Consider the following 112,357-nt stretch of genomic DNA (forward strand, 5'->3'; position numbering starts at 1 on the left):
TCACATAGTGTGCGCCGCCCGCCCCGGTGGTGGTCGAGGCCGTGCCCTACCGTCCGCTTCCGCCGGGCGGCGCACACTATGTGATGGATATTCCCCCGCGCGGGCCAGATGGGCGGCGCGTCACCGTCAACAGCAACCTGTCGGATGACCAGCTGGTCTGGAACCTGCGTTCGGCCTGGAATGTCGCGGCGCTCAACTGCCTGACGGCCGAATATGAGCCGATCCTCGAAGGGTATCGCGCCTTCCTGACCAAGAACGTCAAATCGTTGAAGGCGGTGAATGACCGGCTCGAAAAGAGCTACACCAGCCGCTTCCGGGTCCGCCGCGATGCGATCGTGGCGCGCGATGGCTACACCACGCAGGTCTACAACTTCTTCGCCGAGCCTGCCGCCCGTGCAGGGTTCTGCCGCGCCACGCTCGACATGGCGAACCGCGCGCTGGCCGCACCGCCGACCGATGTGCTCGCCTTTGCCCGGGCCAATTTTGATGGCCTGCTGATGCCGTTCGATCAGTTCTTCACCGATTACGAGGCCTATCAGCAAGCCTCGGCAACGTGGGACGACAAGTGGGGCACGCTTTATGGCGCCTCACAGCCCGGCTGGGTCGCCGTGCAGCAGGCCCGCGCCAGCGGCGTCGCTGTGCCGACAGTTGCGGTGCAGACCGTAATCGACCCTGTCACCGGGCTTCCGGTGCCGGTAATCCCGGTCAACGAGGGCGTTGTCTCGCAGCCGATCATCGAACCGATGGCGGCTCCTCCGGCCGAGCGCAAAACCGGGCAATAATCGCAAGGTGAAACGGCCGCAGGCGGCAAAATCTTGCGTTGCAAGGGTCCGCGCTTCTCGCTAATGCGCGCGCTCGCCCGCTCCCTGATCGGATAGGCGGGCGCGAAAACCTGGAACGGGGCCGTAGCTCAGATGGGAGAGCGCGTCGTTCGCAATGACGAGGTCAGGGGTTCGATCCCCCTCGGCTCCACCAGTTTCGGGGCGTTGCCCCTCAACTGGATTCCTTGTTTTCGCCCTCAAGCGCCGGGCGCACCGCGTCCGGGCTGCTTGTCTTCCGCGCCATAGGGCGCGACGGCCGGCCGGCCTTGCGGCGCTTCGCGCCGATTGGCGTCCCTCTGCGATCCTCGAGTTTACACCTCTTGCCGTCAGCTTGGCCTGACGCTATCCCTCTGCCTGCGCCAAGGTAACGGGAATGCGGTTTGATGCCGCAGCTGTCCCTGCAACTGTAAGCGGTGAGTATCAGGTAGCGCGTCCCTCCAGCAGGGACAGCCACTGGGGCGGCAACGCTCTGGGAAGGTGAGCACCGGATGCGTTGATCCGTGAGCCAGGAGACCGACCGGGGCGTGTCGCTCTTTGCTTGGCTCAGGGATTGGCCAGGCGCGGAAACTGACTTTCGTTGTGAGCGACATCGCTGGGCTGTGGGGGAGGTTCCCTCGCGGCCACCATGTTGCTGATGACGGGAGGAATCCGTGAGAAATTTGAAATTGTTGTGCAGCGTCGCTGGGGCGGCGCTGGTTTGGGCTGTGCCGGTTGTGGCGCAGGATCCGGACGCGGTCGCGGATGATTGCTCCGATGGAGGATGCATAGTCGGTCCGGCGATTGTCCCGATCCTCGTGACAGCGAGCCGCGGCCAACCGGTCACCATCAGGGACTATACGGGTTCCTTCACAGTCGTCGACGCTGACCGGATCGAACAGCGCCAGACCCGCGACATCGCCGATCTCCTGCGCGATGTCCCCGGCGTCGCCGTCGCCGGCATTGCAGGCCAGACCCAGATCCGGCTGCGCGGCAGCGAGGCCAACCACGTCCTCGTGCTGGTAGACGGGATCGAGGTCTCCGATCCCTTCGCGGGCGAGTTCGATATCGGCACGCTGCAAGCCGATATCGGCGCGCGGCTTGAAGTGCTGCGCGGGCCGCAATCGGCGCTGTATGGCCCTGATGCTATCGGCGGCGTGGTCGCCTATGAAAGCGCGAGCGGGCGTGCTGTTCCCGGGTTCGCCGCGCGGGTTGAAGGTGGCACGCAAGCGACCGTCAATGGCGCGCTCCGCTACGGCGCTTCGGGTGACAGCTGGGACGCAGCCCTCTCCGCCGTCGTCGTCAGCACCGATGGCCAGCCCAACGCACGGGGCGGCACGCGCGATATCGGGCGCGACAGCTACACCGTCTCGGGCAAGGGCAGTGTCAATCTGAGCGACAGCCTCGCGCTGCGCGCCGCAGCCCGCTTCATCCGCACCGAGGGGCAGACCAATGATAGCGACTTCGACTCTACCAGCCCGACCTTTGGCTTCACCATCGACAGTCCCGGGGTGACGTTCACCAACGAGGCCATCTACGCCCTCATTGGCGCGCGGGCCGAGATGTTGGAGGGGCGCTGGACGCATGATCTGTCCGCTCAGATCGCCGAAGTCGACCGCGAAACGGACAGCCCCTTCGGGCTCACCTCGGCCAGCGAAGGCGACCGCGTCAAGGCGTCCTATGTCACCGCCTTCAATGGGGGCGGGTACCACAACCTCACCTTCGCCGCTGATTACGAAGTCGAAGGCTTTCGCAACGCCACGCCCGGTGGCTTCGCCTTCAACGGGCGGCGCGAGATCGAGCAGATCGGCTTTGTCGGGGAGTATCGCTATTCCGACTCGGCGTTCGATGTCTCGGCCGCGCTGCGCCACGATATCAACGACCTGTTCCGCGATGCCACGACCTTCCGTGTGGGTGCAGGCTATCGGATCACCGACACCACCCGGCTTCGGGCTGCGGCGGGGAGCGGGGTCAAGAACCCCGGCTTCTTCGAACTCTACGGCTTCGTCGACGGGCGCTTCATCGGTAATGCCGCGCTCCGTCCCGAAAAGTCGACCGGCTGGGAAGTCGGCGTGGATCAGCTTCTTGGCAATAGCGCCAGCGTGGCCGTGACCTACTTCGACAGCGAGCTCGAAGGCGAGATCTTTACCACCTTCCCGCCGCCGAACTTCATCGCCACTCCGGCCAACCGCACCACCGTAAGCGAGCAGCGCGGGGTTGAGGTGTCGCTCAATGCCCAATTGGCCGCGCAATGGAGCCTCGACGCGGCCTATTCCTATCTCGATGCCGAGGAGAACGGCGTTGAGGAAGTGCGCCGCCCGCAGCACATCGCCAGCGCAGCGCTGACCTGGACCGCGCCGGGCGATGCTGCCTCGGCAACGCTGGTCGTGCGCCACAATGGCGAGACGCCCGATGTCGCCTTCACCGATCCCAGCTTCGTGCCGGTGCGGGTCAACCTTGATGACTACACCCTCATCAACCTCAACGCCCGGGTGCGGCTGACCGATCAGCTCAGCGCCTTCGCCCGCGTCGATAACCTGCTGGGCGAACGCTACGAGCAGGTGTTCAGCTTCGTCTCCCCCGGTCGCTCTGCGGCGGTGGGCGTCGAGGCGCGGTTCTAGAACGTTCTCCTCCCCTCCCTTGAGGGAGGGGATCGAGGGGTGGGTGTGCGACGTTCGCGGCTGCCGCACACCCATCCCCCAACCCGTTGGGCGGCGCCCAGCTTCGCTTCCCCTCAAGGGAAGGGGAGCAGGATTGCCATTCCCCTCGCAATCGCAGCAAAAATTGCCTATGCGCCCGCGATGCATTTTCTCGACCAAGCCAAGATCTATGTGAAGTCCGGCGGAGGCGGCCCCGGCGCCGTCTCGTTCCGGCGTGAGATGTACGTCGAATATGGCGGCCCTGACGGCGGAAACGGCGGGAAGGGTGGCGATATCGTGTTCGAAGCCGTCGCCGGCCTCAACACGCTGATCGACTTCCGCTATTCGCAGCACTTCAAGGCGCCGCGCGGCGGGCACGGCATGGGCAAGGACCGCACGGGGGCGAGCGCGAAGCCGCTCGTCATCAAGGTGCCGGTGGGCACGCAGATTCTCTCCGAAGACAAGGAGGAGGTGCTTGCCGACTTCACACAGGTTGGCCAGCGCGTCGTCTTCCTCGAAGGTGGGATCGGCGGGCGCGGGAACGCCAGCTACAAGACCTCCACCAACCGCGCACCGCGCCAGCACCAGGACGGGATTCCGGGTCAGGAAGCCTGGGTGTGGCTGCGGCTGAAGCTGCTTGCCGATGTGGGTCTGGTTGGCCTGCCCAATGCGGGCAAATCGACCTTCATCAATGCTGTGTCGAACGCGGGCGCGAAGGTCGGCGACTACGCCTTCACCACCCTCGTACCCAAACTGGGCGTGGTGCGGCACAAGGGCCGCGAATTCGTGCTGGCCGATATTCCGGGCCTGATCGAAGGCGCAGCGGAAGGCGTCGGGATCGGTGACCGCTTCCTCGGCCATATCGAGCGGTGTCGGGTGCTGATCCACCTGATCGACATCACCGGCACCGAAGACGCTGACCCCGCCGAAGCGATGCGGATCGTCGAGGATGAACTGGCAGCCTATGGCGCGGGCCTTGAGGACAAGGCGCGTCTGGTGGTGCTGAACAAGCTCGATCTGGCGGATGCCGAACTGGTCGAGGCCTATAGCGAGGAACTGCTGGTCGCAGGTGCGGACAAGGTGTTCGCGGTGTCGGGCGTGACCGGCGCGGGCATCCCCGAATTGCTCGACGCGGTGCTGGGCTACCTGCCCGATCGCACCTCGACCGAGACCAAGGCGGTCGAGGTGGAGCACGAGGAAGACGCCACCGACTGGTCGCCGCTCTGATCGGCTCATGCTGACCCGCCTGCAAGACATCACCGCCGCGCGGCGGATCGTGGTCAAGATCGGCAGCGCGCTGCTGGTGGGCGGCGGGCAGGCGCGTGAGGGGTGGCTGACGCGGATGGCGGGCGATCTGGCGTCGCTGCGACAGGCGGGCGCGCAGGTGATCGTCGTCAGCTCCGGCGCGATTGCGCTGGGCGCGGCGCGGCTGGGGCTGGCGAAAGGCGGGCGGGGAAGCCTTGCCGACGCGCAGGCCGCCGCCGCCGTGGGCCAGATTGCACTGGCGGATCTGTGGTCGCGGGCGCTGGGCGGTGAGGGCATTACCGCTGCCCAGATGCTGCTGACGCTGGGCGATCTGGAAGACCGGCGGCGGTACCTCAACGCCTCGGCCACACTCGACCGGCTGCTGGAGGCGGGCGTGATCCCCGTCATCAACGAGAACGATTCGGTCGCGACCGAGGAAATCCGCTTCGGCGACAACGACCGGCTGGCCGCGCGGGTGGCGCAGGCGGCCAATGCCGATCTGGTGCTGCTGCTCTCCGACGTGGACGGCCTCTATGACCGCGACCCGCGAGAGGTTGGCGCGGCGTTGATCCCCACGGTTGACGCCGTGACGCCTGAAGTGATGGCGATGGCGAGCGGGGCTTCGTCCTCGGGCATGGGCTCGGGCGGGATGGTGTCCAAGCTGCAAGCCGCGCAAATCGCCACGCGCGCCGGCATCGCGCTGGCGATCCTCAACGGCACGCATGACGCGCCGATTGCCCATGCACTCGCCGCAGGGACCGGGACGCTGTTCCTGCCCGTGCGCGCTGATTCCGCCCGCAAGGCGTGGCTCGGCGGGCGGCTCGCGCCTGCGGGCGAATTGCGCGTCGACACAGGCTGCGCCGAGGCGCTGATGGGCGGGGCGAGCCTGCTGGCGGCCGGCGTAGTGGGCGTCTCGGGCCAGTTCCGGCGCGGCGATCTCGTCAGCGTGCTGAGCCTCAAGGGCGAGCGGCTGGCGCAGGGCCTTGCCGAATATGACGCCGCTGAAATGCAGCTGATCGCTGGCAAGCGCGCCGAGGATCAGGCCGAGCGGCTGGGCTATGCGCCGCGCTCCTGCGTGATCCACCGCGATCACATGGTGCTGCTGTGAGCTTCATCGCCATTACCGGCACGACGGGTTTTGTCGGCAGCGCAGTGCTGGATGCAGCACTGGCCGAGGGCCATCAGGTGCGCGCACTCGCCCGCCGCGACCAGACGCCGCGCGCGGGCGTGGCTTGGGTGCGCGGCGATCTGGGCGATGCGGCGGCGCTTGCGGCCTTGGTCGAAGGCGCGGACGCGGTGATCCATGTCGCGGGCCTCACCAACACGCCGGACCCCGCCGCCTTCGAAACGGCCAACGTCACCGGCACGGCCAACGTCATCGCCGCGATGAAGCAGGCGGGGGCGCGGCGGCTGGTGTTCGTTTCCTCGCTCTCGGCGCGCAAACCGGAGCTGTCGGCCTATGGCGCGTCCAAGGCTAAGGCCGAGGGATTGGTCGAAGCCTCCGGTCTCGACTGGACCACGGTGCGCCCGCCCGGCGTGTACGGCCCGCGCGATGTCGACTACCTCGAGATGTTCCGCACCGCAAAGTGGGGCTTCGTGCCGCTGCCGCCCGGCGGGGCGAGTTCGATCATTCACGCCGACGATCTCGCGCGCCTGCTGGTGGCGCTGGCGGCAGGCAACGCGGCTTCAACCAAGAAGCAGACCTACGAACCCGATGACGGGCGCGAGGGCGGGTGGAGCCACAAGGAGCTGGCACAAGCGATCGGCCGCGCGGTGGGCAAGCAAAGCGTCTTCGCTCCGCACTTGCCGCGCGCTGTGCTGGAGGCCACGGCCACGGCCGACCGGCTGCTGCGCGGCGACCGCGCGAAACTCACCGCCGACCGTGTGGGATACATGGCCCACCCCAACTGGGTATCGCGGTTCGACCGCAAGCCGCCACCGGGGCTGTGGCAGCCGAGGATTGGGGGCGAGGAGGGGCTAAAGGCGACGGCCGAATGGTACGCCCGAGAGGGGTGGCTCTAAACCCGATCGTCACCCCGGACTTGATCCGGGGCCGCTTTCGCCAAGGCGCCAGGATTTGAGCGATCCCGGGTCAAGCCCGGGATGACGATTCCATCAAAGGAAAGGCTCCTCGCCCGGCTTGTGGATGCCGCATTCGGTCTTGTCCCAGCCCTTCCACCGGCCGGAGCGCGGGTCTTCACCCGGCGCGACCTGCGAGGTGCAGGGCGAGCAGCCGATCGAGGGATAGCCTTGCGCGATCAGGGGATGGCGGGGGAGATCGTGCTGGATGAAGTAGCCTTCGATCTGGCCCGCGTCCCAATCGATCAGCGGATTGATCTTGAGCCGCCCCTGCGCGTCCGAAGTGTCCACCTCGAAGCGCGGCAGATTGGCGCGGGTTGCGGCCTGGAACGCCTTGCGACCCGTGAAGCTGGCATCGTACCGCGCCATCGCCTTTTCGAGCGGGCGCACCTTGCGGATCTCGCAGCAGCCATCGGGATCGTAAGACCACCGGAGGCCGGTCTCGTCCCGCTTGGCCAGCTCCTCGGCATCCGGTGTCAGCACCACCAGATTGAGGCCGAGCCGCTCCACCAGAAGATCGCGGTACGCCAGCGTCTCGGGGAAATGCTTGCCCGTGTCGAGGAACAGCACCGGCACCGACGGATCGACGCTGGCGATCAGGTGCAGCAGCACCGCGCTCTCCGCGCCGAAACTGGAGACCACCGCGAGATCGCCCGCGAGCCCGTCACGGATCACCGCTTCGAGCATTTCGGCGGTGCTGCTGCCCCGAAACATATTGTTGAGGCGCACCGCGTCATGCTCGGTAAAGCGGGGCGCGAGGTTGAGGATGTCGGGCGTGTGCGCGATCATCCCGATCTTGGCGAGGGAAACGTCAGGCTTCATGGCGCTTGTCCGCGATGGTCGCCCGGCGGTCGGCCGCGCGCTGGTACACGTTGTCCCACGTTGCGAAGGCCCGCGCCGCGTCGTCTTCATCCAAGCGCTTGTCGGGGGCGAAGCTGTCGAACCCGCAGCGGCGCATGTGGCTGAGCTGGTCGATCAGCACCTGACCCACAGCGCGCAATTCGCCGGTGTAACCCGCCTCACGCAGGATGCGCGCCGCCGAGTAGCCACGCCCGTCACCAAAGCTCGGGAAGTTGACTTCGACCAGCGCGAGGCGATCGAGGAAGGGCAAGAGCAGCCGCGCATCGTCACCCGGCTCGATCCTGACCGCGGCGGCGTTGGTCTGGTCGCAGCAGGCGTCCACCGTCACCGTGCCGTGATCGACGGGCTCGTCGTCACGGAAGCGGAACTGCACTTCGTCGGGCGACGTGCCGAGATTGCTGGTATCAACCATACAAGGCCTCCTTGAACGGCTCCATGCCGATGCGGCGGTAGGTATCGAGGAAGCGCTCACCCTCGGCGCGGGTGGCGAGATAGACATCGGTGACCTTTTCGACCGCCGCGACCACGCCGTCCTCGTCAAAGCCGGGACCGGTGATCTTGGCGAGGCTGACGTCTTCGGCCTCGCTGCCGCCAAGCGAGAGCTGGAAGTTCTCCTTGCCCTTCTTGTCGACGCCAAGGATGCCAATGTGGCCCGCGTGGTGGTGCCCGCAGGCGTTGATGCAGCCGGAAATCTTGAGCTTCAATTCGCCGACCACTTCAGTGCGACCCGAAGCGGCGAAGCGCTCCGAAATGCGCTGGGCGAGGGGGATCGAACGCGCGTTGGCGAGCGAGCAGTAATCGAGACCGGGACAAGCGATAATGTCCTCGATCGTGTCCATGTTGGGGCTGCCGAGGCCTGCGGCGTCGAGCGCCTGCCAGAGCGTCGGAAGGTCGGCGATGGCGACATGGGGCAGCAGCAGGTTCTGCGTGTGCATCACCCGCAACTCGTCGAAGCTGTAATCACGCGCCAGCTTGGCGACGACGCGCATCTGGTCAGCCGTGGCATCGCCGGGGATGCCGCCTGCGGGCTTGAGGCTGATGACAGCGGAGACGTAACCGGGTGCCTTGTGCGCGTGAGTGTTGCGGCGGACCCAACGACCAAACGCGCTTCCCTGACCTCCGTTCGCCTCAAGCATCGTCGAGAGGCGCTGCTCGAAGGGTGTCTCGACTTTAGACGACACGAACGGAGGGTCAGCGAAATGCGTCGCAATCCGCGCCAGCTCCTCCAGCGGCGGCTCAACACCGACGCTCAGCATATGGGCGAATTCTTCCTCGACCTGCCGGGTGTATTCCGCCGCGCCCAGTTCATGGACGAGGATCTTGATCCGCGCCTTGTACTTGTTGTCGCGCCGGCCGTAGCGGTTGTAGACCCGCAGGCAGGCCTCGGCATAGGTGATGAGCTGGTCGAGCGGCACGAAGTCGCGGATCAGCGGGGCGATCATCGGCGTGCGGCCCATGCCGCCACCCGCATAGAACTGCGCGCCAATCTCGCCGTCACGCTTGACGATGCGGATGCCGATATCGTGCAGCCGCATCGCTGCGCGGTCCGTTTCGGAGCCGATCACCGCGATCTTGAACTTGCGCGGCAGGTAGGTGAACTCCGGGTGGAAGCTCGACCACTGGCGCATCAGCTCGGCGTAGGGGCGGGGGTCCACCACCTCGTCCGCAGCCGCGCCCGCGAAGTGATCGGCGCTGATGTTGCGGATGCAGTTCCCGCTGGTCTGGATCGCGTGCATCTCGACCTTCGCCAGATCGGCGAGGATATCGGCGGCGTCTTCCAGTTTGATCCAATTGTACTGGATGTTCTGGCGGGTGGTGAAGTGGCCGTAGCCGCGGTCATACTTCTCCGCGATGTCGGCCAGCGCCTCCATCTGCCGCGCGTTGAGCGTGCCATAGGGGATGGCAACGCGCAGCATATAGGCGTGGAGCTGCAAATAGAGCCCGTTCATCAGCCGCAGCGGCTTGAACTGGTCTTCGGTCAGCTTGCCTTCAAGGCGGCGGCGGGCCTGATCGCGGAATTCCTCCACGCGGGCATCGACCATCGCCTGGTCGTAGGAGTCGTAACGGTACATCAGCGGGTTCCAGTCAGAACGGGGAGGCGTTCGGTGCCGAGGATGGTGCCAAGCTCGCGCAGGGTCTTGCCCTCGACCGGCACCACTGTGTGCGCGGCGCGGATGGCACCGAAGGCGGCCTGGGTGGCGGGATCGTCATAACCCAGCGGGGTGGGGTAGCCGACCTCAACCAGCAGATCCCACTCGCCATCGGGGGCGGGGTTGGCGATCAGGCGGTAGGAGGTGAACAGGCCCTGCTCGACCGCCTTGGCGTCCATCGCGAACCAGTTGAGGAAAATGAAGGCGGTCAGATTGGCGCGCTCACCCGGCAGGGCCTTGAGACGCGTCCATTCGACCACCATCGTGGCCCGAGCTGCGGCAGGGGCAGGGGCGGGCGCCGGTTGCGCCGCGGCGGGCGTAGCGCCGAAGGCAAAGGCCGAGGCGAGGGTGACGGCAGCAGCGCGCATCAGATCACCCAGTCCCAGCCGGTCTTGTTGGCGGTCGGCACCGCAAGGTCGCGCCGCACGGTCGGGCCGAGCGCGCGCACCCGGTCCTTGATATGCGCCGGGCGCACGTGGCCGCCTGCGTCGATGGTCGCCTCGATGGCGTAAGGCACGTTGACCCGGCGCGCGGCTTCCTCGCGGGCGAGGATTTCTTCCGCGTCATCGCCGACATCGACGGCATCGTCGACGAACAGCGACCAGCCGGTGCCATTCCACCACGTCACCGCGCCCGAGCGCAGGTCATTGCCGGTGAGGATTTTCATGCCTCGATCTCTCCAATAAGGCGCCCGTCATCCCGGGCTTGACCCGGTACCGCTGCCAGCAAAGCGCTTACCTCCGAACGATCCTGACTTTCGTCAGGATGACGGTGGAGGCGCGCGGTCACTTCACCGATCACGATCAGCGCAGGGCTCTTCACAGCCTCTGCCTCGACCAGGTCCGGCAGACCGGCGAGCAACCCGCGCAGCACCCGCATTTCCGGGCGCGCGGCGTTTTCGATCACGGCGACGGGCATCGACGGCGCGAGGCCATCAGCCATCAGCTTCTCGGCAATCTGCGGCGCGGTGGAGACGCCCATGTAGATCACCAGCGTCCGGCCCTTGCCGGCAAGGCCCGACCAGTCCTGCTCCGCCAGACCCTTGCACTGGCCTGCGACGAAGCTGACGATGCTGGAGGTGTCACGGTGGGTGAGCGCAATGCCGCTGGCGGCAGCGGCGCCATTGGCCGCCGAAATGCCGGGCACGACCTCGACCGGGACGCCCGCGGCACGCGCGGTTTCGGCTTCCTCGCCGCCGCGCCCGAAGATGAAGGGATCGCCGCCTTTGAGCCGCACCACATCGCGTCCCGCCTGCGCCTCACGCACCAGCAGCGCGTTGATTTCCTCCTGCGGCAGCGTGTGCCGCGCGCGCTGCTTGGCGACCGAGATCAGCCGCGCATCGGGCCGCGCCAGACCGAGAATATCCGGGCCGATCAGCCCGTCATGGACGATCACTTCCGCCTGCTCGATCAGGCGTACCGCGCGCAGGGTCAGGAGGTCCACCGGACCCGGCCCCGCGCCGACGAGATAGATGGTGCCAGTCTGCTGCATGACACCGCACATGGGCGAGCGCGCCAATCCGTTCCAGCGAGAATGGTTTGGCCGCGGCGAAGCGGAACTATTGCGCTTCAGGCTTGGGCCGTTCGACGCGCTGTTCCAGCACGTCCATCAGCCGCTCCAGCTCGCCGCTTTGGCGCAGGCGCAGATCGCGCTGGGGGTAGGGAATCTCGACCCCGTGCTCCTTGAACAGCGCCCACAGGTGCTTGAGCACTTCACTGCGGACATTGCCCACGCCTTCCTCGGGATCGTTGATCCAGCAGTGGATGGTGAAATCGACCGAATTGTCGCCAAACCCGCCCCACCACACCGTAGGTGGCGGGGTATCGAGCACGCGCCGCGCGTTCTTGGCGGCCTTCAGCATCAGCTCTTCGGCGAGCGCCATATCGGCATCGTAGCTCACCCCGACCTGCACCTGGATGCGGACATTGCGCGAGGAATAGGACCAGTTCTCGACCTGATTGATCATCAGGTTTTCGTTCGGGATCAGATATTCGCGCTCATCGCGGGTCACGACCGAGATCGCTCGGATGCCGATCTTGCGGATCTGGCCGAAGGTCTGCACCCCGGCCTGATCGGTCACGGCGATCACGTCCCCCGGCTTGATCGACTTGTCCATCAGCAGGATGATGCCGGAGATGAGGTTGCCGAAGGTCTTTTGCAGGCCGAACCCGATGGCGAGACCAAAGGCCCCCGAAAAGACGGTGAGCGCGGTGAGGTCGATCCCGAGCAGATCGACGCCGATCAGGAAGGTCGTGATCCAGATCACGATGGTGGCGACCTTTTCGGCCAGCACGCGCTGGGTGCCGTCGAGTGCGGTCAAGCGGCGCAGCGCGCTCCGGGTGAGGCGGGTCGCGCCCCAGGCAAAGGCGAGCACGAGCAGGATCGCGGCGACCGTGAACAGCACATCGAACGCCGAGATGCGCCAATCGCCGACCTCGACCGCGAAAGTATCGAGCCGGTTGAGGATCCCGCCGATGGTCTCGCTGCGCTCGCCAATATCCTCGCGCAGATTGTCCGCGCCGCTGACGATTTCGGACGGGTCCGGGGACGGCGTGGGGGCGGGCTGGGTCATCCGGCTTGCGCCAGCGCCTGCGCCAGATCGGCGATCAGATCGTCGGCATCCTCCAGCCCGATGGAAAGGCGGAGCGCAGGCCTGCCGCCGGTCGGGCAAGACATCAGGCTGCGATAGGTTTTGGGCGTGATCGGCAGGACCAGGCTTTCAAACCCGCCCCAGCTGTAGCCGATCCCGAACAGCTCCAGCGCATCGGCCACGCGGGCCGAGGCTTGCGGATCATCGCTCGCCAGTACGAAGGCGAACAGCCCGCAGCCGCCGGTGAAATCGCGCGCCCACAAGGCATGGCCGGGGGCCGAGGGCAGCATCGGGCACAGCACCTCAGCCACTTGCGGCTGCGCTGCAAGCCATTCGGCGATTTTGAGCGCCGAGCGGGTTTGCGCTTCCAGTCGAAGGCCCATGGTGCGCAGGCCGCGTGCGGCGAGCGCGGCATCGTCGGGTGCAACCACCTGACCCAGTTCCTGCGCAGTGCGGCGCAGCGCAGTGTACCAGCGCTTGCCGGCACTGGCGCTGCCCATCATCAGATCGGAATGGCCGCCGACATGCTTCGACAGGCTCATCATCACGATGTCGCAGCCGTGTTTCAGCGCGGCAAAGCCCAAGGGGCTGGCCCAGGTGTTGTCGACCATAGAGACAGCGCCATGTTCGCGGGCGATAGCGGCAAGGGCCGGGATGTCGCAGACCTCGAAGGTGAGGCTGCCGGGATTTTCCAGCCACACAGCTTTCACCGGATCAGCGAACAGCGCGGCATAGGCGTCGAGATCGCGCGGGTCGAAAAAGGTCGTCGTCACCCCCATCCGCGTCAGCAGCCCCGTCGCCATCGAGCGCGAGGGATCATAGGCGTTGTCGGCCATCAGCAGCCGGTCACCCGGCTTCAGAACGCTGAACATACACCCGGCAATCGCTGCCACGCCGCTGGGGTAAAGCTGGGTGCCGTAAGCGCCCGGCTCTATCTGGGTGAGCGCCTCTGCGAGCGCCCACTGGGTCGGCGCGCCGCGGCGGCCATAGAAGAACTGCCCATCGGCATTGTTGCCGCCCGCCGCGTGGCGATCAGCGTCCTTGTCATAGAGGTGGGTCGAGGCGCGCCATACCGGCGGGTTCACCACCGGCCCGGTCCATTCCTTGCGCCGCCCGCCGCGCACCAGCCGGGTAGCGGGCTTCAGGGGCTTGCCGCTATCGCTGCCGCTCATTCGGCGGGGCCCTGAAGCTTGGGCGTATCGGGATCGGCGCTCCATTCGCTCCAGCTGCCATCATACAGCGCGGTGTCGTGCTTGCCGATCAGGTGCATCGCAAACATCAACACGCTGGCGGTGACGCCGCTGCCACAGGTGGTGGTGACGGGTTGGTCGAGGTCGATCCCGGCAGCGATCAGCGCGGCGCGGATCTCTTCCGGCGATTTGTAGGTGCCGTCAGCGTTCAGCACGCCGCCGAACGGCAGGTTCAGGGCGCCGGGAATGCGGCCATTCGGGCCGCCATGCACCGGGTCGATACCCGTGCCATAGACTCGGTCAGCCCCGCGCGCGTCGAGCACCTGTTCGCGGCCGCTGGCGATATTGGCGAGCATATCGGCCTTGCTGCGCACCCGCCGGGGCGGGGCGAGGTGGACGGGCGCGATGGTCGCGCCATGCTCCGCCCCGCTGCCGAGCGCGCGGCCTTCTGCGCGCCATTTGCCGAGGCCTCCATCAAGGATCGCGACATTGTCCCAGCCCATCGCGGTCAGCACAAACCACGCCCGCGCCGAGGTGCGGATCGCGCTGTCATCATAGAGGATGATCGCGTCCTCGCCCCGCACCCCCAGCAGGCCGAGCCGCGCGGCGAGTTGATCGGGGGTGGGAAAGGCATAGGGCACGCTCGATCCGGCATCGAACAGGCTCGCCAGCCCGAGGAAGCGTGCGCCGGGGATATGCCCTTCGGCAAACTCGGCCCCCGCATCGCGCGCGGCGGCAGGCAGGTGGTATGAGGCATCCAGCACGGCAAGGCCGGGCGCACCCAGGTTGTCGGCGAGCCATTGGGTCGAAACGAGCGCAGAAGGAAGCTTGGTCATGGGGCGAACCCTAGCGTGCCGCGAGCGGCGGCGCAAAGGCTGCGCGGCTTGCTGGCGAGCGGGGCGGTGTGCGGGCGGGCCGAGCTGGTGCCTCCCCCTTCGCTTTGCGAATGGGGAGGTGGCACCGCGCAGCGGTGTCGGAGGGGTAGGCGGCAAGCAAGAACCCCTCCGTCAGCCGCCTGCGGCGTCGCCACCTCCCCATCCTTTCAAAACGGGGAGAGACTTCCGGGGAATCAGCGCTTCCCTACACGCTCCGGCGCGGCAGCCGCGTATGGCGGGCGCGGGAGGGGGAGGCGGCGGCTTGCGGCGCGCGAATCAGGCTGCGGCAGCGGCCGGCGGCAGCGACACGACCTGCGCCACCAGCCCGGCGATTTTTCCCGGCGGCTGGTCGAGCGGGATCGGGTGCAAGCGGCCCGCACCGCTCCCGCTCGGCGGGCCGATCACGAAGCTGCGGTTGATTGCGTGCAGGCCTTCACCTTCCAGCGTGATGTGAACCAGCGGCACGAACAGCGGAGTCATCCCCTGCCGCAGCGGCTGGATCGCAGACAGCGGCATTTGCACCTCGCCAGTGATGCTGCGCGCCTGCTGCGGGCCGACGCGCGCGATTCCGGCGGCGGATTGTGCGGCTGCGGCGGAGGGCGCAGCGCCCGCACTCGCCCGCGCGCAGGCGAGCTGGGCGGTAGCGGCAAGGTCGGTCACCGCGCGGTCTGATCGGTTGGCGATATTGAGGCGGTATTGCACCGTGAACATCATCACGCTGCGGGTCGCCGCAATGATGTCGAGGGTGAGGTCGAGCCGGGGCGCATCGTCGCTGCTGGTTGGCGCTGCCGTATCACGGGCATCGACCGGCGGAGCGAGGCGCGCGACCTTGGGCTTGCGCCGCCGCTGCCAGATCGCAAACCCGCCCAGCACCGCGATTGCCGCGAGCGCGCTTGCGACAAGCGGCCACCATTCGGCGAGATCGAACAGTGGTTCGCCCACGGCCACGCTCGGGCTGGTCGCCGGTGCGGTAGGCACCACCTGCGTCCCGGCAGGCGGGAGCGTGAACGGATCGCCCGTCGCGCTGTCCGAAGGCGTGGCGGCAGGCGCGGGCGCGGCAGTCGCAGGCGCGCTCGCTTGCGGCGCGGGCCGGGGCGCGGCTGACGGGCTGGGGATCAGAATATCGCGCGGGCTCGGGCTCGGCGAGCGTGCCGCGCTCGGCGAAGGGAGCGGCTCGATGACCGGCGAGGGCGCGGCACTCGGCGCGGCGCGCGGCGGGATCGCCACCCCGGCGCGTTCGTCCGCCGGGCCCGCGGGGACAGGGCTGGGCGTCGGTGTCGCTTCGGGCAGGGTAAAGGTGCCGGGCGACCGCTGGGCCAAAAGCGGCGCGGCCAGCGCCAGCGCGGCGGCAGTCAGGCAAGCGGGAAAGAAGCGGGCAGGCAAGCGGTTCATGGCGCGGTGAAGCTCAACTGAGTCGGGAAAGCCGGGAATTGTGGGCGGTGCAGGGTGAACCTGCGCTGTCCCCATAGGGATTTGCGTGCCGCTGCGTCCAGTTCCCCGCTTGCGTCCATCCGCGCTTCAAGGCAACAGCGCGGCATGGAAAGCACACCCGATAAGCCCACGCTCGCTCCGCAATTTCTCGGCCGCGATACTCCGTTGCCGGCCTCGCCCGAAGAAGCGGTGCTCGACTACGTCCCCAATCCGCGCCCCGGCCTGACCTTTCTGGTCCGGTTTGTCTCGCCCGAGTTTACCTCGCTGTGCCCGGTCACCAACCAGCCCGATTTCGCGCATCTGGTGATCGACTATGTGCCGGGCGAAACCATCGTCGAGAGCAAGAGCCTGAAGTTGTTCCTCGGGAGCTTTCGCAATCACAACGGCTTCCACGAAGATGTGACCGTGGGGATCGGAGTGCGCCTGTTCGAAGAGATGCGCCCGCAATGGCTGCGGATCGGCGGCTACTGGTATCCGCGCGGCGGCATTCCGATCGACGTGTTCTGGCAAAGCGGCGCGCCGCCCGAAGGCCTGTGGCTGCCCGATCAGGGCGTGCCGACCTATCGCGGACGCGGCTGAGCACGCTGTCGTCGCATAGGCGGGTCGTTGCCGGTTCGTTGCGAGGTGGTTGCGCGTTCTTGCGATGCTCCACGTGAAACATCGCGGCGCGGTTCAAAGCCCCGGCGCGCTCAGTTCGAGCTGGACGAACTTGGGCACGGTCTTGTTCGCCTCGCGCCACTTGGCGAGCGGGAAGGCCCCTGCGCCGAGCGCCGCAAGCGGGATTCCCGCTTCGGCCAGTGAATAGGGCGAGATGCGGTGCCGGGTCATGAACCCGCCACTGCCGTCGCTGATCATCGAGGTTTCAAACTTCAGACCCTGGCTGTTCTCGGTGGCGTTGACCACCTTGCTCACCACCAGCTGCCCGTGGCCGAGATCAAGCACCACGTCGGTCCCGACCGGCACCCCGGCCAGCCCCGTAATCCGCGCACCGGTCTTGGACAGGTTGCGCAGGATCACGTCGTAATAGTGATCTTCGTGGATCAGCCCGACCTTGCGGAAGATCGTGATCCGCTCAGCGCGGTGGCGCGGCGGGCCGCTGGGGCGGAACATGCTCGACCCTTCGGCGAACTGCGCCAGCACCTGATCCTGCGTGATCGGGCGCGAGAAAATGTAGCCCTGCACCAGATCTGCGCCGCGGGCCTTGACCAGCTCCAGCTCGTCCATCGCCTCGACCCCTTCGGCGACGGTTTCCATGCCGAGCGCCTTGGCGAGCGCGACGATCGCGGTGATGATCGCAGGGTTGGTGTCGCCGTTCTCGGTGCAGCCGCGCACGAAGCTCTGGTCGATCTTGATCTTGTTGAAGTGGCCGTGCTTGAGGTAGCCGAGCGATGAATAGCCGGTGCCGAAATCGTCGAGCGACAAGCGCACGCCCAGCTTCTTCAGATCGCGGAAGATTGCATCGACCGTTTCCAAGTCGCCAACGAATACGCTTTCGGTGATCTCCAGCTCAAGCCGACCCGGTGCCAGGCCCGAGGCTTGCAGCGCCGCCGCCACCGCCTTGCGATAGCCGGGGCGGATGAACTGTTTGGCCGAGACATTGACCGCCACGCGGATCGTATCGGGCCAGGACAGCGCATCCATACAAGCCTGCTTCAGCGCCATTTCGCCGATGCGGATGATGAGATCGTCATTCTCGGCGACGGGGATGAACTGCGCCGGGCTGATGTCGCCCTCGTCCTCGTCATGCCAGCGCAGCAGCGCTTCAAAGCACTTCACTTCGTTGGTGATCGGATCGACCAGCGGCTGATAGGCAAGTTTCAGCTCCCCGCGATCCACCGCATCGCGCAGCCGGTCGCCCAGCATTGCAGTCTTGGAAGCGGCGTCGCGCAATTCGCTCGTGAAGAAGCAGAAGGTGCCTCCGCGGGTTTCCTTGGCAGAGTACAGCGCCATGTCGGCCGCGCGGGTCAGCTCGTCCGTCTCCACCCCGTCATAGGGCGCAATCGCGATGCCGACCGACGTGCCGATGATCGCCCGGCGGCCATTGATCTGATAGGGCTGCGAGATTGACTGGACGATGCGATTGGCCAGTTCGCCCAGCGTGCCGCGGTCATCCATGTCGGGCAGCAGGACTTGGAATTCATCGCCGCCCAACCGGCCAACCTCGCCGTGGTCCTTGACGATCGAGGAAAGGCGCTGGGCCACCTGCTTGAGCAATTCGTCGCCCGCGGGATGGCCCATGGTGTCGTTGACCTGCTTGAAGCGGTCGAGATCAAGCATCATCAGCGCGCAGCTGCGCTGGCTGACACGGAAGGCGGACAGCATGGCAGTCAGCCGCTCGTTCAGCTTGCGACGGTTGGCGAGCCCGGTCAGCTCGTCCACCTGTGATTGCCGCGCGACTTGCGTTTCGTAAGCAAATTGCGCCGAGATATCGACCGCGCTGCCGCGATAGCCCTTGAAGTTGCCGGCCGCGTCAGACAGCGGCCGCCCATTGAGCCGCCACCAGCGCGTTGCGCCGCGCCCGTTGGGCACCGCGACGATCTGCTCGTCGAGCTTGGAGCGGGCCTTGAGCTTGAAGGCGAGGCTGCGCTGCGATGGGCCGCCATCTTCCTCGTCGACATCCTGAAATACCTGCGTCAGCGGCTTGCCGATCATCGTTTCGCTATCGGTGCCGAGATCGACCAGCGCGCGTTGCGACAGGAAGCTCAGATGGCCTTCCGCGTCGGTCGCCCAGAACATGCCAATGCCGAGTTCCTCGACCTCGCCCAGCACAACGGCACGGTCGGGACGCGATTCCGCGACCGGAGTCTGCCCGTCTGGCGCCGGGCGCTTGGGCTCACGCGCGGATTTGAGAAAGCCAAGTGGCATTGCTCGTCCTTGTTTGGGGGCTGGATTGCGCAGCACTCACGACGGCTGCAAGTGATAGCCCAAACGTGATTGATAAACCGTTACGGCTAACGCCAAGCGCCGGGGGCGAAGGATCAAGCGTGAGATTATCGCGCCAAAGGGTGCGGAACTGTTTTCGATGCGCGGCGTTGTCGGGATAGGTGGCTATCGTGGCATATTCTTGCTCATGACGGCTGCCTTGTGTAATTTTGCTGCATTGTCGCCGAGCGTGGGGGATCGCGCACTGCGGATTTTTTGCGAATCGGGGGACGGCGTCATTTCTGTGAATAGCTTGCTTGCGAATGCGCCGGTGGCGCTGACCAATCCTGTCCGCACGCGTGCCGACTGGGAGGCGATGCGTGCTGCGGCGCTGGCTGATCCTGGCGCGTTCCACGGGGCGATTGCGGCCCGTAACATGCATTGGTTTGTGGCCGACATCGGCCCGGCGGGCGCTTGGATCGCCAAGGGTGAGGATGGAAGCTGGAGCGGCTGGGATGCCGCGTCCGCCGCGCCAGTCAGCCCCGATCTGCCCGCAGACTTCACTCCGTGGACCGCCGGGTTCGACGGCTCGAACGCCCCGCACTGGCGCTGGTTCGTGGGCGGGCGCACCAATGCCGCCTTTTCGGAACTCGATCGCCATGTGCTCGCCGGACACGGTGATGAAGCCGCGCTGATTTTCGAAGGTGACCGCTGGGATATGTCGGCGCTCGGCGGCAAGGGCGCGCCGATTGACTGTTTCAGCGTTAGTCGCAAGCAATTGCTGCTCGAAGTGGCGAAATGCGCCGTCGCACTCGAAGCGCTGGGCCTCAAGCCGGGTGACCGCATGGCCTTGAACATGCCGAGCATCGTGCCGCAGATCTATTGGACCGAGGCCGCCAAGCGGATGGGCGTGGTTTACACTGCGGTGTTTGGTGGGTTCTCGGACAAGACCCTGTCCGACCGCATCGCCGATACCGGCGCTCGGGTGATCGTCACCTCGGACGGCAGCTACCGCAACGCGCAGGTCGCGGCGTTCAAGAACGCCTATACCGATCCGGCGCTCGACAATTTCGTGCCGGTGACGACGGCGCTGTCGATCCTCTCCGCCCTCGACATGGGTCTGCCTGCTGCCGATGCGGCCACCATCGTCGATACGGTGCGTGAGGCGCTGAGCGGCGAGATTACGGTTGACCGTTCGGACGTGATGCGCGGCGTGGGCCGGGCGCTGATCAATCTCGGGGCAGAAGGGCGGATCACCTCGGCCGATGCCGCGCGGGTGCGGATCGCGATTGCCTCCAGCCTCGTGACCTTGCCGCCGCGCGTGGAAGCGGTGATCGTGTGCCGCCACACGCACCAGCCCGACGTGATCTGGCGCGAGGAGCGCGATCGCTGGAGCCATGAGCTGACCGATGCCGCGCTGGTGACGGTGCTGGAAAAGGCGCGCGGCGCAGGCTTCGCAGTGCAGACCGCCGCCGATCTGCTGGCGCTGTCCGATACGGATTTCGTCCGCGCGATCTGGGCTTCGTCCAAGCCGATGCCGGTCGATGCCGATTATCCGATGTTCTTCATCTACACCTCGGGCAGCACCGGCAAGCCCAAGGGGATCGTCCATTCGCACGGCTATGCCGCAGGCGTGGCCGAGACGATGGCGGCCAGCTTCGACGCGCGCCCGGGCGACACGCTGTTCGTGGTCGCCGATCCGGGCTGGATCACGGGGCAGAGCTATCTCATCTGCGCGCCGCTGATGACCCGGGTGACTTCGCTGGTGTCAGAAGGCTCGCCGGTCTTCCCCCACGCGGGCCGCTTTGCCTCGATGATCGAGCGGCATAACGTCACGATCTTCAAGGCGGGCGTGACCTTCCTCAAGGCGATCATGTCCGATCCGGCGAACCTCGCCGAACTGGAACGCTACGACATGAGCGGGCTTCGCGTGGCGACCTTCTGCGCCGAGCCGGTCAGCCCGTCTGTGCAGGCCTTCGGGATGGAGCATGTCACCCCGCGCTACATCAACAGCTACTGGGCGACCGAGCACGGCGGGATCGCGTGGACACATATGTTCGCGAATGACGATTTCCCGCTGCGCCCCGATGCTCACGCCTATCCGCTGCCGTGGATCGTGGGCGATGTGTGGGTCGAGGATGCCGATGCGGTCTTGCCGGACGATGCGCCGTTCACCCGCGCAGACGAAGGCGGCGTGCCGTGGCGGCGGGCGGACATGGGCGAGAAGGGCGAAATCGTCATCGCCGCGCCCTATCCCTATCTCGCGCGCACGATCTGGGGCGATATCGAAGGTTTCAAGGTCACCGATGGCCGGGTCGATCCCGCTTGGCGCGGTGATGCGGCGCGGTGGGAAGATGGCTACTGGAAGCGCTGGAAGGGCGCCTGGGCCTATACCCAGGGCGACTTCGCGATCCAGCATGAAGACGGCTCCTTCTCACTCCATGGCCGCTCGGACGATGTGATCAATGTCTCGGGCCACCGCATGGGGACCGAGGAAATCGAAGGCGCGGTGCTGCGCGACAAGGCATTGGCGCCGGACTCGCCGGTCGGCAACGTGCTCGTGGTTGGCGCACCGCACCGCGAGAAGGGCCTGACCCCGCTCGCCTTCGTCGTGCCCGTCGCAGGGCGAAAGCTCACAATCGAGGACAAGCGCCGGCTGTTCGACCTTGTCCGCACCGAAAAGGGCGCGGTCGCGGTGCCGGCGGACTTCATCGAGGTCTCGCAGTTCCCCGAAACCCGCTCGGGCAAATACATGCGCCGCATGGTCCGGGCGCTGGTGGTGGGCGAGGATGTCGGTGACGTCACGACGCTCCGCAACCCGGAATCGCTGGACGAATTGCGCAAGGTCATTGGCGACTGGCAACGCAAGCAGCGCATGAGCGACGAACAGGCCCTGTTCGACCGTCACCGCTACTTCCTCGTGCAATACAACACGGTTGCCCCGGGCAAGCAGGTCGCGACCGTCACCGTCACCAACCCGCCGGTCAACGCGCTGAACGAACGCGCGATTGACGAGCTGGTGCTGGTCACCTCCACCCTCGCGCGCGATGACAATGTGGTGGCGGTGGTCTTCACCGGCGAGGGTACGTCGTCCTTCGTGGCCGGCGCAGATATCCGCCAGATGCTGGAGGAGATCCACTCGGTCGAAGAAGCGATGGTGCTGCCGAACAACGCGCACCTCGCCTTCCGCACCATCGAGAACATGGGCAAGCCCTGCGTCGCGGCGGTTCAGGGCGTGGCACTGGGCGGCGGCATGGAGTTTGCGCTCGCCTGCCACTACCGCATTGCCGAGCCGACCGCGCGTTTTGGCCAGCCCGAAATCCGCCTGCGCCTGCTCCCCGGTTACGGCGGCACGCAGCGCCTGCCGCGCCTGCTGCTCGACCGGCGCGGAGCGGACGGCGTGCGCGATGCGCTCGACCTGATCCTCGGCGGGCGCAGCATCGATGCCGACGCGGCGCACGCGGTTGGCGTGGTCGATGAGCTGGTGAGCGGTGCGGAGGATGCGCTCTCGGCGGCCCATGCGGCGGTGCGCGATTTCGTGAAGCACGGTGCGGACTCTGCGCTCGGCCAAGCCTTTGCCGAACGGCAGGCGGCTGCGGCGCGCTGGGAAACCACAGCGGACGTCAGCCTTGATGCGGTGCTTGAGGATGATTTCCTCCAGCGCATCCTGCGCCAGCTCGACTGGGCCGGGCGGGGCAAGGCTGGCGCGCGGGCGCTGGATGCGGTGCGCGTGGGGCTTGAACAGGGCATCACGGCGGGTACCGCGCGCGAGGCCAAGCTGTTTTCCGAAGCCATCGTCGACCCCGAAGGCGGCAAGACCGGTATCCGCCAGTTCATGGACAAGATTGCGCCCCCGCTTCCGGTGCGGCGCGATGGCGTGTGGATTGATGCCGAGCACGAAATGCGTGCGCAGGCATTGGAGGCAGCAGGCGATCTGCTTCCTGTGGGAGCGCCGTTCTATCCCGGCGTGACCCCGATCCCGCGTCACCAATACGCCTTCGGCATCGCCCGCGATCCCGACACCGGCCAGCCGCGTTTCGGCCCCCCGGCGAGCCACGAGAAGGAGCTGATCGTCTCCGTCCCCGAGCCCGCGCCCAACGAGGCGCTGCTCTACATGCTGACCAGCGAGGTCAACTTCAACGACATCTGGGCGCTGACCGGCATCCCGGTCTCGCCGTTCGACAGCCACGAGGAAGACGTCCAGATCACCGGATCGGGCGGTATCGCGCTGGTCGCGGCGCTCGGCAGCGAGACGCGCGCGCAGGGGCGGATCAAGGTCGGCGATCTGGTGACCGTATATTCGGGGACGAATGATCTCCTGAGCCCGCTGGTCGGCAATGATCCGATGTATGCGGATTTCTCGATCCAGGGCTACGAGACCGAGACCGGCAGCCATGCGCAGTTCCTGACCGTGCAGGCCCCGCAGATGCACAAGGTGCCGCCTGACCTCACGCTGGAGCAGGCGGGGAGCTATGTGCTGAACCTCGGCACGATCGCGCGGTGCCTGTTCACGACCTTGCAAATCGCACCGGGGCGGACGCTGTTCGTCGAGGGTGCGGCGACGGGGACGGGGCTGGATGCCCTGCGCTCTTCGGTGCGCACCGGCTTGCAGGTGACGGGGCTGGTGTCTTCGGAAGAACGCGCGCAGTTCATCACGCAGGTGCAGGGCGCAGTGGGCGCGATCAACCGTAAGGATGCGCGCTTTGCCGATCTCTACACCGTGGTGCCAGAGGACAAGGCCGAGGCCATCGCGTGGGAAGCCGCAGGCGCTCCGCTGGTCGAGGAATTCAATGCGCTCAACTGCGGCAAACTGGCTGATTACGTGGTCAGCCATGCGGGCGAGACGGCCTTCCCCCGCAGCTTCCAACTGCTCGCGGAAGGCGGCACGCTCGCCTTCTATGGCGCCTCGTCGGGCTACCACTTCAGCTTCATGGGCAAGCCGGGCACGGCATCGCCAGAAGAAATGCTCCGCCGCGCGTCCTTGCGCGGGGGCGAGGCGGTGCTGATCTTCTACGGCCCCGGATCGAGCGAATTGCTCGATGAAACCGGCCTCGAAATGATCGAAGCCGCACGGCGCTTCAACGCGCGCTCGGTGATCGCCACCACCACCGACGGACAGCGCGAGTTCCTGCAATCGCTGGGGCTGGAAGACGCGATCGAGGGCATCGTCAGCCTCGAAGCGATCCGCCGCCGCGAGGGCGCGAACTTCCACTGGCCCGACACCATGCCGCGCCTGCCCGACGCGAAGGCCGATATCGAGGTCTTCAAGGCCGCCGTGCGCGACTATCAGGATCGGGTGATGAAGCCCTTCGGCTCGGCGGTGGGCAAGATCCTGCGCTCGCCCGACAATCCGCGTGGCAGCCCCGATCTGGTGTTCGAGCGGGCCGGGCAGGACACGCTCGGCATCTCGACCTCGCTTGTAAAGCCCTTCACCGGGCGGGTGATCTTCGCCGAAGACCTGACCGGCTGTCGCTTCACCTTCTACGCCCCGCAGGTCTGGACCCGCCAGCGTCGCATCTTCATGCCCACCGCCAACATCTTCGGCACGCACCTGTGCAACGCCTACGAGGTCGCGCGGATGAACGACATGATCGCCGCAGGGCTGCTCGAAGTGACCGAGCCTGAGGTTGTGCCGTGGGACGGCCTCCCCGAAGCGCATCAGGCGATGTGGGACAACCGGCACACCGGATCGACCTATGTGGTCAACCACGCGCTCCCCGAAATGGGCCTGCGTAGCCGTGACGCGCTCCTCGAAGCGTGGGCGGCGCAAGGAACCGGGGAACCGGAACCGTAAGGCGTGCGTTGCGATAATTGAAACGTTCTTCGCTCTCCTCCCCAGAGATTGAACGATCCGGCAAGCCAAGGGTGCTTGCGCTATAATTTTGTGAGGAGAGTGCTATGGCCGCGTCCAAGCCGAATACCAAAGCTGCGCCTGGTGAAACCATCACGGGCCGCCTCGCTGGCAAGATCGCCGTCGTCACCGGCGCGGCGGGAAATCTGGGCGGGCATATCGTCACGCACTACCTTGCAGAAGGCGCAACCGTGGTGATGACGGGCCGCACGCCCGACCGTACCAAGGCGGCGGCGGACGCGCTGATCAAGGCGACCGGCGCTGACCCTTCGCGGATCGCCACGGTGGCGCTCGATGGCGGGGACATCGCCTCCGTCCGCGCGGCGATTGCCGAGGTGGTGGCGAAGTTCGGGCGGATCGACATTCTGGTCAACAATGCCGGCAGCGCCGGGCCGAAGCAGCCGATCGAGAACCTGCCGCTCTCGGCGGACGAACTCGCCGCACTTCAAAAGCAGGGCTCGACCGACAGCGAGACCGTAGGCGATGCGCTGCGCAATATCTTTGGCGTCGCCTGGAATGTCGCGCGGGTCGCGGCGGAGCACATCCCCGAAGGCGGCTCGATCATCAACGTTTCGACCATTTTCAGCCGCACGCCCTATTATGCGCGCGCCGCATACGTGGTCCCCAAGGCGGCGATGAATGCGTGGAGCCGCGAACTCAGCCTCGAACTTGGCCCCAAAGGCATCCGCGTCAATCTCGTCTACCCCGGCCCGATCGAAAGCGAGCGCATTCGCAACGTTTTTGCCGCAATGGATGCGGCACGGGGCGACGACGCTGGTACAACGGCCACGCAATTCTTCGACATGATGAGCCTCGAACGCGCCACGGGCGGCAACGCAAAGGCCAAGACCTTTCCGACGCCGACCGATATCGCGACGACCTGCGTATTCCTCGGCTCGGACGAAAGCGCGGCTTACAATGGCCACGATTTCGAAGTCACCCACGGCATGTCCGTGCGCAAGGAGCAGCGCTCGACCTATCTGGCGCGGCCGACCATGCGCTCGATGGACGGCACGGGCCTTGCCGTGCTGATCGCGGCGGGCGACAATTTCGAAGAGGCGCTGGAAATCGCGCAGGTGCAATTGGCCTGCGGGGCCGAGGTCGTGCTCGGCCTGCCGCGCGCTGCGGACGTTGCGATTGCCGAAAAGCGCTGCAAGGCGCTGGGCCTGTCCGACAAGCTCGCCATCATCCGTTTCAGCCGCAAGGACCCGGCGGGGATGGAAGAGGCGTTGGAGGATTACACCAAGGGCGGCACACCGGTAAGCGGCGCGCTGTTCCTCCCTGCCTTGAGCGCAGGTGAGCTGGCCGGGGCGATCACCGAGGCCGACGACAGCGTGGTCGAGGCGCTGATGGACGCGGAACTCGCTGGCAACATGGCGCTCGCCCGTACGCTGAGCCGCTACTGGAAGCGTCACGACAACCTGCTTCAGCCGCCGCGCTTCGTGTTTGTCAGCCATGCCAGCGACGGGAAGGGCGATATCTACGGCCACATCCTGCGCGCCGCGACCGAACAGCTGATCCGCATCTGGCGCGACGAGAGCGAGATCGACACCGCCCATGGCCGCCGCCGTCAGGCCGAGTGGGGCAACCAGATCGTGCGCTTCACCAACACCGAGGCCGAGAACATCCGCTTCACCGCAGGCCACGCCGCGCGCATTTTGCTGAAGGAAAGCAAGCTGGGCGAGATCACGCTCTACGTCCCGTCGAACATCGGCGAGGCGACCGGTGCGCGCAAGGCAATGCCCGGCTTCTCGGAAAACATCACCGGGCTGCATCTCGGCAAGGTCGCGCTGATCACCGGCGGTTCAGCCGGGATCGGCGGTCAAGTCGCGCGCCTGCTGGCGCTGGCTGGCGGCAAGGTGATGATGGTCGCGCGGCGCGAGAGCGAGCTGGCCGTGGCCCGCGCGCGGATCGTTTCCGAGCTGGAGGACATCGGCTTTGCCGGGGTCGAGCGCCGCGTGCAGACCCTCGCCAATGTCGACGTCAGCAACTTCGAGAGCCTCAAGGGTGCGGTTGACGCGACGCTCAAGGCCTTCGGGCGGATCGACTACCTGATCAACAACGCGGGCGTCGCGGGTGCGGAGGACATGGTGGTCGACATGGGGGTCGACGCCTGGAACTACACGCTCGATGCCAATCTGGTGTCGAACTACTTCCTGATGCACCACGTTGCGCCGCTGATGAAGGCGCAAGGGTCGGGCTACATCCTCAATGTTTCGAGCTACTTCGGCGGCGAGAAGTACCTCGCGGTCGCCTATCCCAACCGCGCGGATTACGCCGTCAGCAAGGCCGGGCAGCGCGCGATGGTCGAGAGCATGGCGCGCTATCTCGGGCCGGAGGTGCAGTTCAATGCGATTGCGCCGGGGCCGGTCGATGGCGACCGCCTCTCGGGTACCGGCGGCAAGCCCGGATTGTTCGAACGACGCGGTAAGCTGATCCTCGAGAACAAGCGCCTCAACGCCGTCCACGCCGCCGCCATCAAGGCGATCCGGCGCGGGGTGCGGGTCGAGGCGGTGCTGGCGCGGCTCGCCCGCAATGACACCACCAAGATGAGCCATGACACCAACAACCCGCGCGAATTGCGCGAGCTGGCGCTGGCCTGCGCGCGCGAGGGCGACGGGGCCTGTACATGGGATCAGTACCTGCTGACGCCCACCATCGCTGCCGCGCTGATCGGCCGGCTGCGGCAGGCGGGCCTGTTCCTTGACGCGCCGGAGTGGAATGACCGTCCGGCCACGCCGGAAAACGACGCCGACTGGCTCCTGCGTGTGCCGCCGGAAGACACGCCCTTCCTCCCCGCCGACAAGATCGCGGTGGAGGCCAAGAAGGTCGGCACCGGCGTGCTGTCCAAGCTCTATCTCGGCAAGATGCCGACCGAGCATGACGTGGCGCAGGCCACGGTGTTCTTCCTCGCTGACCGGGCTGTCAGCGGCGAGACCTTCATGCCCTCGGGGGGCCTTTCCGTGGAACGCTCCACCACCGAGCGCGAGCTGTTCGGCTCGCCGAAGCAGGAGCGGCTTGACCAGATGCGCGGCAAGACCGTGTGGATCATTGGCGAGCATCTGGTAGACTACCTCGCCGAGACTGCGCGCGCCTTCATCGAGGATTGCCATGCCGCCAACGTGGTGCTGATCACCCGCACCGCCGAAGGCTTCGAGGCGATCAAGGCACAGCTTGATCCCGACACCGCCGCTTCGCTCACATCGCTGGTCAAGACCACCGATATCGAAGCCGCGATGGACGAGGCGCTGACCGAGTGGGGCAAGCCGACCACGATCCTCTCGACCCCCTTTGCCGCACTTCCCGGCAAGCTGTTCGGGCAGGACGATCCGCTGACGCCCGAGGAGTTCCGCACCGTGGTGGCCGACAACCTCACCCACCACTTCCGCGTCAGCCGTCGCGCGTCGCTCTATGATGATTGCCAGCTGGTGCTGACCAGCCCTGATGTGCCGATGGGCGACAAGTCTCCGGCCTTCGCGCTGGCGAACTTCATCAAGACCACGCTTCACGCCTTCACCGCGACCCTCGCCGTCGAGAACGAGCGGCTGGTGCATGACGTGCCGGTGAACCAGATCAACCTCACCCGCCGGGTGCAGTCCGAAGAACCGCGCGATCTCGACGAGCATCTCGAAGAGGTGCGCCGCTTTGCCCGCGCGGTGCTGCTGGTCGGCGCGCCGCTGCCGGATGCGGAAGACTCGCGCTACCGTGCGCGGATCTATCGCGGTATGTCGATGACGGTGTGATGGGCTGCGCGAGGCGATGATCCAGTATCTGCCGTTCGAAAAACCGATCGAGGCGCTCGACAAGCATGTGGCGGAGCTGTCCGCCCATGCCGAGGGCACCGAGGAAGCGCGGATGCTGCGCGAGCGGGCGGACAAGCTGCTTGCGGACACCTATGCGCGGCTGACCCCGTGGCAGCGCACGCTGGTGGCGCGCCATCCCCAGCGCCCGCGGTTCGAGAAGCTGGTGGCGGGGTTGTTCGAGGACTTCCTGCCGATCGCGGGCGACCGTGTGTTCGGGGACGATCAGGCAATCATCGGCGGCTTTGCCCGGTTCGAAGGCCGCAAGGTGGTGGTGATCGGCCATGTGAAGGGCGAGGACACGCCCGGACGGCTCAAGCACAATTTCGGCATGGCCCGGCCCGAAGGCTATCGCAAGGCGATCCGGCTGATGGAGCTGGCTGACCGTTTCGGCCTGCCGGTGGTGACGCTGGTGGACACCCCCGGCGCGTTCCCCGGGGTCGATGCCGAAGCGCGCGGGCAAGCCGAAGCCATTGCCCGCTCGACCGAGGCGTGCCTTGCCTTGGGTGTGCCCTTGATCGCGGTGATCATCGGCGAAGGCGGGTCAGGCGGCGCGGTGGCGCTGGCGGCGGCGAACCGGGTGCTGATGATGGAACACGCGGTCTATTCGGTGATCTCGCCCGAAGGCTGCGCCTCGATCCTGTGGCGCAGCGCCGCGCAGGCCGCCACCGCAGCCGAGGCGATGCGGGTGACGGCGGGCGACCTGCTCAAATTGGGCGTGATCCACCGCATCGTTTACGAACCCAAAGGCGGCGCGCACCGGGATGCTGCCGAGACCGTCAAGCGCCTCACGCTCGCCTTGCGCGCGGAACTGAACGCGCTGTCGGCGCTGACGCCCGCCGAGCTTCGGCGCGAGCGTGAGGACTTCTTCCTGCGCTTGGGCTAGGCGGCGGGCACTACTGAAGCCGAGGGATGGGCGGATTCACTCCATGTTCATGGCCCATAGCCAGAACTGCCATCCACCATGCTTCGCCAGTCTCGATCCTAGGAAAACCACTGTGTTGCGCGCGGCATTGATCTTGGCGGCTATCGTGCCGCTGCCGGGCTTTGCCGCCGTAGCCGAGGACGCTGTGAGCACGGCGCAGCTATCCGCGCATCTGCCCGACCTCGACGACGCCGATCTGCCGCTCAAGGCCGTGCGCGCCGCGCTCCCTGATTGCGAACCCGGTTGCATCACACCAGGCGAGGCAACCGCGATGGCGTTGTCTGCCGCCGAGGGGGAGGCCCAACCCGGCCGATTCCTGCTCGATATTCGGGGCGGCGGGCAGAGCTTTCAGGGCGAACTCGGCACCATGATGTTCGTCAATTCCCGGCAGGATTATGCGACACTCGGCACGCTCACCATCGCGTTCGAGCCCGAGGCGCTGCAAGCGCTGCTGCGCCGCGCGCAGGTGTGCGGCGCGGCCGACGTGGTCGAGGGCCAGATCACCGTCAAAGCCTGCTACACCGACGGCCCGCCCGATCTCAACATGTTCACGATGATGCAGCGGCTGAACGGCCGGCGCATCATCGTTGAGGGCGATGTGCGACGGCAATGGATCGATTCCCCGATCGGTTCGCCCAGTCCGGTCGCCAACAAGCGCGGCGAACATGAGGTGGGCTATTATCAGGTCTGGGTGCACGTCACCGAAGCCGCGCAGGTGACCTTCGCCGACGAGGGATAGCGATAGTTGCGGATCGGAGTGCACGATACCGCCACAACAGAAGCCTGCGCCGCCTCTCAGCGATCTAAGGTGCACCATCCCGCCGCCGCTTCAATCACCGGGTCGGGCTGGGCAGAGCGGGACGCATAGACCTTGAGCGGACAATCGAACCCTGTTCCGCCGCATCTGCGATGGTGAACGTGTGTTTTCGCTCGAAGCCTGCATTCCGGTTTGGAGTGCCCGCTGCTGGTCTTTGATTATCTGTGAGCACATCTGCATCCAAAGACGGCTGACGATGCATCTAACCTGTCGACACCCTGCATGGCTTTGCCTTCCACGGAGAGACGACAGTGAACCGAGCATTCCGGAATATCCTCTACAGCGCCGCCTTCCTTGCGCCCCTGCTGGCTGGCGCGCCAGCTCTGGCCGGGCCGGTCAGCACGACGCTTCCTGATACTGAAGCGGGGCGGATCGGCGCGGCGGTCATCGCGCAGATCAATGCGGGTCGCCCCGAGCAGACCGAAGCGTGGGCGCCCACCATCCTGTCGCCCGCGTTCGATCCGGCGGCCAAGGAGGCGATCCTGACGCAGCTGGCCGTCGCCGCCCGCGAGAGCGGCGGGGTGGATTTCGTGGACGCGCGCACGCAGGGACCGCCGGGTATGCTGGTGGTGACCATCAAGGCACGTCGCACCGGACAGCTGGCCGCGCTTGTCCTGCTGCCCGACCTGGAGCAGCCCGGAAAGCTCGTCATGGCAGATCTGGTCCCAGTCGATCCGCCCGAGCTCTATGCGGACTGGCCCAAGGCAGGCGCATCGCCGGACGAGATCGCGCGCCTCGCCAAAGCCGCGCTCGACCGGCTGGCATACACCGCCGACTTCTCCGGGTGCCTCACGATATCGGATGGCGCCGCGACCATATTCGACCAGTGCCGTGGCCTTGCTGACCGCAGCTTCGGCACAATGAGCGATGCAGAAACCAAATTTCGCATCGGTTCCATGAACAAGATGTTCACGGCCGTGGGGATCGGGCAGCTTGTCGAAGCGGGCAAGCTGCGCTGGGACACGAGCCTCAGCGAGGTGATGCCGGAATATCCCGATCAGGCGGCGGCGGCCAAAATGACAGTCTGGCAGCTGCTGCATCACACGGCCGGGCTCGGCGATTTCTTTGTGCCGGAGTTTTTCCAGAACCGCGAGACGTTCGTCGATCCGGCGGACTATCTCGATCTGATTTCCCGCCAGCCAACGCTGTTCGAACCGGGCGCGGACTGGAGCTACAGCAATGCCGGCTACGTGTTGCTGGGAAGGGTCATCGAGAAGGTCTCCGGCGAGAGCTATTTCGACTACATCCAGCGGCACATCTTCGCGCCTGCCAAGATGGTGGCCAGCGGGTATGACACGCAGGAGGACGTGACCCCGAAGCTCGCGACCGGCTATTTCCGGGAAGGCGCCTTTGCCACGACCTGGAAAGCGAACTGGCTGACTCTGCCCTTCAAGGGGAGCCCCGCCGGGGGCGGCTATTCGACCAACGCCGATCTGCTGCGTTTTTCCGGCGCGCTGCGCAGCGGCGAGCTGGTCGGGGCGGAGACGCTCGCTGCGATGTTTGTCGACAGCGTGCCGGTGGGTCCCGGCGCCTATGCCGCCGGCTTCGGCGAGCGATTGTCCAACAACCGCCACATTCGCGGCCACGCGGGCGGCGCGCCGGGGATGAGCGCCAATCTCGCCATCGTCTGGGAGACGGGAGCGACCGTCGCCATCACGAGCAATCAGGGCGACACCCCCACGGCCATGCTGCTCAGCGAGCGGCTCGCCGACCTTCTTGCCGGGCAGGAGGCCGCGCCATGATGGACACACCCGCCGGTCTGCTAGGGTGCCAGAAACAAGAGGAGCACGCCTGATGGAGCTACTGCCGTTCTTCATTCCGACCATCATCATGGTGACGCCGATCATCATCCTGCTGATCTTTCTGCGTTATCGTGCCCGCCAAACCCAAGAGCGCTATCGCACCCTGCTGGCGCTCGCCGATAAGGGGGCGGAGTTGCCGCCCGGGCTGCTCGCCGAAGCGCAAGACCCCGATGCCGACCGCCGCCGTGCGCTGGTGCTTATGGGCGGGGGTCTCGGGGTGATGGCGATGTGCGCGGCCCTCCCGTTCGAGATGCACGATGGTGCGCGTATCTCCAGCCTGTGGGGGATCGGCCTCCTGCCGCTGATGATAGGTCTGGGCTATCTCGCGAACTGGTGGCTCAACCGGCGTGACGATATGCGTGACTGACAGCGAGGCCGAAGCACGGATCGATCAGGCGCTGGTCGCGCGCGCGCTGCTGGCTGGCGATGCCCGCGCCTTCGAGCAGCTTGTCCGCCGCCATCAGGGTATGGTCCGCGCGCAGCTGCGCCGCCTGCTTCATGGCGATGCCGCGCGCGCGGATGATCTGGCGCAGGAAACCTTCCTGCTCGCATGGCGCAAGCTGCACCAGTTCCGGGGCGAGTCGCGTTTTGCCACCTGGCTCTACCGGATCGCCTATTTCTGCTTTCTGCAATCCGCGCGCAGGTCGCCGCTCCCCGCGGATCCGCGCGGCGACGAGGCCGCCGGAGCGCAGCCATCGGTGAGCGGGGAGGTTGCGCTTCGGCTCGATCTGGAGCGCGCGATGCGCGGACTGTCTGGTGACGAGCAGGCCGTTCTGCTGCACGTCGCGCAGCTCGGCCTCAGTCACGAGGAGGCCGCCTATGTGCTCTCAATGCCGCTCGGCACGGTGAAATCCCATGCGCGGCGCGGGAAGGACAAGTTGCGGCAGATGCTTGCCGATTGGCAGGGTGCATCTCTGGAAGGAGACGGGCCATGAATGACGAAATTGACGATGGGATCGATCGCCTGCTGCGTGCTGCCGCGCCTGAGCCGGTCGAGGACGAGGGCTTTTGCGCAAGGCTTGCCGAGGCGCTACCACCGCGCCGTTCGCGCGCCAGATGGCCGCTCGCGCTCGGCATTGTCGCAGGGATTGCGGCGTGCTGGATCACCATGGGATCGGCTCAGGTCACGCAGGCTGGCTGGCAAGATTGGCTGGCGGGCGAGCTGACGCCGTCGGCGCTTGTGCTGCTTGCGGCCGCAGCCGGCCTCTGTTTGCTGGCACTGGCCTGGACGCTCGCCGAGGCGCAAGAACAGGCTTCGTAGGACCGCGCACTGCCTATGATGCTCGGCGCGAAAGCCCCTTCACCCGCTTGGCAATGCCCGCTAGGCCAAGCGCTCATTGCTCTTGATCGAGCATCGGTCAGCGACAGGAACCCAGATGACACGCACATTTTCTTGCAGCCTTGCCACTGTTATCGCCGCGCTGATGCTGCCGAGCGCGGCCGCGCTGGCGCAGGATAGTGCCGCCGCTGTCGCTGCTCCGGGCGCAGATTTCGCGCAGGAAGATGCGCGCTTGACCGCCTTTCTCGATGCGGAATTTGCCGAGTGGCTGAAAATGCAGCCCCAGCTTGCCACCCGATTGGGGATGCAAGAGGGCGGGGATCGCTGGAACGACATTGGTGATGCAGCAGCCAGCGCGCAGGTTGCTTGGCGTGCAGCCAGCGTGGCCAAGATGCGCAGCGCATTCGACCGCGCCCGGCTGTCGCCCGAAGCGCAGGTCAATTTCGACATCTGGGCGCTTGAGGCAGAGCGCGCGGCTGAATCACAGAAGTTTCGGGTCTACCGCCCACCGTTCTATTCGCGGCTGTATTCTGCGCACAGCCAACTGCCCGATTTTCTGGTCAACACCCACACGGTCGCAGACCGAACCGATCTGACGAATTACATCGCTCGCCTGCGCGGCATTCCGGCTGTGCTTGATCTTGCCATCGAACGTACCAGGGCGAGCGAGGCGGCGGGCATTCGTGTGCCGCGCTTCCAGATTGAAACTATCATTGCAGGCAGCCGCCAACTGATTACCGGCGCGCCCTACGGGGACGGCCCGGATGCAGCGCTTTGGGCGGACGTCAAGGCCAAGACCGAGGCATTGGTTGCCGCTGGCAAGCTCACGCGCGGCGATGCCGATGCGCTGCTGGACGAGGCGCGCAGCGCCATTGTTGATTTGCAACCCGCTTACCAGCGGGTGATTGCCTGGGCTGAAGCGCGCCTGCCCGATGCGCCCAGCGGTCGGGTTGGGGCGATCACGCTACCGGGCGGCGCTGACTATTACGCCGCCGAGCTGAAGCTCAACACCACCACCGATCTGACCGCGGAGCAGATCCACGCGATTGGTCGCTCGGAAGTGGCGCGGATTGAGGCCGAGCAGGATGCGCTGGCGCAGAGCGCGGGTTTTGCCGATCGGCACGCCTATTACGACGAACGCGCCCGGCTCTTCCCACCGCGTCCCTATGACGATGCGGCGCGCGCCGAATATCTCGCCACAGCCAACGCCTTCGTCACCAAGACCCGCACCTTGCTCGAACCCTATTTCGGCACCTTGCCCGCCTATGGCATCGAGGTGGTGCGCGAACCGGCTTTCTCGGAAGTGGCAGGCGGCGCTGCCCACGCTTCGGCCCCCAGCCCCGATGGTTCGCGCCCGGCGCGCACCTATGTGCACCTTGTCGGCAACACGCCCGATCCTGCAGCGATGTTCACGCTGATGTGTCATGAGGCGATCCCCGGCCATAACATGCAGGGCGACATTCAGGTGCGCCAGAGCGGCGGGCCCAAATTCCGCTCGGTCACTGGCTATGTTGCGTTTGGCGAAGGTTGGGGCCTCTATGCCGAGGCCATGTGCAAGGAAATGGGCGCGTTCCCCGACATTGCGGCCGATTTCATGCGGCTGGATGCCGAACTGTTCCGCGCGGCGCGGCTAGTGGTCGATACGGGCCTCCACGCACTCGGCTGGACCGAGGATGAAGCGGTCGAATACATGAACATCACCGGCCGCCAGCCGCTGCAACGGTCGCGGTCGGAGGTGCGCCGCTACATCACGCTGCCCGGACAGGCCACCGGCTACAAGATCGGCATGATCAAGATCATCGAGCAGCGGCGCAAGGCTGAGGCCGCGCTCGGTAGCAAGTTCGACATAAAGGGCTTCCACGACCTGCTGATAGCTTCGGGTTCACAGCCCCTGTCGATCCTTGAACGCCGCGTCGATGAGTGGATCGCCCGCCGTTCGATGTGATTGCAGATCGGTGCCGGCTACAGGATTCGAACCCGTGGCCCCCTGATTACAAATCAGGTGCTCTACCAACTGAGCTAAGCCGGCTCACCGTGAGCGCGCCTTAAACTCACCACGCACCGAAAGTCCAGCCTTCGGTGCGGGCGATGTCGGGGGTGAGGGTGGGCGGGTGCCATAGATCCCGCTCTCCGTGCACGCGACGCAGCCAGGAGGCGGTCAGCAGCGCGTCGGAGGAGTGGTCGTCGATTGCGCCCGTCCCTTGCACCGGCGGCGAGCCGAGCGCGTCCAGGGCGTCGTTGAGGGCCTCGTAGCTTCTGATCTTGGTTGCCGACCCTGTCACTCCGCCGAGGCGCGCGGCCATCGAAGTGTAGATCTCGGTCACGACCGAGCCTTCCTGCGGCAGCGGATCGACCGGCCAGACCGGCACCTTCCCGCCGAGCCGGTGCAGCATCCGCATCCCCGTCAGGCTCGACTTGCCGACTTGGGCCGCGCCGACGAGGTTGAAATTGCTTACCGGGCGCACGCCCTGCTGGCGCTGGGCGGCCTCGGCCACGCGGAAGCGGCCTTCGCGGGTGGCTGCGCCGGGGAGGAGGAAGCGGTCCCCTGTCGACCCCGCGCCGTGACGGAAATAGCGCGAGGCCTCGGGATGGGTCACAAATCCGCCCGCTTCAAGGTGCGGATAACCGGCACATAACCCGTCGATCAGCGCCCATAAACCCCGCGCGTCGGCAGGCGAAGCGTCCCATTCAGGGAAGAACGCCCCGGAATCGACAAAGGGCAGCGAAATGCCGAGGTCGAGACCGACCAGCGTGGCGCCCGGCAGATTGTGCAGAAGCGCCAGGACCTCGCTCCGTGCCCAGCCTTTCGGATCGGGCGGGCTAATCAGGACCGGCGCCCCGCCCTCAGCCAGCGCGAGGGCCAGCGCGATGCCCTTTTGCCGCGCGCCTTTTGCGCCCGACCAGTCGACGGCGAGGAAGTGCGTGAAGCGGGTCATCCCCGCTCGGCTCTGAGCTTGTCCCAGTAGTCGAGCCGCTTCTTCACCTCGCGCTCGAACCCGCGTTCGACGGGGGTGTAGAACGTCTGTGGGTCCATCTCCTCCGGCCAGTAATTGTCCCCCGAAAAGCCCTCGGGCGTGTCGTGGTCGTAGGTGTAGCCCTTGCCGTAGCCGAGGCTCTCCATCAGCCCGGTCGCCGGATTGACGATGTTCATCGGCGGCATCAGGCTGCCGGTTTCCTTGGCCGATTTCCACGCCGCCTTTTGCGCCAGATAGACGGCATTGGATTTGGGCGCGGTCGCCAGATAGAGGCAGGCCTGCGCCAGCGCCAATTCGCCCTCGGGGCTGCCAAGGAAGCGGTAGGCCTCCATCGCGGCCATGCATTGTGTCAGAGCGTGGGGATCGGCGAGGCCGATGTCCTCCACCGCCATGCGCACCAGCCGCCGGGCGAGGAACAGCGGCTCCTCGCCAGCGGTCAGCATCCGCGCGAGGTAGTACAGCGCCGCCTGCGGATCAGACCCGCGCACGGCTTTGTGCAAGGCGCTGATGAGGTTGTAATGCCCGTCGCGGTCCTTGTCATAGACCGCCACCCGGCGTTGCAGGAAGCTGCCCAGCATCGCCGGGTCGAGCGGTTGGGTGAGGCCTGCGGCATAAAGCGTTTCGGCCTGACCTAACAGGAACCGCCCGTCGCCATCGGCTCCGGCAATCAGCGCGGTGCGGGCTTCGGGGGTGACGGGGAGGGGGCCTTCCAGCGCCTCCGCCTTTTCGAGCAGCGCCGCCAGCGCCGCCTCGTCCAGCCGGTTCAGCACCAGCACCTGCGCGCGGCTCAGCAACGCAGCGTTGAGGGCGAAGCTCGGATTCTCGGTCGTCGCGCCAACCAGCGTCACCACCCCGCGTTCGACATAGGGGAGGAAGCCGTCCTGCTGCGCGCGGTTGAAGCGGTGAATCTCGTCCACGAATAACAGGGTCTTGCGGCCAGCGCCCGCCATCTTCTCGGCCTCGGCAAAGGCCTTCTTCAGGTCGGCCACGCCTGAAAACACTGCGCTGATGGCGACATAGCGTATCCCCACAGCGTCAGCGAGCAGGCGGGCGATGCTGGTCTTGCCGGTGCCGGGCGGCCCCCACAGGATCATGCTGGCGAGCTTGCCCGCCGCCACCATCCGCCCGATCGCGCCGTCCGGGCCGGTCAGGTGCTCCTGCCCGACCACTTCGACCAGCGATGCCGGGCGCAGACGGTCAGCCAGCGGCGCGTCGTCCGAGGGCGCGCCGGACGGGGGCGGGGATGCATCTTGTCCGAACAGATCAGTCATTCATCGGGCGTGATAGGCCTGTCGGCGGAAAAGTGAAATCTCCGCACGGCCACTCCTTGCAAAGATAGGTCTAAGATATATCTTGGATACATCGAAACGCACAAAGGAGCGTGACATGACGTGGAACAAATATGGTCGCGGCAATGGCTGGGACAAGCTCGGCGAAGCAATCGCGATGATGGCGATGAGCGGCAATGCCAACATGGGCGGCCCGGCCTTCAAGGCGCGCTGGCGCTGGGACAGCGAAAACGAGGGCGACCGTGACGGCGAAGGCGAAGAGCGCGGTCGCCGTCAGCGGCGCGGGCGGATGTTCGGCACCGGTGAATTGCGGCTCGCACTGCTGGCGCTGATCGCCGAAAACCCTTCGCACGGCTACGAACTGATCAAGGGCATCGAAGAGATGACCGGCGGTGCCTATGCCCCGAGCCCGGGCGCGGTCTATCCGACGCTGCAACTGCTCGAGGATGAGGGCGCGATTGCCGAGGCCGACGCGGAAGGCTCGAAAAAGCCTTATGCGGTCACGGCGCAGGGCGAGGCCGAGCTGGAAGAACGCAAGGTCGAAGTGGCCGAACTGCTGCGCCGCTTGGGTCGTCACGGGGAACGCACCAGCACGGTCCGCTCGCACGATGTGTTCCGGGCCATGGGCAACCTCGGCTCGGTGCTCAAGAACCGCGCCAAGGCGGGCAAGCTTGACGAGGCGACCATCAATGAAATCGTCGATATGATCGACGAGATGGCCAAGCGCATCGAACGCTTGTGAGCTCACACAGCCGCGATTGCGATTGATGTAAGTTAGGAATACACTCTCCCCCGACCGGGTCGCGCCGGACGGGGGAGGGGCACCCATGAACGATACGACACTCGGCGCCGCCAAGGTGCCGTGGCATTTGTGGCTGATTGGTGGATTGTCGCTGCTGTTCAATGCCATGGGTGTGATCAGCTACACCATGACCAAGTTCGACATGCTGGCTGAAGCTGGCATGACGGCGGATCAGATCGCTTTCATGAACGCCTATCCCGCCTGGGCCAGCGCTTTCTGGGCGCTCGGCGTGTGGGGAGCGTTTGCCGGATCGGTGCTGTTACTGCTGCGGTCGCGCTTTGCGGTCCCGGCGATGGTGGCAGCGACCATCGGCCTCGTCGGCACCACGGTTTACAACTACGGCCTGATCGAAGTGCCCGCTGCGATGGAAGCGCCTGCGCTCGACATCGCGATCTGGGCGGTGACGCTTTCGCTGCTGCTCTATGTGCGGCGGATGGCGGCTGCCGGCGTCCTCAAGTGACCGCGCGCGCCAATCAGGCGGCCCGCGCCGTCTGTGCCGTACGGCGTTCCTCGACCAGCCGGACATAGGTGTCGGCGACGACCTGATTGATCGCCTCCCAGCTATATTCGCAGGCTCGCGTCTCGCCCGCCGCGCCGTGGGCGGTGCGCAGTGCCGGATCAATGCAATAGGGGGCGAGGGCGGCGGCAAAGGCGGCGGCATCGCTGTCCTTGGCACCTGACGGCGCGACAAGGCGACCGGTGACACCATCGGCGACCAAACTGGCACTGCCGGTGGCCCCGGCGGCAACCACGGGCAGCCCGCTCGCCATCGCTTCCAGCGTGACATTGCCGAAGGTCTCGGTGACGCTGGGGTTGAAGAACACGTCTCCGCTGGCGAGCGCCTGTCCCAAAGCCTCGCCAGTCTTGAAGCCGGCAAAGATACCCCCGGGCAGGTTCGTCTCGAACCAGCTGCGGGCCGGGCCATCGCCGATCACCAGCACCTTGTGCGGCGCGCCCGCGGCGCGCAGGCGCACGATGGTTTCGGCGAAGACATCAAGGCCCTTTTCCATCACCAGCCGCCCAAGGAAGACGATGGCGACATCATCATCGGCCAGCCCCAGGCTGCGGCGCCATTCGGGATCGCGGCGGGCGGAGGAAAAGATCGTGCGGTCCACCCCCCGGCTCCACAGGCCGATGCGGGTGTGCATCCCCATAGCCAGCAATTCGTCGATCATCGACTGCGACGGCGCCACCAGCGCATCGCAGCGATTGTAGAACCGGCGCAGGCCCTTGACGATCAGCGGTTCGAGGAAGGCCATGTTGTAATAGCGCGGATAGGTCTCGAACCGGGTGTGGACGCTGGCCAGCACGGGGATGCCGTGCGCGCGTGCCCAGCGGAGCGCATTATGCGCGGCGGGATCGGGCGAGGACAGATGGACGATATTCGGCCCGAACTCGGCAAGGTCACGCTTCACATCGGCACCCAGATGGGTCGGCATCCGGTATTCACCGCGCCCCTTCACTGGCATCGGCACATTGGGAAGGCCGACCAGATCACCCGTCGCCGGGAAATCGGGATTGGCGACCTTGGGCGAATAGACGCGCACCTTGGCGCCCTTGGCCAGCAGCGAGCCGACCAGACGATTCAGCGCCTGATTCGCCCCGTCGCGGGTGTAGTTGTAGTTGCCACTGAACAGGGCAATGCGAAGATCGGAAATGTCCATGGAACGGCCTGATTAGTAACATTTGCAGCGCTTGGCGAGGGGCAGCGTGAGGCTTCGGTCCCTCCCCGTTGCGTAGCAATGGGGAGGTGGCAGCCCGCAGGGCTGTCGGAGGGGTTGGTCCCGCGCCACCTCTCTATCCCTGCGGGACTGGGAGGGACCAAATCGCGCGCCGCCCCCTTTCGTGATTGACTCCTCGCTCCCGGCCCCTAAAGCCGCCCACGGGCCACGCGGTCCCAACGCCGCGCGAGCTCTCTGCAAGGAGAGAATACATGACTGAGTATGCACGCGGGCTCGCACACGAGCCGACGCTTAAGCCTGAACGCCCTTTCTTTTCCTCGGGCCCCACGGCGAAATTCCCCGGCTGGTCGCTGGACACCCTCAAAACCGAAGTTCTCGGCCGCTCGCACCGTTCGGCGCTGGGCAAGGCGCGGCTGAAGTACGCGATTGACCTGTCGCGCGAGCTGCTCGGCATCCCCGATGATTACCTGATCGGCATCATGCCCGCCTCCGATACTGGCGCGCTTGAAGCGGCGATGTGGTCGATGCTCGATCCCGCGCGCCCGGCGACGGTCGCCGCGTGGGAAAGCTTCGGCAACATCTGGATTCAGGACGCGGTGAAGCAGCTCAAGCTGCCCAACCTGCAAGTCCTCACCGCCGATTATGGCGAGATCCCCGATCTCACCACCATCCCGCAGCGCAATGACGTGGTGTTCACCTGGAACGGCACGACCTCTGGCGCGATGATCCCGAACACCGACTGGTTGGAGCCGGGCCGCGAGGGCATCACCATCAACGACGCCACCAGCGCGATCTTCGCGCAGGAAATGGACTGGTCGAAGCTCGATGCGACGACCTACAGCTGGCAGAAGGTGATGGGCAGCGAAGCGCAGCACGGGATGCTGATCCTCAGCCCCAAGGCGGTTGCGCGCATCGAAAGCTACGATCCGCCGTGGCCGATGCCCAAGCTGTTCCGCATGAAGAAGGGCAACAAAATCAACCTTGGCATCTTCGCCGGTGAGACGATCAACACCCCTTCGATGCTGGCGACCGAAGATTACATCGCGGCGCTGGAATGGGCCAAGAGCATCGGCGGGCGCAAGGCGCTGGTCGAGCGGGCCAATGCCAATGCCAAGATCGTCAAGGACTGGATCGAGGCGACCCCGTGGCTGCGCAACATGGCGTCCGATCCGGCGCAGCAGACCAACACCGGCGTGTGCATGGTGTTCCAGGGCGAATGGTACGATGCGCTCTCGGATGACGACAAGGCGGGCGTGCCCAAGAAGATCGTCAAGCTGCTCGAAGAACGCAATGTCGGCTTTGACTTCAACGGCTACCGCGACGCGCCGCCGTCCTTGCGTATCTGGTGCGGCTCGACCGTCGAGCAGGAGGACCTGAAGCGCCTGCTGCCGTGGATCGAATGGGCCTACGAGAAGGTCAAGAACGGCTGAGGCCGTCCACGCTCGCGTCGCCCCGGACTTGATCCGGGGCCGCTCTCCCCAATTCCCAATGCGCGTGTTGCGCGCGGTCCCGGATCAAGTCCGGGATGACGATGGAAGGTATTCCCAATGACCCGTCCCAAAGTTCTCATTTCCGACAAGATGGATCCCAACGCCGCCCGCATTTTCGAAGAGCGCGGCTGCGATGTTGATGTCATCACCGGCGAAACGCCCGAGCAATTGATCGCCCGCATCGGCGAATATGATGGCCTCGCGATCCGCTCCTCGACCAAGGTGACCAAGGCGATCCTTGATGCTGCCACCAACCTCAAGGTGATCGGCCGCGCCGGCATCGGGGTCGACAATGTCGACATCCCCTACGCCTCGTCCAAGGGCGTCGTGGTGATGAACACCCCGTTCGGCAACTCGATCACCACTGCCGAACACGCCATTGCGCTGATGTTCGCGCTCGCCCGCCAGATCCCAGAAGCCAACGCGCAGACGCAGGCGGGCAAGTGGCCCAAGAGCGGGTTCATGGGCGTGGAACTCACCGCCAAGACCCTCGGCCTGATCGGCGCAGGCAATATCGGCTCGATCGTCGCCACCCGCGCGCTTGGCCTGCGCATGAAGGTGATCGCCTATGATCCCTTCCTGACCGAAGAACGCGCCGTGGAAATGGGCGTCGAGAAGGTCGATCTCGACACGCTGCTCTCCCGCGCCGATTTCGTCACGCTGCACACCCCGCTGACCGAGGAAACCCGCAACATCCTCAGCCGCGAACGGCTGGAGAATGCCAAGAAGGGCATCCGCATCATCAACTGCGCCCGCGGTGGGTTGATCGACGAAGCGGCGCTGAAGGACTGCCTCGAAAGCGGTCAGGTGGCGGGCGCAGCATTGGACGTGTTCGAAACCGAACCGCCTGCTGCCGATCACCCGCTGTTCGGCGCGCCAAACTTCATCTGCACCCCGCACCTTGGCGCTTCGACCACCGAGGCGCAGGTCAATGTAGCGCTGCAGGTGGCCGAGCAGCTCGCCGACTATCTCGTCAACGGCGGCGTCACCAATGCGCTCAACGTGCCGTCGCTCTCGGCCGAGGAAGCGCCCAAGCTGCGCCCCTATATGTCGCTCGCCGAAAAGCTCGGCAGCCTTGTCGGCCAGCTGGCGCATGGCAACCTGACCCACATCAGCATCGAACGTGAAGGCGCGGCGGCTGATCTCAACGGCAAGCCGATCACCGCCGCCGTGCTGTCGGGCTTCATGCGCCGCTATTCGGACACGGTGAACATGGTCAACGCGCCCTTCCTGGCGAAGGAGCGCGGTCTGGATGTCAGCGAGATCCGCCATGATCGTGATGGCGCGTTCAACACGCTGGTGCGCGTGACGGTAGAAACCGCACAGGGCCCGCGTTCGGTCGCAGGCACACTGTTCGGGACGGAATCGCCCCGTCTGGTTGAAATCTTCGGCATCGGGATCGAAGCGGAACTGTCGGGCCACATGCTCTACATCGTCAATGACGACAAGCCGGGCTTCATCGGCCGCATCGGTACGCTGCTGGGCGCGCGCGGGATCAACATCGGCACCTTCAACCTCGGCCGCCGCGAAGCGGGCGGGGAAGCGGTGCTGCTCTTGAGCCTCGACGAAGCCCTGACGCCCGAAGTGGTGGCCGAGGCCGAGAAGGTTGAAGGCGTGAAGCTGGTCAAGGCGCTGGCGTTTTAGGAAAGATGGCGTCGCCCCGGGCTTGACCCGGGGCCGCTGTCGGCTCAGTCGGGTGCCGGACGATAGCGATCCCGGGTCAGGCCCGGGATGACGTGTGAGTGACATGACCCAACCCAACGACCTCCTCCCCGAAGGCCTCGAAGACCGCCTGCCGCTCGAAGCCGCGCGCATCACGGCGATGATGCGCGCCTGCCTCGATGTGCTGGACGCCCACGGCTATGACCGCGTGCGCCCGCCGCTGCTCGAATTCGAAGCCTCGCTCGCAGGCCGCATGGCCGGCGCTGTCGCGGGCGAGGCGCGGGCGATGTTCCGCTTTGTCGATCCGGCGTCCTTGCGCACCCTCGCGCTGCGCTCGGACATGACCCCGCAGGTCGGACGGATCGCTGCGACCAGCCTCAAGACCGCTGCCCGCCCGCTGCGCCTCGCCTATTGCGGCGATACGGTGGTGATCAAGGCAAGCCAGCTCGATCCGGCGCGCGAGCGCCTGCAACTGGGCGCCGAGCTGATCGGCGCCGATAGCGTGGCGGCTGCGAGCGAGGCAGTGATGCTCGCGATTGAAGCGCTGACGGCGGCCGGGCTGACCGGTATCTCGGTCGATTTCACGCTCCCCGATCTGGTCGATACCCTGAGCGCCAAAGCCTTCCCCTTGGACGCTGACAAGATCGAAGCCGTGCGGCGCGAGCTTGATACCAAGGATGCCGGCGGATTGAAGGCGGCGGGCGGCGCGGCCTATCTGCCGCTGCTCTATGCCACCGGGCCGTTCGATCAGGCGCTGGCTTCGCTGCGTGATGTGGACGCAGGCGGCGCGCTGAAATCGCGGCTCGACGGGCTGGAGCAGATCGCCGCCCAGATTGGCGATGCAGCGCGCATTACGCTCGATCCGACCGAGCGGCATGGGTTTGAATACCAGTCGTGGTTCGGCTTCACGCTCTACGCCGAGGGTCTGCGCCGCGCAGCCGGGCGGGGCGGCACCTACCGCATCGCGGGCAGCGACGAGCCTGCGACCGGCTTCACGCTCTATCTTGACCGCTTGGCCGACGCAGCGCCGCAGCCCGAGGCGGCGCGCACCTGCTACCTCCCGCTGGGCCACGACCGGGAGGCGGCGGCGAAGCTGCGGGCAGAAGGCTGGCGCACGCGGGCGCAGCTGGCCGAGGGCGAGGACCCAGCGGCACTGGGCTGCGGCTACATCCTCGCAGCCACTGGCCCTGCCGAACTGGAGCAGCCCTGATGACCGATGCGCCCAAGGCTATCACACTCGAAAACGATCCGCTCGCAGCCTATTGCTTCTCGCCCGCGTGGCAGGTCGGCGGTCTGCTGTTCCTGTCCGGGCAGGCGAGCATCGGCGCGGATGGCAGCATCGTTGGCGCGGGTGATTTCGATGCGCAGCTGGCCCAGACCTTCGCCAATATCGAACGCGTGTTGGCGGCAGGCGGGAGCGATCTGTCCAAGGTGGTCAAGGTCACGATCTACCTGACTGACATGGCGAACTTCCCGAAGATCGTGGAAGCCCGGCAGCGCTGGTTCACGCCGCCCTATCCGGCAGACACGACGGTCGAGGTGCGCAGTCTCGCCTTGCCCGAACTGATGGTCGAAATCGACGTGATCGCGAGCGTTTAACGGCCTAGCCCAGCACCTTTTTCAGCCACGCATCCATCACCTGAGTGGCCGGATAGTCCGGCTCGCCCAGCTTGCGGTTGATCTCCATGTGCCCGCGCAAGCCTTCGCCGGGGAAGCTGCCGACCTCGACCGCCGTGCCAGCGCGCCGCAGGGCTTCGGCCAGAGCATTGTTCTGAGCGACCCCGTCCTCGCGCTGGACGTGAATCAGCAGGAAAGCAGGCGCATTGGGCGCCGATGCGTGGAAGGTGGGCGAGAGCGCCTGCTGGCGCGCCGGATCGGTGCCGAACGCCTGTTCGTAGGTGCCGCCCATGAACCGCCCGGCCTGCGCAAACTGCGCGGGGACATCATAGGCCGCACCGTCGTTGGGCATCACCCCGTCGATATCGGCGAAGCTCAGGCCGACGGCGCGCAAATAGCGCTCGTCCGTCCCCACCAGCGCCACCAGATGCGCGCCCGCGCTATGGCCGGTCAGCGCCACGCGGCTGCGATCAATGCCGAGCGCGTCCGCACGCTTCAGCAGATGGGCAAGCGCCGCGGCGACATCTGCCGCTTGCTCTTCGACCGTAGCCGCCGGGACCAGCCGGTAATCGATCGATGCAAAGGCATAGCCCTGCGCCAACATATGCCCGGGCAGCGCGCGGCCCATGGCGTTGCTCTTGGAGCCGCGCTTCCACCCGCCGCCATGGACGAACAGCACCAGCGGCGCGGGCTTGGCGCCTTCGGGCACCCACAGGTCGAGACCTTGCAAGGGATCGCTGCCATAGGTCAGTGTCTGCGGCGGGAGCGCCTGAGCCGCCGCGCCGCCACCGCGCTTACCCTGCTCACCGCCGCGCGCCTCCATCCGCGCGCGCAGCTCTGACTGGCAACCGTCCGACAGCTCGGCATATTTTTCGCGCAGACAGGTGCGCATCTGGCTGCGATCGTTCCCGCACAGTGTGACGATCTCGGCGCGGCATTCGCCCGCGATGCGCTCGCCACCTTGGCGTCGCTGCTGGGCGAGGATTGGGCTGGCCAGGACCGTGACAGCGGCGACGGCAAGCAGGGCTTTGGCTGGGGTGTTCATCGGCGATATCCTTGTGAATTGTTGTCCGCTCAACGACGTCGCCCGCAAAACCCTTCGCGGCTTGCCTCTCCGGCGCTGAACGCCTAGGCCCCGCGCGGCTTTTCTCGCCACCAGTACACAAGGATACACATGGCCAACGTCACCGTGATCGGCGCCCAGTGGGGCGATGAGGGCAAGGGCAAGATCGTCGACTGGCTCGCCAGCCGCGCCGATGTGGTCGTGCGCTTCCAGGGTGGGCACAATGCCGGCCATACGCTGGTGATCGACGGCAAGACCTACAAGCTCTCGCTGCTGCCCTCGGGCATCGTGTCAGGCACGCTGTCGGTGATCGGCAACGGCGTGGTGCTCGACCCATGGGCCCTGCGCGACGAGGTCGCCAAGGTTGAAGGGCAGGGCGTTTCGATCACGGACGAGAACCTTGCGATTGCCGACAATTGCCCGCTGATCCTGCCGCTGCACCGCGATCTGGACGGCCTGCGCGAAACCGCGGCGGGCAAGGGCAAGATCGGCACCACGGGGCGCGGGATCGGCCCGGCTTATGAGGACAAGGTCGGCCGCCGCGCGATCCGGGTGTGCGATCTGGCGCATCTCGACACATTGGAGCCGCAGCTTGACCGGCTCTGTGCCCACCATGACGCACTGCGGGCTGGCTTCGGTCAGCCGCCGGTGGACCGTGCCGCGCTGCTGGAAGAACTGCGCGAAATCGCGCCCTTCGTGCTGCGCTTTGCTCAGCCGGTGTGGAAGCGCCTGAAGAAGGTGCGCCGCGCGGGCGCGAAGATCCTGTTCGAAGGCGCGCAGGGCGTGCTGCTCGATGTCGATCACGGCACATATCCCTTCGTCACCTCGTCCAACACGGTGAGCGGCACGGCGGCGAGCGGCTCCGGCCTCGGCCCCAATTCGACCGGCTTCGTGCTCGGGATTGTGAAGGCCTACACCACCCGCGTTGGCTCCGGCCCGTTCCCGACCGAGCTGGAAGATGACATCGGCCAAAGGCTGGGCGAGCGCGGTCATGAATTCGGTACCGTCACCGGGCGCAAGCGCCGCGTGGGCTGGTTCGATGCGGTGCTGGTGCGCCAGTCCTGTGCGATCAGCGGCGTCACTGGCATCGCGCTGACCAAGATCGACGTCCTCGACGGGCTCGACCGGGTGAGCATCTGCACCGGCTATCGCCTGCACGGGAAGGTCTATGACTACCTGCCCAGCCACGCCGCCGATCAGGCCGCGTGCGAGCCGATCTATGAAGATATGCCCGGCTGGCACGAAAGCACGGCCGGTGCACGCAGCTACGCAGACCTCCCCGCCAATGCGATCAAGTATATCCAGCGCATTCAGGAGCTGATCGAATGCCCGGTCGCGCTGGTCTCGACCAGCCCCGAGCGCGACGACACGATCCTGATGCGCGATCCGTTTGTGGATTGATAGCGGTGGCGGGGCAGGGTTATCCTGCCGGATATGAAACGCCTCGCTCTTCTCCCACTCCTGGCCCTAGCCGCTTGCGCTAACCCGCCGGAAAAGCAGGCCGAGGCGCCGTCCTCCCAGCCGCCACTGGCTCGGGAGGCGGCGCGGATCGTGCCGGAGCGGCGCTTTTCCACGGTCGATTACCTTATCGTCGACAAGTCCGAACGCCTGATGATCGCCTATGCGGGCGGCCAGCCTGTCAGGGCGTGGCGCGGCTTGCAATTCGGCGATGCGCCCTCGGGGCACAAGCAGTTCGAAGGCGACGAACGCACGCCCGAAGGCCGCTATGTGATCGAAGGCCGCAATCCCGGCAGCGCCTATCACCTGAGCCTCAAAGTCTCGTACCCCAACGCCGCAGATCGCGCCTTCGCGAGAGCGCAAGGCCGCTCGCCCGGCGGCGATATCTTCCTCCACGGCCAACCCAATGCCCTGCCAATGGGCCGGATGCCGGGCGACTGGACTGACGGCTGCATCGCCTTTTCCAACGATGAAATCGAGGAGTTGTGGCGCATCGTGCCTGACGGGACCGTCATCGAAATACGCCCCTAATACACAGATTTACTTGACCTGATCCGTTTTTGTTCTACACACGTTCCAACATTGTTGGAGTCGCGCTCATGTTGAACGATGCCGCCAATCAGGCCGATTCTTCCTACGACATTGCTGACGACGGATCGGGCCTGCCTGCCCGCGTGGCGATCTTTGCCGAGGATGAAGGCTTGCGCCGTCAGATCGGTGACGACCTTGGAGGGGCGGGGTTTCGCAGCATTGATGGCGGGTCGCTGCGGTCGCTGCTCGAAGGGCCGATTGCCTTGCTGGGCGATGTGGTGGTTGTCGATTGCGCGGCCACGGGATCGCGCGGGATCGACGGGATGATGCTGGCGGGCCTTGCGCGGCTCGATATGCGGGTGGCGCGGTCCGGGGCCAAGCTGATCGTGGCGACCAATCTGGCGGGGCTCGATGATGTGTTCGCGGTGCTCGACCAGTCCAATCCGCTTATCCTGATCGCGCCCAGCCGCGCCGAACGGTTGATCGCGGTGGGGCGAGTGATGGGTGAAGCGGGCGCGGCGCGCTTGCGGGAAATGGGTGAGGAAGACCGCGTGGCCTTGCTGCGCCTGTCGCAGCAGGTCGAAGCGATTGCCCATTCGCTCGATCGGATGGGCCATGGTGCCGCAGTGCTTGCGCCGAAGCTCGGCGAGCACAAGCGGGATTATCACGCGCCCGAAGCGGGTTTGATCAGCGGTTTTGGGGTTGCGCAGCCGCCGCTGCCCGATCCGCAGATGGTGCGACAAATGATCGCCAACCGTCAGGCACGCGCGCGGTTCTTCGATCCGGCGCTGTTCGGCGATCCGGCGTGGGACATGCTGCTCGATCTGACCGCTGCGCATGGCGAAGGCGCACAGGTTTCGGTCACGTCGCTGTGTATTGCTGCAGGCGTCCCTGCGACGACGGCGCTGCGCTGGCTCACCCAGATGGTTGAAAGCGGGATTTTCCAGCGCGTGCCCGATCCGGCGGATCGCCGCCGCGCGTTCATTGCAATGAGTGACAAGGCAATCGCGGCTATGTCGGCTTATTTCGCCAGCCTGCGCGCACCGGTGTTGCAGGCTGCCTAGGCCTGAGACCCAGGCGGAGCGGGACGCCACCGCAGGATAAGGGTGAGGCCGGGCCCGATGGCGCTGTCTTCGCGGAACGGCTCGCGCGCTGCATCGGCTCGGGCGCGGGCCAGAATGGCGGGCGGAACCGCGCCGTCGATCAACAGGACATCCGCTTCACCCAGCAGGCGCGCCTGCCTCAGAGTCAGGTCCTCAGGGTCGGCTCTGGTGAGGGTTACGTCGAAAACCGCGCCCGACGCGGGAAGGGCCGTGCCCTCCACCCATTCGCCGACCTTCTGAAAAGACGCAGGGTCAAACGGATCAAGCGCGCCGCCCTCGCGCAGCGCCGCATCAACCGCCCGCCGCCGGTCGGGGCCCTCGGGAAATTTTTGCCGCAGGGCAGGGCGTGCTGCCTCCAGCGCCTTGGCAAGTAGCCCCAGCGTCTCGGGCAACACCCGCTCCAGCCGCAGCCGGACATGCTTCGCCAGTCCGGCAGACGCTCCGCCCGTTCCGATCGCCACCAGCAGCGGATCGCGGTCGAGGATGCTCGGCGTGGTGAAGTCGCACAATTCGGGCCGGTCGACGACATTGACCAGCATCCCGGCACAGCGCGCATTGATCGCCGCCACTTCGCAGGCGCGGGAATCGTCGTAGGCGATGAAGGCGAGCCGCACCCCCTCATCCACTGCACGGGCGAGGTCGTCGACGATCACGCCGCCCGCCCGTTCGACCAGCCGCCGCTTGGGCTCCGCCGCAGGGCCATCGCCCAGCACCAGCACGCTCTGCCCAGCGATCTGGTGAAACAGCGGCAGGCTGCCGATCTGGCTCATCGCCCCCTCAGGCAAGCCATTCGGGCACGCGCTCGGCATCCATGATCGCGCCTGCTTCGATCCGGTCGGCGACCACAGCGAACTTGTCGCCATCCACCAGCACTTCGGCCACAAAGCCGCGCGAATTGTAGGAGGAGGCCATGGTCGCGCCGTAAGCCCCCGCGGTGCGGAACACGGCGAGGTCGCCCGCTTCCAACCGGTCGCAGTCCCGGCCCATCGCGAAGGTATCGCCGGTCTCGCAGATCGGGCCGACGATATTGGCGGTCATCTGCGCGCCGGTGGGTTCAACCGCTTCGAAATGGTGATAGGCGCCGTAGAGCGCCGGGCGCGCCAGATCGTTCATCGCCGCATCGACAATCACGAAAGGATCGTTGATCCCGCGCTTCACTCGCACCACGCGGGTCAGCAGCACGCCAGCATTGCCTGCGATCACGCGGCCGGGCTCGAAGATCAGCTTAACGCCCCAATCTTTCGTCACCCGCGCTACCATCGCGCCATATTCGGACGGCGGCGGGAGCACCTCGCCCACCCGGTACGGCACGCCAAGCCCGCCGCCCAGATCGACATGGGTGATGACATGGCCCGCGCCGCGCAGCGCCTGCACCAGCGCGCCGAGCTTTTCGAACGCGGTCTCCAGAGGCGCGAGGTCGGCAAGCTGGCTGCCGATATGCACCGCCACGCCGCGCAGTTTCACGCCGGGCAGGCCCGCGAGCGCGCCGAAAATCTGCCCCGCCTCGCTGATCGGCACACCGAACTTGTTGTCAGCCTTGCCGGTCGAAATCTTGTCGTGCGTGCCCGCATCGACATCGGGGTTGATCCGCAGCGTGCACTGCGCGGTCATGCCCTTGGCAGCGGCGATTGCGGCGAGTTCGATGCCCTCTTCCTCGCTCTCGATATTGAACTGGCCGATCCCCGCGTCGAGCGCGGCGACCATCTCGGCGGCGGTCTTGCCCACGCCCGAGAACACGATCATGTCCGGCGCGATCCCCGCCGCCAGTGCGCGGCGCATCTCACCCACAGAGACCACGTCCGCGCCCATGCCCTGCTTGCCCAGCACCTTGAGGACGGCGAGGTTGGGGTTCGATTTCACCGCAAAGGCGATCAGCTTGTCCGGCACATCCGCCAGCGCCTCACGGAACACCCGCGCATGGCGTTCCAGCGTGGCGCGCGAATAGACATAGACCGGCGTGTCGACTGTCTCGGCGATCAGTGGCAGCGGTACATCTTCGGCGTGCATCACGCCGTCACGATAGGCAAAGTGGTCCATGGTCTTCGCTTCTATTCAGGCGGCAGATCGAAGGGATCGTCCGCGCGCTCCTCCGAGCGGCGGCGCAATTCGACCGAGCGTTCGGGGGCGGCGAGGGCATCGCGGCGGAGCAATTCCTCTGCCGTCGGCTTGTCGGGCGCGCCATAGGGCGCATCGGGCAGGGTCGCGCCTTCGGGTGGGGTCAGGGGCGAGACGGTGCCGCAGGCCGAAAGCAAGCCCGCAAGGCCCAGTATGGCAAGCTTGCGCATCATTCCTCCATACCCAGCGCAGCGCGCGCACGGGCGACCTGCAAACGGACCTGATCGGGCGCGGCTCCGCCATAGGACGCGCGCGCCGCGACCGAGGCGTCAACCGACAGCGCAGCATAGACGCTTTCGTCGATCCGCGCATCAATCGCCTTGAGGTCTTCAAGCGGTAGCGCGTCGAGCGCGATCCCGCGCTGCTCCGCCAGCTTTACCGCCGCCCCGGTGATGTGATGCGCCTCGCGGAACGGAATGCCGCGCGCCCGCACCAGCCAGTCGGCCAGATCGGTCGCGGTGGCATAGCCGAGTTCGGCGGCGGCGCGCATCCTGGAGGTGTTGAAGGTGGCGCCCGCGATCATCCCGGTCATCGCCGCGATGCTGAGGGCCATCAGGCTGGCAGCTTCGAACACCGGCGGCTTGTCGTCCTGCATATCCTTGGAATAGGCGAGCGGCAGGCCCTTCATCGTGATCATCAGGCTGGTCAACGCGCCGATCACCCGCCCGCTATGCCCCCGCACCAGCTCGGCGGCATCGGGGTTCTTTTTCTGCGGCATGATCGACGAGCCGGTCGAGAGGCTGTCGGGCAGGCGGATGAAGCCGAAGGGCTGGCTCGCCCAGAGGATCAGTTCCTCCGCCAGACGCGAAAGGTGCAGGGCAGTGGAAGAACAGCACCACAGGAAATCGAGCGCGAAGTCGCGGTCGGACACGGCGTCGAGAGAGTTGGCGGTGGGCCGGTCGAAGCCGAGTGCTGCCGCCGTTGCCTCGCGGTTGATCGGAAAGCCAGTCCCCGCCAGCGCCGCTGAGCCGAGCGGACATTCATTCATCCGCACCCGCGCGTCCGCCAGCCGCGCCCGGTCACGCCGGAACATTTCGTAATAGGCCATCAGGTGGTGGCCCAGCGTCACCGGCTGCGCGGTCTGCAAATGGGTGAAACCGGGCATGATGCTGTCCGCGTGCTCCCCCGCGCGGTTCACCAGCGCGTGTTGAAGCGCGGCCAGCCCCTCGTCCATCTGCGTGGCTGCATCGCGCACCCACAGGCGGAAGTCGGTCGCCACCTGATCATTGCGGCTGCGCGCGGTGTGGAGCCGCCCGGCGACCGGCCCGATCAACTCGGCCAGCCGCGCCTCGGTGGTCATGTGGATGTCTTCGCGGTCCCAATCCTCGGGCACGCCATTGGCTTCATATTCGGCGGCAACCGCATCAAGGCCATTGGCGATCACCAGCGCATCGTCAGCGGCGATGATACCCTGCGCGCCCAGCATCGCCACATGCGCCTTGCTGGCGGCGATATCCTGCCGCCACAGCGCCTTGTCGAACGGGATCGAGGCATTGATTTCGCGCATGATCGCGCTAGGGCCATCAGCGAAGCGCCCGCCCCACATGGCGTTGGTCGCACCCGTATCGGAGCCCGTCATGTCCCGCTCGTCGCTCATTCTGGCACTACCGCTCCTGCTGCTGGCGGGATGCGATAGGGCTGCTGAGGCCCCGGCGCAACCGGTTGCGCAGGGCGAAGCGGCCAAGACTCCGACAGGTCTGATGACGCGCCAGTTTGCCGGCACGCCCATCCCGGCGATCACGGTCGCCGATCCGGCGGGCCAGAGCCTTGATCTGGGCGCGCAGGATGGGCCGGTGCTGCTCAACCTGTGGGCGACCTGGTGCGCGCCTTGCGTCAAGGAAATGCCGCAGCTCGATGCGCTGGCGGCGGAGCTGGAGGGCGAGGTGCGGGTGATCACCGTCAGCCAGGATCTGCGCGGGGCCGAGGTGGTGACGCCGTTCTTCGCCCGGGCAGGGCTGAAGCAGCTCGAACCGTGGCTCGATCCCGAAACCGCGCTGTCGGCGCAGTTCACCCCTGAAGGCGCGTTGCCGCTGACAATCCTGTTCGACGCCAGCGGCAAGGAAGTGCTGCGGGTGGCGGGCGGTTACGAGTGGGATAGCCCCGCGGCGGCGGCGCTGATTCGCGAGAGCCTCGCCGCGAAATAGGTCAGGCGCTCAGCCGCTGTGCGATGGCCTGACCCATGCGCAGGGGATCACCGGGCTTCAGGCTGTCGAGCCAGTCCACACGGCCCGGCTCGAACAGCAGCACCACGGTCGAGCCCAGGTAGAAGCGGCCCATCTCGTCCCCGGCGGCGAAACTATGCGCCTTGCCCGCGAAGTCCTCGTGCACGGGGGCTGAGGCATGGGTGCGGAAGGTGTTCGGCCACACGGTGTCGATCCCGGCGACGATCATCGCGCCGACCATGACGCTGGCGAAATGCCCGTCCGGCCCGTCAAACCGGCACGACAGGCGCTCGTTGCGGGCGAACAAGCGGTCGACCCCGGCGGCGGTGGCGACATTGACCGAGTAGAGGTCGCCCGGAATGTAGCTGGTCGCCTGCAAGGTGCCAGCGGCGGGCATGTGGACGCGGTGGTAATCCTTGGGGCTGAGATAGATGGTCATGAACCGTCCGCCCTCGAACCGCGCGGCCTCTGCGGCGCCGCAGCCGAGGAGCTCCGCGACCGAATAGTCGCGCCCCTTCGCCTGAATGATCCGCCCGCCAGTGATTGGCCCAAGCTGGCTCACCGCACCATCGGCAGGTGAGAGGATAAACGCTGCGCTATCGGCCAGCGGCCGTGCGCCGGGCTTCAGCTCGCGGGTGAAGAAGTCGTTGAAGCTCGCAAACTGCCCGATCCCGCGCGCCGCTTCGCTGAGGTCGACGCCATAGGCTGCGACAAAGCGGCGGATCAGCCGGTCACGCAGCCACGGCGTCTCGCTTGCGGCAAGGCTCCCGGCGAAGCGCGAGAGGGCGTGTTGCGGCAGGATATGCTGGAGCGCGATGAAGGCAGAGGACATGGCCCCGCGCTACCGGCCTGCGGCGGGCGGCGCAAGCGATGCGGGCTAGAGCGTGGCGGTTTGCCCGCCATCGACCTTGATCGCGCAGCCCGTGATGAAGCTGGCGCGCGGGGAGGCGAGGAAGGCGGCCATGTCGCCGAACTCTTCGGGTCGCCCCAGCCGTCCTGCCGGAATTGCTGCGATCGAGCGGGCAGTGATCTGCTCATGCGTCATCCCGCTGCCCGCTGCCATCGCGCCGTGGAGGCTGGTGAGCCGGTCGGTGGCGATCTGGCCGGGGAGCAGCAGGTTGACCGTCACACCGTCCGCCGCGACTTCGGCCGCGAGCGTCTTGCACCATGATGCCAGCATCGCACGCACCGCGTTGGACAGCACGAGGCCGGGGATCGGGGTGATCAGGCTGGTCGAGGCGACCGCGAGAATCCGCCCGAACCCGCGCGCCCGCATCTCCGGCAAAAACGCCTGCGCGAGCGCCAGCTGCGCGTTGAACATCCGATCCATCACGGCGGCAAAGTCGCCAGGCGTGGTGCTCGCCGCCGCGCCGGTGGGCGGGCCGCCTGCGTTGAGCACGAGAATATCCACCGGCTTGCCGGTCTCGCGCACACGGGCGATGATCTGGGCGGGGGCAGCGGGATCATCGAGATCGGCGACAATATGCGCAAGCCCCTGCGGCCCATCCGCCGAGCGCGCCACGGTGATCACATCCGCGCCTTCATCCGCCAGCGACACAGCAATGGCGCGCCCCAACCCCTTGCTCGCGCCGAGCACCAGAGCGGTCTTGCCGTCAAGTTGCAGATCCATCGCCGTTCTCCGTGAATATGGTTTCGGCGCAAGCCTGCCCGAATTCTTGGCGGCGCGCGCCTGATAGTATGGGCGGGGTAGAGGTGGCGGCACCCCTTCGCTTGCGCTCGGGAGTTTTCACGCAAAACCATCCCCCGGATGGTTGTGTCTGGTGAAAACTGGTGGGCGGTAACGGGCTCGAACCGCTGACCCTCTCGGTGTAAACGAGATGCTCTACCAACTGAGCTAACCGCCCGCGCAGTGCAGGTGGGTGCGATTTAGCGACAAGCGGGCGGGGGTCAAGCGGCCTTTGCTGCCTTTGCCCCTGGCCCGCCAAAGATGCTAGAACACCGCCGCAACCGCAGCAGGACGCCGACGGCATGATCATCGAGACGCAGCTGAATGACGGAACCCCGGTGTGCATCCGCCGGGTGCGCAAGGATGATGAGCAGCGCATCAAGGAGGGAATCGCCCAGCTTTCGCCCCAGTCGCGCTATCTGCGGTTCTTCTCCGGGATGCGCGAGGCGCCGCCGCAGGTGCTGCGCGCACTGGTGACAGTGGACGGGCATGATCACATCGCTTGGGGCGCGCTGCGCTCCGATCTGCCGGATGCGCCCGCGCTGGGCGTGGTCCATGCCTTCCGCGAGGCCGACGATCCCGGCACGGCGGAATTCTCGGTCGCGGTGGTGGACGAATACCACGGGAGGGGCCTTGCGCGGCTGCTCTGCGCGGTGCTGCTGCTCGATTGCCAGCGCGAGGGGCTCGGCCATCTGTCGGTCAATATCCTGCCGGAAAACCGCCCTGCGCTGACCCTGGCCCGCTCGCTCGGCGCGGAGGGGACGGGGTACGAGGCGGGGATCACGCAGCTTGAAATCGACATCGACGAAGCGCTCGCGTCGCTGCGGGCGGAGAGCGATGTGCCGGGTCTGGCGGCCGTGTTCGAACAGTTCAACGCTTCCCCCGCGGACTGACAGGCTCTAGGGCCGCGCGCATGACATCCCCACGCATTCTTGTTCTCGGCACTGGCGGCACGATTGCCGGCGCGGGCAGCGGCGCCACCGGCGCGGCCTATCGCCCCGGCGGGCTGGCGCTGGAGGTGCTGGTCGGCCACCTTGCCGCGCTCGGCCTCGATGCCAAGCTGGTATCGCAGGAGATTGCGCGGATCGGGTCGCAGGATATTGGCTTTGCCGAATGGCAGGCGCTCCACGCCGCCTGCGCCGCCGCGCTAGCTGATCCGGCCATCGCAGGCGTGATCATAACCCACGGCACGGACACAGCGGAAGAAACCGGCTTCCTGCTCGACCTCACCTTGCCGAGCCCCAAGCCGATCGTGCTGGTAGGTGCGATGCGGCCCGCTGACGCGGTGGGTGCGGACGGGATGCGCAACTTCGCCAATGCGGTGAAGGTGGCGAGCGATCCTGCCGCCGCCGGGCGCGGGGTGATGCTGGTGATGGGCGATGCGGTGCTCTCGGCCCGCGATGCGCGCAAGGCCGCGACCTCGGCGATCGACGCGTTCCGCAGCTTCCCAAGGGGGCCATTGGCGCGCGTGACGCCTGCGAGCCTCGACTGGTTCGGCTCCCCGCACCGTGCGGGGGAGGGCGCACGCTATGCCTTCCCGGAACGGCTGCCGCGTGTCGCGATCCTGACTGCGGGCGCAGGTATGGACGAACAGCCGGTCGAAGCCCTGCTCGGCATCGGCTGCAAGAGCGTGGTGCTGGCCGGAATGGGGCAGGGCAACGCACCTGCCAGCGTGATCGCAGCCCTGTCCCAAGCCGCGGCGCGCGGGGTGCCGGTGGTGCGGTCCAGCCGGGTCGACGAAGGCATCGTCGACCGCAATGTCGAGGTTGATGACGACGCACTCGGGCTGGTGGCGGCAAGGGCACTCGGCCCGGCCAAGGCGCGGATGCTGCTGATGGTGCTGGTGGCAAACGGCATCACCGATGCGGCAGAGGTGCAGGCGGCGTTCGACGGGGCGTGAGCGATGCGTGGCGGGATGCGTCACCGCTTCCTTACAAAGTCGCGAGAGATGCGCTAACCCCGGCGCGAAATCGGGAGGCACTCTCCGCCCGCCACCAGTAAAGTGAGCTTCCCCATGTTCGACGAACCCGGTTTCTCAGACGATGCCGAACTGGATCCGGCTGCCGTCATGCTCGAAACCTTCGTCTATTGCAGTCTTGCCGCCGACAATGTCGACGCAGACGAGGTCAGCCGCTTGGTGGCGTTTTCACAACGCCGCAATGTCGCGCGCGGCATCACCGGCGTGCTGGTGTTCGGCAGCGGGGTGTTCTTCCAGTGGATCGAAGGGCCTCCTGCCGAGGTGCAGACCCTTATCGCCCAACTGCATGGTGATGTGCGGCATCATGACATCGTCACGCTCGACCAGAGCGTCGAGGTGCGCGAGCGCTTGTATCCGCATTGGGACATGGAACCGGTCGAGGCGGACGACCTGCGCGAAGTGCTCGAAGACGCGCTAGAGAGTGCCGAGGATGACAGCAACAAAGCGGCGCTGCACCGCATCCTGGGACACCTCGCCGCCGGGCCGCTGCCCACGCTTGGGCGCGGCTAACGGGAAACTGCACCGCCCCCCACCCGTCGCCCACGGCTTGATCCGGGGCGACGGTGGTGGGACAAATCACCCCCAGGGCGTGACCAGATACTTCTCGCCGGTCTTCATCTGGCGGTAATCGCAGATCGCGGCCTTCTCCAGCATCCCTTCGAGCGTCACCTTGGCCTTGTAATGGGAGGCAAAGGTCGTGGTGAGGTTCGCCTGAACCCGGCTACGCATCCGCACCACGGTTTCCATGCCCGCGCGCTGGAGGAACGGCGTCAGCAGCCAGCCGGCGATGCTCCATTGCAGGCCATAGGACGGCGTCAGGATCGTCGGGCTGAGGTCAAGCCGGCCGTAGATATACATCTTCTTCTGCTGGTTCGAACCATAGCGCGAAAACTCGCCCATCTGGCTCGCCGCGACCTGTTCCATCGCCTTCAACACGCCATCGCTGGCCTGCCCGCCGCCGATCGGATCGAAGCCGAGGAAGGCGCCGGTCTCGGCAATCGCGGCGCGCAGGTCGGCCATGTAGGTGGGTGCCGACGAGTTCACCACATAGGTCGCGCCCTGCGACTTCAGTAGTTCAACATGCTCGTCCTTGCGGACGATGTTGACCAGCTTCATCCCGTCTTCGACGCAAATGCGATTGAGCATCTGGCCGAGGTTGGAGGCGGCGGCGAGGTGGATGATCGCCGAGTGGCCTTCCATCTTCGCCGTCTCGACAAAGCCCAGTGCGGTCATCGGGTTGACGAAGCTCGACGCACCGGTCTCGCTCGAGTGATCGCCCAGCGGGATGCACATCATCGCATCGGCGATGGCGTATTGCGAGAAGGCATTGCCGGGGACGCAGGCGACGCGCTGGCCCATCAGCGCCTTGGCCATGTCGCTATCGCCGGTGGCGATGACGGTGCCCGCGCCCTCGTTGCCCGCAGGCAGGCGCTGGCCGTGGCGGCCCTTGTTCCCGGTCAGGAACGGCTCGGGCATGGTGGCGACGACCTTGCCGGGAGTATATTCCGCCGTCTCGAAATCGGCCGCAGAGGTGAGGATCGCAAGATCGCTCGGGTTGATCGGTGCGGCTTCCATCTTGACCAGCACCTGATTGCCCGTGGGCGCGGGGAAGGTGCTCTCTGCAACTTCCAGCGTCAGTTTGCCGTCGGCGGTGAGGGTGGTGAAGAGCTGCTTTCCGGTGGTCATCCTGCTTATCCCTTTTTCGTCATTGCGAGCGCAGCGAAGCAATCCATGGCCCGAAGGTCCGTCAGGATTGCAACATCGGAACATGGATTGCCGCGTCGCCTCTCTCGAGGCTCCTCGCAATGACGAAGGGAAAGGTCAATCGGGATAGGTCGCCGCGACGAAATAGAGCCCGTGCGGCGGGGCGTTGAGGCCGAGCGCGTTGCGATCCCGCGCCGCCAGTGCCTCGGCCATGCGGCTTTCCGGCCATGTGCCTGCGCCGACCAGCTTGAGGCAGCCGACCATGCTGCGCACCTGATGATGCAGGAACGAACGCGCGGCGGCGTGGATGTGGATTTCCTCGCCCACCTGCTCCACATCAAGCAGATCGAGCGACTTCACCGGATCGGTGGCCTGGCAATGGACCGAGCGGAAGGTGGTGAAATCGTGATGCCCCACCAGCGCCTGCGCGGCGCGGTGCATCGCGTCCGCGTCGAGCGGCTGCGCGACATGCCACGCCCGGTCGCGCTGGAGCGTCAGCGGCGCGCGGCGGTTGGCGATGCGATACAGGTAACGCCGCCCGGTGCAGGAAAAGCGCGCGTGCCAATCGTCCGGCACCACCTCGCAGGCGGTCACTGCGACGGGATCGGGCCGCACCTGGGCGTTGATTGCGGCCATCAGGCGGAAGGGGTCGAAGGGCTTTTCGATATCGACATGGCTGCGCATTGCCAGCGCGTGCACGCCTGCATCCGTGCGCCCGGCGGAGTGGAGGGTGACGGTCTCGCCGGTGATCCGCGCGATGGCATCCTCGATGCTTTGCTGCACGCTCGGTCCGTGCGACTGGCGTTGCAGCCCGAAGAAGGGCGTGCCGTCGAATTCCAAGGTGAGGGCGAAGCGGGTCATTGCGCCAATCCGTCACCCCGGCGCAAGCCGGGGCCCAGAGCGGCACGCTCTGCGCTTGCGGCACCGGGTCCCGGCCCGCGCCGGGATGACGATGTTGTTTGGTGACTCACCGCAGCACCGTCCCCGCCGCCACCGGCCGACCGCGCAGGAATTCGCTGCGGTCCAGCACTGGCTTGCCCGCGCGCTGGAGCCGCAGGGGCCGGATCGTGCCTGTCCCACAGGCGATGGTGAAGTCGTCGTCCAGCACCACGCCGGGTGCGCCGCTGGCGCCCGCCACCTCGGCGAGCAACAGCTTCACGCGTTCGCCCTCCAACTCAAACCAAGCACCCGGAAACGGCGCCAGCCCGCGCACCTTGCGCTCGATCACCTCGGCACCTTCGGCCCAGTCGATCTTCGCCTCGGCCTTGTCGATCTTGGGCGCGTAGATCGCCGCCGTGTCGTCCTGAACCTCGGGCGGGAAGGCGGCGAGATCAGCCAACACCGCCACCATCGCCGCCGCGCCCAGCGTGCCCAATTCCTCGAACAGCTCGCCCGTCGTCTTGCGCCCCACTGGCACCGTGACCTTGTGCAGCATCGGCCCGGTATCGAGACCCGCTTCCATCTGCATGATGGTGACGCCCGTCTCGGCATCCCCCGCCATCACTGCGCGGTGGATCGGCGCGGCGCCGCGCCAGCGTGGCAGCAGGCTGGCGTGAATGTTGAGGCACCCATGCACCGGCGCATCGAGCACCGGCTGCGGCAGGATCAAGCCGTAAGCCGCGACCACCGCCACATCGGCATTCAGCGCCGCGAACGCCGCGTGCGCCTCGGCGTTCCTGAGCGACACGGGCGAACGCACCGGCAGGCCCAAACCCTCCGCCGCCACTTGCACGGGAGAGGGGCTGAGCTGCTTGCCCCGGCCCGCTGGCCGCGGCGGCTGGGTGTAGACGCACACCACCTCATGCCCCGCAGTATGGAGCGCGCGCAGGGCCGGGACCGCGAAATCGGGCGTCCCCATGAAGATGATGCGCATAAGCGTGCCCCGCAGCCTTTGTTAAGCGAAGCGCAGCCCCTATCTCTCCCCCCATGGCATCGCAAGAGATCGAGGCGCTGAGTTCCGCGCTCGCCCGGCTGCCGGGCCTGGGACCGCGTTCCGCGCGGCGGGCGGTGCTGTGGCTGGTCAAGCACCGCGAATCTGCGCTCCCCGCTTTGCTCGAAGCGCTGGCGGGCGTCGCTGAAACGCTGGTCGAGTGTCAGACCTGCGGCAATGTCGACACGTCCGACCCCTGCGCCATCTGCACCGACCCGCGCCGCGACGGGCGCGCGCTGTGCGTGGTGGAGGAAGTGTCGGACGTTTGGGCGCTCGACCGCGCGCGGCTGTTTCCCGGGCGCTACCATGTGCTCGGCGGCAGGCTCTCGGCACTCGACGGCATCGCGCCCGAAAACCTCAACATCGCCAGCTTGCTCGCCCGCGTCGAAAGCGGCGGGATCGACGAGGTGGTGCTCGCCATGAACGCCACCCTGGAAGGCCAGACCACCGCGCATTACATTGCCGAGCGGCTTGAGGCCTTCCCGGTGCGCGTGACTCAGCTCGCCCACGGCTTGCCGGTGGGTGGTGAGCTTGATTACCTCGACGAAGGCACCTTGGCGCAGGCGCTCCGGGCGCGAAGGCCGGTCGGATGAACCGCACGCAACGGTTCGTCACCTGGCTTTTCGGCCCCGGAGTCGAGCGCGAATCGCGTGAGTGGGCGTATGAATGCAGCCAATGCAGCCATCGCGAAAGCGTGTGGGATACGGGCGGCATCCGCTACAAGGCCAATGCGGAAAAGTCTTATTTCGGGCGCTGCCCTGCGTGCGGCCATGTTGGCAAGCGCTGGTTGCGTCGATCACTCTGATCGCAGCATCATGCTTGCACCTTGCTGGCGCGGCCCCTATTTCGGGCCTCATGGCTATCCGCGAAATCCTTGAAGTGCCGGACCCCCGGCTGAAGACCGTCTCGACTCCGGTTGAACCCCACGAGTTCAACGACGACCTGCGCACGCTGGTCGAAGACATGTTCGAGACGATGTATGATGCCCCCGGCATCGGTCTGGCCGCGATTCAGGTCGGCGTGCCCAAGCGGGTGCTGGTGATCGATCTCCAGCCCGAAGACCCCGACGCCGAGCCCGTCGAATGCAGCCATGACGGCCATTCGCACACGCACCCCGCGACCAAGAATGATCCGCGCGTGTTCATCAATCCGGTGATCGTCGATCCGGCCAAGGAGCTGTCGACCTATCAGGAAGGCTGCCTCTCGGTCCCCGAAATCTACGCGGACGTCGACCGCCCGGCGACCTGCACGGTGCGGTATCAGGACCTCGATGGCAACACGCACGAGGAACACCTCACCGGCCTGATGGCGACCTGCTTGCAGCACGAGATGGACCACCTCGAAGGCATCTTGTTCATCGACCACCTGTCGCGGCTGAAGAAGGCGATGGTGTTGAAGAAGCTCGAGAAGATCCGCCGCGCGGCGTAGCCACAAGCTTTCCAACATTTTCACCGCGAGGCTGTTGGACTCGGTTAGCAAGCGTGATATGTTCGCATCCTGTTCTAAGAATAGGAGGTGCCTAACGATTCCCTGAAACGCCGACGGGCGAGTACGTTGGAACGGCGGCGAACGGTCACATGCGACACTAAAACCGACGCGAATAAGCTTTTGCCTGCGAAACGCCCTTTAAAAAGGCGGACGTATTTGCGGAGCCCACGGCGTAATTTTTTAGTTGATGCCTCCCTGACTTTGGCGGCCAAAATCCCGAACATTGCAGCAAGAAAGGACACGGCATGTCTTGTCGTCCCTATGTGCTGCGTTGGATTGACGGTCTTTGTTACTGGGTGGTGCTGTCAAATGACGGCGCTCAGTGCATGTTCCAGTCCTCTGTCGGATTTCTGACAGAGGAGCAGGCAAAGACTGACATCGCTTGGTAAACCAGGTGACCGACGCGAGGAGGCGGGGCATGCCCGCCTCCTCATCGGTCAATTGGAGCAGTAATGGACCCTGCGATTCTCTCGATCGTCGCCCTCGTTATCGGCACCGCGCTCGGCTGGTTCCTCGCCTCACGTCCGCTGGCAGACCTGCGCGCGCGGCTCGCTGCGGCCGAGGCGAGCGGGGCCGAGGGGGAGGCGAAATTCGCCCGCGCCATTGCGGAGTTGGGCGAAGCGCGCATTGAAGTCGCCGGGCTGAAGGAACGGGCGGGGCAGGCAGATGGCTTGTTGTCGCGGCTCGATGCCGTGCAGGCCGACCGTGCGGCGCTGGCGGAACGCCTCGCCGCGCTGGAAAGCGCTGCGGCTGAGCGGGAGAAGGCCTTTGCCGAACAGAAGGCGGGCCTGCTCGCCGCGCAGGAGTCCTTGCGCAAGGAGTTTGAAAACGCCGGCAGCCGGGTGCTGGAGCAAGCGCAGAAGGCCTTTCTGGAGCGGGCCGATGCGCGGTTCCGCCAGTCCGAGGAAGCGGGCGAGGCCAAGCTCAAGGCGCTGCTGTCTCCCGTGGGCGACAAGCTGGCGAGCTACGAGCGGCAGGTCGCCGAGCTGGAGGCCAAGCGCACCGATGCCTTCGGGCAGCTCTCCGGCCTGATCCAGTCGATGCGCGACGGGCAGGAACAGGTGCGGCGCGAGGCGCAGCGGCTCGGCAATTCGCTCACCAACGCCCCCAAAGCGCGCGGGCGCTGGGGGGAGCGGGCCTTGCAGAACGTGCTCGAACAATGCGGGCTGGCCGAACATACGGATTTCCACCTCGAACAATCGATGGACACTGCCGATGGCCGGTTGCGGCCCGATGCGATCGTCAATGTGCCGGGGCAGAAGAAGCTTGTGATCGACGCCAAGGTGTCGCTCAACGCCTATCAGGCCGCGTTCGAGGCCGATGACGAAGGCGAGCGAAAGCGCCACCTCGACCTCCACGCCAAATCGATGCGCAACCATGTGCAGACGCTGGGTTCGAAAAGCTACCAGAGCCAGTTCGACGACGCGCCCGATTATGTGGTGATGTTTGTGCCGGGCGAGCATTTCGTTGCCGCCGCGCTCGAACATGATCCCGAATTGTGGGACTTCGCTTTCCGCAACAAGGTGCTGCTGGCGACCCCGACCAACCTCGTCGCGATCGCGCGCACCGTCGCGCAGGTGTGGCGGCAGGACAAGATGGCGAGCGAAGCGGCGGAGATCGGCCGGATGGGCGCGGAATTGTATGACCGCCTCGCCACCGCAGCCGAGCACCTCAAGCGCGTCGGCGGCGGGCTCGAAAGCGCGGTCAACAATTACAACAAGTTCGTCGGCAGCTTTGAGCGCAACGTGCTGTCATCCGGACGGCGGCTGGCCGAGAAGGGCATCGAAATCGGCAAGCGCGAAATCGAGGACGTGCCGCTCGTGGAAAGCGCGCCGCGTTACAATGCGGCTGATGGCGACGCGGTGGACGCCGAGTACCCGGCACTTGAGGCAAGTAAGGACGCAGCGGAGTAGAGCGGATGGACGGGCAGGGCAGCGGTTGGCAACTGGCGCAGATCAATATCGGCAAGCTACTCGCCCCCGAGGGCGATCCGCGGGTGCAGCCCTTCTTCGACGCGCTCGAACGGATCAACGCCATCGCCGATACCTCGCCCGGCTTCATCTGACGGCTGCAATCGGACAGCGGCAATGCCACTGACTTCGACGTCGCCTCCGATCCGCTGCTGCTGCTCAACATGTCGGTATGGCAGGACGCGGAAAGTCTGTTCGCCTTCGTCTATCGTTCAGGGCACACCCCCGAAATGGCGCGGCGGCGCGAATACTTCCACCGCTTCGAAGGCGCCTATCAGGCCCTGTGGTGGGTGCCCGCAGGCCACCGCCCCAGCATCGACGAGGGACTTTCGCGCCTGTGGATGCTGGATCGTTATGGCCCGACCCCGCAGAGCTTCACCTTCAAGGCGCGCTTCCCGCAGCCCGGGCTGGCCGATCCGCCGGTCGACATGAAGCCTGATCCCTGGTGCATCGGCAACGCGTGAACGCTGCGCCTGGTCAGGCTTCGCCAATCGCCGCCAGCACCTCGTAAGCCAGCACAGCGCCCGCGACCGCTGCGTTTAGGGAATCCGCGCGGCCCTTCATCGGCATGGTGACGCGCAGATCGCAGGCCGCCTCATAGTCCTCCGGCAGCCCCTGCGATTCGTTGCCGACCAGAATGAAGCACGGAGCCGCATAGGCCGCCCCGCGATAGGGCACCGCATCGCGCAGGGATGCTGCCACCAGCTGGCCTGCGCTACCGCGCAACCACGGCAAAAATTCCTCCCACCGCGCCTGCGCTACGCCCACGGTGAACACCGCGCCCATGCTCGCGCGGACGGCTTCGGCGCTGAAGGGGTCAGCGCAATCGTCGATCAGGATCAGCCCGCCAGCGCCCACCGCGTCGCAGGTGCGCAGCATCGTGCCGAGATTGCCCGGATCGCGCAGCGCCTGCGCCGCCAGCCAGATCGGCGCGGCGCTGCGGTCCAGCGTCTCAAGCGCCGTGTCCCATTCGTCGAACACCCCCGCGACGCTCTGGGCATTGTCCTTGCCAGTGATCTTGGAGAGGATGTCGGGCGTGGTTTCGATCACCTCACCGCCTGCCGCCACAACGTCAGCCTCAAGCCGGGCGAGCAGCGTGTGCTCGCGCCCCTCGGCCATCACCAGCGTCTGCGGCACCCGGCCCGAAGCGCGCGCGTCCTCAAGCAGCCGCAGCCCTTCGACCAGAAACTGGCCGGCGCGCTTGCGATGCTTCTTGTCGCGCAGGGACCGCAGATATTTGACGGTCGGATTGGAAAAGCCGGTGATGTGCTTGCGCATGGCGGGATCGCTGGCGGTTTGGGCCGCGCGCGTCAATCTTCCCCGAAGCCGCCCGCGACCAGCGCGATCAGATCGGCCAGCACCGCCTCGGCGTTTTCACCCTCAACCGCAACTTCGACCGTGTCGCCCTTGGCCGCGCCCAGCATCATCAACCCGAGGATCGATCCGCCCGCCGCGCTATGCGGAGCTTTGGTGACGGTGACTTTCACGCCATCGGGCAGGGTGGCCACCGCGCCGACGAACTTCGCGCTCGCCCGGGCGTGCAGGCCCCGGCGGTTGACGATGGTGACGCTTTGCCGTGCTTCCCCCACGCAGCGAGCCTTCAGGCCTTGGCCCGTGCGGGGGCAGTGTCCTGCCCCAGCAATTCGCTGGCGATGGTGATGTAATTGCGCCCGGCGGTCTGCGCAGCGTGGACCGCGGCGGAGACATCCATCGCCTTGCGCGCACCGGCGAGCCGGATCAGCATCGGCAGATTGATGCCCGCGATCACCTCGACATGCCCGGCATCGAGCAGCGAGATCGCCAGATTCGACGGGGTGCCGCCGAACAGGTCGGTGAGGATGATGACGCCCTTGCCATTGTCGACCGAAGCAATCGCGTCCGCAATGTCGGCGCGGCGCTGCTCCATATCGTCACTGGGGCCGATGCAGACCGTGACGATCCCGTCCTGCGGGCCGACCACGTGCTCCATTGCCTCGACAAACTGGTCCGCGAGGCGGCCATGGGTTACCAGGATCAAGCCGATCATGCGTGAATAGGGGTCCGTTAACTGCCCGCCAAGGGGGCTGCCTTACGCGTTTCTACCTTAACCGACAATGCGTGCGGGGTGCATTGCGGCGGATTCTACCGTGCCGGGTCCTAGCGGCGATCCCGTTCAATGGTATCGGCCGCACGCGAGCCCAGATTGCGGTGCCGGACAGTGGGCGAAAACCCGGCGGTGCGCAAGGCCTGAGCCATCCGCTCGGTGGTGAAGACCGATCGGTGTCTCCCGCCGGTACAGCCAAAGGCGATATGGACATAGGGCTTTCCCTGCCGGGCATAGCGCGGGAGCAGCATCAGCAAGAGGTCGCGCATGCGTTCAAACGCTTCGGCAAAGGCGGGGTCTCGCTCGATATGCGCGCCCACGGCGGCGTCCTGCCCGGTCTGTTCGCGCAGCTCGGGCACCCAGTGCGGATTGTCGAGGAAGCGCATGTCGAACACCAGATCGGCGAGCGGCGGCATCCCGCGGGCAAAGCCGAAGCTCGACAGGGTGATCGTCACGCCCGCTTCTTTGCTGGCCGGATCGAACAGCTCGCGGATGCGGGTTTGCAGATCATTGCTGCTCATCGCCGTGGTGTCGATCATCACCTCGGCCCAGCGGCGCAGGGGTTCGAGCAATTCGCGCTCGGCGGCGATGCCCTCCTGCACAGGGCGTCCGTCAGCCATAGGGTGGCGGCGGCGGGTTTCATTGAAGCGGCGTTCAAGCTCGCCCCCGGCGCAGTCGAGAAACAGGAAGGTGAGTGCGATGTCGGGCCGGGCGGCGAGGTCCTTCATCAGCGCGATGATGTCGGCCGGGACAAAGCCGCGGGTGCGCGAATCGAACCCGATGGCGAGCGGCCCGCGCGCTTCGTCGGGCATGGTGACGAGGCGCTTGAGCATCCGCACCGGGAAGTTGTCGATCGTCTCCCAGCCAAGATCCTCCAGCACCGCTAGCGTGGTCGACTTGCCCGCGCCGGCAAGGCCAGTGACCAGCAGCAGCTGGCGCTGGGGAAGAGGGGCTTCAGGCTCGCTCATGCGCTGTCATCTGGCGCGTCTGGGCGGCAAAGGGAAGCGGGTTTGATGTCGAGACCATGCATGGCGAGCGCCCATTCGGCGCGCGGAGCGGGGGCGATGGTGCCGGAATCGAAGCCGAGTATCGGCACGGCAACCCCGTTGATGATGCGCCGGGCGAGCGGTGTTTCGGGGAGGCGCTCCGACACCGGGCCGCCCAGCTGAAGGATCAGCGCAACCGGCGCGGGCGGGGCGACGGGGAGGGTGACAAGGCCGACCCCGCGCACTTCCATAAGCCCGGCAATGTGCGGCGGCGGGCTGGCGATGAGCACGTCGTCTTCCACTGTCAGCGTCACGCCGTCATCGCCGATCAGCCCCGCGCCGCGATCCACCAATGCCAGCGCGAGGCTGGATTTGCCGCTGCCCGGCGGCCCTTCGATCAGCAGCGCGCGGCCCCCGATCACCACCGCGCTTGCCTGTATCACGGTCTCGCTCATGCTGCCGGCAAGCGCAGCCGCAGGCACGCGCCGGGCGCGCCGTCGGGGCGGGCGTCTGCGCTGAGCGTGCCGTCATGCGCCTCGGCAATCGCGCGGCCGATGGCGAGGCCGAGGCCGGAGTGATTGCCGAAGCTCTCGCCCTCGGGCCGGTCGGAATGGAACCGCCGGAACACTGCCTCGCGCGCATCGGCGGCGATGCCGGGGCCTTCGTCGCAGACTTCGGTGATGCTCTGGCCCCCGGTCCGGCGGATCGAGACGCTGACCACGCCGTCTGCGGGCGAGAAGGACACGGCGTTGTCGATCAGGTTTTCGGCCACGCGTTCCAGCTGGGTGGGCACGCCCATCACGATATGGCTGCCCGGTGCCGCGTCGAGCACGATCCGCCTGCCGCCGTTCATCCCGCGATCCTCACGGCTGCGGATCAAGTTCGCGAACAGTTCGGCCAGATCGACCCGTTCCAGCGTCGCGCGGCTGATTTCGGCATCGACCCGGCTGGCGGCGGCGATTTCAGTGACGAGGCGGTCGATCCGGCGCACGTCATGGGTGGCGATCTGGATCAGTTCGGACCGCAGCTCCGGGTCTTCCACGCGCGGCAGGGTGTCGATCGCACTGCGCAGGGAGGCGAGCGGGTTCTTGATTTCATGCGCCACGTCGGCCGCGAAGGTATCGACCGCGTCGATCCGCTGCCGGAGCGCGCCGGTCATGTCCGAGACCGCGCGGGCGAGCAGCCCGATCTCGTCACTGCGCTGGGGCAGGCGCGGCACTTCGACCTCGCGGTCGCGCCCCTGCTTCACCCGCACCGCCGCGCGCGCCAGCAGCCGCAGGGGGGTGACGATGGTCCGCGCCAGAAACAGCGACAAGAGCGCCGAGGCCGCCAGCAGCAGCACCATCGCAAAGCCCAGCGTGGTGCGCGCCGCGCGCACGCTTTCGGTGATGTCGACCGCGTTGCGCACCGTCAGCAGTGTCGCGCCTTGCAGGCCGACCGGCACGGCCGCGGTGATGACCGGCGTGCCATCGCGCCAATCATAGAGCCGCACTTGGCTCAGCCCGAGCTCGCGCGCGCGGGCGAGTTCGGGCCAGGCGTCCGCCTCCTGCGCTTCGGGCTCGACATAGTCCTGCACCGCCTCGGCGCTGACGATGGTGTCGACCGTGCGGTCGAGCCAACGCGAGAAGCGCTGTTCCCAGTCGTCATCGCTGATGTCATTGAACCGGAAGGACGGCTCGGCCAGCGCGAAGCTGTCGGCGGTCAGTGCGCCTTTGGCATCGAACATCCGCAGCCGCATCCGCTGTTCCTTGCCGATCTGCACCAGCAGCGCCTCCTGCCGTTCGCGGGTGGCCCCGGCCAGCGCCTCGGCAGTGATCTGCGCTTCGATCCGGGCGAGCTTGAACCGCTCGTTAATCAGCTGCGTGCGGTACGAATCGAGATAGAGCAGCCCGCCGCCCATGATCAGCAGCGGCAGGATGTTGACCGCCAGAATGCGGCCCGTCAGCGCGAACCGCCCGGTGGCGGTCAGCTGCTCACCGCTTGCGCCTTTAGCCATCAGTGAAGCTGTAGCCCGCGCCGTAGAGCGTTTCGATGCCGTCGAAGGTGGGATCGACCAACCGGAACTTGCGCCGCATCCGCTTGATATGGCTATCGACCGTGCGATCATCGACGAAGACGTCGTCGGGGTAGGCCGCGTCCATCAACTGGTTACGGCTCTTGATCACGCCGGGGCGGATCGCGAGGGCTTCAAGGATCAGGAATTCGGTCACGGTGAGGCTGACCGTCTCGCCATCCCACATCACCTGATGGCGCGCCGGGTCCATGAACAGGCGGCCGCGGTTGAGCGTCGCGGGCGCTGGTTCGGGCGTGGCGGCGGGGCTGGCCCCTGCCACCAGCGGTTCGGCCCGCCGCAGGATCGCGCGGATGCGGGCGATCAGCAGGCGCAGGCTGAACGGCTTGGCGATGTAATCATCCGCGCCCAGTTCCAGCCCGGCTTCCTCGTCGCTTTCATCATCCTTGCTGGTGAGGAAAATCACCGGCAGCGGCGAATGCGCGCGCAGACGGCGGAGCAGCTCCATCCCGTCCATCTTGGGCATCTTGATATCGAACACAGCGAGGTCCGGCGGATTGTCGAGCAGCGCTTTCAGCGCGGTCTCGCCATCGGAATAGAGCCGCGTGGCAAAGCCTTCGGCCTGCAACGCAATCGCCACCGTGGTGAGGATGTTGCGATCATCATCGACCAACGCGATCTGAAGCTTGCGGGCATCCGCGCTGACGGGGTCTGCGGCCGCGGGCAAGGGGGGCTGTTCGGTGGTGCTGTCGGACATGGCGTCTATCCTCTCTGCCCCTGCGATTGCATGGCTGAGGGGGTAGCGCCAAGCTGCGCCAATCGCAATGCTGGCGCTGGGCGGCGGTAACATACGGGCGGGAAAGCTGCATTTGGCCGCTCCCCAAATTTGCTATGGCGCAGCGCGTTTGACGCCAGGAGGTGTGCAAACTAAGGCATCGGACCAGGGATCGAACGGCTGCTTGCACGGAACTCCGCCCGTAGTTGCATACGTATGCGCAGATGCTAAGGGGCAGGTGCTACGGACGTGACGGATGGTTGCGGGGATTCGCTGGGATCAGCCGGTCCGTCACCTGCCGAACACGACCTTGCTGCTGTCCTGCCCAGGAGACGTATGTTGACCTCGCTCGCAACCCCGTTGGCCGCCCAGAATCTCCACACCGGGGCCACGCTTCATGCCAACCTCGGCACCGCCGCTCTGGTCGAGCACGCGCTGGCCAAGGGTGAGGGCAAGCTGACCAAGCATGGCGCGTTGCTGGTGGAGACCGGCAAGTTCACCGGCCGCAGCGTCAAGGACAAGTATATTGTCCGCGATGACACCACGCAGGACACGATCAACTGGGGCCCGATCAACCAGCCGATGAGCCCGGAACACTTCGCCGCGCTGAAGGCCGATTTCCTCAAGGAGCTCGAAGGCTCGGACGAACTCTACGTCGCCGATCTGTTCGGTGGCTCGCAGCCGGAATATCGCGTCAACGTGCGCGTCATCACCCAGATGGCATGGCACAGCCTGTTCGTGCGCACGCTGCTGGTCCGTCCCTCGGCGGAAGAAGTGGCAAGCTTCGACCCCGAATACACCATCATCAACCTGCCCAGCTTCAAGGCCGACCCGGAACGCCACGGCTGCCGCAGTGATACCGTGATCGCGGTGAGCTTTACTGAGAAGCTGATCCTGATCGGCAACACCGAATATTCGGGCGAGATGAAGAAGGGCGTGTTCGGCCTGCTCAACTACCTCCTGCCCGCGCAGGGCGTGATGCCGATGCACTGCTCGGCCAATATCGGCACGGACGGCAAGAGCGCGATTTTCTTCGGCCTGTCCGGCACCGGCAAGACCACCCTCAGCGCCGATGCCAGCCGCACGCTGATCGGCGATGACGAGCATGGCTGGTCGGACACGGCGGTCTTCAACTTCGAAGGTGGCTGCTACGCCAAGATGATCAACCTCTCGGCCGAGGGCGAGCCGGAGATCTACGCCACGACGCAGATGTTCGGCACGATCCTCGAGAACGTGGCGATGGACGAGGACACGCGCGAGCTCGACTTCACGGATTCGTCAAAGACCGAGAACACGCGCGGCGCTTACCCGATCGAGTTCATCCCGAACACGAGCGAGAAGAACCTCGGCCCAGCCCCGTCAAACGTGATCATGCTGACCGCCGATGCCTTCGGAGTGCTGCCTCCGATTGCGCGGCTGACCGCGGATCAGGCGATGTACTATTTCCTCAGCGGCTACACCGCCAAGGTGGCCGGTACCGAAATCGGCGTGACCGAGCCGGAAGCGACCTTCTCGACCTGCTTCGGCGCTGCCTTCATGCCGCGTCACCCGAGCGTCTATGGCAATCTGCTGAAAGAGCGGATCGCCAAGGGCGGACCGAATGGCAAGGTCGAATGCTGGCTGGTCAACACCGGCTGGACCGGCGGCAAGTACGGCACTGGCTCGCGGATGCCGATCAAGGCCACCCGCGCGCTGCTGAACGCCGTGCTCGATGGCGACATGGACAATGTCGAGTTCCGCAAGGACCCCAATTTCGGCTTCGACGTGCCGGTGCACGTGCCCGTACTGGCCGCAGCCGGGATCGATCAGACCATCCTCGACCCGCGCAGCACCTGGGCTGATGCGGCTGAGTATGACGCGACCGCTAAGAAGCTGGTGCAGCTGTTCATCGACAACTTCGCGCAGTTCGAAGCCCATGTCGATGAAGGCGTGCTGCAAGCCGCCCCGGCGCCCGTCGCCGCCTGAGCCGCATTTCCTGTTGGAGAGGGAGAAGCCCCGCCCGGCGTAAGATCGGAGCGGGGCTTTTTCATTGAATCGCCGCGCAGTTGGCCCACAGTCGCCACAAGAGCGACTCGGAGGAAAACGACATGAGCATTCTCGACGGCATTCTGAAGAACATCGGCGGCGCGCCGGACGATGTGGTGAACCTCGCGGCCAAGATCGGGATCGATCCGGCGATGGCCGGACAGGCGATCGCGGCGCTGGGCAAGACCCATCAGCTTGATGGCGACACGGTGACGCTGGCGGCGGAAAAGACCGGCCTCAGCCCGGACATTCTCAATCAGATCGTCGACGCTATCGGCGGCGAAGGTTCGCTGAGCAACTTCGCCTCGATCCTCGACCGTGATGGCGACGGCAACCCCATCGACGACATCATGGACATGGCGAAGGGCCTGCTGGGCGGCAAGAGCTAAGGACCGAGCCGAAGCGGGGGCTTATTCCCCCGCCTCCGGCTCGGCAGGCGTATCATCTTCGTCCGCCAAATCTTCAATCGTGATCGCGCCGCCGGGCGGTACCTTGTCGAGCAAGGCGAGTATCTGCTTGGCCCGCCCCGCCGCTCCGCCACCATGCGGATTGGCCGCAACGGGGGAAAGCAGGTCACGCGCGATCTCCAGCTTGCCCTCTTTGATCAGCATCATCCCGGTGTTGAGCTGCAAGCCCTGATCGAAGGGCGCCAGCCGCGAGGCGTGTTCCAGCGCCGCGCGGGCGCTTTCAGGCGGTGTTGCGCCGCGTTCGGCGAAACTGCGGTAGTAATAGATCAGCGGCAGCGGGTGATCATTCTCGATCGCGTTCAGCGCCTCGAACGGCTTCATTGCCGCCTCATAGGCGGCTGCCCTGTCATCAGCGTCGCCTGCCAACCGGAATAGCGCATAGCCTTTCTGGACATAGGCATTGGTGCGCGAAGGATCGGCCGCAATGGCGCGGTCGGCCGCAGCGATGGCTTCAGCATTGTTGCCCGCGTCGTATTCCGCTTCGGCCAACGCGGCCAGAACGCCCGCATCATCGGGATACTTCGCAGCGATGGCGCGCACGTCGGGCAGGAGCTTAGCCGCCTCCTCGGCATCCACACCGCGCTGCGACCGGATCACCAGCGGCATGATGGCGGCCTCTCCGGGGGGCAACTTGCGCAAGACAACGGGGTTGCCGACGCTCAGCTTTTCGGGTGGCAGGACAAATGTCATGAAACGGCCGCCGCGCAGATAGGCTGCCAATTCACGCTCCAGCACATCAAGATCGCCGAACGCTGCTTCGCCAGCGGGGAGCGGTGCCATACCATTGAACAGGTTGCGCTGGTATTGTCCCATCTGTCCAACCCGTTCCTTGGAGAAGGTCAGGTAGTGATACAGCAGCCAGCTCTTGCCGTAGAATGCGTCGAAACGTTTGCCTTTCTGCTTTTCATACAGTTCCGGGTCGAGCAACTCGCGGACGTGGACAGGATCGGCAAAGACCAGCTCGCCCCCGCGATGCTGCGCCGCCCGGCCGATCAGCAGGCTGCCATCAAGGTTGAAGGTCGCCGCCGCAAAGAATTCCGCCGCACCCTCGTTCCACCACCGCGGCATCGGAAAGCGCGAGGAGGAAATCAGGAAGTGGTGCGCATATTCGTGCAGCATCACGATGGTTGAGAAATGCGGATAGCCCTTCTGGTTGCGGATTTCCTGTACGAACGCCCGGCTGCCGCCTGCGCGCGGGATGTAGAAGCCACCGACGCTGCGGCTACCGCTCAACTCACGCATGTCACGCTGGTCGCCCACCACGAAGATCGTCACCCGGTTCGACGGGCTGGGCTTTTCGATTTTCTGGCCGGTGAGAAATGCCATCGCGCTGTGATAGCGCTCAAGGTTCTCGGCGAATTTCCGGATGTCGGCTTCTTTGTCATCAGCATAGATGACGAAGTGGTCGCTCGACGCCTCATACCATTCCGCCCGCGCGGGCAGGCTCACCAGCAAGGCAAGCGTGGCGGCAAGAATGCGGAAAAACGCGGTCATCATGGCAAAGCCCCCCGTGTTCGCAGCGCCAGCGACGGCACTGCAAGTGGCGTGAGATTACCCGGATTTCTGCATCTGGCCAGAGGCTTGCGACGAATGGATCGGCTGGGTCAGCCGCCAGCCGCCCGCGTATCCTCCAGATATTGCCAGATGCGGCTGACCACGACCGACCCTTCGCCCACAGCGCTCGCCACGCGCTTGACCGAGTTGGCGCGCACATCGCCGACCGCGAAGATGCCCGGGGCAGTGGTGGCGTAGTCGTCCGCCTGCCCAGCCGCAGCGCCCGTCAGCACGAAGCCCTTGTCGTCGGTTTCGGCCATGCCGGACAGCCAGCCCGTGTTGGGCGCAGCGCCGATCATGATGAACAGCGCGCGGGTGGCGATCCGCTGCTCGGTGTCCTTGGTGCGCAGGGTGATGGCTTCGAGCCAGCTCTCGCCATGCAGCGCGGTCACGGCGCTGTGATAGTGGATCGTGATGCGCGGATCGGCCTCCAAACGCTGCGAGAGGTAGCTCGACATGGACGCCGCCAGACTGCCCGATCGCACCACCAGATGCACATGGCTCGCCGCGCGGCTGAGGAACATCGCGGCTTGCCCCGCCGAATTGCCGCCGCCGATCACCACCGCTTCGGTCTTGCCGCAGAAGCGCGCTTCCATCTCGGTTGCCGAATAGAAGATGCCCGCGCCTTCCAGTTCCTCCAGATTGTCGAGCGGCAAGCGGCGATATTGCACCCCGGTCGCCACCAGCACTGCGCGGGCGCACAGCTCGTCACCATCGTCCAGCGTCGCGCAGAAGGCGCCGTCCGCGCGCCGCGACAGGGCTTCGACCCGGCGCGGCATCACGAAGCGCGTGCCGAACTTCATCGCCTGCACCTGGCCGCGCCAGGTGAGATCGGTGCCGCTGATGCCGGTGGGAAAGCCCATGTAATTCTCGATCCGGCTCGACGTGCCAGCCTGCCCGCCGACAGCGGTATCCTCCACCACCAGCGCCGGGATCCCCTCAGAGCCCGCATAGACCGCCGCCGCGACGCCTGCCGGGCCGCCGCCGACGATCAGCAGCTCGTAGGTCCGTTCGGCACAGATGCCGAGGTCCATGCCGAGATATTGCGCGACCTTGCGCGGGGTGGGGTCGTCCAGCCGCGTGTCCGCGCCGACGATGACCCCTGGCGTGTGCCCGATCAGGCTGCACACCGACGCGGTTTCACGGTCGGTCGCGTCCATATCATAGCTCTGGAACGGAATGCGGTTGCGCGACAGGAAGCGCTCGACCGCCTGCACCTTCGGATCGCGGTCCGCGCCGATCACCTTGATCGTGTCATTGCGCGCCTCGAACTGCTTGCGCCGCCGCGCGGCGAACACGGTGATGAGATGGTCGGACAGTTCCGGCACCCGGCTCATCAGTTCGAGCATCGCTTCGCGTGGCGCTTCGATCACGCGGGTGTCGACCGAGGCGCGCATCCGCATGATGTTGGTGCCGCGGTTGAGGAACCCGATCTCGCCCAGAAATTGCGTCGGCCCGAGCGAGGACGGCAGCATCCGTTCGCCCGTATAGGGATCGACCACCTCGATATCGCCTTCGAGGACATAGATGAACCGGTCCATCGGCTCACCAATGTCCATGACGATCGCACCGGCGGGGTAGAACACCTCGCCCCCGATCGCGCAGATGGCATCGACATGCGCGGGCGCCAGCGGCACCCGGCGCATGGTTTCAAGGTCTTGTCCTAAGGTTTCCATGCGGCCCTCCTGCCCATCTGCCTACCTGCCATGCGCGCGTTGCAACATGGGGTCAGGGGTGGGGGATTGCAATTCGTCCTTCGGCTTACCCCTTGGCCCCCGAGATGTAGCGGCTGACTGTGTTCGCCATCACCGAAAGCGGGGCGTTGCCGCCCAGCACCAAGGCGGTATTGAATTCGCGCATGTCGTACTTGCCGCCCAGTTCCGCCTTGGCGCGTTCGCGTTGGCGCAGGATCTGGCTGTGGCCGATCTTGTAGCCGCAGGCCTGTCCCGGCCAGCTGCAATAGCGGTCGACCTCGGAGGCGACTTCCTCGACCTTGGAGCCGTTGCGTTCGACAAAGAAGGCGCGGCCCTGTTCGCGGGTCCACTGCTTGGAGTGCAGCCCGGTGTCGACCACCAGGCGGCAGGCGCGGAAGGCGAGGGACTGGAGGAAGCCCAGCCGCCCGACTTCAAAGCCCTTGTAAGCGCCGAGTTCGTCCGCGAGCTGCTCGGCATAGAGCGCCCAGCCTTCGCTGAAGGCGTTGAAGGCGAGGATTGAGCGGATCAGCGGGAGGCGGTTGGAGAACTCGCCCTCCCACACGTGGCCGGGGATCGCCTCGTGGAAGGTGAGGTCCGCGAGGTCATAGCGGCGGTGCAGATCCGTGGTTCTGAGGTTGATCCAGAACCGCCCCGGAATGCTGCCATCCTTGCTGCCCGCCCCGCCGTAAGCGCCGGGCGCGCCGGGCTCTTCTGACAGCGGCAGACGCACCACTTCCATGCGCGGATTGACGACCTGCGTGAAGGCGCGCGGCATCTGCGATTTGATCCAGGTGAGGCGCTCTTCGATGAAGGCGAAGATCTCCTTGCGGCCCGGATCGCCCTCGGCAAACTGGTAGCGCGGATCATCGGCCAGCGCCCGCATCCGTTCGCCAACGCTGCCCTTGGAGTAGCCGATCTTCTTGAGGATCGGGTCCATCTTGCCGTGGAGTTCGTCGAGCTCGGCGAGGCCCTGACGGTGGATTTCGTCGGGCTTGAGATTGGTGGTGGTCGATGCGCCCAGCGACCAGGCGTAATATTCCTCGCCCATCGGCTGCGCCCAGATCCCGGCGGAATCCTTGGCGGACGCGCGCTGGGTCTTAAGTTCGGCGAGCTGGCGTTCGAGCGCGGGGACGATCCCGCGCTTGGCAATGCGGGCGGCCTGTGCGGCGGCAGACTTGGCCTCCGCCAATTCGGAGCCTTCGAGCGGCCCGGCATAGGCCTCGGTCGCGCCTGCGATGCTCGCTTCCATCTGGGCGATGGCCTTGTCGAGCAGGAAGGCTGGCGGCACCACGCCCATCGCGCGGGCGGCGGTGATCCGCTCACGCTCACCATCGAGGATCGCGGGGACTTCGATCAGCCGGTCGAGATAGGGGCCGACATCATCGGCGGTCGCGAGCGGCTGGGTCGAGGAGAAGAAGCGCGGCATGTCAATATAGCCGCCGACATTCTGGATCACCACGTAAGGCGCATTGCGCCAGCTGCCGACCGCGACATCGCCGTAGGGCTTGGCCATGCCTTCGATGGCGCGGGAGAAGGCGGTTTCGACCACTTCGAAGCCGATCTGCTGGTCGCTGGTCAGCCCATCCTTGGGGTAGGCGCGGACCTCGGCGACCATCTCTTTCAGGCTGGCGGCATAGGCCTGCCGTCCGACTTCGCCCGGCGTGCCGAAGGTCGATCGCCACGCGGCATATTCGCCGGTGTCGACGCCCGCGCCGGTCGCGCGGCCCGGTTCATGCGCGAGCATCCGGTAAGCGATCCGGTCGAGCGCGGCATCGGGGTCGAGCCCGGCAATCGGGCCGCCGGCGGGCGGTGCATCGCTCGCCGCGCGTGCGGCGGCGGGGAGCAAAGCCAGGGTGGAAACACCGCCCAGCGCAGCAAGCGTCCGGCGGCGGGTGAATTGGGTAAATCTCTCTCTCATGCCGAAAGGTTTGGCGGGGCAGGCACCCCAAGTCAATTGCACCGGGCCGCGAAGGCGGGTTAGGAGCGGGGCATGACCGATATTGTGCTTTCGATCGTGATGCTGGCGGCGCTTGCGCTGGTGGCCGGGGCCTTCGTCCTGTGGCGGCGGACGGGCGAGGTGAAAAACCCGGCGCTGATGGTGCTGCTCGCCGTGATCGCGGTGATCAACGTGCTGATCTGGACCATCCCGACCGAGGGGGGCGAGGCCCCGATCACGCAATTGAAGGCCGCCGGAGAAGGCTAGGGCAAACCCTCCCCGGCGGGCCTCGTCGGCTTACTCGGGGATTCGCCAGGTGATCGTGCCGCTGTAGCTGCCCGCTACCGGCTTGCCATTGCCGTCCCGCGCGGCTTCGAACCGGGCGCGCTTGGTCACGAGGTCGCAGGTCGCCGCATCGAGCGGGGCATGGCCGGTCGAGCGGGTGACGGTGCAGCCGGTCACCTTCCCGCTGGCGTCGATCGCGAGGGTGAAGCGCGCTGTGCCCGAAAGCTCCTCCATGATCCAGCGCGAGCGGTAGTCGTTGTTCGTCACCCACTTGCCCGGATTGCCGCGCGGGCGCGCGCCGACCGGATCGAAGGGCGATGCGCTCGGGCCGGGGATGGGGAACCCGATCTCGCCCATCCCGGTGCCGGTTCCCGCAGGGGTGCCGGTGACGGGAAAGTTGAATACCGTCTCGCCAAGGTTGATGTCGGTTGGCAGTTCGGCAGGCCGCGGCGCGTCCGGGATGGGCGTGGTGGTGGTGGACGTGGTTTTCTGATCCGGCTGCGGCTTGTCGGGTGTGGGCGGCGGCGGGGGCAGGATGGTTTCGGTGATAATCTCGCCTTTGATCCGGGGTCCGGCAGGCTTGGTCGCCACCGTCACCGCAAGGCCCACCACCAGCAGTGCGCCGAAGGCACCGGGAATGCCAAGCGCGCCGACAAGGGCAGCGGGGTTGGGACGGCGATTGGCAGAAGCATAGTTCATCGCAAGGGGGCTCCTCTCTCCATCTACGTGGGAGCAGTGGCCGGAGTGCGAATGACACCAACGCTGTGAGCAAAACCCTCCGGCCCCGCTCGGGATCGAAGGTACTATGCTTTTTACTAGGGACGAAGAACTTTCGCGTTGTTTTTCAGGACTGTAATTTTTGCAACTGAATTGGTAGAGAAAGGTGAGGGAAAACAATCGCTCTGCTGCGCCTGCGATCAAGCCGTTCATCTGGCGGACAGGAATACGGCCAACGATGCCCCCGTCCCGGGCTCGACCCGCGGGAACGAACGGCGCCGAGGACCGTGTTCAACAGTCACGCAGCCCGTCACCCCCGCGCAGGCGGGGGTCTAGCGGACTTCAATGGTCTAGAGTGACGAGCTGGATCCCCGCCTGCGCGGGGATGACGGTTTTCCTAAGCTCGCTTTCGCTCGCTAACGAAAACCGTCACTTAATCGGGCAATCGGGCGAGAGCCGGAAGTCCAGATAATTGTCCACCGACTTCATCAATTCCTCAAGCTCGTTCTCGAAGAAGTGGTTGGCGCGGGGGATTTCCTCGTGGTGGATCGTGATGTGCTTCTGGGTGCGCAGCTTGTCGACCAGCTTCTGCACCGCATTGGGCTGCACCACCGTATCGGCTGCGCCCTGCACGAAGATGCCGCTGGCGGGGCAGGGGGCGAGGAAGCTGAAATCATACATGTTGGCGGGCGGCGCGACCGAGATGAAACCGCGCACTTCCGGGCGGCGCATCAGCAATTGCATCCCGATCAGCGCGCCGAAGCTGTAGCCCGCGATCCAGGTGCTCTGCGCTTCGGGATGGATCGACTGGACCCAATCGAGCGCGCTCGCCGCATCGGAAAGTTCGCCGATGCCGGAATCGAAGCTCCCCTGCGAACGTCCCACGCCGCGGAAGTTGAAGCGCAGGGTGGCAAAGCCGCGGTCGGCAAAGGTCTTGTAGAGCCGCTGCACGATCCGGTCGTTCATCGTGCCGCCGCCTTCAGGGTGCGGGTGCAGGATCATCGCCACCGGCGCACGCGGGCGCGGCGGGGGCGAGAAACGGCCTTCGAGACGGCCTTCCGGGCCGGGGAAGATGACTGAGGGCATCGGTAAACCTTGTGATCGAGGAGCCGCGCCGGGTGGCGCTGTAAATTGCGGTGCCTATATAGGCACACTCGCGCAAATCGCAATTTTTTGTGAGGACTTCCGCTATCCCCGACCGGGTCTATCTCGATCATGCCGCCACCTCGCCGCTGCGCCCCGAAGCGCGCGCGGCGATGGAGGAGGGCTTCCGGCTGTGGGCCAACCCCTCGTCCCCCCACGCCGAGGGCCGCAAAGCCCGCGCCGCGCTCGAAGATGCGCGCGAGCGGATCAAGCGCGCGCTGGGGTGGGATGGCGAGCTGATCTACACCAGCGGGGCGAGTGAGGCCCTGTGGATCGCGCTCAACCGGGCGAAGGTGAAGCGGCGGATTGTCAGTGCGGTGGAGCATGACGCGGTGTTCCGCGCGGCGCCCGATGCGGAGGTGGTGCAGCCTTTCGACGGAACGTTCGATCCCGATGAGCTGCCTGACTGCTCAGGGGCGCTGGTAGCTTTGCAGCACGTCAACTCGGAAACGGGGACGATCATGCAGCCTTACAAGGGCGGCACTCTGGCTGCGATGATCCGCAATACGAGGAGCGTCCTGCTGACCGATGCATCGCAAAGTGCGGGCAAGCTGCCATTGCCGGACGCCGATATGATCGTGGTCAGCGCCCACAAGTTCGGAGGGCCGATTGGGATTGGGGCGCTGCTCGTGCGGGATTTCAACCTGCTAGAGCCGAGTGGTGGGCACGAACGCGGCTATCGGCAGGGAACCGAGAACCTGCCCGGCGCCATCGGCATGGCAGCAGCGCTGGAAGCAGGCGGAATGGAAAGCTGGTCGAGTCAGCGGGCCGACCACATGGCATTTGCCACTGCGCTAGGGCTGTCCGGCCAGATTATCGCTCCAGGGGCTCAGGCAGATAACATCATCGCCGTTGCGCATCCCACCATGAGTGCCCAGGCCCTGCTCATCCGCCTCGACGGACAAGGCTTTGCCGTCTCCGCCGGGAGCGCCTGTTCATCGGGGACGCTCAAGAAAAGCCGGGTGCTCGATGCCTTTGGCGTGCCCGATGATGTCGCGGCGCGGACGATCCGGGTGAGTTTGGGGTGGAACACCACGCCCGAGGAACTGGAGCGGTTTGCCGAGGCCTGGGCTGCGCTATGCTGATTCGTCATTGCGAGCGTAGCGCAGCAATCCATGATCAGACCTTTCGCCCGGACGCGACGGCAGGCCATGGATTGCCGCGTCGCTCCGCTCCTCGCAATGACGAGGGTGTGAGCGTGAACCCATGATCTACCTCGACTACCAGGCCACCACCCCGCTTGCCACCGAAGCGCGGGAGGCCATGCTCAGGTGGCTGGGCGGGCCGGAGAGCGACACTTTCGGCAATCCCCATTCCCCCCACCGTATGGGCCGCATGGCCGCCGCCGCCGTCGAAACCGCGCGCGAGCGGGTTGCGGCGCTGCTCCCGGCAGGCGGCAAGCTGATCTTCACCTCCGGCGCGACCGAGGCGATCAACACCGTGATCCTCGGCACCCCCGGCGATGTCATCACCTTCGCGACCGAACACGCCGCCGTGCTTGATTGCCGTCCCGCCGTCGAAGCGCAGGGGCGGCGCTTCACTGTGCTGCCGGTGCTGCCCGATGGCCGCGCAGATGTCGGCGCATTGGCCGATCATGTCACGTCATCGACGGGTCTTGTCGTGGTCATGGCAATCAATAACGAGATCGGGGTGCGCAATCCGCTCAGCGCCGTGGTCGAGATCGCCCGCCAGGTCGGGGCCAGGGTGCTGGTCGATGCGGTGCAGGCCTATGGCCGGGTGCCGGTCGAGGTCGCGGCGGATTTCATCGCGATCTCCGCTCACAAGTGCCATGGGCCCAAGGGCATCGGCGCCTTGTGGTTGGGTGGTGGCGCAGTCGTTGCCCCCTTGTTGCTGGGTGGTGGGCAGGAAGGGGGCTTGCGTTCCGGCACCCTCTCACCCGCCCTGTGTGCCGGCTTCGGCGCGGCGGCACAGGTGGCGGAAGAAGGGTTGAGCGAGCAAATGTTTCACGTGGAACATTTGTGGAACACGGCGCGGGAGGCGTTTGCGGACTGGGACTTGAACGGCAGCGCGGTGGATCGCTGGCACGGCAATCTCAACATCCGCCGCGAAGGCCTGGACGTCGCCCGGCTGATGAGCGATTGCCGCAACGTGATGTTCTCCGCCGGGAGCGCCTGCGCCAGCGGATCGGGGCGGCCGAGCCATGTGCTCAAGGCCATCGGGCTCAGTGACCGCGCGGCAAAGTCCTCTATTCGCCTCGGATTTGGACGCTATACAAGTCTTCAGGATATTGCAGACGCCGCCGCGATCATCAACGCCGCCGTCAGGGAGCAGGGCTTGTGAGCATCACCATCACCTTCGTTGACCCGCGCGGGCGTCCGGTGGCGGTGACGGCCGAACCGGGAGAAAATCTGCTGCGCGCAGGCCAGGCGGCGGGCTTGCCACTGGAAGGTACCTGCGAGGGGCAGATGGCCTGCTCGACCTGCCACGTGATCGTCGCCGCCGAGTGGTTTGACCGCCTCCTCCCCGCGTCCGAGGAGGAGGAAGACATGCTCGATTTCGCGGCTGGCGCGCGCCGCACCTCCCGCCTGTCCTGCCAGATCGAGCTGACGGACGAGATGGATGGCTTGACCGTCAGCGTGCCGTCAGAGAGCAGCGACGCGCGCCGGATGTAATCTAGGCCTCGGCCGCTTCCATGTTGAGCGCGGCCATCAGCGCTTCGGTGAAGGCGGGGATGTCGTCCGGCTTGCGGCTGGTAATGAGATTACCGTCGACCACCACCGCTTCGTCCACCACGGCGGCGCCCGCATTGGCAAGATCGGTGCGGATCGAAGGCCAGCTGGTGACGGTGCGCCCCTCGATCAGGTCGGCTTCAGCCAGCAGCCACGGCGCGTGGCAGATTGCCGCGATCGGCTTGCCCGCTGCGTCGAATTCGCGGATCAGTTCGATCACCGCGCGCTGGGTGCGCAGGACGTCAGGGTTGATCTGCCCGCCGGGAAGCAGGAGCGCGTCGTAATCCTCGGCCGAGACATTCCCGACCAGGAGGTCGACGGCGACGCTCTCTCCCCAGTTTTCCTGATCCCAGCCGCGGATTTCGCCGGGTCGCAGGCTGCCGACGGTGACTTCCGCCCCGGCCGCTTCGAGCAGGCGCTTGGGCTCCATCAGTTCGGATTGTTCGAAACCGTCGGTAGCGATGATGAGGACGCGCTGCATTGTGGTCTCCTGTGGTTGATGACCACGGGACTAGCCCCCCGCGCGCCGCCATGTTCCGCCGGGCAAGGCCAAGCGGGAGCAGCGCGCGGTGGGCCGTTATTGCGCGCCTATTGCGGGCCGGGTGCAGGGGCGGCGAGGCGGCGGCGGATCGCCCGGTTCGCCCACCACACCCCGCCTGCGGGCAGTGCCACCGCTCCGGCAAGAATCAGCAATGCGACGATCCAGCCAAAGATCGTCCCCAGCGATCCCAGCGCGCCGCTGACGGGCCCGAGGAAGTCACGCGCTGCCGGGGTGCCGGTCTCGTAATGCACCGTAACGCGGCTGTAAGCGACGCGGCCCTCCATCTCCTTGAGCCAGCTGCGCGCCTGATCGATCTCCTCGTTCACCGCGGCGACACTGCGTTCGGCCTCAATCAGTTCTTCCACCGAGCCCTTGCGGGTGCGCAAGACCTGTTGCAGCCGGTCGCGCAATTGCTTGCGGGCTTCCAGCCGCGCTTCGGTGTCGACCAGTTGCTTGGAGAGTTCTTCCGAGGCGATTTCGGCGGCCACCTGCTCGGCTCCGGCATCCAGCGCCTCATCCTCCAGCAGTGCACCGAACGCCCGGGCCTGCCGCGTGGCAACCGCCATTTCGAGCTGGCCCGCAACCTCGCCTTCAAGCTCGCCGATCTTGGTCATGCCGAGGATCTGGCAGACGGCGGGACCCTGCTGTTCGCACAGGGTCGCATGGCGGCGCTGGAGCCCGCCGATTGCCTCTGCCGCCATGCGCCAGCGGAAATCATAGACATAGGCCAATTGCGGCAGGTTGACCGGGATGGAGTCGAGCTTTGGCAGGGCGGTGCTGGTCTGTGCGGCGTTGGCGGGAGCAGGCTCGGCCACGATGGCCTCATTCACGGCAACATCGGCGGCTTCGCTGGCGGCGGTGTCGTTATCGGCGCGGCTGCAAGCAGCAAGGGCCAGTGTGGCGGTGGCAGAAAGAATCAAGGGCTTACGCATGTTTCTCTCTCCTCGTGAGGCGGAGCGGCGGGGCGCGACTCGCGACGCCCGCGTCAGCCTCGCCGCAATGATGCCTTATTTTTGCCATAATTAAACCGCAATTTCGCCACATTCTGCCGCGCGTGCCACGATCCGGCGATTTTCAACCCTGTGGAAACCCCTCTCCCGGCACAGCCCGCAGGTTGCTAGACGGATGGCCATGTCCGATCCCGTCACCACCGAGCCAGCCGATGACGGCTTCGACGCCATCGTCGATGCCCCCTTCGATGCCGCCCTGTCCGAGCGCTATCTGGTCTATGCGCTGTCGACGATCACCGCGCGTTCGCTGCCCGATCTGCGCGACGGGCTGAAGCCGGTCCACCGCCGCCTGCTGTGGGGCATGCGCCAGCTGCGCGTGACGCCCGACAGCGCCTTCAAGAAATGCGCCCGCGTGGTCGGCGATGTGATGGGCAAGTACCACCCGCACGGGAACCTCGCGCTCTATGACGCGCTGGTGCGCCTCGCGCAGCCGTTCATGCTGCGCTATCCGCTGATCGAGGGGCAGGGGAACTTCGGCAATATCGACGGCGATAACGCCGCGGCGGACCGCTACACCGAATGCCGCCTGACGCGCACCGCGATGGAGCTGATGTCGGGGCTGGACGAAGGCACGGTCGACTTCATCCCGACCTATAACAACGAGGAGGAAGAGCCGGTTATCTTCCCCGGCTTGTTCCCCAACCTGCTCGCCAATGGCTCGAGTGGGATCGCGGTCGGCATGGCGACGAGCATCCCTAGCCACAATGTCGCGGAGATCATCGACGCGACCCTGGAGCTGATCGACAACCCGTCTGTCACCCATGACCGGCTGATGGAGCTGTTCCACGGCCCGGATTTCGCCACCGGCGGGCAGGTGGTCGACAGCGCCGCCGCCATCACTGAAGCCTATCGCACCGGGCGAGGGTCCTTCCGCCTGCGCGGCCGCTTCCACGCGCCCGAGGCCAAGGAGCCTGACGACATCGCCGCCGGGATCGAACGGCTCGGCGGCGGGCAGTGGCAGCTGGTTATCTCGGAAATCCCGTATCAGGTGCCCAAAGGTAAGCTGATCGAGCAGATCGCCGCCGCCATCGCCGATCGCAAGCTGCCGATCCTCGAAGACGTGCGCGATGAAAGCGACGAAGCGATCCGCATTGTGATCGTGCCCAAGAGCCGCAATGTCGATCCCGAGCTGCTGAAGGAAAGCCTCTACAAGCTGACCGACCTCGAAACGCGGTTCAGCCTCAACCTGAACGTGCTCGACGAACGCCCCGGCTTTGGCCGCACGCCGATGGTGATGGGGCTGAAGGAACTGCTGGAAAGCTGGACCTTCGCGCAAATCGACATTCTCCAGCGCCGTTCGCGCCACCGGCTCGCGCAGATTGCCAAGCGGCTGGAACTGGTGCGCGGCTATATCATCGCCTACCTCAACCTTGACCGGGTGATCGCGATCATCCGCGCGGAGGACGAGCCCAAGCCGGTGCTGATCGCCGAGTTCGATCTGACCGATGTGCAGGCCGAAGCGATCCTCAACATGCGGCTGCGGTCCTTGCGCAAGCTGGAGGAAATGCAGCTGCGCAAGGAGCAGGACGCGCTGCTGGCGGAAGAGGCCGAATTGCAGGCCCTGCTGGAAAGCCCGGCCAAGCAGCGCACCCGGCTGAAGCGCGATCTGCGCGCCCTGCGCAAGACCTATGCCGAGGACACGCCGCTCGGCGCGCGCCGCACGCTGATTGCCGAGGCCGCGCCGACCGCGGTGTTCAGCATGGACGCGATGATCGAGAAGGCGCCCGTCACTGTGATCCTCAGCCAGAAGGGCTGGATCCGCGCGGCGAGCGGCCATGTGCCGCTGGATCAGGAGTTCAAATACAAGGAGGGCGATGCGCTCGCCTTCATCCTCCACGCGCAGACCACCGACAAGCTGCTGCTGGCCGCGTCAGACGGGCGGTTCTACACGCTTGGCTGCGACAAGCTGCCCGGCGCGCGCGGCTTTGGTGAGCCGGTGCGCACGATGGTCGATCTGGAAAGCGACGCCAATGTCAGCGCGATGATGGTGCACCGTCCGGGCGGGCGGCTGCTGCTCGCCTCCAGCCACGGCAAGGGCTTTGTCGCGGAAATGAACGAGCTCTTGGCCGAGACCCGAAAAGGCCGGCAGGTGGTAAACCTGAAGGATGGCGCGAAGCTGCAAGTGATCCGCCAGATTGCTGACAACCACGACCACGTCGCCTGCGTGGGCGACAACCGCAAGCTGGTGGTGTTCAATCTGGAAGAACTCCCCGTGATGACGCGCGGGCAGGGGGTGCAATTGCAGCGGTATCGCGACGGCGGAATGTCGGACGCGATCACCTTTGTGCTGGCCGATGGCCTCAGCTGGCAGATGGGCGGATCGGGCGAACGCACGCGCACCGAGACCGAAATCCGCATGTGGAAGGTCGCGCGCGGCGCGGCGGGGCGGATGCCGCCGCAGGGCTTCCCGAAGTCGGGCCGGTTCGACTAGTCGAACTTGAAGGCGCTCGTTCCCAATTCCTCGGCGAGCATCTGGTTCACCCGGTCGTTCGAGGGAAAGCCCTCGGCTACCCAGCGGGCTTCGATTTTCTGGAGCAGCTTTGCGACCTCGGGCCCGGCGGTGATCCCGCGGGCGACGATGGCGCCGCCTTTGAGCGGGAAGACTGGCACCGTCCAGCCATCGAGCACGCGGGCGTCGTGGCCCGTCAGCAGCAGTCGGTCGATCGCCAGCGGCAGGCTCAGGCGATAGGCGAGCGCCTGCGGGTCGGCTCCATCGCTCGCCCCGCGCTCGGCGGCGCTGACCAGCCGGGTGCGCTGGGCTTTGGAGAGACGCAGGCGGGCAGCAACGGTCTCGGCGATCTCGGGGGAGGGCGGCAGTAGCGCGGCCAATCGCCGCACCGGATCGGCGGCGATACCTTGCGCCGCTTCGGCAGCGATCACCTTGGCCAGCAGAGCGACCTGGGGTGGGCAGGCCTCGGGCAGGATCACGCCGAGCACGCCACGTTGACGCATCCGGGCGATGGTGGGGTGCGGATCGGGCAAGGCAAGCAAGTTGAGCAATTCCGCCGCGATCCGTTCCCGGCTCAGGCCCTTCAGCGTGTGGGCAAGTTCAGCGCAGGCATCCTCGGCCGTCTCGTCCAGCGCGGCGCCGAAGCGGGTCTGGAAGCGGTAGTAGCGCAGGATGCGCAGGTGATCCTCCGCGATGCGTTGGCGCGCATCGCCGATAAAGCGCACGCGGCCCTCGCGCAGATCGTCGAGGCCGCCGAACCAGTCGTCGATCTTGAGCGTTTCGGGGTGGGCGTAGAGCGCATTGATGGTGAAATCGCGCCGCGCGGCATCTTCGGGCCAGTCCTGCGCGAAGGCGATAGTGGCCCGCCGCCCATCGGTGGCGACATCGCGGCGCAGGGTCGTGACTTCGACCGGGCCGTCCTTGAGGATCACGGTTACTGTCCCGTGGTCGATCCCGGTCGGCACGGTGCGCAGCCCCGCGCGCTTGCAGGCGGCGATCACCTCTTCGGGCAGCAGCGTCGTGGCGCAATCGACATCGTGGACGGGCACGCCGAGCAAGCCGTCGCGTACCGCGCCGCCAACCCAGCGGATATTCTCGGCCCCCAGCGCTGCGGTCAGCGCGGCCAGCCCCGCGCGGCGGGTCCAGTCGGCCTCGGCAAGGTCACGCAGCATCGCGCAAAGCCTCCAGCGTGATCCGCCGCGACAGGTTGGCGATGATCGCCGCGGTGACGCCCCAGATGCGGAAACCCTGCCATTCCAGTTCGAGATAGCGCCGGTTCGCCCCGCGCCAGAACACCTCGTTGGTGGTCCAGCTGGCGGGGTCGAGCAGCGTGGCAAGCGGCGCTTCAAACCACGCTTCGACCTCGGTCGGGCTGGGGATGAGGGGGAGGCCGTGCGGCACCAGCCCCACCACCGGCGTCACCAGAAAGCCGGTGCCGGTGTGATAGATGTCGCTGGTGCCGATCACCCGCACCGCTTCGCGCGGCAACGCCAGCTCCTCCTCGGCCTCGCGCAGGGCGGCGGTGATAGCGTCCTCGCCCGGATCGATCTTGCCGCCCGGAAAGGCGACCTGCCCCGGATGGTCGCGCATCGCGCGGGGGCGCTGGGTGAGGATCACCTGCGGATCATGCGGCACATCGGTGATTGCGATCAGCACCGCAGCGGGCGTCGCGCGGCCATCGCGGGCGAAATGCGCATCGCTCAACAGATCGGGGACCTCGCGCGCATGGCCTGCCGCAAAGGCCTGAGCGAGCGGCTCGTACAGGCTCATGGCAGCAAGGAGAACGTCGCGCCATGGCTGGTGACCTGCCAGCCATTGTCCTGCGCCCCTTCGGCCAGTGCGATCTCCGCAAGCTGCGCCCAGGTGGACCGGTTGAGCCGCGCCTCGCACCCGCGCCGGACGTGGAGATAGAGCGCGGGCTCCTCCGCCGTGCCTGCCGCGCGCAAGGGATGGTCCGGCCCGGCAATCACGATGTCATCGGTGTTCAGCCGGAACGCCAGCGCGCCGTCCGCCCGCACGCAATCGGTGGCGATGAAGGCGGCATCCTCGACTTCGATGGCGAGCTTCTCGAACGGGGTGACGAGCCAGTGGTGCCCCTCCGCATCCCGGGTCAGCAGGCCCGCAAAGGCCCGCACCATCGCCTCGCGCCGGATCACGCCGCCTTCATGGAACCACGTGCCATCGGCGGCGATCACCATGTGGCTTTCGCCGATGACCTTCGGCGCCCAGCCTTCAACCGGCGGCAGCTTGCGATCCGCAACCAGCGCGGCGATTTCGGCCAGCGTCAGGCTGGCGAGGTAGGGGGGCGGTTCGTAGGGCATGGTTTCAGGGGGATGGCAGATGGAGGGCTGAAGGTGAACCTCAATTCGTCATTGCGAGCGACTGTAAGGAGCGCGGCAATCCATGGCCCAACCAATGAATGTTGTGCAGCGTGAACGGCCAAGTCCATGGATTGCTTCGTCGCTGACGCTCCTCGCAATGACGAGATGAGACGTTACCCCTCCCAAGGCCCCAGCATTCCCTCGGCCGGCATGGCGGCAAGGCCGTGGCCGCGCGCCAGCAAGCGGTGCTGTTCATAGGGACCGGGGCAGCGCCAACCACCCGTCAGCGCGGCGGAAAAGCCCCAGCGCCCGTAGTATTCTGCATCCCCGATCAGCACTTGCGGAAGCGCACGGCCTCCCGAGGCCGCCAGCCGCGCATCCTCGGCGATCATGGCGCTCATCAGGCCCACGCCAAAGCCTTCGCCCTGCCGTTCGGGCACCACGGCTACCGGGCCGACCATCACCAGGGGCACCTGACCCTGCTTGGTCTGCAACCCAATCGGCCAGCACTGGATCGTGGCGACCAGCATGTCATTTTCGTCCAGCGCGGCGAGGCTGAGGCCGGGCAGCCATGCCATCCCCTCACGGATGCGGTAAGCGGTGCGCGCATGGCGGTCCGGCCCGAAGGCGCGGTCCAGCACCTCCTCGATCATGGCCGGGTCGACCGCCTCAAGCGGGATCAGCGTGGCAGTGGTCGCAGCCATCAGCGCGCGGTGAGCTTCAGCAGCTTGGCGCCCTTGCCATCCTGCGCCACCCACAGCGCGCCGTCCGGCCCCTGCGCGATCGAGCGCAGGCGCGCGTCGAATTCGTGGCGGGTGACTTCGCGGGCAGCTTCGCCCTCGATCGCGACATCGACGATGGCTTGCGAGGCGAGGCCTGCCATGAGCGCATGGCCCTTCCAGGCGGCGAACATGTCGCCGGTGTAGATCAGCATATCACCCGGCGCGATCACCGGGTTCCAGCTGGTCGCGGGCTGGGCGAAGCCGTCATCGGCGGCGTGATCGGGGATCGGGTCGCCGTTGTAATGTTCGCCGTTGGAGCGGATCGGCCAGCCATAATTGGCGGCAGGCTTCACCAGGTTCAGCTCGTCACCGCCCGCCGGGCCATGCTCGACTTCCCACAACCGGCCCTGCGCATCCCAGTCCATGCCAAGGATGTTGCGGTGGCCATAGGACCAGATTTCCGCCGTCACGCCGCCCTTGTCAGCCATCGGATTGCCAGCCGCAGGCGTGCCATCAAGGTTGAGGCGCACGATCTTGCCCAGTGTGACGCTGGTATCCTGCGCGGGCTGCATCTTCTGGCGTTCGCCGCTGGCGACAAACAGATATTTGCCATCGGGCGACACCGCCAGCCGGTGCGAATAATGCCCCCGGCCGGTGACCTTGGGTGTCTGCCGCCAGATCACGGAAAGGCCCTCGATGGCGCACGTGGTTGCGGCGGAGCAAACCAGCGTTCCCTTGCCGACCACAGCGCCGCGGGTGTCAGCTTCGCCCGCTTCGGCCCAGCTCAGATAGATCGTGCGCTTGCCCAGGCTTTCCGAAGCCTCGGCGGGCAGGAAGGCGACATCGCCCAACCCGCCCTGACCGCCGTAATCGACGTTCGGAACCCCGCTGACCGTGCCGATCTGGCCGCTCGCGGTGTCGATGAACTTCAGGGTTCCGGCCTTCTCGGTCACGAACAGCGTCGCGGTGCCGGGTGCAAAGGCAATCGCCCAGGGTTCTTCGAAGGTCGCGACCTCCGTCACCGCAAACGGCATGGCCGAAGCCGCGGCGGGCGGGGCGGTTTCCCCACTTTCGGCATTCGCGCAGCTTGCCAGCGCCAGTGTGGAGACGGAAAGAGCAGCGAACAAACGGGCAGAACGGATCATGCTAGGGGTCACTCCGGGTTTCAGGCACGCAGGCAAGGCGATCGTCATTGGGGTTGACGAGGCTGGCCGCGGACCGCTGGCCGGGCCGGTGGTGGCCGCGGCGGTGGTTCTGGGGGAGGCGATACCTGCGGGGCTCGATGATTCCAAGCGCCTTTCGGCAAAGCGCCGCGCGGTGCTCGACACGGCGATCCGGGGTAGCTGCGGCTGGGCGGTGGCGGTGGTCGAGCCCGACGAGATCGACCGGGTCAACATCTTCATGGCGACCATGCTGGCGATGACGCGTGCGGTTGGCAGCCTCACCGCGGCGCTTGGGGCGGAACCGGGCGACGTGCTGATCGATGGCAATATGACGCCCCACGGCCGCTGTCCCGACTGGTGCTGGCCCGCCCGCGCGATTGTCGGCGGCGACGGGATCGAACCTTGCATCTCCGCCGCCTCGATCATCGCCAAGGAATGGCGCGACCGGATGATGCTGGAAGCCGCCGCCGCCCACCCGCACTACGGGTGGGAGCGCAACAAGGGTTACGGCACGGCGGAACATATGGAAGCGCTGCGCGTGCATGGCGCGACCCCGCTGCATCGCCGCAGCTTCGCACCGGTGGCGCAGCTGGTGCTGATTTGATTCTGCATTCCTGAATTTCGTCGCCCCATGTTTGACACGGGGCTTGACTATTCTTGCAGCAGGTGCGGCGTCTGCCGGCTCAAAGCTTCGCATGTGGACCGAAGAAGCCAAGCCCCGTGTCGAGCACGGGGCGACGGTGAGGATAGTGGTGGGACCGAAGGCAGGGGCAAGCAAAATCTTCTCAGCAACGATGGCTTTCGTTGTGAGTCCTCCCCGCCACACCCCTGCATCTGGAGTCCCGTCGCAGCCGCGGGACTCAACATCTTGTGCCGGTCTCGCTTCGTTCCGCGCAACCGGTGGGAGCTAAACCCCCTGTCAACCATAACAGCCACAAAATTAGCCGCTTGACGCGGACTCTTCAAAGACTCATGCCTGTGGATAAGTCGACAGCATAAGAAGCGGGGCAAGACCGGTGAGTGTGATAGAAAAAGTGAAATTGCGGGCGAAAAGCGTTGTAAAAACGTCGGAAACCGCGCGCGCACTCGATTTGCCGCTGGGGCGTATCCTGCCGGGCGATTGCATCGCCGCGATGCGCTCGCTCCCCACCAACAGCGTCGATCTCGTCTTTGCCGATCCGCCCTATAATCTCCAGCTGGGGGGCGATCTCAACCGCCCCGATGGCAGCCATGTCGATGCGGTGACCGACCACTGGGACCAGTTCGCCAGCATGGCGGTGTATGACAAGTTCACCCGCGAATGGCTGACCGAGGCGCGCCGCGTGCTCAAGCCCGATGGCGGGCTGTGGGTGATCGGCAGCTATCACAACATCTTCCGCGTCGGCAGCATCCTCCAGGATCTGGGGTTCTGGATCCTCAATGACATCGTCTGGCGCAAGACCAACCCGATGCCCAATTTCCGCGGCACCCGGTTCACCAACGCGCATGAAACGCTGATCTGGGCGAGCATGGGCGAGAAGGCGCGCTACCACTTCAATTATCGCGCGATGAAGACCTTGAATGACGAGCTTCAGATGCGCTCTGACTGGGTGATGCCGATTTGTGCGGGCGGCGAGCGGCTGAAGGAAAATGGCAAGAAAGCGCACCCGACGCAGAAGCCCGAAGCGCTGCTGTACCGCGTGCTGCTGGCGACGACCGAGAAGGGTGATGTGGTGCTCGATCCGTTTTTCGGCACCGGCACCACCGGCGCGGTCGCCAAGCGGCTGGGTCGCGAATGGATCGGCTGCGAGCGCGAGGATTTCTACCGCGAAGTCGCGATGAAGCGGATCGAAAAGGAACTCCCCCTCGATGAAAGCGCGCTCACCACGATGCAGAGCGCGCGCTCGGCGCCCAAGGTGGCGTTCGGCGCGGTGGTCGAGGCGGGGCTGATCCCGCCCGGCACCCAAGTGTTCGACAAGAAGCGCCGCTGGATCGCGACCGTCCGCACCGACGGCTCGCTGGAATGCGAAGGCAAGACCGGCTCGATCCACGGGCTGGGCAAGGACCTGCAAGCCGCGCCGAGCTGCAACGGTTGGTCGTTCTGGCATTATGAAACCGCTGGCGATGTGCAGCCGATCGATGCCGCGCGGCAGCTCTATCTGCTGGCGGCGGAGGATTGATTTTTGCGTGAGTCCCCGCGAAGGCGGGGACCTTGTTCGGCAAAGAGCCAGATTGCGGGCGGTCCCCGCCTGCGCGGGGAATCACGAACTGGTATGACGGATAAAGTCTATCTCCATCCCCTGACGCTCGTCCCCGGCCCGCAGGCCGTGGAGGGCGAGGCGGTGCGGCTTGGCGGGTCGATGGCCTATGCGCGTGAGTTTGCGCTGGTGGTTCGCGATGGCCGGGCGGTGTCCGAACGGATTGTCGGCACGCCCAAGGCCATCGAGGCGGCGCTGGCGCGGCTGTCAGGCACACTTGCGCAGGATGCGGCGGCGCAATGGGCCAATCTCGCCAAATCTCATCCCCCGTTGCAACTGGGCAGCCGGACGATCCGGCTTGATCAGCCCCAGATCATGGGCATCCTCAACGTCACACCCGATAGCTTCTCCGACGGCGGCCAACACGACGCCATCGAAGCGGGCCGCGCCCACGCCGCCGCTATGCTCGAAGCGGGCGCCGCGATCATCGACATCGGCGGGGAGAGCACCCGTCCCGGCGCTGCGGCCACATTTGAGGATGAGGAGATTCGCCGGGTCGTCCCCGCCGTCGAATATTGCGCCAGCATGGGCGCCGCGATCAGCCTTGATACACGCCGCGCAGGCGTGCTCGCCGCCGGGCTTGCGGCAGGCGCGCATATGGCGAACGACGTTTCGGCCCTCCGCTACGACCCACGCAGCATCGAAGTCGTCGCCAGCGCTGCTTGCCCTGTCATTCTGATGCACGCACCCGGAGCGGGCGAGGATCTCCACGCTGGCGGCACCTACGCCGACGTGGTGAGCGACGTCTTCGACTTCCTCAAGGCTGCTCGCGCCCGTGCCATTGCCGCCGGTATCGCCGAGGATCGCATCATCCTCGACCCCGGCATCGGCTTCGGCAAATCGCTGGCCGAGAACCTCGCCTTGCTGAACGCCCTGCCGCTGTTCCACGCGCTCGGCAGCCCGCTGATGCTGGGGGCGAGCCGCAAGCGGATGATCGGTGCGCTGTCGGTGGAGGAAGCCGCAGACCAGCGCCTCGCCGGATCCATCGCCTTGGCGGTGAAGGGCACGGAGGCCGGCGTCCACCTGCTGCGCGTCCATGACGTGGCCGAGACCGTGCAGGCGCGCAATGTCTGGCGCGGACTGCGCGATGCGGCGCTGACCGATTTCAGCGCGCTGCCGACAACCTGAACCCGCTTCCCAAGTTGCCACAGTTCTGTCACGCAGCGACGCCAAAGCCATCCATGACTCACGCTTCCGAGGAGCCTCCATGCGCCTGTCCCTGCTCGCTGCCACAGCCCTAGCTGCCGCCATCCCGGCTATCGCGCATGATGATGAGCCTGCGCCTACCAAGGCGGTGCCGGTCGCAGTCAGCGTCACGCCCGATCAGCTGCTCGCCCCCTATTACGAGGCGCTGCGCCAGCAGGTTGTGATGCCGGTCGCAGGACCGAACCCCACGCTCGCCGCCAACACTACGCTGACCCGCATCGCGGTGGGCAGTTGCAACCACCAGAATGCGCCGCAGCACATGTGGGCGCAGATCGCCTCGGCCAATCCGCAGCTGTTCCTGATGATCGGCGACAATGTCTATGGTGACAATGGCTGGGATGCCGATGCGGGGTTGGAGAGCCTGCGTTCGGCCTACGCCTTGCAGGCCTCGCATCCGGAATTTGCGGGCTTCCGCGCCAAGGTGCCGATGATGGCGACCTGGGACGATCACGATTTCGGTCTCAACGACGCGGGCGGCAATTTCCCGATGCGCCGCTGGGGCGAGACGCTGTTCGAGACCTTCTGGGGATCGTCCGACGCCGTCCGCTCGCGCCCCGGCGTTTACGAGAGCAACATCACCGGCCCGGAAGGCAAGCGGGTGCAGGTCATCCTGCTCGACACGCGCTTCTTCCGGTCTGATCTGAAGCGCGCCGCCTGGACCAAGGACCGTCCGCCGCTCGGCAGCTATGTGCCGGACGAGAGCCTCGACAAGACCATGCTGGGCGAGGCGCAGTGGGCGTGGCTGGAGCAGGAGCTGGCCAAGCCGGCCGATCTGCGGATCGTGGTGTCCTCGACCCAGGTGATCACCACGGCGCACCAGTTCGAAGGCTGGACCAATATGCCGGTAGAACGCAACCGGCTGCTGGAAATGCTCAAGAACCGCGAAGCGAGCGGGCTGGTGATCCTGTCGGGCGATCGCCACGCGGCGGGCATCTACAAGACCGCGCACAAGGGCGAGACGATGTGGGAGCTGACCAGTTCCTCGCTCAACCTGTCATTTGGCAGCGACAATGATCGCAGCACCGCGCGGGAACCCGATGCTGCGCGGGTAACGAAGTTCTTCTCGGAGGAGAATTACGGCCTTGTCGATATCGACTGGAAGGCCAAGCGCCTGACCATGACGCTCAAGAACAACACCAGCGCGACGCTGGCTGAGCAGTCTTTCAACTGGTGATGTTCTCGCTATGTTTCACGTGAAACATTTTCATCCCTGTTGGATTTGCGTAAAAAAATCACGTAAATTCAAAGGGTAAATCCGCCATCCGACACCATCACATGGCCGGTGATGTTGGAAGCGGCGTCGCTGAGCAGGTAGAGGATACTGTCTGCCATTTCCTCGGACGAGGCAAAGCGGCCCAAGGGCGTGGTCTTGGCCATCGCCTTCAGTGTCGCCTCTCGCCCGATGGCGGCGACGGAGCGCTGAAAATCCTCGCCGCTTTCCCAGATCGCGGTATCGACTCCGCCGGGCGCTATCGCATTGACGCGGATGCCCTTGCGCGCATTCTCCGCCGCAGCGATGCGCGCCATATGGGCGACGGCCGCCTTGGCGACGCCATAGGGCCCGATGCCGGGAACTGGCTTGAGACCAGTGGTCGACGACACGACAACCACGCTGCCACGATCGGGTTCGGCCTTGGCCTCCATCGCCCGCAGCGCGGTGGCAAGTGTCAGGAACGCCCCGTCGAGATTGACCGCCATGACCCGCCGCCATTCGGCCAGCGAGATCGCGGAAATGGGCCCGCCCGAACCGATGCCTGCGTTGACAACCGCATGGTCAAGACCTGTCAACGACCCGGCAACGGCCTGCCAAAGACCTTCATCCGCCACGCTGCCGACCACACGTTCGACGTCGCACGCACCAAGGTCGAGCGCATCCAGCCCGGGCCCGTCGACATCGACCAGCACCAGCCGCGCCGCACCCCTTGCTGCCAAGGCCCGCGCGCAGGCCGCGCCGATTCCCGATGCGGCACCGGTGACGAGCGCCGAGCGTCCGGCGAAATCCTGAATTGCTGTCATGGGCCAGCGGCTAGTCCCGCAAACCCCGCCGATCAAGCCGCGTTGTCGATCCCGAGATCGGAAAGCTTGCGGTAGAGCGTCGAGCGCCCGATCCCCAGGCGCCGTGCGACTTCGGTCATGCGCCCGCGATAGTGGCCGATGGCGAGGCGGATCACGTCAGCTTCGATCTCTTCGAGCGGACGCAGATTGCCGTCGTCGGTGTAGAGCATGATGCCCACACCTTCATGCGCACTCGCGACAGTGACGCTGCCCTGTTCGCCGAGCATTTCGGACAATTGCGGGAAGCTGTCGGCACTCAGCGAATTGCTCTCGCAATAGACCGCCGCGCGAAACAGCACGGATTGCAGCTGGCGGACATTGCCCGGCCAGTCATAGGCAGCCAGCAGCGCCAGCGCGCTGTCCGACACCGAAAGGTGATTGAGACCCGGCTGCTCGCCAATGCGAGCGAGGAAGTGGCGGGTCAGCGCCGGGATGTCGCCCGTTCGCTCGCGCAGAGGCGGCAACACGATGCGGGTCGCGCCCAGCTTGGCGGCGAGGCCTGCATCGAATTGTCCGGCGGCGACCATGCGCTCAAGCCCGACATTGCTTGTCACCAGCAGGCGCACATCGACGCGGAAACCGTAGCTTGCGCCGACTGGGCGAATGATCCCGCTGTCGAGCGCCTCGGCGAGGCGTTGTTGCAGCACGGGCGTCAGGCGGTCGATCTCGTCGAGGATCAGCGTCCCGCCGTCGCAATGCTGGAACGCGCCGATCTGGCGGTCGAAGGCACCGGGGAAGCTGCCGGGTTCATGCCCGAACAGCACAGAATCGATCGATCCGGGTGGGACCGAGGCAAGGTTGATGGTCCGCAGGGGTTCTTTCGAGCGCGGGGATGCGCCGTGCATCGCGCGCATCAGCATTTCCTTGCCGGTGCCGGTTTCGCCCTCGATCAGGACATGCCCATGCCCGCGCGCAGCCTTGGCGGCCTGCGCCAGTGCCGCGCGGAATTGCGGAGCGGTGCCGATCATCGCGTCGAAATCGAGGCTGGCGGACATTTTCTCGGTCAGCGGCGCGAGTTCATCGCGCGGCGCTTCGCGGGTGGTGACCGTCCGCAGCGCCTCCATCAGGCGGTCGGGGGAGACGGGCTTCACCAGATAATCGCTCGCGCCCGCCCGCATGGCTTCCACGGCCAGCAAGGGGGAAGCGCTGGTGGTCAGCATCAGGATCGGCAAGGCCGGGCGGCGCGATTTCAACTCGGCGATGAGGGCGCAGGCATCATCACCCGGCACCCATTGGTCGAGCAGGATCGCGGAGAGCTGCATCCCTTCACGCGTGCCGAGCATCGCAATCGCGGTCTCGGCATCCGGGGCGACGATCGTGCGCCAGCCATCACGCGCGGCAATCGCGGTGATGAGACGCGACTGCGCCGGCTCGTCATCGATGAGCATGACGATTCGCGCGTCTTCCTGCGCTTCGGGGTGGCAATCAATATCCGCCATCGGTCCTGCCGCTCGCTTTCCCTTGTCCTGCCGGGCCTTGCTGGGCTCGGTCCGACACAAGCCCTCTGCCTAAGGCGGGGAGGTAAAAACGGGATTAAGACTGTACCGCGGCGGGACAGGCAGGGGAGGCGGTGGAAACGTGCCTCTCACTAAAGGTGACTTGAGATAGCGGGGCTGCTCCGATACGGGAGCATCGCAGGGGCCTTGCGGCCCGACGCATATTTAACGCAACCATTCGGCAACCAATCGCACTTCGGTGCGTTCGATAGCCCAAGGGGAATTACGACCAATGACTGTTCACGACATGGAAAAGGCCACGGCCACCTACAGCGGGTTCATGGCGACGCTCAAATGGGCTGTCCCGGTGATCGCGGTGATCGCGTTTGCCGTTGTCGCTGCGATCGCCAGCTAAGCCGGCGCCCACGTGAAAATCGCCATCCTGAAAGAGCGCGCCTCAGGCGAGACGCGCGTCGCCGCTTCGCCGGAAACGGTCAAGAAGTTCGCAGCCTTGGGCTGTTCGGTCGCGGTTGAGGCCGGGGCGGGGGTGATCGCTTCGATCACCGACGCTGCCTATGCCGAAGCCGGTGCGACCATCGCCGACGCGGCGGCGACGGTGAAGGATGCTGATATCGTGCTCGGGATCCAGGCGCCCGATGTGGCGCTGCTGGCTGGCGCAAAGCCGGGCGCGATGGTGGCGGCGCTGTTCGATCCTTTCACCAAGCGTGATGTGGTCGATGCCTATGCCGCCGCCGGTTACGAGGCGCTGAGCATGGAGTTCATGCCGCGTATCACCCGCGCGCAATCGATGGACGTGCTGTCCTCGCAGTCGAACCTTGCCGGTTACAAGGCGGTGCTGGCGGCAGCGGACGCCTATGGCCGCGCCTTCCCGATGATGATGACCGCTGCCGGTACGGTACAGGCTGCGCGGGCCTTCATCATGGGCGTGGGTGTTGCGGGGCTTCAGGCGATTGCGACCGCACGGCGTCTCGGTGCACAGGTTTCGGCGACTGACGTGCGCTCGGCCACCAAGGAGCAGATCCAGTCGCTCGGCGCCAAGCCGATCTTCGTCGAGAACGTCGCGGGGATCGAAGGCGAAGGTTCGGGCGGCTATGCCACCGAAATGAGCCCGGAATACCAGAAGGCGCAGGCCGAACTGGTGAGCTCGCACATCGCCAAGCAGGACATCGTCATCACCACCGCGCTGATTCCGGGCCGCGCTGCGCCCCGGCTGATCACCGACGAACAGATCGCGACGATGAAGCCGGGCAGCGTGATCTTCGACCTTGCGGTTGCGCAGGGCGGGAATGTCGAAGGCTCGGTGGCGGATGAAGTCGTGATCAAGCACGGCGTCAAGATCATCGGCTATTCGAACACGCCCGCGCAGCTTCCCGCTGACGCTTCGGCGCTGTTTGCGCGCAACCACTACAACTTCCTCAGCGCCTTCTGGGACAAGGAGCAGGGCAAGCCCGTGCTCGACGAGGAAATCGGCACTGCGATCCGCCTGACGCAGGGCGGCAAGGTCGTGAACGAGCGGCTGCTTGGTTAACCCGATGGGTCTGATCAACGCCACTGTCTGGGATGCCGAGGACGCGGCCGAAGACCTCGCCTATGCGCTGGCGCATGGTGAAGTGGTGCGCTTCGCGTTCAAGCTGGTGCGGGATTCGATCATCTTTACGGATCGCCGGATCCTGATGATCGATATTCAGGGGCTGACGGGATCGAAAAAGCGGTTCCTGACGATCCCTTATCGCGCCATCACCACCTTCACGCTGGAAAGCGCGGGCCATTTCGATCTTGATACCGAACTCACGCTGACCGTTTCGGGCAGTGCGCCGATAGCGTTCAATGTCAGCCGCGGTGCGGATGTGCCGGGACTGGTGACGCTGCTCACCGAATATCTTGCGCCGGGGAAATAGGGGCGATCCATGGACTTCATTTCAATTCTCAGCATCTTCGTACTGGCCTGCTTTGTGGGCTATTACGTCGTATGGTCGGTGACCCCGGCGCTGCACACCCCGCTGATGGCGGTGACCAATGCGATTTCCTCGGTGATCATCGTCGGCGCGCTGATCGCGGCGGCTGAGGCCAACAGCCCGATTGCCAAATATCTCGGCCTGTTCGGCGTGGTGCTCGCCAGCATCAACATCTTCGGCGGGTTCGCTGTCACGCAGCGTATGCTCGCGATGTACAAGAAGAAGGGGAAGTAAGAGATGAGCTTCTCCCTTCTTGCTGCGGGCGCAGCGCACGGCGGCGGAACGCCGGCCTGGGCGATGCTCGCCTACCTCGTTTCGGGGGTGTTCTTCATCCTCGCGCTGCGCGGACTTTCGAGCCCGGCCACCAGTCAGGCGGGTAACCGCAATGGCATGATTGGCATGGCGATTGCGGTCGCTACGACGCTCGTCACCCACAAGATCGCCAATATTGTCGAGATCCTGATCGCGGTCGGCATCGGCGGCGCGATCGGCGTGGTGGTTGCCCGCCGCATCGCCATGACCGCGATGCCGGAACTGGTTGCGGGCTTCCACAGCCTCGTCGGCCTGGCCGCCGTGGTGGTCGGCTTTGGTGCGTGGCTCGATCCCGAATCCTTCGGGATTGTCGACAGTGCTGGCCAGATCATGGCGGTCAGCCGGATCGAACTCGGCCTTGGCATTGCCATCGGGGCGATCACCTTCTCGGGCTCGATCATCGCCTTCCTCAAGCTGTCGGGCCGGATGAGCGGTTCGCCGATCATGCTGCCGGGGCGGCACGTCATCAACCTTGGGACGCTTGCGGCGATCCTCGGTCTGATCGCGCTTTACACCGTTTCGCCAGATGGCGGCGCGGGTGAGGGCTGGATGGTTATCGCGATTGCGGTACTGGCCTTTATCATCGGCTTCCTGCTGATCATTCCGATCGGCGGCGCGGACATGCCGGTCGTGGTCTCGATGCTCAACTCGTACTCGGGTTGGGCCGCAGCGGCGATGGGCTTCACGCTCGGCAACTCGGCGATGATCATCACCGGCGCGCTGGTCGGCTCTTCGGGGGCAATCCTCAGCTACATCATGTGCCGCGCGATGAACCGCAGCTTCATTTCGGTGATCGCGGGCGGCTTCGGCGCAGCGCCCGAAGCGGGCGGTGCGGGCGGGGCGCGCGAACAGCGGCCCTATAAGCAGGGCTCTGCCGAAGACGCCGCCTACATGCTCGAACAGGCCGAGAAGGTCATCATCATCCCCGGTTACGGGATGGCGGTTGCCCAGGCCCAGCACGCGCTGCGCGAAATGGGTGATAAGCTCAAGGAAAAGGGCGTGGAGGTGAAGTACGCCATCCACCCCGTCGCAGGCCGCATGCCGGGTCACATGAACGTGCTGCTCGCCGAAGCCTCGGTTCCTTATGATGAAGTCTTCGAGCTTGAGGACATCAACTCCGAATTCGCCCAGTGCGACGTCGCCTTCATCATCGGCGCCAACGACGTGGTGAACCCCGCGGCCAAGACCGACAAGTCCAGCCCCATCTACGGAATGCCGGTGTTCGACGTCGACAAGGCCAAGCAGGTGTTCTTCATCAAGCGCTCGATGGGCGGGGTGGGTTACGCCGGGGTCGACAACGACGTGTTCTACATGAACCAGACCGTCATGCTGCTGGCCGACGCCAAGAAGATGGTCGAGGAAATCGTCAAGTCGCTTGACTGAGGCGAGGCCTACCATGCGCAAGCTCATCATCGGCCTTCTGCTGATCATCCTGCTGGCGGGCGGGGCGGTGTTCACCGGCCTCGCCAACCCGCTGGTCGAAATGCAGGTCAAAGGCGCGCTGGTGGAATCCGGCATTGGCGAAAAGCGCGCGGCCTGCATGGCCGAACGTATGGTCGACCGTCTGACGATCCCGCAGCTTTGGAAGTTGCGCCAGGGCATGGCGGCGCAGGACGGCGAGCCTGAGGAAGGCTATGGCCTCGGCGAGCTGATCAAGCGGCTCGACCGGGTGGATGATAGCGAGGCGGTGGCGGTATTGACCACCTCTGCCGGACTGTGCGCCATCGGCCTCGGGTAATCACCCCTCCGATAGTCCTGCGGGCTGCCACCTCCCCATCCCTTCGGGACAGGGAGGGATTGGGCGCGATAAAGTCCCTCCCCGTTGCGAAGCAATGGGGAGGTGGCAGCGCCGTAGGGCGCTGACGGAGGGGTAAGAAGCCATGCTCCCCGCTTGCATTCCCTCCCCCCAATGCGCCACAGTGCGGGGCGGAGAGGGAGAATATCATGAACCGAATGGCACTTGCCGCCGTGTTGCTGGCCACAGCAGCGCCGCTCGCCGCCGAAACCCACCGGGTTGAACCGGGCGAGGGTGCGGCCGAACGCTTGCAGGAGGCACTGATCCTCGCCGCGCCGGGCGATGTGATCGAGTTGGGAGCGGGACGCTTCGTCCTGACCGATGGCCTCAGCCTCGACGTTGACGGCGTGACGCTGCGCGGGACCGGGATGGAAGGAGGGAGCGCCAGCGTGCTCGACTTCACCGGTCAGCAAGGCGCGGGCGAGGGGCTGCTCGTCACTTCCGACAATGTCACCTTGCGCGATTTCGCGGTGGAGAACCCCAAAGGCGACGGGATCAAGTCCAAGGGCGCTGATAACATCATCTACAGCGGCATCCGGGTCACATGGACCGGCGGGCCCAAGGCGAGCAATGGTGCCTATGGCATCTACCCGGTTGAGAGCACCGGCGTGCTGGTGACGAATTCCAAGGTCTCGGGCGCGTCTGATGCGGGCATCTATGTCGGTCAGAGCCGCGACATCACGGTTCGCCAGAATATCGTCGAATACAATGTGGCCGGGATCGAGATCGAGAACAGTCGCAATGCGCTCGTCACCGAGAACATCGCCACCCGCAACACCGGCGGGTTGTTGGTGTTCGATCTGCCCGGCCTGCCGGTGATGAACGGCGGCAACGTGATCCTGCGCCGGAACGTCGTGGCGGATAACGACACCCCGAACTTTGCGCCACCCGGCAACATCGTCGCCAGCGTCCGCCGCGGCACGGGCGTGCTGGTCATGGCGAATGACGGCGTGCTGATCGATGAAAACGCCTTCGAGAACAACCCGACCGCGCACATCATGGTGGTCGCTTACACCCAGCCTTTCACCGACGCCCGCTACAATCCCTATGCCCGCAATGTGATCGTCGGCTTCAACGCCTTCGGGCGCGGCGGCGATGATCCGCAGCTTGATGGCAAGGAGCAATTGTTGGCCGCTTTCGGCGGCACGCTGCCGCCGGTGCTGTGGGACGGGATCGTCGAGAAGGATAACGGGCTGAAGATTGCCACGGGCGTGACTGGCTGGTCGCTCAATCTGTCCAAGCCGGGGCAGAGCCTTGCCGAAGCGCAGCCCGGGCCGCTGATGCTGACCCCGGTTGAAAGCTGGGAGTTCCCTGAAGTCGGCGCCCCCGCAGCGCTGGAGGCGCGGTTGAAGTGAAGCGGCGGAGTCTCGGCCTTCTGGCTTTGGCCTGCGCCACGTTCGGCGCTGCGCTCAGCCATGCGACGGTGATCGCGCCTGAGCCGGTCAACGATGCGGCGATCATCGGCGCAGCCTTCCCCAAGGCGCTGAGCGAGTTCGCGTTCTTTCAGGATGCGCGCGAGCAGCACCCGAGCGCGCGTGTGCACCCCTATGCGCTCAACACGCCGCTGTGGTCGGACGGGGCGGAGAAGCTGCGCTTCATCTATCTGCCCGAAGGCACGCAGCTTGTGGCGGATGGCGCCGAGAATTCCGGGGGCCTGCTGCAATTCCCGGTCGGCGCGGCGATCATCAAGACCTTTGCCTTTGGCGAGGGCGCGGACCGCCGCCTGATCGAAACCCGCGTGCTGCTCCACCGCGCGGACGGCTGGGTGGCACTGCCCTATCGCTGGAATGCCGAGCAGACCGAGGCAACGCTGGCCTTGGCTGGCGGGCGGATCGATCTCGTCACGCCGGCGGGCGAGACGATTTCCTATGCCATTCCGAACAAGAACCAGTGCAAGGGCTGTCACGCCAAGGACGGGCAGGTGATCCCCATCGGCCCCAAGGCGCGCAACCTCTCGGTCAAGTGGATGGCGCAGATGCTGGAGGGCGGCGCGCTCGACCGGCTGCCTCCGGGCGGGGCGACAATGCCGGTCTGGGCGGGTTACACGGATAAAGCGCCTGCCGAGCGCTTCGCCCGCGCCTATCTCGATGTGAACTGCGCCCATTGCCACCAGCCCGGCGGCGGTGCGTCCAATTCCGGGCTCGACCTGCGATGGGAGCAAGCCGATCCCCACGCCATCGGGATCATGAAACGCCCGGTCGCGGCGGGTCGCGGGGCGGGGGGGCATGACTTCTCGGTGCTCCCCGGCCAGCCCGATAAGTCGATCCTGCTCTACCGGATGGACAGCGCCGAACCCGGCATCGCCATGCCTGAACTGGGTAAAGCCAGCGTTGACAAGCAAGGCGTCGCCGTCGTGCGGCGCTGGATTGCGGAGATGAAATGATGAAGTGGGTCTGGCGCGGTTTGCTCGCGCTTCTGGGCGTCTTGGTGATCGCCTTCCTGATCTTCCGCACCCCCGATACGGACGCCGCCGAAATGCGCGCCAAGTATGGCGGGCCGCCGTCGCAATTCGTCGCAATCGGCGGCGGTGTGACCGTGCACCTGCGTGACGAGGGACCGAAAGATGCGCCCGCAATTGTGTTGCTCCACGGCTCTAATGCCGATCTGCACACCTGGGAGCCGTGGGTCGCGGCGCTCAAGAGCCAATACCGGGTGATCCGCTTCGATCAGGTCGGCCACGGTCTGACCGGGCCTGATCCCAAGGATGATTACAGCCGCGACAATTACGTTGCCGATATCCTCGAAGTGGCGGACAGGCTGGGACTGAAGCAGTTCATCCTCGGCGGCAATTCGATGGGCGGCAAGCACGCGCTGGCCTTTGCGATCGCTCACCCTGAGCGGCTGACCGGCCTTGTGCTCGTCGACGGCAGCGGCGGGCCGATGCTCAAGCTCGATACCAAGAAGGACGACGACAGCGGCAATATCGGCTTCAAGATTGCGCAGACGCCGGGGGTCAACCTGCTAGTCGAGCAGATCACGCCCCGCAGCCTGATCCAGCAAAGCCTCGAACAATCGGTCTCGGTCAAATCCGTGGCAAGCGAGGCAGCCGTGACGCGGTACTGGGAGCTGCTGCGCTACCCCGGCAACCGCCGTGCGACCTTGAAGCGTTTCGGCTACCCCTATGATCCGCTGGCCGAGGCGGATATCGCCGCAGTCACCACGCCGACGCTGATCCTGTGGGGCGAAGGGGATCGCGTGATCCCGGTCGAAGCGGGCAAGTGGCTCGCCAAGACCCTGCCGAACAACACGCTGGTGATCTATCCCAAAATTGGCCACCTCCCGCACGAGGAAGCGCCCGAGGCCACGCTTGGCGATCTGCAACCGTGGCTTGCCGAGCACGCCTTGGCGGCAAAACCGGAGTAACCCCCGCCCGCACGCCCGCGCCCACTGGACGCCAAGGTTGCTTGCACCCTACACCCTTTCGCACTTGCACACAGAATCGAAAGGCTGGCGGCATTGCGCAAACTCGGGATCATCGGCGGCATGAGCTGGGTGTCGACCGCGACCTATTATGATCGCATCAACCGCATCGTCCAGAAACGCGCCGCCCCGATGGCAAGCGCGCCGCTGCTGATCGAGAGCCTGGATTTCTGCCAGCTCTACGCCTTGCGCGAAGAACGTGACTGGCAGCGTGCGGCAAGCGTGCTGATCGAGAGTGCCAAACGGCTTGAGGGTGCGGGCGCGGAGGGTCTCATCATTGGGGCCAATTCGATGCACCGGCTGTTTGACGACGTGGCGGCCAGCGTGAACATCCCGATCCTGCACATCGCCGAATATGTCGGCATCGCCATGAAGCGCGCGGGGGTTACCAGCGCGGCGCTGCTGGGCACCCGCAATGTGATGACCGAGAGCTTCTATCGCAAGCGTTTGGTGGCCCACGGGATCGACTTGCTGCCGCCCAACCTCGAATATGTCGAGATGCTCGACCGGATCATCTATGACGAGCTGATGGTCGGGAAGGTCACACGCGAGGCCGAGCGGACGCTGAAGACCATCATCACCAACAAGGCCCAGGAAGGCGCCAGCGCCGTGGTGCTGGCCTGCACCGAACTGGATCTGGTGGTCGATGTCGATGCCAATGTTCTGCCGATCTTCGATAGCACCCGCATCCATTGCGAAGCGGCTGCGGACTGGATTTTGCATGAGGAAGCCGAGGGTTAGCTATCGACTCATCGGGTAAGTCATGCAGTTGGTCGATTAGCTGGGTTGCAAGGGGTGCAACCGGTTAATGTTTCCGCCTATGGCGCGCTCGGATTTTGTCACGGAAACGTAATGGCATTATCCGGGTCTTCGGGTCGCACCGATTGGCCCTTGGGGCCGCTTTCCTCCCCCCAATCACCGGAAGGCGGCCCCATAATTTTTCTGACCCAACCGGCTGTTTTCTGGCCATTTTTGCGGTGTTCTCGCCTCGTTCCGGTTGAGAAGCCCGTCCGGCTCGCCTAGGCGCTCGACCTGTGATGACCCGCGCCCCCTATGCTGCCGACCCCGAGGCCCACGGGCCGCGCGAATTTGGCGGCGCTGGCGATGGCGAGCGGCGCGGTCCGCGCAGTGCCTTCCAGCGCGATCGAGACCGGATCATCCATTCGATGAGCTTCCGGCGGCTGAAATCCAAGACCCAGGTGTTCATCGCCCCCGATGGCGATCATTACCGCACGCGGCTGACTCACAGCCTTGAAGTCGCGCAAATCGGACGGGTGATCGCGCGCGCGCTGGGGCTGGACGAAGATCTGACCGAAGCCCTGTGCCTTGCCCATGATCTCGGCCACCCGCCGTTCGGCCATGCGGGGGAAGCGGCGCTTTCCGCGGCGATGGAGCGCCATGGCGGGTTCGATCACAATGCGCAGGCGCTGCGCACGGTGATGCGGATCGAGTGCCCTTATCCCGCGCATGACGGGCTCAACCTCACCTGGGATCTGCTGGAAGGTCTGGCCAAGCACAACGGCCCGGTAACCGCGCCGAACTGGGCACTGGCGGAATTGGACGAAGCGTTCCCGCTGATGCTCGGCACCTGGCCCTCGCTTGAGGCGCAGGTCGCGGCGGTGGCGGACGACATTGCCTATGACAATCACGACATTGACGATGGGTTGCGCGCCGGGTTTCTGAGCCTTGACGATTTGCTCGCCCTCGATTTCCTCGCAGACCAGTGGCGTAGCGTCGAAAAGCGCTTCCCCCATGCCCCGCGGGAGCGTTTGCTCCGCGAGATGATACGCGACCAGATCGGGCTGATGGTGAATGATGTGATCGCGCACACTGCGGCGCAGGTGAAGGGCCTGCGCTCTGTCGCAGACGTGCGCGAGGCGGGGCGCCAGCTCGCCGGGTTCTCGCCCGCGATGGCCGCGCAGGAACGGCGGCTGAAGACCTTCATGTACGAACGGCTCTACTACCACCCCGAACAGATCGCGGCGGCCGAGCGTGCGCGTGATGTCGTGGCGCGGCTCTACGCCGCCTATGCACAGGACGCGCGCCTGATGCCGGAGGACTGGCAGGCACGCCTGCCGCAACGCGATCCGAGCCGTGCGCGGGTGATCGCCGATTTCATCGCCGGCATGAGCGACCGGTTTGCGATGCAGGCGGTGAGCAAGATCTATGGCGAGCGTCCCTCGGGTTTGATCAATGTCTGAACCACGCAGCATCGGCCCGGTACGCATCGCTCTGGTCGGAGCCACCGGGCTGGTCGGCCGCCGCGTGATCGAGCTTGCCAGCGCAGGCGATGACGTGCGGATCGTCGGCATCGCCCGGCGCGAGGTTCCGCTGCCCCCCGGCGCGCGGATGGAGATGTTCGTGGCAGAGCCCGCCAAATGGGGCGAAGTCCTCGACGCGGTCCGCCCGCGCGCTCTGATCTGTGCGCTTGGCACAACCTGGAAGAAGGCAGGGCGTGATGAAGCGGCGTTCCGCGCGGTCGATTACGATCTGGTGCTCGCCACCGCCGACATGGCCAAACGGGCTGGGGTGCCCAATATGGTGGTGGTCAGTGCCGCAGGCGCCGACGCCCATTCCAAGAGCCTCTATATGCGTGTGAAGGGCGAGACCGAGGAAGCGCTGTCACGCGTCGGGTTCAAGCGGCTCGATATCCTCCATCCCGGCCTGCTGCGCGGGACGCGGACGGACGACCTGCGCTTTGCCGAACGTGCGGCAATCATTGCCGCGCCGCTGATTGATCCGCTCTTGTCGGGTTCATGGCAGCGGTTCCGCTCGATCGATGCGGGACTCGTGGCCGAGGCCGCGCTGGGGCTCGCACTGCGCCGGGCCGGTGGGCGCTTTACGCACGACAACGAAGCAATGCGCCGCGCCGCGCGCGAATGGCGCCGCTTGGGCGAGACGGGAGAAGCGCAATGATCGACTGGAATGCGTGGTTCAGCATGGTCAACCTGCTGGCGCTGATCGCGTGGACGGGGTTGATCCTGCTGCCGCGTTGGCCGGCGCTCCTGTCCGGCATCCTCTATCTCGGCATTGGCCTGCTGTGCCTGATCTACGCCACCGGGCTGATCGGCTTGGTGAGCGGGCTGATCCCCAATCCGCAGGGCGGCGGAGCGAATTTCACGACCATCGAAGGGGTCCGCGCGATCTTCGGTTCGGACGGCGGAGTCACGATCGGCTGGACGCATTACCTCGCCTTCGATCTCTTCGTCGGCCTGTGGATCGCCCGCGATGGCGATGCGAAGAACATCTCGCGCCTCATTCAGGCACCGGTTTTGCTGGCGACCTTCATGGCCGGGCCGCTTGGCCTGCTGGTGTGGCTGGGCTTGCGCGAGCCGATTGCGCGGCGGCAGGGGCGGTTTCGCTAGACCAGCGCGCGGGCTTGCGCTTAACCTCTCCCCAAACAGCTTTTGGGAGAGAGCAGCGCCATGGCGAGAAACGCCTATCACGACTTTTCGACCTTCGATGCGATCTTGCACTTCTGGGCCAAGGAGCGTCCTGACGGACCTGCCTTCGATCAAGACGGACGGGTCACGAGCTATGCCGAGGCCGATCTCCTCACCCGCCAGCTGATCGCATTGCTGCACGCCCGCGGGATCGGCGCGGGGGACAGGATCGCGTGGCTCGGCAAGAATCGCGATACCTATTTCCTGCTCTATATCGCCGCGGCTCGGATGGGCGCGGTGATGGTGCCGATTGGCTGGCGGCTCGCCCCGCGCGAGATTGCCTATATCCTCGGCGATACCGAGGCCAAGCTGCTGTTCGCCGACGCGGACTTCATCGAGACGGCGCACACAGTCGCAGGCGAAGTTCCCGCCAATCCCGAAGTGATCGAGGCGGAAGCCGCGCGCACGGCAGCGGCGGGCTTCGAACCGGCGGACTATACGCCGCCGGGGCCGCATGATCCGGTGTTGCAGCTCTATACTTCGGGGACGACCGGCAATCCCAAGGGCGCGATGCTAACCAACACCAATCTGCTCGGCCTGAGGAATGCGGGCAATGAAGCGGGGCTGGACTGGCAGTTCTATGAGCCCGGTGATTGCATGCTGATCGCCATGCCCTGCGCGCATATTGGCGGCACGGGTCTGGTGAATATCGCGATTGCCAATGGCGTGCGCTCGCTGGTGCAGGCGGAGTTCTCGCCCGTCGGCGTGCTCGAAGCGATCGAGGCCGGGGCGACGCATATGTTCATCGTGCCCGCCGCGCTCCAGATGGTGGTGCAGCACCCCCGCGCGGCGACCACGGATTTCAGCAACCTCAAATACCTGATGTATGGCGCGGCGCCCATGCCCTTGGAACTGCTCAAGGAAGCGGTGCGGACCATGCCAACCACCCGGTTCCTGCAAGCCTATGGCATGACCGAAACGTCCGGCACGATCTCGATCCTCCCGCCCGAGGATCACGCGCTTGAAGGCAATCAGCGGATGCGTTCGGCTGGCAAGGCTTGCCCCGGCGTCAGCATCGAAGTGCGCGGGCCGGACAATGTCGAGGTGCCACGCGGCGCAATCGGCGAGGTTTGCATTCTCTCACCCAGCAATACGCCCGGATACTGGAAGCTGCCTGAAGCGACCACCAAGACGATTGACCCCGATGGCTGGCTCCACACCGGGGACGCGGGCGTGATGGACGATGATGGCTATGTCTATATCCAGGACCGCATCAAGGACATGATCATCTCGGGCGGCGAGAACGTCTATCCTGCCGAAGTGGAGAGCGCGATCTACGGCCACCCCGCCATCGCCGAGGTCGCGGTGATCGGCGTGCCGAGCGCCAAGTGGGGCGAGGAGGTCAAGGCCTGCGTCGTCGCCAAGCCAGGCATGGAAGTGGACGAGGCAGACGTCATCGCCTGGACGCGCGAACGTATTGCGGCGTTCAAGGCGCCCAAGAGCGTCGATGTGATCCCGCTGATGCCGCGCAATGCCAGCGGCAAGATCCTGCGCCGCGAACTGCGCGCGCCGTACTGGGAAGGCCAAGAGCGACAGGTAAGCTAGCGGCAGGTCTCCTGACATGAAACAGCACGCCCCCGCCACAGAACGCAACCGCGCGCCGATTGCCGAAGTGCTGGCGCGCGAATTGCCCGCCAGCGGCACGGTGCTCGAAATCGCGGCCGGCACCGGAGAACACGCAGTGTTCTTCGCTGAGGCGTTCCCTGCACACACGTGGCAGCCGACCGACCCTTCGCCCGAGGCGCTCGCGTCGATCGCTGCCTATCGCGCGGACTATGCCGGTGACAATCTCGCCGCTCCGTTGTTGCTCGATGCGGCTGCGCCTGACGCGTGGCCGGTCGCCCAGGCTGCTGCAATCCTGTGCATCAACATGGTCCATATCAGCCCCTGGGAAGCGACCCTCGGGCTGTTCCGGGGCGCCGCCCACGTGTTGCGCACCAGCGGTGCGCCGCTGATCCTCTACGGCCCCTATATCGAACAGGGCGTGGAAACGGCGGCCTCCAACCTCGATTTCGATGCCAGCCTGAAAGCCCGCAACCCGCTTTGGGGTCTGCGCAAGGCAGAGACTTTGGATGCGCTCGCTGCCACGCATGGTATGCGGCGGACCGCGCGCCACGCGCTGCCCGCCAACAATATCATGCTGATTTATCGCAAGATCTAGTCAATCGCGCGCTTGCCGGCCTGACCGACCGACTTGATGTCATCGCCGATGCCGTCAACCGTGTTGCAGGCAGAGGCAGTCAGCGCGAGAGCGGCGAGGGCGGCGGCAGTCAGCACATTGCGAATCATCAGATCACATCCTTTATGCGAAGGCATGGAAGTTCAACGCTCGACCCTGCATAAATTTTCCTGACAATTCCATGAAGCATCCCGCCGCCGCGTCGGCTCAGATTTCTTCTTCGACTTCTTTCGATGCCGATTTGAGGTCGTCGCCCACTCCGTCAACCGTGTTGCATGCGGTGGACGCCAGCAGAGCTGGCACGGCGACGAGTGCGAGAAGCAGATTACGAGTGGTCATGGCGGGGTGCTCCTTTGAATGGACCCTATCGCGCGTACCTGCGCGGGGCGCATAAAGGTCCATGCTATTCGCCAGAGTGCACCCGGGATCGGGCAAGCTGCCGTTCGCGCCACGCAATCAACAGCCCGGCGGCGATAATCAATGGCGCGCCGAGCCACAGGCTGGCAGGCGCGGCCCGGTCAAAAATGGTGTAGCCATAGAAGCTCGCCCAGAGCAGCGCGGTGTAATCCATCAGCAGGATCACTGCGGCAGACCCGAACCTCAGCGAGGTGGTCAGCAGCATCTGTGCGCCAGCGCCAACCAGTCCCATGCCGAGGATCAGCGCCCAGGTCACGGGATCATGGCTCGCCATCACGAAGGGCAGGGCCATGGCCGCAATCGGCGTGGTCAGCGCGCTGAACCAGAAGACGATGCTCCACGGGTTCTCGGTGGTGTTGAGGTCCTGAAGCTGGAAACTGATCAGCGCCACCATGAAAGGCGCGACCAGTCCGACCGCGACACCGGCCAGGGTCACGCCTTCGTGCAGGCCGGAAAAGGGCTGCATCACAACGATCACCCCGGCAAAGCCCATCGCCACTGCACCCCAGCGGTAAGGGCCAATCCGCTCGCGAAACAGCACGATGGCGATCAGCACGGCGAACACCGGCGCGGTGAAGCCTAACGTCGTCGCCTCGGTCAGTGGCAGCAGCAAGACCGCGCCATAGGTGAAGATCATGCCGAACAAACCGCTCGCTGCGCGCCGGGCGTGGGCCGGGAGGCGTTTGGTCCTGAGCAAGGCCAGCTTGCCGGTCAGCGCCAAGCCTGCGCCGAGCAGCACGACGGTGAGCAATTGCCGCCAGAAGATCAGCTCGATCAGATGCGCACCGCGTGTCCCTGCCAGCTTGACCAGCATACCCATCGTCGCCAGCGCAAGCGCGGCCAGCAATCGGACGCCGAGCGCAAGCAAGGGGCGGGGGCGGGCGATCGAGCCATCCATCGCGGGACGGCTTGGCCGAGGCGAGAGGGTTGCGCAAGCAGTGCGCGCACCCACATAGCGCCCCGATGGACATTCTCGCCCAATTCGAACTGCTGAGCGATGCCGCGCAGCTTGCGTGGACCGGCGCGGGTTTGTGGGTGCTCGCTGGCATTGCCGCGGTCATGGAACGGCGGCGGGCGAAGCGGCGCGATGTCGCGCGGCTGGAGCAGGTTGGCTGGGTACCGTGGACCAGCCTGTTCATGCTGGCAGCGATTGCGGGCGGCGGTTGCCTTGCGATGAGCCTGCCGGTTGTTCTCGGGGGACTTTAGGCCGTCGAATCAATGTCAGCAGCAAACGAACCCGCAAGGGTTCGCAAGGCCGACTGCACCGGGTCGGACGGCCCGGTGCGGTGTGTCAGAGACACGCCTCCAGATACGCCTGATCGAAGCCGAACTGGCGCGCCTTTTCCAGTGTGTAGGGGCGCAGGCCCGAGGCGCGGAATTCGCCGAGGATCTTTCCGTCCTCGCTCTCGT

Annotated in this window: 109 protein-coding genes, 3 tRNA genes, 1 pseudogene and 1 riboswitch (1 of these 114 cut by a window edge); of the genes and pseudogenes, 62 read left to right on the forward strand and 51 right to left on the reverse strand. The window is 65.9% G+C overall.

What is annotated here, in order from left to right:
* Positions 1–41 precede the first annotated feature (41 nt).
* The 6 genes from GVM20_RS01320 (at position 42) to GVM20_RS01345 (ending at position 6,703) form a co-directional block, all read left to right on the forward strand.
* Positions 42–782, forward strand: coding sequence for a hypothetical protein (locus GVM20_RS01320; RefSeq protein WP_353653085.1), 741 nt, complete (start codon positions 42–44; stop codon positions 780–782).
* A 117-nt stretch (positions 783–899) separates the two neighbouring features.
* Positions 900–975: transfer RNA gene (locus GVM20_RS01325), tRNA-Ala, on the forward strand.
* Between the two features lie 191 nt (positions 976–1,166).
* A riboswitch (cobalamin riboswitch) is annotated at positions 1,167–1,357 on the forward strand.
* Positions 1,358–1,471: 114 nt separating this feature from the next.
* Positions 1,472–3,418, forward strand: a complete 1,947-nt coding sequence (locus GVM20_RS01330; protein ID WP_166545519.1) for a TonB-dependent receptor plug domain-containing protein — start codon at positions 1,472–1,474, stop codon at positions 3,416–3,418.
* A gap of 180 nt (positions 3,419–3,598) precedes the next feature.
* A complete protein-coding gene (gene obgE, locus GVM20_RS01335) occupies positions 3,599–4,663 on the forward strand; it encodes a GTPase ObgE (protein ID WP_166545520.1) in 1,065 nt (354 codons plus the stop codon).
* 7 nt (positions 4,664–4,670) lie between these two features.
* Positions 4,671–5,789, forward strand: coding sequence for a glutamate 5-kinase (gene proB, locus GVM20_RS01340; RefSeq protein ID WP_166545521.1), 1,119 nt, complete (start codon positions 4,671–4,673; stop codon positions 5,787–5,789).
* Positions 5,786–6,703, forward strand: a complete 918-nt coding sequence (locus tag GVM20_RS01345; RefSeq protein WP_166545522.1) for an NAD-dependent epimerase/dehydratase family protein — start codon at positions 5,786–5,788, stop codon at positions 6,701–6,703. The genes proB and GVM20_RS01345 overlap by 4 nt, the downstream gene beginning before the upstream one ends.
* Before the next feature lie 93 nt (positions 6,704–6,796).
* Here GVM20_RS01345 and GVM20_RS01350 read toward each other — a convergent pair whose 3' ends face one another.
* The 10 genes from GVM20_RS01350 to GVM20_RS01395 all read right to left on the reverse strand — a co-directional run bounded on the left by GVM20_RS01350 (position 6,797) and on the right by GVM20_RS01395 (position 15,404).
* Positions 6,797–7,549, reverse strand: coding sequence for a phosphoadenylyl-sulfate reductase (locus GVM20_RS01350; RefSeq protein ID WP_166545792.1), 753 nt, complete (start codon positions 7,547–7,549; stop codon positions 6,797–6,799).
* A 22-nt stretch (positions 7,550–7,571) separates the two neighbouring features.
* Positions 7,572–8,033, reverse strand: coding sequence for a DUF934 domain-containing protein (locus tag GVM20_RS01355; protein ID WP_166545523.1), 462 nt, complete (start codon positions 8,031–8,033; stop codon positions 7,572–7,574).
* On the reverse strand, positions 8,026–9,693 hold the full coding sequence (locus GVM20_RS01360; RefSeq protein ID WP_166545524.1) for a nitrite/sulfite reductase: 1,668 nt from the start codon (positions 9,691–9,693) through the stop codon (positions 8,026–8,028). Before GVM20_RS01360 ends, GVM20_RS01355 begins: the two co-directional genes overlap by 8 nt.
* Positions 9,693–10,139 (reverse strand): hypothetical protein, encoded by a 447-nt coding sequence (locus GVM20_RS01365; RefSeq protein ID WP_166545525.1) that lies wholly within the window; start codon positions 10,137–10,139, stop codon positions 9,693–9,695. The genes GVM20_RS01360 and GVM20_RS01365 overlap by 1 nt, the downstream gene beginning before the upstream one ends.
* A complete protein-coding gene (locus GVM20_RS01370; protein ID WP_101791589.1) occupies positions 10,139–10,438 on the reverse strand; it encodes a DUF2849 domain-containing protein in 300 nt (99 codons plus the stop codon). The genes GVM20_RS01365 and GVM20_RS01370 overlap by 1 nt, the downstream gene beginning before the upstream one ends.
* Entirely contained in the window at positions 10,435–11,262 is an 828-nt protein-coding gene (cobA, locus tag GVM20_RS01375; RefSeq protein ID WP_166545526.1) for a uroporphyrinogen-III C-methyltransferase, read from the reverse strand. Before cobA ends, GVM20_RS01370 begins: the two co-directional genes overlap by 4 nt.
* 67 nt (positions 11,263–11,329) lie before the next feature.
* The gene (locus GVM20_RS01380) at positions 11,330–12,343 is read right to left on the reverse strand and encodes a mechanosensitive ion channel family protein (protein WP_166545527.1); all 1,014 of its coding nucleotides are present in this window, start codon (positions 12,341–12,343) and stop codon (positions 11,330–11,332) included.
* Positions 12,340–13,533: a cystathionine beta-lyase gene (gene metC / locus GVM20_RS01385; protein ID WP_166545528.1), complete on the reverse strand. Its 1,194-nt coding sequence runs from the start codon at positions 13,531–13,533 to the stop codon at positions 12,340–12,342. The genes GVM20_RS01380 and metC overlap by 4 nt, the downstream gene beginning before the upstream one ends.
* The gene (locus tag GVM20_RS01390) at positions 13,530–14,387 is read right to left on the reverse strand and encodes a sulfurtransferase (protein ID WP_166545529.1); all 858 of its coding nucleotides are present in this window, start codon (positions 14,385–14,387) and stop codon (positions 13,530–13,532) included. Before GVM20_RS01390 ends, metC begins: the two co-directional genes overlap by 4 nt.
* Before the next feature lie 315 nt (positions 14,388–14,702).
* The gene (locus GVM20_RS01395) at positions 14,703–15,404 is read right to left on the reverse strand and encodes a hypothetical protein (RefSeq protein ID WP_166545530.1); all 702 of its coding nucleotides are present in this window, start codon (positions 15,402–15,404) and stop codon (positions 14,703–14,705) included.
* A 25-nt stretch (positions 15,405–15,429) separates the two neighbouring features.
* Between GVM20_RS01395 and GVM20_RS16405 the strand changes: the two genes are divergently transcribed.
* Positions 15,430–15,828, forward strand: a complete 399-nt coding sequence (locus GVM20_RS16405) for a hypothetical protein (protein WP_166545531.1) — start codon at positions 15,430–15,432, stop codon at positions 15,826–15,828.
* 134 nt (positions 15,829–15,962) lie between these two features.
* Positions 15,963–16,436 carry a preQ(1) synthase gene (gene queF / locus GVM20_RS01405; protein ID WP_166545532.1) on the forward strand — a complete coding sequence of 158 codons (474 nt, stop codon included), beginning with the start codon at positions 15,963–15,965 and terminating at the stop codon, positions 16,434–16,436.
* Positions 16,437–16,529: 93 nt separating this feature from the next.
* On the opposite strand, the gene GVM20_RS01410 is transcribed toward queF, so the two are convergent.
* On the reverse strand, positions 16,530–18,722 hold the full coding sequence (locus GVM20_RS01410) for a putative bifunctional diguanylate cyclase/phosphodiesterase (protein WP_166545533.1): 2,193 nt from the start codon (positions 18,720–18,722) through the stop codon (positions 16,530–16,532).
* 310 nt (positions 18,723–19,032) lie between these two features.
* Between GVM20_RS01410 and GVM20_RS01415 the strand changes: the two genes are divergently transcribed.
* From GVM20_RS01415 to GVM20_RS01455, 9 genes are all read left to right on the forward strand, one after another.
* The gene (locus GVM20_RS01415) at positions 19,033–24,513 is read left to right on the forward strand and encodes an AMP-binding protein (RefSeq protein ID WP_199799411.1); all 5,481 of its coding nucleotides are present in this window, start codon (positions 19,033–19,035) and stop codon (positions 24,511–24,513) included.
* Positions 24,514–24,617: 104 nt separating this feature from the next.
* On the forward strand, positions 24,618–28,313 hold the full coding sequence (locus GVM20_RS01420) for an SDR family NAD(P)-dependent oxidoreductase (protein ID WP_166545534.1): 3,696 nt from the start codon (positions 24,618–24,620) through the stop codon (positions 28,311–28,313).
* Between the two features lie 16 nt (positions 28,314–28,329).
* Positions 28,330–29,256 carry an acetyl-CoA carboxylase carboxyltransferase subunit alpha gene (locus GVM20_RS01425; RefSeq protein ID WP_166545535.1) on the forward strand — a complete coding sequence of 309 codons (927 nt, stop codon included), beginning with the start codon at positions 28,330–28,332 and terminating at the stop codon, positions 29,254–29,256.
* A gap of 127 nt (positions 29,257–29,383) precedes the next feature.
* Positions 29,384–30,034 (forward strand): hypothetical protein, encoded by a 651-nt coding sequence (locus GVM20_RS01430; RefSeq protein WP_234031797.1) that lies wholly within the window; start codon positions 29,384–29,386, stop codon positions 30,032–30,034.
* Between the two features lie 329 nt (positions 30,035–30,363).
* Positions 30,364–31,854 carry a serine hydrolase domain-containing protein gene (locus GVM20_RS01435; protein ID WP_199799400.1) on the forward strand — a complete coding sequence of 497 codons (1,491 nt, stop codon included), beginning with the start codon at positions 30,364–30,366 and terminating at the stop codon, positions 31,852–31,854.
* A 52-nt stretch (positions 31,855–31,906) separates the two neighbouring features.
* Positions 31,907–32,281 (forward strand): DUF6249 domain-containing protein, encoded by a 375-nt coding sequence (locus tag GVM20_RS01440; protein ID WP_199799401.1) that lies wholly within the window; start codon positions 31,907–31,909, stop codon positions 32,279–32,281.
* The gene (locus tag GVM20_RS01445; RefSeq protein ID WP_166545537.1) at positions 32,274–32,849 is read left to right on the forward strand and encodes an RNA polymerase sigma factor; all 576 of its coding nucleotides are present in this window, start codon (positions 32,274–32,276) and stop codon (positions 32,847–32,849) included. Before GVM20_RS01440 ends, GVM20_RS01445 begins: the two co-directional genes overlap by 8 nt.
* The gene (locus GVM20_RS01450; RefSeq protein WP_166545538.1) at positions 32,846–33,175 is read left to right on the forward strand and encodes a hypothetical protein; all 330 of its coding nucleotides are present in this window, start codon (positions 32,846–32,848) and stop codon (positions 33,173–33,175) included. Before GVM20_RS01445 ends, GVM20_RS01450 begins: the two co-directional genes overlap by 4 nt.
* A 115-nt stretch (positions 33,176–33,290) precedes the next feature.
* The gene (locus GVM20_RS01455) at positions 33,291–35,138 is read left to right on the forward strand and encodes a DUF885 domain-containing protein (RefSeq protein WP_166545539.1); all 1,848 of its coding nucleotides are present in this window, start codon (positions 33,291–33,293) and stop codon (positions 35,136–35,138) included.
* Positions 35,139–35,149: 11 nt separating this feature from the next.
* On the opposite strand, the gene GVM20_RS01460 is transcribed toward GVM20_RS01455, so the two are convergent.
* The 3 genes from GVM20_RS01460 to GVM20_RS01470 all read right to left on the reverse strand — a co-directional run bounded on the left by GVM20_RS01460 (position 35,150) and on the right by GVM20_RS01470 (position 37,439).
* Positions 35,150–35,222: transfer RNA gene (locus tag GVM20_RS01460), tRNA-Thr, on the reverse strand.
* Between the two features lie 22 nt (positions 35,223–35,244).
* Positions 35,245–36,129, reverse strand: a complete 885-nt coding sequence (locus tag GVM20_RS01465; protein ID WP_166545540.1) for a hypothetical protein — start codon at positions 36,127–36,129, stop codon at positions 35,245–35,247.
* Complete coding sequence (locus GVM20_RS01470) at positions 36,126–37,439, reverse strand: replication-associated recombination protein A (protein WP_166545541.1); 1,314 nt, start codon at positions 37,437–37,439, stop codon at positions 36,126–36,128. The genes GVM20_RS01465 and GVM20_RS01470 overlap by 4 nt, the downstream gene beginning before the upstream one ends.
* Positions 37,440–37,554: 115 nt before the next feature.
* On the opposite strand from GVM20_RS01470, the gene GVM20_RS01475 reads away from it, so the two are divergent.
* Positions 37,555–38,199, forward strand: coding sequence for a PadR family transcriptional regulator (locus GVM20_RS01475; protein WP_166545542.1), 645 nt, complete (start codon positions 37,555–37,557; stop codon positions 38,197–38,199).
* An 85-nt stretch (positions 38,200–38,284) separates the two neighbouring features.
* A complete protein-coding gene (locus GVM20_RS01480; protein ID WP_166545543.1) occupies positions 38,285–38,719 on the forward strand; it encodes a hypothetical protein in 435 nt (144 codons plus the stop codon).
* Between the two features lie 13 nt (positions 38,720–38,732).
* On the opposite strand, the gene GVM20_RS01485 is transcribed toward GVM20_RS01480, so the two are convergent.
* A complete protein-coding gene (locus GVM20_RS01485) occupies positions 38,733–39,923 on the reverse strand; it encodes a glycosyltransferase family 4 protein (protein WP_166545544.1) in 1,191 nt (396 codons plus the stop codon).
* A 269-nt stretch (positions 39,924–40,192) separates the two neighbouring features.
* On the opposite strand from GVM20_RS01485, the gene GVM20_RS01490 reads away from it, so the two are divergent.
* From GVM20_RS01490 to GVM20_RS01505, 4 genes are all read left to right on the forward strand, one after another.
* Entirely contained in the window at positions 40,193–41,371 is a 1,179-nt protein-coding gene (locus GVM20_RS01490) for a phosphoserine transaminase (protein WP_166545545.1), read from the forward strand.
* Positions 41,372–41,488: 117 nt separating this feature from the next.
* Positions 41,489–43,075, forward strand: a complete 1,587-nt coding sequence (gene serA, locus GVM20_RS01495) for a phosphoglycerate dehydrogenase (protein ID WP_166545546.1) — start codon at positions 41,489–41,491, stop codon at positions 43,073–43,075.
* A 103-nt stretch (positions 43,076–43,178) separates the two neighbouring features.
* A complete protein-coding gene (locus tag GVM20_RS01500; protein ID WP_166545547.1) occupies positions 43,179–44,303 on the forward strand; it encodes an ATP phosphoribosyltransferase regulatory subunit in 1,125 nt (374 codons plus the stop codon).
* Positions 44,303–44,692, forward strand: a complete 390-nt coding sequence (locus tag GVM20_RS01505) for a RidA family protein (RefSeq protein ID WP_166545548.1) — start codon at positions 44,303–44,305, stop codon at positions 44,690–44,692. The genes GVM20_RS01500 and GVM20_RS01505 overlap by 1 nt, the downstream gene beginning before the upstream one ends.
* A gap of 4 nt (positions 44,693–44,696) precedes the next feature.
* Here GVM20_RS01505 and GVM20_RS01510 read toward each other — a convergent pair whose 3' ends face one another.
* Positions 44,697–45,533 carry an alpha/beta hydrolase gene (locus tag GVM20_RS01510; protein WP_234031810.1) on the reverse strand — a complete coding sequence of 279 codons (837 nt, stop codon included), beginning with the start codon at positions 45,531–45,533 and terminating at the stop codon, positions 44,697–44,699.
* 351 nt (positions 45,534–45,884) lie between these two features.
* On the opposite strand from GVM20_RS01510, the gene GVM20_RS01515 reads away from it, so the two are divergent.
* The 3 genes from GVM20_RS01515 (at position 45,885) to GVM20_RS01525 (ending at position 48,826) form a co-directional block, all read left to right on the forward strand.
* On the forward strand, positions 45,885–47,174 hold the full coding sequence (locus GVM20_RS01515) for an adenylosuccinate synthase (RefSeq protein WP_166545550.1): 1,290 nt from the start codon (positions 45,885–45,887) through the stop codon (positions 47,172–47,174).
* A 33-nt stretch (positions 47,175–47,207) separates the two neighbouring features.
* Positions 47,208–47,762 carry a L,D-transpeptidase family protein gene (locus GVM20_RS01520; RefSeq protein ID WP_166545551.1) on the forward strand — a complete coding sequence of 185 codons (555 nt, stop codon included), beginning with the start codon at positions 47,208–47,210 and terminating at the stop codon, positions 47,760–47,762.
* 68 nt (positions 47,763–47,830) lie between these two features.
* Positions 47,831–48,826 carry a helix-turn-helix domain-containing protein gene (locus GVM20_RS01525; RefSeq protein WP_166545552.1) on the forward strand — a complete coding sequence of 332 codons (996 nt, stop codon included), beginning with the start codon at positions 47,831–47,833 and terminating at the stop codon, positions 48,824–48,826.
* On the opposite strand, the gene GVM20_RS01530 is transcribed toward GVM20_RS01525, so the two are convergent.
* Genes GVM20_RS01530 through argH form a run of 4 tightly spaced genes read right to left on the reverse strand, consistent with a single transcriptional unit; the run spans position 48,823 to position 52,526 of the window.
* A complete protein-coding gene (locus GVM20_RS01530) occupies positions 48,823–49,635 on the reverse strand; it encodes a precorrin-2 dehydrogenase/sirohydrochlorin ferrochelatase family protein (RefSeq protein WP_166545553.1) in 813 nt (270 codons plus the stop codon). The two genes, GVM20_RS01525 and GVM20_RS01530, sit on opposite strands and share 4 nt — an antisense overlap.
* Before the next feature lie 7 nt (positions 49,636–49,642).
* The gene (lysA, locus tag GVM20_RS01535) at positions 49,643–50,902 is read right to left on the reverse strand and encodes a diaminopimelate decarboxylase (protein WP_166545554.1); all 1,260 of its coding nucleotides are present in this window, start codon (positions 50,900–50,902) and stop codon (positions 49,643–49,645) included.
* A gap of 11 nt (positions 50,903–50,913) precedes the next feature.
* Positions 50,914–51,153, reverse strand: coding sequence for a hypothetical protein (locus GVM20_RS01540; RefSeq protein ID WP_166545555.1), 240 nt, complete (start codon positions 51,151–51,153; stop codon positions 50,914–50,916).
* The gene (gene argH / locus GVM20_RS01545; RefSeq protein ID WP_199799412.1) at positions 51,150–52,526 is read right to left on the reverse strand and encodes an argininosuccinate lyase; all 1,377 of its coding nucleotides are present in this window, start codon (positions 52,524–52,526) and stop codon (positions 51,150–51,152) included. Before argH ends, GVM20_RS01540 begins: the two co-directional genes overlap by 4 nt.
* A gap of 154 nt (positions 52,527–52,680) precedes the next feature.
* Between argH and GVM20_RS01550 the strand changes: the two genes are divergently transcribed.
* Entirely contained in the window at positions 52,681–53,124 is a 444-nt protein-coding gene (locus GVM20_RS01550) for a TlpA family protein disulfide reductase (protein WP_234031798.1), read from the forward strand.
* 1 nt (position 53,125) lies between these two features.
* Here GVM20_RS01550 and asd read toward each other — a convergent pair whose 3' ends face one another.
* From asd to GVM20_RS01565, 3 genes are all read right to left on the reverse strand, one after another.
* On the reverse strand, positions 53,126–53,974 hold the full coding sequence (gene asd / locus GVM20_RS01555; protein ID WP_166545556.1) for an archaetidylserine decarboxylase: 849 nt from the start codon (positions 53,972–53,974) through the stop codon (positions 53,126–53,128).
* Positions 53,975–54,019: 45 nt separating this feature from the next.
* Positions 54,020–54,772, reverse strand: coding sequence for an SDR family oxidoreductase (locus tag GVM20_RS01560; RefSeq protein ID WP_166545557.1), 753 nt, complete (start codon positions 54,770–54,772; stop codon positions 54,020–54,022).
* Positions 54,773–54,931: 159 nt separating this feature from the next.
* Positions 54,932–55,007, reverse strand: a tRNA-Val gene (locus tag GVM20_RS01565).
* Positions 55,008–55,131: 124 nt separating this feature from the next.
* On the opposite strand from GVM20_RS01565, the gene GVM20_RS01570 reads away from it, so the two are divergent.
* The 3 genes from GVM20_RS01570 (at position 55,132) to GVM20_RS01580 (ending at position 57,317) form a co-directional block, all read left to right on the forward strand.
* Complete coding sequence (locus GVM20_RS01570; RefSeq protein WP_199799402.1) at positions 55,132–55,722, forward strand: GNAT family N-acetyltransferase; 591 nt, start codon at positions 55,132–55,134, stop codon at positions 55,720–55,722.
* Positions 55,723–55,742: 20 nt separating this feature from the next.
* On the forward strand, positions 55,743–56,729 hold the full coding sequence (locus GVM20_RS01575) for an asparaginase (RefSeq protein ID WP_166545558.1): 987 nt from the start codon (positions 55,743–55,745) through the stop codon (positions 56,727–56,729).
* A gap of 114 nt (positions 56,730–56,843) precedes the next feature.
* A complete protein-coding gene (locus GVM20_RS01580) occupies positions 56,844–57,317 on the forward strand; it encodes a BLUF domain-containing protein (protein WP_166545559.1) in 474 nt (157 codons plus the stop codon).
* A 66-nt stretch (positions 57,318–57,383) separates the two neighbouring features.
* Here the strand turns inward: GVM20_RS01580 and GVM20_RS01585 are convergent, their stop codons facing one another.
* The 3 genes from GVM20_RS01585 to fmt form a co-directional block, all read right to left on the reverse strand.
* Positions 57,384–58,493, reverse strand: a complete 1,110-nt coding sequence (locus GVM20_RS01585; protein ID WP_166545560.1) for a zinc-binding dehydrogenase — start codon at positions 58,491–58,493, stop codon at positions 57,384–57,386.
* Positions 58,494–58,628: 135 nt separating this feature from the next.
* Entirely contained in the window at positions 58,629–59,372 is a 744-nt protein-coding gene (gene truA, locus GVM20_RS01590; protein WP_166545561.1) for a tRNA pseudouridine(38-40) synthase TruA, read from the reverse strand.
* 106 nt (positions 59,373–59,478) lie between these two features.
* Positions 59,479–60,384 carry a methionyl-tRNA formyltransferase gene (fmt, locus tag GVM20_RS01595; protein WP_166545562.1) on the reverse strand — a complete coding sequence of 302 codons (906 nt, stop codon included), beginning with the start codon at positions 60,382–60,384 and terminating at the stop codon, positions 59,479–59,481.
* A gap of 53 nt (positions 60,385–60,437) precedes the next feature.
* Here fmt and recR point away from each other — a divergent pair, with 53 nt between their 5' ends.
* The 5 genes and pseudogenes from recR to GVM20_RS01620 all read left to right on the forward strand — a co-directional run bounded on the left by recR (position 60,438) and on the right by GVM20_RS01620 (position 64,363).
* A complete protein-coding gene (recR, locus tag GVM20_RS01600) occupies positions 60,438–61,034 on the forward strand; it encodes a recombination mediator RecR (protein WP_166545563.1) in 597 nt (198 codons plus the stop codon).
* On the forward strand, positions 61,031–61,246 hold the full coding sequence (locus GVM20_RS01605) for a hypothetical protein (protein WP_166545564.1): 216 nt from the start codon (positions 61,031–61,033) through the stop codon (positions 61,244–61,246). The genes recR and GVM20_RS01605 overlap by 4 nt, the downstream gene beginning before the upstream one ends.
* 50 nt (positions 61,247–61,296) lie before the next feature.
* Positions 61,297–61,869: a peptide deformylase gene (locus GVM20_RS01610; protein WP_166545565.1), complete on the forward strand. Its 573-nt coding sequence runs from the start codon at positions 61,297–61,299 to the stop codon at positions 61,867–61,869.
* Between the two features lie 512 nt (positions 61,870–62,381).
* Positions 62,382–63,842 (forward strand): DNA recombination protein RmuC, encoded by a 1,461-nt coding sequence (locus GVM20_RS01615; RefSeq protein WP_166545566.1) that lies wholly within the window; start codon positions 62,382–62,384, stop codon positions 63,840–63,842.
* Between the two features lie 5 nt (positions 63,843–63,847).
* Positions 63,848–64,363, forward strand: a pseudogene (locus tag GVM20_RS01620) (DUF3291 domain-containing protein).
* Positions 64,364–64,376: 13 nt separating this feature from the next.
* Here GVM20_RS01620 and GVM20_RS01625 read toward each other — a convergent pair.
* The 7 genes from GVM20_RS01625 to GVM20_RS01655 all read right to left on the reverse strand — a co-directional run bounded on the left by GVM20_RS01625 (position 64,377) and on the right by GVM20_RS01655 (position 69,736).
* Entirely contained in the window at positions 64,377–65,177 is an 801-nt protein-coding gene (locus GVM20_RS01625; protein ID WP_166545567.1) for a TrmH family RNA methyltransferase, read from the reverse strand.
* Positions 65,178–65,209: 32 nt separating this feature from the next.
* Entirely contained in the window at positions 65,210–65,488 is a 279-nt protein-coding gene (locus GVM20_RS01630; RefSeq protein ID WP_166545568.1) for an HPr family phosphocarrier protein, read from the reverse strand.
* Between the two features lie 11 nt (positions 65,489–65,499).
* Positions 65,500–65,925 (reverse strand): PTS sugar transporter subunit IIA, encoded by a 426-nt coding sequence (locus GVM20_RS01635; RefSeq protein ID WP_166545569.1) that lies wholly within the window; start codon positions 65,923–65,925, stop codon positions 65,500–65,502.
* 110 nt (positions 65,926–66,035) lie between these two features.
* Positions 66,036–66,950: an RNase adapter RapZ gene (rapZ, locus tag GVM20_RS01640; RefSeq protein WP_166545570.1), complete on the reverse strand. Its 915-nt coding sequence runs from the start codon at positions 66,948–66,950 to the stop codon at positions 66,036–66,038.
* Positions 66,947–67,423: an HPr kinase/phosphorylase gene (locus GVM20_RS01645; protein ID WP_166545571.1), complete on the reverse strand. Its 477-nt coding sequence runs from the start codon at positions 67,421–67,423 to the stop codon at positions 66,947–66,949. Before GVM20_RS01645 ends, rapZ begins: the two co-directional genes overlap by 4 nt.
* Positions 67,420–68,964, reverse strand: coding sequence for a sensor histidine kinase (locus GVM20_RS01650; protein ID WP_166545572.1), 1,545 nt, complete (start codon positions 68,962–68,964; stop codon positions 67,420–67,422). The genes GVM20_RS01645 and GVM20_RS01650 overlap by 4 nt, the downstream gene beginning before the upstream one ends.
* Positions 68,957–69,736: a response regulator transcription factor gene (locus GVM20_RS01655; RefSeq protein WP_234031799.1), complete on the reverse strand. Its 780-nt coding sequence runs from the start codon at positions 69,734–69,736 to the stop codon at positions 68,957–68,959. The genes GVM20_RS01650 and GVM20_RS01655 overlap by 8 nt, the downstream gene beginning before the upstream one ends.
* 354 nt (positions 69,737–70,090) lie before the next feature.
* Here GVM20_RS01655 and GVM20_RS01660 point away from each other — a divergent pair, with 354 nt between their 5' ends.
* Positions 70,091–71,719, forward strand: a complete 1,629-nt coding sequence (locus GVM20_RS01660) for a phosphoenolpyruvate carboxykinase (RefSeq protein WP_166545573.1) — start codon at positions 70,091–70,093, stop codon at positions 71,717–71,719.
* A gap of 122 nt (positions 71,720–71,841) precedes the next feature.
* Positions 71,842–72,168 (forward strand): hypothetical protein, encoded by a 327-nt coding sequence (locus GVM20_RS01665; RefSeq protein WP_166545574.1) that lies wholly within the window; start codon positions 71,842–71,844, stop codon positions 72,166–72,168.
* Between the two features lie 21 nt (positions 72,169–72,189).
* On the opposite strand, the gene GVM20_RS01670 is transcribed toward GVM20_RS01665, so the two are convergent.
* The 3 genes from GVM20_RS01670 to GVM20_RS01680 all read right to left on the reverse strand — a co-directional run bounded on the left by GVM20_RS01670 (position 72,190) and on the right by GVM20_RS01680 (position 77,412).
* Positions 72,190–73,743, reverse strand: coding sequence for a hypothetical protein (locus tag GVM20_RS01670; RefSeq protein ID WP_166545575.1), 1,554 nt, complete (start codon positions 73,741–73,743; stop codon positions 72,190–72,192).
* A gap of 107 nt (positions 73,744–73,850) precedes the next feature.
* Complete coding sequence (locus tag GVM20_RS01675; protein WP_166545576.1) at positions 73,851–75,476, reverse strand: FAD-dependent oxidoreductase; 1,626 nt, start codon at positions 75,474–75,476, stop codon at positions 73,851–73,853.
* Between the two features lie 85 nt (positions 75,477–75,561).
* Positions 75,562–77,412, reverse strand: a complete 1,851-nt coding sequence (locus GVM20_RS01680; RefSeq protein WP_166545577.1) for a DUF885 domain-containing protein — start codon at positions 77,410–77,412, stop codon at positions 75,562–75,564.
* A 72-nt stretch (positions 77,413–77,484) separates the two neighbouring features.
* On the opposite strand from GVM20_RS01680, the gene GVM20_RS01685 reads away from it, so the two are divergent.
* Entirely contained in the window at positions 77,485–77,697 is a 213-nt protein-coding gene (locus GVM20_RS01685; RefSeq protein WP_166545578.1) for a hypothetical protein, read from the forward strand.
* Between the two features lie 30 nt (positions 77,698–77,727).
* Here GVM20_RS01685 and GVM20_RS01690 read toward each other — a convergent pair whose 3' ends face one another.
* Together GVM20_RS01690 and GVM20_RS01695 are read right to left on the reverse strand one after the other, a co-directional pair.
* Positions 77,728–78,414, reverse strand: coding sequence for a TonB family protein (locus GVM20_RS01690; protein ID WP_166545579.1), 687 nt, complete (start codon positions 78,412–78,414; stop codon positions 77,728–77,730).
* Between the two features lie 447 nt (positions 78,415–78,861).
* The gene (locus GVM20_RS01695; RefSeq protein ID WP_160760491.1) at positions 78,862–79,518 is read right to left on the reverse strand and encodes an alpha/beta hydrolase; all 657 of its coding nucleotides are present in this window, start codon (positions 79,516–79,518) and stop codon (positions 78,862–78,864) included.
* Between the two features lie 170 nt (positions 79,519–79,688).
* On the opposite strand from GVM20_RS01695, the gene GVM20_RS01700 reads away from it, so the two are divergent.
* The 3 genes from GVM20_RS01700 to GVM20_RS01710 all read left to right on the forward strand — a co-directional run bounded on the left by GVM20_RS01700 (position 79,689) and on the right by GVM20_RS01710 (position 82,208).
* Positions 79,689–80,660, forward strand: a complete 972-nt coding sequence (locus GVM20_RS01700) for an aminotransferase class V-fold PLP-dependent enzyme (protein ID WP_234031812.1) — start codon at positions 79,689–79,691, stop codon at positions 80,658–80,660.
* A gap of 121 nt (positions 80,661–80,781) precedes the next feature.
* A complete protein-coding gene (locus GVM20_RS01705; protein WP_166545580.1) occupies positions 80,782–81,876 on the forward strand; it encodes a cysteine desulfurase family protein in 1,095 nt (364 codons plus the stop codon).
* Positions 81,873–82,208, forward strand: a complete 336-nt coding sequence (locus GVM20_RS01710) for a 2Fe-2S iron-sulfur cluster-binding protein (protein WP_166545581.1) — start codon at positions 81,873–81,875, stop codon at positions 82,206–82,208. The genes GVM20_RS01705 and GVM20_RS01710 overlap by 4 nt, the downstream gene beginning before the upstream one ends.
* A 1-nt stretch (position 82,209) precedes the next feature.
* On the opposite strand, the gene GVM20_RS01715 is transcribed toward GVM20_RS01710, so the two are convergent.
* Positions 82,210–82,746, reverse strand: coding sequence for a type 1 glutamine amidotransferase domain-containing protein (locus GVM20_RS01715; RefSeq protein WP_166545582.1), 537 nt, complete (start codon positions 82,744–82,746; stop codon positions 82,210–82,212).
* Positions 82,747–82,853: 107 nt separating this feature from the next.
* On the reverse strand, positions 82,854–83,738 hold the full coding sequence (locus tag GVM20_RS01720) for a DUF4349 domain-containing protein (protein WP_166545583.1): 885 nt from the start codon (positions 83,736–83,738) through the stop codon (positions 82,854–82,856).
* Positions 83,739–83,931: 193 nt separating this feature from the next.
* Between GVM20_RS01720 and parC the strand changes: the two genes are divergently transcribed.
* Positions 83,932–86,247, forward strand: a complete 2,316-nt coding sequence (gene parC, locus GVM20_RS01725) for a DNA topoisomerase IV subunit A (protein ID WP_502706182.1) — start codon at positions 83,932–83,934, stop codon at positions 86,245–86,247.
* On the opposite strand, the gene GVM20_RS01730 is transcribed toward parC, so the two are convergent.
* The 5 genes from GVM20_RS01730 to GVM20_RS01750 all read right to left on the reverse strand — a co-directional run bounded on the left by GVM20_RS01730 (position 86,244) and on the right by GVM20_RS01750 (position 90,453).
* Complete coding sequence (locus tag GVM20_RS01730) at positions 86,244–87,437, reverse strand: CCA tRNA nucleotidyltransferase (protein ID WP_166545585.1); 1,194 nt, start codon at positions 87,435–87,437, stop codon at positions 86,244–86,246. The two genes, parC and GVM20_RS01730, sit on opposite strands and share 4 nt — an antisense overlap.
* Positions 87,427–88,035: a CoA pyrophosphatase gene (locus GVM20_RS01735; protein ID WP_166545586.1), complete on the reverse strand. Its 609-nt coding sequence runs from the start codon at positions 88,033–88,035 to the stop codon at positions 87,427–87,429. The genes GVM20_RS01730 and GVM20_RS01735 overlap by 11 nt, the downstream gene beginning before the upstream one ends.
* The gene (locus tag GVM20_RS01740; protein ID WP_166545587.1) at positions 88,032–88,586 is read right to left on the reverse strand and encodes a DUF1285 domain-containing protein; all 555 of its coding nucleotides are present in this window, start codon (positions 88,584–88,586) and stop codon (positions 88,032–88,034) included. Before GVM20_RS01740 ends, GVM20_RS01735 begins: the two co-directional genes overlap by 4 nt.
* Before the next feature lie 173 nt (positions 88,587–88,759).
* A complete protein-coding gene (locus GVM20_RS01745; RefSeq protein ID WP_166545588.1) occupies positions 88,760–89,290 on the reverse strand; it encodes a GNAT family N-acetyltransferase in 531 nt (176 codons plus the stop codon).
* Positions 89,290–90,453, reverse strand: a complete 1,164-nt coding sequence (locus tag GVM20_RS01750; RefSeq protein ID WP_166545589.1) for a PQQ-dependent sugar dehydrogenase — start codon at positions 90,451–90,453, stop codon at positions 89,290–89,292. The genes GVM20_RS01745 and GVM20_RS01750 overlap by 1 nt, the downstream gene beginning before the upstream one ends.
* Between GVM20_RS01750 and rnhB the strand changes: the two genes are divergently transcribed.
* The 4 genes from rnhB (at position 90,452) to GVM20_RS01770 (ending at position 95,088) form a co-directional block, all read left to right on the forward strand.
* The gene (gene rnhB / locus GVM20_RS01755; protein WP_166545590.1) at positions 90,452–91,075 is read left to right on the forward strand and encodes a ribonuclease HII; all 624 of its coding nucleotides are present in this window, start codon (positions 90,452–90,454) and stop codon (positions 91,073–91,075) included. The genes GVM20_RS01750 and rnhB overlap by 2 nt on opposite strands.
* Before the next feature lie 412 nt (positions 91,076–91,487).
* On the forward strand, positions 91,488–92,630 hold the full coding sequence (locus GVM20_RS01760; RefSeq protein ID WP_166545591.1) for a site-specific DNA-methyltransferase: 1,143 nt from the start codon (positions 91,488–91,490) through the stop codon (positions 92,628–92,630).
* 93 nt (positions 92,631–92,723) lie between these two features.
* Positions 92,724–93,836, forward strand: coding sequence for a dihydropteroate synthase (gene folP / locus GVM20_RS01765; protein WP_166545592.1), 1,113 nt, complete (start codon positions 92,724–92,726; stop codon positions 93,834–93,836).
* A gap of 79 nt (positions 93,837–93,915) precedes the next feature.
* A complete protein-coding gene (locus GVM20_RS01770) occupies positions 93,916–95,088 on the forward strand; it encodes an alkaline phosphatase D family protein (RefSeq protein ID WP_166545593.1) in 1,173 nt (390 codons plus the stop codon).
* A gap of 68 nt (positions 95,089–95,156) precedes the next feature.
* Here the strand turns inward: GVM20_RS01770 and GVM20_RS01775 are convergent, their stop codons facing one another.
* Positions 95,157–95,930: an SDR family NAD(P)-dependent oxidoreductase gene (locus GVM20_RS01775; RefSeq protein WP_166545594.1), complete on the reverse strand. Its 774-nt coding sequence runs from the start codon at positions 95,928–95,930 to the stop codon at positions 95,157–95,159.
* Positions 95,931–95,962: 32 nt separating this feature from the next.
* Complete coding sequence (locus GVM20_RS01780; protein ID WP_166545595.1) at positions 95,963–97,408, reverse strand: sigma-54-dependent transcriptional regulator; 1,446 nt, start codon at positions 97,406–97,408, stop codon at positions 95,963–95,965.
* Positions 97,409–97,697: 289 nt separating this feature from the next.
* Between GVM20_RS01780 and GVM20_RS16410 the strand changes: the two genes are divergently transcribed.
* From GVM20_RS16410 to GVM20_RS01850, 15 genes are all read left to right on the forward strand, one after another.
* On the forward strand, positions 97,698–97,820 hold the full coding sequence (locus tag GVM20_RS16410; RefSeq protein WP_286165985.1) for a hypothetical protein: 123 nt from the start codon (positions 97,698–97,700) through the stop codon (positions 97,818–97,820).
* A 12-nt stretch (positions 97,821–97,832) separates the two neighbouring features.
* Entirely contained in the window at positions 97,833–98,954 is a 1,122-nt protein-coding gene (locus tag GVM20_RS01785; protein ID WP_166545596.1) for an NAD(P) transhydrogenase subunit alpha, read from the forward strand.
* A 4-nt stretch (positions 98,955–98,958) separates the two neighbouring features.
* The gene (locus tag GVM20_RS01790) at positions 98,959–99,324 is read left to right on the forward strand and encodes a PH domain-containing protein (RefSeq protein WP_166545597.1); all 366 of its coding nucleotides are present in this window, start codon (positions 98,959–98,961) and stop codon (positions 99,322–99,324) included.
* A gap of 9 nt (positions 99,325–99,333) precedes the next feature.
* Positions 99,334–99,615 carry an NAD(P) transhydrogenase subunit alpha part 2 gene (locus tag GVM20_RS01795; RefSeq protein WP_068351175.1) on the forward strand — a complete coding sequence of 94 codons (282 nt, stop codon included), beginning with the start codon at positions 99,334–99,336 and terminating at the stop codon, positions 99,613–99,615.
* A 3-nt stretch (positions 99,616–99,618) separates the two neighbouring features.
* Positions 99,619–101,076 (forward strand): NAD(P)(+) transhydrogenase (Re/Si-specific) subunit beta, encoded by a 1,458-nt coding sequence (locus GVM20_RS01800; protein WP_502706183.1) that lies wholly within the window; start codon positions 99,619–99,621, stop codon positions 101,074–101,076.
* 13 nt (positions 101,077–101,089) lie between these two features.
* Positions 101,090–101,431: a hypothetical protein gene (locus tag GVM20_RS01805; RefSeq protein ID WP_166545598.1), complete on the forward strand. Its 342-nt coding sequence runs from the start codon at positions 101,090–101,092 to the stop codon at positions 101,429–101,431.
* Positions 101,432–101,637: 206 nt separating this feature from the next.
* Complete coding sequence (locus GVM20_RS01810; protein WP_166545599.1) at positions 101,638–102,843, forward strand: parallel beta-helix domain-containing protein; 1,206 nt, start codon at positions 101,638–101,640, stop codon at positions 102,841–102,843.
* Positions 102,840–103,871, forward strand: coding sequence for an SO2930 family diheme c-type cytochrome (locus GVM20_RS01815; protein ID WP_166545600.1), 1,032 nt, complete (start codon positions 102,840–102,842; stop codon positions 103,869–103,871). The genes GVM20_RS01810 and GVM20_RS01815 overlap by 4 nt, the downstream gene beginning before the upstream one ends.
* Entirely contained in the window at positions 103,868–104,851 is a 984-nt protein-coding gene (locus GVM20_RS01820) for an alpha/beta fold hydrolase (protein ID WP_353653088.1), read from the forward strand. The genes GVM20_RS01815 and GVM20_RS01820 overlap by 4 nt, the downstream gene beginning before the upstream one ends.
* 93 nt (positions 104,852–104,944) lie before the next feature.
* Complete coding sequence (locus GVM20_RS01825) at positions 104,945–105,649, forward strand: aspartate/glutamate racemase family protein (RefSeq protein WP_166545601.1); 705 nt, start codon at positions 104,945–104,947, stop codon at positions 105,647–105,649.
* 296 nt (positions 105,650–105,945) lie between these two features.
* The gene (locus tag GVM20_RS01830) at positions 105,946–107,109 is read left to right on the forward strand and encodes a deoxyguanosinetriphosphate triphosphohydrolase (RefSeq protein ID WP_166545602.1); all 1,164 of its coding nucleotides are present in this window, start codon (positions 105,946–105,948) and stop codon (positions 107,107–107,109) included.
* Positions 107,102–107,824 (forward strand): NAD(P)H-binding protein, encoded by a 723-nt coding sequence (locus GVM20_RS01835; protein WP_166545603.1) that lies wholly within the window; start codon positions 107,102–107,104, stop codon positions 107,822–107,824. Before GVM20_RS01830 ends, GVM20_RS01835 begins: the two co-directional genes overlap by 8 nt.
* Positions 107,821–108,273, forward strand: coding sequence for an ABA4-like family protein (locus GVM20_RS01840; protein WP_166545604.1), 453 nt, complete (start codon positions 107,821–107,823; stop codon positions 108,271–108,273). Before GVM20_RS01835 ends, GVM20_RS01840 begins: the two co-directional genes overlap by 4 nt.
* A 60-nt stretch (positions 108,274–108,333) precedes the next feature.
* Positions 108,334–109,896 (forward strand): long-chain-fatty-acid--CoA ligase, encoded by a 1,563-nt coding sequence (locus GVM20_RS01845; protein WP_166545605.1) that lies wholly within the window; start codon positions 108,334–108,336, stop codon positions 109,894–109,896.
* Positions 109,897–109,912: 16 nt separating this feature from the next.
* Positions 109,913–110,512 carry a DUF938 domain-containing protein gene (locus GVM20_RS01850; RefSeq protein ID WP_166545606.1) on the forward strand — a complete coding sequence of 200 codons (600 nt, stop codon included), beginning with the start codon at positions 109,913–109,915 and terminating at the stop codon, positions 110,510–110,512.
* Here GVM20_RS01850 and GVM20_RS01855 read toward each other — a convergent pair.
* The 3 genes from GVM20_RS01855 to GVM20_RS01860 form a co-directional block, all read right to left on the reverse strand.
* The gene (locus tag GVM20_RS01855) at positions 110,509–110,640 is read right to left on the reverse strand and encodes an Entericidin EcnA/B family protein (protein ID WP_166545607.1); all 132 of its coding nucleotides are present in this window, start codon (positions 110,638–110,640) and stop codon (positions 110,509–110,511) included. The two genes, GVM20_RS01850 and GVM20_RS01855, sit on opposite strands and share 4 nt — an antisense overlap.
* 97 nt (positions 110,641–110,737) lie before the next feature.
* Positions 110,738–110,869: a hypothetical protein gene (locus GVM20_RS16415; protein WP_286165986.1), complete on the reverse strand. Its 132-nt coding sequence runs from the start codon at positions 110,867–110,869 to the stop codon at positions 110,738–110,740.
* Between the two features lie 64 nt (positions 110,870–110,933).
* The gene (locus GVM20_RS01860) at positions 110,934–111,845 is read right to left on the reverse strand and encodes a DMT family transporter (protein WP_166545608.1); all 912 of its coding nucleotides are present in this window, start codon (positions 111,843–111,845) and stop codon (positions 110,934–110,936) included.
* 65 nt (positions 111,846–111,910) lie between these two features.
* Here GVM20_RS01860 and GVM20_RS01865 point away from each other — a divergent pair, with 65 nt between their 5' ends.
* Positions 111,911–112,153 carry a hypothetical protein gene (locus GVM20_RS01865; RefSeq protein ID WP_166545609.1) on the forward strand — a complete coding sequence of 81 codons (243 nt, stop codon included), beginning with the start codon at positions 111,911–111,913 and terminating at the stop codon, positions 112,151–112,153.
* A gap of 85 nt (positions 112,154–112,238) precedes the next feature.
* Here GVM20_RS01865 and GVM20_RS01870 read toward each other — a convergent pair whose 3' ends face one another.
* Positions 112,239–112,357, reverse strand: partial view of a TadA family conjugal transfer-associated ATPase gene (locus GVM20_RS01870; protein WP_199799404.1) — the 3' portion only. It continues 1,405 nt past the right edge of the window; only the last 119 of its 1,524 coding nucleotides appear in the window; its start codon lies beyond the right edge, outside the window; it ends in the stop codon at positions 112,239–112,241.

Origin of the sequence: Porphyrobacter sp. SLTP (assembly GCF_009905735.1) — a bacterium.
In the GTDB taxonomy this organism is placed as follows: Bacteria; Pseudomonadota; Alphaproteobacteria; order Sphingomonadales; family Sphingomonadaceae; genus Erythrobacter.

Coding starts and splice junctions, on each gene's coding strand:
- GVM20_RS01380 (WP_166545527.1), bottom strand. CDS start 12,343: ATGACCCAGCCCGCCCCCACGCCGTCCCCGGACCCGTCCGAAATCGTC.
- GVM20_RS01475 (WP_166545542.1), top strand. CDS start 37,555: ATGACGTGGAACAAATATGGTCGCGGCAATGGCTGGGACAAGCTCGGC.
- GVM20_RS16410 (WP_286165985.1), top strand. CDS start 97,698: ATGACTGTTCACGACATGGAAAAGGCCACGGCCACCTACAGCGGGTTC.
- GVM20_RS01840 (WP_166545604.1), top strand. CDS start 107,821: ATGATCGACTGGAATGCGTGGTTCAGCATGGTCAACCTGCTGGCGCTG.
- GVM20_RS01525 (WP_166545552.1), top strand. CDS start 47,831: ATGTTGAACGATGCCGCCAATCAGGCCGATTCTTCCTACGACATTGCT.
- GVM20_RS01420 (WP_166545534.1), top strand. CDS start 24,618: ATGGCCGCGTCCAAGCCGAATACCAAAGCTGCGCCTGGTGAAACCATC.
- GVM20_RS01735 (WP_166545586.1), bottom strand. CDS start 88,035: ATGAGCCTGTACGAGCCGCTCGCTCAGGCCTTTGCGGCAGGCCATGCG.
- recR (WP_166545563.1), top strand. CDS start 60,438: ATGGCATCGCAAGAGATCGAGGCGCTGAGTTCCGCGCTCGCCCGGCTG.
- GVM20_RS01690 (WP_166545579.1), bottom strand. CDS start 78,414: ATGAACTATGCTTCTGCCAATCGCCGTCCCAACCCCGCTGCCCTTGTC.
- GVM20_RS01615 (WP_166545566.1), top strand. CDS start 62,382: ATGGACCCTGCGATTCTCTCGATCGTCGCCCTCGTTATCGGCACCGCG.
- GVM20_RS01510 (WP_234031810.1), bottom strand. CDS start 45,533: ATGGAGGCGCGCGGCGGTGAGCAGGGTAAGCGCGGTGGCGGCGCGGCG.
- GVM20_RS01440 (WP_199799401.1), top strand. CDS start 31,907: ATGGAGCTACTGCCGTTCTTCATTCCGACCATCATCATGGTGACGCCG.
- GVM20_RS01810 (WP_166545599.1), top strand. CDS start 101,638: ATGAACCGAATGGCACTTGCCGCCGTGTTGCTGGCCACAGCAGCGCCG.
- GVM20_RS01350 (WP_166545792.1), bottom strand. CDS start 7,549: ATGATCGCGCACACGCCCGACATCCTCAACCTCGCGCCCCGCTTTACC.
- truA (WP_166545561.1), bottom strand. CDS start 59,372: ATGACCCGCTTCGCCCTCACCTTGGAATTCGACGGCACGCCCTTCTTC.
- GVM20_RS01560 (WP_166545557.1), bottom strand. CDS start 54,772: ATGGATCTGCAACTTGACGGCAAGACCGCTCTGGTGCTCGGCGCGAGC.
- GVM20_RS01370 (WP_101791589.1), bottom strand. CDS start 10,438: ATGAAAATCCTCACCGGCAATGACCTGCGCTCGGGCGCGGTGACGTGG.
- GVM20_RS01635 (WP_166545569.1), bottom strand. CDS start 65,925: ATGATCGGCTTGATCCTGGTAACCCATGGCCGCCTCGCGGACCAGTTT.
- lysA (WP_166545554.1), bottom strand. CDS start 50,902: ATGGACCACTTTGCCTATCGTGACGGCGTGATGCACGCCGAAGATGTA.
- GVM20_RS01780 (WP_166545595.1), bottom strand. CDS start 97,408: ATGGCGGATATTGATTGCCACCCCGAAGCGCAGGAAGACGCGCGAATC.
- GVM20_RS01845 (WP_166545605.1), top strand. CDS start 108,334: ATGGCGAGAAACGCCTATCACGACTTTTCGACCTTCGATGCGATCTTG.
- GVM20_RS01790 (WP_166545597.1), top strand. CDS start 98,959: ATGGGTCTGATCAACGCCACTGTCTGGGATGCCGAGGACGCGGCCGAA.
- GVM20_RS01665 (WP_166545574.1), top strand. CDS start 71,842: ATGAGCATTCTCGACGGCATTCTGAAGAACATCGGCGGCGCGCCGGAC.
- GVM20_RS01680 (WP_166545577.1), bottom strand. CDS start 77,412: ATGAGAGAGAGATTTACCCAATTCACCCGCCGCCGGACGCTTGCTGCG.
- GVM20_RS16415 (WP_286165986.1), bottom strand. CDS start 110,869: ATGACCACTCGTAATCTGCTTCTCGCACTCGTCGCCGTGCCAGCTCTG.
- asd (WP_166545556.1), bottom strand. CDS start 53,974: ATGTCCTCTGCCTTCATCGCGCTCCAGCATATCCTGCCGCAACACGCC.
- GVM20_RS01360 (WP_166545524.1), bottom strand. CDS start 9,693: ATGTACCGTTACGACTCCTACGACCAGGCGATGGTCGATGCCCGCGTG.
- GVM20_RS01500 (WP_166545547.1), top strand. CDS start 43,179: ATGACCCAACCCAACGACCTCCTCCCCGAAGGCCTCGAAGACCGCCTG.
- GVM20_RS01685 (WP_166545578.1), top strand. CDS start 77,485: ATGACCGATATTGTGCTTTCGATCGTGATGCTGGCGGCGCTTGCGCTG.
- fmt (WP_166545562.1), bottom strand. CDS start 60,384: ATGCGCATCATCTTCATGGGGACGCCCGATTTCGCGGTCCCGGCCCTG.
- GVM20_RS01645 (WP_166545571.1), bottom strand. CDS start 67,423: ATGAGCGAGACCGTGATACAGGCAAGCGCGGTGGTGATCGGGGGCCGC.
- argH (WP_199799412.1), bottom strand. CDS start 52,526: ATGTGGGGCGGGCGCTTCGCTGATGGCCCTAGCGCGATCATGCGCGAA.
- GVM20_RS01365 (WP_166545525.1), bottom strand. CDS start 10,139: ATGCGCGCTGCTGCCGTCACCCTCGCCTCGGCCTTTGCCTTCGGCGCT.
- GVM20_RS01605 (WP_166545564.1), top strand. CDS start 61,031: ATGAACCGCACGCAACGGTTCGTCACCTGGCTTTTCGGCCCCGGAGTC.
- GVM20_RS01770 (WP_166545593.1), top strand. CDS start 93,916: ATGCGCCTGTCCCTGCTCGCTGCCACAGCCCTAGCTGCCGCCATCCCG.
- GVM20_RS01650 (WP_166545572.1), bottom strand. CDS start 68,964: ATGGCTAAAGGCGCAAGCGGTGAGCAGCTGACCGCCACCGGGCGGTTC.
- GVM20_RS01625 (WP_166545567.1), bottom strand. CDS start 65,177: ATGCGCAAGCACATCACCGGCTTTTCCAATCCGACCGTCAAATATCTG.
- GVM20_RS01835 (WP_166545603.1), top strand. CDS start 107,102: ATGTCTGAACCACGCAGCATCGGCCCGGTACGCATCGCTCTGGTCGGA.
- GVM20_RS01750 (WP_166545589.1), bottom strand. CDS start 90,453: ATGATCCGTTCTGCCCGTTTGTTCGCTGCTCTTTCCGTCTCCACACTG.
- parC (WP_502706182.1), top strand. CDS start 83,932: ATGGCCATGTCCGATCCCGTCACCACCGAGCCAGCCGATGACGGCTTC.
- GVM20_RS01730 (WP_166545585.1), bottom strand. CDS start 87,437: ATGCTGCGTGACCTTGCCGAGGCCGACTGGACCCGCCGCGCGGGGCTG.
- GVM20_RS01585 (WP_166545560.1), bottom strand. CDS start 58,493: ATGACCACCGGAAAGCAGCTCTTCACCACCCTCACCGCCGACGGCAAA.
- GVM20_RS01355 (WP_166545523.1), bottom strand. CDS start 8,033: ATGGTTGATACCAGCAATCTCGGCACGTCGCCCGACGAAGTGCAGTTC.
- GVM20_RS01805 (WP_166545598.1), top strand. CDS start 101,090: ATGCGCAAGCTCATCATCGGCCTTCTGCTGATCATCCTGCTGGCGGGC.
- GVM20_RS01675 (WP_166545576.1), bottom strand. CDS start 75,476: ATGGAAACCTTAGGACAAGACCTTGAAACCATGCGCCGGGTGCCGCTG.
- GVM20_RS01570 (WP_199799402.1), top strand. CDS start 55,132: ATGATCATCGAGACGCAGCTGAATGACGGAACCCCGGTGTGCATCCGC.
- GVM20_RS01485 (WP_166545544.1), bottom strand. CDS start 39,923: ATGGACATTTCCGATCTTCGCATTGCCCTGTTCAGTGGCAACTACAAC.
- GVM20_RS01800 (WP_502706183.1), top strand. CDS start 99,619: ATGAGCTTCTCCCTTCTTGCTGCGGGCGCAGCGCACGGCGGCGGAACG.
- GVM20_RS01670 (WP_166545575.1), bottom strand. CDS start 73,743: ATGATGACCGCGTTTTTCCGCATTCTTGCCGCCACGCTTGCCTTGCTG.
- GVM20_RS01720 (WP_166545583.1), bottom strand. CDS start 83,738: ATGCGTAAGCCCTTGATTCTTTCTGCCACCGCCACACTGGCCCTTGCT.
- GVM20_RS01855 (WP_166545607.1), bottom strand. CDS start 110,640: ATGATTCGCAATGTGCTGACTGCCGCCGCCCTCGCCGCTCTCGCGCTG.
- rapZ (WP_166545570.1), bottom strand. CDS start 66,950: ATGAGCGAGCCTGAAGCCCCTCTTCCCCAGCGCCAGCTGCTGCTGGTC.
- GVM20_RS01745 (WP_166545588.1), bottom strand. CDS start 89,290: ATGGCTGCGACCACTGCCACGCTGATCCCGCTTGAGGCGGTCGACCCG.
- GVM20_RS01450 (WP_166545538.1), top strand. CDS start 32,846: ATGAATGACGAAATTGACGATGGGATCGATCGCCTGCTGCGTGCTGCC.
- GVM20_RS01695 (WP_160760491.1), bottom strand. CDS start 79,518: ATGCCCTCAGTCATCTTCCCCGGCCCGGAAGGCCGTCTCGAAGGCCGT.
- GVM20_RS01425 (WP_166545535.1), top strand. CDS start 28,330: ATGATCCAGTATCTGCCGTTCGAAAAACCGATCGAGGCGCTCGACAAG.
- GVM20_RS01505 (WP_166545548.1), top strand. CDS start 44,303: ATGACCGATGCGCCCAAGGCTATCACACTCGAAAACGATCCGCTCGCA.
- GVM20_RS01700 (WP_234031812.1), top strand. CDS start 79,689: ATGGAGGAGGGCTTCCGGCTGTGGGCCAACCCCTCGTCCCCCCACGCC.
- GVM20_RS01410 (WP_166545533.1), bottom strand. CDS start 18,722: ATGCCACTTGGCTTTCTCAAATCCGCGCGTGAGCCCAAGCGCCCGGCG.
- GVM20_RS01550 (WP_234031798.1), top strand. CDS start 52,681: ATGACGCGCCAGTTTGCCGGCACGCCCATCCCGGCGATCACGGTCGCC.
- GVM20_RS01465 (WP_166545540.1), bottom strand. CDS start 36,129: ATGACCCGCTTCACGCACTTCCTCGCCGTCGACTGGTCGGGCGCAAAA.
- obgE (WP_166545520.1), top strand. CDS start 3,599: ATGCATTTTCTCGACCAAGCCAAGATCTATGTGAAGTCCGGCGGAGGC.
- metC (WP_166545528.1), bottom strand. CDS start 13,533: ATGAGCGGCAGCGATAGCGGCAAGCCCCTGAAGCCCGCTACCCGGCTG.
- GVM20_RS01530 (WP_166545553.1), bottom strand. CDS start 49,635: ATGAGCCAGATCGGCAGCCTGCCGCTGTTTCACCAGATCGCTGGGCAG.
- GVM20_RS01455 (WP_166545539.1), top strand. CDS start 33,291: ATGACACGCACATTTTCTTGCAGCCTTGCCACTGTTATCGCCGCGCTG.
- GVM20_RS01480 (WP_166545543.1), top strand. CDS start 38,285: ATGAACGATACGACACTCGGCGCCGCCAAGGTGCCGTGGCATTTGTGG.
- queF (WP_166545532.1), top strand. CDS start 15,963: ATGGAAAGCACACCCGATAAGCCCACGCTCGCTCCGCAATTTCTCGGC.
- GVM20_RS01580 (WP_166545559.1), top strand. CDS start 56,844: ATGTTCGACGAACCCGGTTTCTCAGACGATGCCGAACTGGATCCGGCT.
- GVM20_RS01715 (WP_166545582.1), bottom strand. CDS start 82,746: ATGCAGCGCGTCCTCATCATCGCTACCGACGGTTTCGAACAATCCGAA.
- GVM20_RS01655 (WP_234031799.1), bottom strand. CDS start 69,736: ATGTCCGACAGCACCACCGAACAGCCCCCCTTGCCCGCGGCCGCAGAC.
- GVM20_RS01390 (WP_166545529.1), bottom strand. CDS start 14,387: ATGACCAAGCTTCCTTCTGCGCTCGTTTCGACCCAATGGCTCGCCGAC.
- GVM20_RS01705 (WP_166545580.1), top strand. CDS start 80,782: ATGATCTACCTCGACTACCAGGCCACCACCCCGCTTGCCACCGAAGCG.
- GVM20_RS01795 (WP_068351175.1), top strand. CDS start 99,334: ATGGACTTCATTTCAATTCTCAGCATCTTCGTACTGGCCTGCTTTGTG.
- GVM20_RS01540 (WP_166545555.1), bottom strand. CDS start 51,153: ATGATGCGCAAGCTTGCCATACTGGGCCTTGCGGGCTTGCTTTCGGCC.
- serA (WP_166545546.1), top strand. CDS start 41,489: ATGACCCGTCCCAAAGTTCTCATTTCCGACAAGATGGATCCCAACGCC.
- proB (WP_166545521.1), top strand. CDS start 4,671: ATGCTGACCCGCCTGCAAGACATCACCGCCGCGCGGCGGATCGTGGTC.
- GVM20_RS01490 (WP_166545545.1), top strand. CDS start 40,193: ATGACTGAGTATGCACGCGGGCTCGCACACGAGCCGACGCTTAAGCCT.
- rnhB (WP_166545590.1), top strand. CDS start 90,452: ATGCTAGGGGTCACTCCGGGTTTCAGGCACGCAGGCAAGGCGATCGTC.
- cobA (WP_166545526.1), bottom strand. CDS start 11,262: ATGCAGCAGACTGGCACCATCTATCTCGTCGGCGCGGGGCCGGGTCCG.
- GVM20_RS01830 (WP_166545602.1), top strand. CDS start 105,946: ATGACCCGCGCCCCCTATGCTGCCGACCCCGAGGCCCACGGGCCGCGC.
- GVM20_RS01820 (WP_353653088.1), top strand. CDS start 103,868: ATGATGAAGTGGGTCTGGCGCGGTTTGCTCGCGCTTCTGGGCGTCTTG.
- GVM20_RS01520 (WP_166545551.1), top strand. CDS start 47,208: ATGAAACGCCTCGCTCTTCTCCCACTCCTGGCCCTAGCCGCTTGCGCT.
- GVM20_RS01865 (WP_166545609.1), top strand. CDS start 111,911: ATGGACATTCTCGCCCAATTCGAACTGCTGAGCGATGCCGCGCAGCTT.
- GVM20_RS01575 (WP_166545558.1), top strand. CDS start 55,743: ATGACATCCCCACGCATTCTTGTTCTCGGCACTGGCGGCACGATTGCC.
- GVM20_RS01610 (WP_166545565.1), top strand. CDS start 61,297: ATGGCTATCCGCGAAATCCTTGAAGTGCCGGACCCCCGGCTGAAGACC.
- GVM20_RS01740 (WP_166545587.1), bottom strand. CDS start 88,586: ATGCCCTACGAACCGCCCCCCTACCTCGCCAGCCTGACGCTGGCCGAA.
- GVM20_RS01660 (WP_166545573.1), top strand. CDS start 70,091: ATGTTGACCTCGCTCGCAACCCCGTTGGCCGCCCAGAATCTCCACACC.
- GVM20_RS01850 (WP_166545606.1), top strand. CDS start 109,913: ATGAAACAGCACGCCCCCGCCACAGAACGCAACCGCGCGCCGATTGCC.
- GVM20_RS01470 (WP_166545541.1), bottom strand. CDS start 37,439: ATGACTGATCTGTTCGGACAAGATGCATCCCCGCCCCCGTCCGGCGCG.
- GVM20_RS01775 (WP_166545594.1), bottom strand. CDS start 95,930: ATGACAGCAATTCAGGATTTCGCCGGACGCTCGGCGCTCGTCACCGGT.
- folP (WP_166545592.1), top strand. CDS start 92,724: ATGACGGATAAAGTCTATCTCCATCCCCTGACGCTCGTCCCCGGCCCG.
- GVM20_RS01860 (WP_166545608.1), bottom strand. CDS start 111,845: ATGGATGGCTCGATCGCCCGCCCCCGCCCCTTGCTTGCGCTCGGCGTC.
- GVM20_RS01515 (WP_166545550.1), top strand. CDS start 45,885: ATGGCCAACGTCACCGTGATCGGCGCCCAGTGGGGCGATGAGGGCAAG.